This is a genomic window from Ruegeria sp. CG1, from assembly GCF_056537265.1.
In genome coordinates, this window is sequence record NZ_JBQFRF010000005.1 from 56,367 (window position 1) to 167,817 (window position 111,451).

At 57.9% G+C, this 111,451-nt stretch carries 112 protein-coding genes and 2 tRNA genes; 40 read left to right on the forward strand and 74 right to left on the reverse strand.

Going from position 1 to position 111,451, the window contains the following annotated elements:
• Positions 1-16 precede the first annotated feature (16 nt).
• Both ACR0AU_RS15090 and ACR0AU_RS15095 read left to right on the forward strand, forming a co-directional pair.
• Positions 17-466, forward strand: coding sequence for a phasin family protein (locus ACR0AU_RS15090; RefSeq protein ID WP_480795889.1), 450 nt, complete (start codon positions 17-19; stop codon positions 464-466).
• A gap of 60 nt (positions 467-526) precedes the next feature.
• Positions 527-934 (forward strand): universal stress protein, encoded by a 408-nt coding sequence (locus ACR0AU_RS15095; RefSeq protein WP_480795890.1) that lies wholly within the window; start codon positions 527-529, stop codon positions 932-934.
• Positions 935-1,295: 361 nt separating this feature from the next.
• Here ACR0AU_RS15095 and terL read toward each other — a convergent pair whose 3' ends face one another.
• The 3 genes from terL to ACR0AU_RS15110 are packed head-to-tail and all read right to left on the reverse strand — an operon-like array spanning position 1,296 to position 4,603.
• Positions 1,296-2,786 (reverse strand): phage terminase large subunit, encoded by a 1,491-nt coding sequence (gene terL / locus ACR0AU_RS15100; RefSeq protein ID WP_480795891.1) that lies wholly within the window; start codon positions 2,784-2,786, stop codon positions 1,296-1,298.
• Complete coding sequence (locus ACR0AU_RS15105; protein ID WP_480795892.1) at positions 2,767-3,216, reverse strand: DUF5681 domain-containing protein; 450 nt, start codon at positions 3,214-3,216, stop codon at positions 2,767-2,769. Before ACR0AU_RS15105 ends, terL begins: the two co-directional genes overlap by 20 nt.
• Positions 3,209-4,603, reverse strand: a complete 1,395-nt coding sequence (locus ACR0AU_RS15110) for a site-specific DNA-methyltransferase (protein ID WP_480795893.1) — start codon at positions 4,601-4,603, stop codon at positions 3,209-3,211. Before ACR0AU_RS15110 ends, ACR0AU_RS15105 begins: the two co-directional genes overlap by 8 nt.
• Before the next feature lie 456 nt (positions 4,604-5,059).
• Here ACR0AU_RS15110 and ACR0AU_RS15115 point away from each other — a divergent pair, with 456 nt between their 5' ends.
• The 3 genes from ACR0AU_RS15115 to ACR0AU_RS15125 are packed head-to-tail and all read left to right on the forward strand — an operon-like array spanning position 5,060 to position 7,379.
• On the forward strand, positions 5,060-5,290 hold the full coding sequence (locus tag ACR0AU_RS15115) for a DUF3489 domain-containing protein (protein ID WP_480795894.1): 231 nt from the start codon (positions 5,060-5,062) through the stop codon (positions 5,288-5,290).
• Entirely contained in the window at positions 5,287-5,703 is a 417-nt protein-coding gene (locus ACR0AU_RS15120; RefSeq protein WP_480795895.1) for a DUF2924 domain-containing protein, read from the forward strand. Before ACR0AU_RS15115 ends, ACR0AU_RS15120 begins: the two co-directional genes overlap by 4 nt.
• Positions 5,700-7,379 (forward strand): recombinase family protein, encoded by a 1,680-nt coding sequence (locus ACR0AU_RS15125; RefSeq protein ID WP_480795896.1) that lies wholly within the window; start codon positions 5,700-5,702, stop codon positions 7,377-7,379. Before ACR0AU_RS15120 ends, ACR0AU_RS15125 begins: the two co-directional genes overlap by 4 nt.
• A 373-nt stretch (positions 7,380-7,752) precedes the next feature.
• On the opposite strand, the gene ACR0AU_RS15130 is transcribed toward ACR0AU_RS15125, so the two are convergent.
• Positions 7,753-7,842 (reverse strand) — tRNA-Ser (locus ACR0AU_RS15130).
• A 204-nt stretch (positions 7,843-8,046) separates the two neighbouring features.
• On the opposite strand from ACR0AU_RS15130, the gene ACR0AU_RS15135 reads away from it, so the two are divergent.
• The 8 genes from ACR0AU_RS15135 (at position 8,047) to ACR0AU_RS15170 (ending at position 15,624) form a co-directional block, all read left to right on the forward strand.
• Complete coding sequence (locus ACR0AU_RS15135; protein ID WP_480795897.1) at positions 8,047-9,354, forward strand: SPOR domain-containing protein; 1,308 nt, start codon at positions 8,047-8,049, stop codon at positions 9,352-9,354.
• An 18-nt stretch (positions 9,355-9,372) separates the two neighbouring features.
• The gene (locus tag ACR0AU_RS15140; protein WP_170424071.1) at positions 9,373-10,539 is read left to right on the forward strand and encodes a D-alanyl-D-alanine carboxypeptidase family protein; all 1,167 of its coding nucleotides are present in this window, start codon (positions 9,373-9,375) and stop codon (positions 10,537-10,539) included.
• Positions 10,536-11,168: a dTMP kinase gene (tmk, locus tag ACR0AU_RS15145; RefSeq protein WP_170612259.1), complete on the forward strand. Its 633-nt coding sequence runs from the start codon at positions 10,536-10,538 to the stop codon at positions 11,166-11,168. The genes ACR0AU_RS15140 and tmk overlap by 4 nt, the downstream gene beginning before the upstream one ends.
• A gap of 1 nt (position 11,169) precedes the next feature.
• A complete protein-coding gene (locus tag ACR0AU_RS15150) occupies positions 11,170-12,288 on the forward strand; it encodes a DNA polymerase III subunit delta' (RefSeq protein ID WP_480795898.1) in 1,119 nt (372 codons plus the stop codon).
• Positions 12,288-13,094, forward strand: coding sequence for a TatD family hydrolase (locus ACR0AU_RS15155; RefSeq protein WP_170647726.1), 807 nt, complete (start codon positions 12,288-12,290; stop codon positions 13,092-13,094). Before ACR0AU_RS15150 ends, ACR0AU_RS15155 begins: the two co-directional genes overlap by 1 nt.
• Complete coding sequence (locus ACR0AU_RS15160) at positions 13,091-13,888, forward strand: MBL fold metallo-hydrolase (protein WP_170612257.1); 798 nt, start codon at positions 13,091-13,093, stop codon at positions 13,886-13,888. Before ACR0AU_RS15155 ends, ACR0AU_RS15160 begins: the two co-directional genes overlap by 4 nt.
• Positions 13,889-13,932: 44 nt before the next feature.
• On the forward strand, positions 13,933-14,865 hold the full coding sequence (locus ACR0AU_RS15165; protein WP_170733145.1) for an AEC family transporter: 933 nt from the start codon (positions 13,933-13,935) through the stop codon (positions 14,863-14,865).
• Positions 14,866-14,937: 72 nt separating this feature from the next.
• Complete coding sequence (locus ACR0AU_RS15170; RefSeq protein WP_480795899.1) at positions 14,938-15,624, forward strand: CbiX/SirB N-terminal domain-containing protein; 687 nt, start codon at positions 14,938-14,940, stop codon at positions 15,622-15,624.
• Positions 15,625-15,648: 24 nt separating this feature from the next.
• Here the strand turns inward: ACR0AU_RS15170 and ACR0AU_RS15175 are convergent, their stop codons facing one another.
• From ACR0AU_RS15175 to ACR0AU_RS15195, 5 genes are all read right to left on the reverse strand, one after another.
• Positions 15,649-16,647 (reverse strand): diguanylate cyclase domain-containing protein, encoded by a 999-nt coding sequence (locus tag ACR0AU_RS15175; protein WP_480795900.1) that lies wholly within the window; start codon positions 16,645-16,647, stop codon positions 15,649-15,651.
• Complete coding sequence (locus tag ACR0AU_RS15180; RefSeq protein WP_480795901.1) at positions 16,644-17,231, reverse strand: heme NO-binding domain-containing protein; 588 nt, start codon at positions 17,229-17,231, stop codon at positions 16,644-16,646. The genes ACR0AU_RS15175 and ACR0AU_RS15180 overlap by 4 nt, the downstream gene beginning before the upstream one ends.
• 123 nt (positions 17,232-17,354) lie before the next feature.
• Positions 17,355-18,914 carry a trimethylamine methyltransferase family protein gene (locus ACR0AU_RS15185; RefSeq protein WP_170397009.1) on the reverse strand — a complete coding sequence of 520 codons (1,560 nt, stop codon included), beginning with the start codon at positions 18,912-18,914 and terminating at the stop codon, positions 17,355-17,357.
• Positions 18,915-19,027: 113 nt separating this feature from the next.
• Positions 19,028-19,723, reverse strand: coding sequence for an HAD family hydrolase (locus ACR0AU_RS15190; protein ID WP_170424087.1), 696 nt, complete (start codon positions 19,721-19,723; stop codon positions 19,028-19,030).
• Positions 19,724-19,742: 19 nt separating this feature from the next.
• Positions 19,743-20,027 carry a DUF3572 domain-containing protein gene (locus ACR0AU_RS15195; RefSeq protein ID WP_170397013.1) on the reverse strand — a complete coding sequence of 95 codons (285 nt, stop codon included), beginning with the start codon at positions 20,025-20,027 and terminating at the stop codon, positions 19,743-19,745.
• A gap of 89 nt (positions 20,028-20,116) precedes the next feature.
• Here ACR0AU_RS15195 and ACR0AU_RS15200 point away from each other — a divergent pair, with 89 nt between their 5' ends.
• Positions 20,117-21,517, forward strand: a complete 1,401-nt coding sequence (locus ACR0AU_RS15200; RefSeq protein ID WP_170733333.1) for a diguanylate cyclase — start codon at positions 20,117-20,119, stop codon at positions 21,515-21,517.
• A 4-nt stretch (positions 21,518-21,521) separates the two neighbouring features.
• Here the strand turns inward: ACR0AU_RS15200 and ACR0AU_RS15205 are convergent, their stop codons facing one another.
• The 4 genes from ACR0AU_RS15205 to ACR0AU_RS15220 are packed head-to-tail and all read right to left on the reverse strand — an operon-like array spanning position 21,522 to position 23,405.
• On the reverse strand, positions 21,522-21,995 hold the full coding sequence (locus tag ACR0AU_RS15205; RefSeq protein ID WP_170397015.1) for a periplasmic heavy metal sensor: 474 nt from the start codon (positions 21,993-21,995) through the stop codon (positions 21,522-21,524).
• Positions 21,992-22,336 carry a hypothetical protein gene (locus ACR0AU_RS15210; RefSeq protein WP_480795902.1) on the reverse strand — a complete coding sequence of 115 codons (345 nt, stop codon included), beginning with the start codon at positions 22,334-22,336 and terminating at the stop codon, positions 21,992-21,994. The genes ACR0AU_RS15205 and ACR0AU_RS15210 overlap by 4 nt, the downstream gene beginning before the upstream one ends.
• Positions 22,329-22,943, reverse strand: coding sequence for an RNA polymerase sigma factor (locus ACR0AU_RS15215; RefSeq protein ID WP_170403958.1), 615 nt, complete (start codon positions 22,941-22,943; stop codon positions 22,329-22,331). The genes ACR0AU_RS15210 and ACR0AU_RS15215 overlap by 8 nt, the downstream gene beginning before the upstream one ends.
• A 6-nt stretch (positions 22,944-22,949) precedes the next feature.
• A complete protein-coding gene (locus ACR0AU_RS15220; RefSeq protein ID WP_170403961.1) occupies positions 22,950-23,405 on the reverse strand; it encodes an EF-hand domain-containing protein in 456 nt (151 codons plus the stop codon).
• 221 nt (positions 23,406-23,626) lie between these two features.
• Here ACR0AU_RS15220 and ACR0AU_RS15225 point away from each other — a divergent pair, with 221 nt between their 5' ends.
• Both ACR0AU_RS15225 and ACR0AU_RS15230 read left to right on the forward strand, forming a co-directional pair.
• Positions 23,627-24,025, forward strand: a complete 399-nt coding sequence (locus ACR0AU_RS15225; RefSeq protein WP_170397024.1) for a DUF983 domain-containing protein — start codon at positions 23,627-23,629, stop codon at positions 24,023-24,025.
• Positions 24,022-24,723, forward strand: coding sequence for an NUDIX hydrolase (locus ACR0AU_RS15230; RefSeq protein ID WP_170397746.1), 702 nt, complete (start codon positions 24,022-24,024; stop codon positions 24,721-24,723). Before ACR0AU_RS15225 ends, ACR0AU_RS15230 begins: the two co-directional genes overlap by 4 nt.
• On the opposite strand, the gene ACR0AU_RS15235 is transcribed toward ACR0AU_RS15230, so the two are convergent.
• From ACR0AU_RS15235 to ACR0AU_RS15390, 32 genes are all read right to left on the reverse strand, one after another.
• Entirely contained in the window at positions 24,720-26,387 is a 1,668-nt protein-coding gene (locus ACR0AU_RS15235; protein ID WP_170733151.1) for a ribonuclease J, read from the reverse strand. The genes ACR0AU_RS15230 and ACR0AU_RS15235 overlap by 4 nt on opposite strands.
• Positions 26,384-27,163, reverse strand: coding sequence for a type III pantothenate kinase (locus ACR0AU_RS15240; protein WP_170397028.1), 780 nt, complete (start codon positions 27,161-27,163; stop codon positions 26,384-26,386). Before ACR0AU_RS15240 ends, ACR0AU_RS15235 begins: the two co-directional genes overlap by 4 nt.
• A 12-nt stretch (positions 27,164-27,175) precedes the next feature.
• The gene (locus tag ACR0AU_RS15245; RefSeq protein WP_170403973.1) at positions 27,176-27,925 is read right to left on the reverse strand and encodes a biotin--[acetyl-CoA-carboxylase] ligase; all 750 of its coding nucleotides are present in this window, start codon (positions 27,923-27,925) and stop codon (positions 27,176-27,178) included.
• Positions 27,926-27,979: 54 nt separating this feature from the next.
• Complete coding sequence (gene nuoN / locus ACR0AU_RS15250) at positions 27,980-29,422, reverse strand: NADH-quinone oxidoreductase subunit NuoN (RefSeq protein WP_170733152.1); 1,443 nt, start codon at positions 29,420-29,422, stop codon at positions 27,980-27,982.
• A gap of 15 nt (positions 29,423-29,437) precedes the next feature.
• Positions 29,438-30,982 carry an NADH-quinone oxidoreductase subunit M gene (locus ACR0AU_RS15255; protein ID WP_170403976.1) on the reverse strand — a complete coding sequence of 515 codons (1,545 nt, stop codon included), beginning with the start codon at positions 30,980-30,982 and terminating at the stop codon, positions 29,438-29,440.
• Positions 30,982-33,111 carry an NADH-quinone oxidoreductase subunit L gene (nuoL, locus tag ACR0AU_RS15260; RefSeq protein WP_170397036.1) on the reverse strand — a complete coding sequence of 710 codons (2,130 nt, stop codon included), beginning with the start codon at positions 33,109-33,111 and terminating at the stop codon, positions 30,982-30,984. The genes ACR0AU_RS15255 and nuoL overlap by 1 nt, the downstream gene beginning before the upstream one ends.
• Positions 33,112-33,117: 6 nt before the next feature.
• Entirely contained in the window at positions 33,118-33,423 is a 306-nt protein-coding gene (gene nuoK / locus ACR0AU_RS15265) for an NADH-quinone oxidoreductase subunit NuoK (protein ID WP_005984024.1), read from the reverse strand.
• A 4-nt stretch (positions 33,424-33,427) separates the two neighbouring features.
• Positions 33,428-34,030 carry an NADH-quinone oxidoreductase subunit J gene (locus ACR0AU_RS15270; RefSeq protein ID WP_170397038.1) on the reverse strand — a complete coding sequence of 201 codons (603 nt, stop codon included), beginning with the start codon at positions 34,028-34,030 and terminating at the stop codon, positions 33,428-33,430.
• Positions 34,027-34,437 (reverse strand): carboxymuconolactone decarboxylase family protein, encoded by a 411-nt coding sequence (locus tag ACR0AU_RS15275; protein ID WP_010442761.1) that lies wholly within the window; start codon positions 34,435-34,437, stop codon positions 34,027-34,029. Before ACR0AU_RS15275 ends, ACR0AU_RS15270 begins: the two co-directional genes overlap by 4 nt.
• On the reverse strand, positions 34,434-34,928 hold the full coding sequence (gene nuoI, locus ACR0AU_RS15280; RefSeq protein WP_170397042.1) for an NADH-quinone oxidoreductase subunit NuoI: 495 nt from the start codon (positions 34,926-34,928) through the stop codon (positions 34,434-34,436). The genes ACR0AU_RS15275 and nuoI overlap by 4 nt, the downstream gene beginning before the upstream one ends.
• Before the next feature lies 1 nt (position 34,929).
• Positions 34,930-35,967 (reverse strand): NADH-quinone oxidoreductase subunit NuoH, encoded by a 1,038-nt coding sequence (nuoH, locus tag ACR0AU_RS15285; protein ID WP_039534288.1) that lies wholly within the window; start codon positions 35,965-35,967, stop codon positions 34,930-34,932.
• A 204-nt stretch (positions 35,968-36,171) separates the two neighbouring features.
• On the reverse strand, positions 36,172-38,193 hold the full coding sequence (nuoG, locus tag ACR0AU_RS15290) for an NADH-quinone oxidoreductase subunit NuoG (protein WP_170733154.1): 2,022 nt from the start codon (positions 38,191-38,193) through the stop codon (positions 36,172-36,174).
• 2 nt (positions 38,194-38,195) lie between these two features.
• Positions 38,196-38,600 carry a DUF5333 domain-containing protein gene (locus ACR0AU_RS15295; protein ID WP_170424103.1) on the reverse strand — a complete coding sequence of 135 codons (405 nt, stop codon included), beginning with the start codon at positions 38,598-38,600 and terminating at the stop codon, positions 38,196-38,198.
• A gap of 98 nt (positions 38,601-38,698) precedes the next feature.
• Complete coding sequence (locus ACR0AU_RS15300) at positions 38,699-39,058, reverse strand: hypothetical protein (RefSeq protein ID WP_170397047.1); 360 nt, start codon at positions 39,056-39,058, stop codon at positions 38,699-38,701.
• A 76-nt stretch (positions 39,059-39,134) separates the two neighbouring features.
• Positions 39,135-39,638, reverse strand: a complete 504-nt coding sequence (locus tag ACR0AU_RS15305; RefSeq protein ID WP_170403991.1) for a DUF3291 domain-containing protein — start codon at positions 39,636-39,638, stop codon at positions 39,135-39,137.
• Positions 39,635-40,051, reverse strand: a complete 417-nt coding sequence (locus ACR0AU_RS15310) for an MAPEG family protein (protein ID WP_170733155.1) — start codon at positions 40,049-40,051, stop codon at positions 39,635-39,637. The genes ACR0AU_RS15305 and ACR0AU_RS15310 overlap by 4 nt, the downstream gene beginning before the upstream one ends.
• A 5-nt stretch (positions 40,052-40,056) precedes the next feature.
• Positions 40,057-41,355 (reverse strand): NADH-quinone oxidoreductase subunit NuoF, encoded by a 1,299-nt coding sequence (nuoF, locus tag ACR0AU_RS15315; protein WP_170403997.1) that lies wholly within the window; start codon positions 41,353-41,355, stop codon positions 40,057-40,059.
• A gap of 7 nt (positions 41,356-41,362) precedes the next feature.
• Complete coding sequence (locus ACR0AU_RS15320) at positions 41,363-41,590, reverse strand: DUF5337 domain-containing protein (RefSeq protein ID WP_170397749.1); 228 nt, start codon at positions 41,588-41,590, stop codon at positions 41,363-41,365.
• 30 nt (positions 41,591-41,620) lie between these two features.
• Positions 41,621-42,721, reverse strand: a complete 1,101-nt coding sequence (gene nuoE / locus ACR0AU_RS15325) for an NADH-quinone oxidoreductase subunit NuoE (protein ID WP_480795903.1) — start codon at positions 42,719-42,721, stop codon at positions 41,621-41,623.
• Entirely contained in the window at positions 42,721-43,944 is a 1,224-nt protein-coding gene (locus ACR0AU_RS15330; RefSeq protein WP_170343780.1) for an NADH-quinone oxidoreductase subunit D, read from the reverse strand. The genes nuoE and ACR0AU_RS15330 overlap by 1 nt, the downstream gene beginning before the upstream one ends.
• Positions 43,944-44,069: a hypothetical protein gene (locus ACR0AU_RS15335; RefSeq protein ID WP_480795904.1), complete on the reverse strand. Its 126-nt coding sequence runs from the start codon at positions 44,067-44,069 to the stop codon at positions 43,944-43,946. The genes ACR0AU_RS15330 and ACR0AU_RS15335 overlap by 1 nt, the downstream gene beginning before the upstream one ends.
• Positions 44,069-44,242, reverse strand: coding sequence for a hypothetical protein (locus ACR0AU_RS15340; RefSeq protein ID WP_424833136.1), 174 nt, complete (start codon positions 44,240-44,242; stop codon positions 44,069-44,071). The genes ACR0AU_RS15335 and ACR0AU_RS15340 overlap by 1 nt, the downstream gene beginning before the upstream one ends.
• A gap of 3 nt (positions 44,243-44,245) precedes the next feature.
• Positions 44,246-44,848 carry an NADH-quinone oxidoreductase subunit C gene (locus ACR0AU_RS15345; RefSeq protein WP_170465985.1) on the reverse strand — a complete coding sequence of 201 codons (603 nt, stop codon included), beginning with the start codon at positions 44,846-44,848 and terminating at the stop codon, positions 44,246-44,248.
• A 12-nt stretch (positions 44,849-44,860) separates the two neighbouring features.
• A complete protein-coding gene (locus ACR0AU_RS15350; protein ID WP_010442777.1) occupies positions 44,861-45,394 on the reverse strand; it encodes a NuoB/complex I 20 kDa subunit family protein in 534 nt (177 codons plus the stop codon).
• Entirely contained in the window at positions 45,385-45,750 is a 366-nt protein-coding gene (locus tag ACR0AU_RS15355) for an NADH-quinone oxidoreductase subunit A (RefSeq protein WP_010442778.1), read from the reverse strand. The genes ACR0AU_RS15350 and ACR0AU_RS15355 overlap by 10 nt, the downstream gene beginning before the upstream one ends.
• Positions 45,751-45,932: 182 nt before the next feature.
• Positions 45,933-46,715, reverse strand: coding sequence for a crotonase/enoyl-CoA hydratase family protein (locus ACR0AU_RS15360; protein WP_170564926.1), 783 nt, complete (start codon positions 46,713-46,715; stop codon positions 45,933-45,935).
• Between the two features lie 3 nt (positions 46,716-46,718).
• The gene (locus tag ACR0AU_RS15365; protein WP_170397063.1) at positions 46,719-47,573 is read right to left on the reverse strand and encodes a hydroxymethylglutaryl-CoA lyase; all 855 of its coding nucleotides are present in this window, start codon (positions 47,571-47,573) and stop codon (positions 46,719-46,721) included.
• A gap of 79 nt (positions 47,574-47,652) precedes the next feature.
• Positions 47,653-49,584, reverse strand: coding sequence for an acetyl/propionyl/methylcrotonyl-CoA carboxylase subunit alpha (locus tag ACR0AU_RS15370; protein WP_480795905.1), 1,932 nt, complete (start codon positions 49,582-49,584; stop codon positions 47,653-47,655).
• Between the two features lie 3 nt (positions 49,585-49,587).
• Positions 49,588-50,013 carry an ASCH domain-containing protein gene (locus ACR0AU_RS15375; protein ID WP_170733159.1) on the reverse strand — a complete coding sequence of 142 codons (426 nt, stop codon included), beginning with the start codon at positions 50,011-50,013 and terminating at the stop codon, positions 49,588-49,590.
• 1 nt (position 50,014) lies between these two features.
• Entirely contained in the window at positions 50,015-51,622 is a 1,608-nt protein-coding gene (locus ACR0AU_RS15380; protein WP_480795906.1) for a carboxyl transferase domain-containing protein, read from the reverse strand.
• Positions 51,619-52,083: a lysozyme inhibitor LprI family protein gene (locus ACR0AU_RS15385; RefSeq protein WP_480795907.1), complete on the reverse strand. Its 465-nt coding sequence runs from the start codon at positions 52,081-52,083 to the stop codon at positions 51,619-51,621. The genes ACR0AU_RS15380 and ACR0AU_RS15385 overlap by 4 nt, the downstream gene beginning before the upstream one ends.
• A complete protein-coding gene (locus ACR0AU_RS15390) occupies positions 52,080-53,606 on the reverse strand; it encodes an AMP-binding protein (RefSeq protein ID WP_480795908.1) in 1,527 nt (508 codons plus the stop codon). The genes ACR0AU_RS15385 and ACR0AU_RS15390 overlap by 4 nt, the downstream gene beginning before the upstream one ends.
• Positions 53,607-53,742: 136 nt before the next feature.
• Between ACR0AU_RS15390 and ACR0AU_RS15395 the strand changes: the two genes are divergently transcribed.
• A complete protein-coding gene (locus tag ACR0AU_RS15395) occupies positions 53,743-54,348 on the forward strand; it encodes an OmpW/AlkL family protein (RefSeq protein WP_480795909.1) in 606 nt (201 codons plus the stop codon).
• 47 nt (positions 54,349-54,395) lie between these two features.
• On the opposite strand, the gene ACR0AU_RS15400 is transcribed toward ACR0AU_RS15395, so the two are convergent.
• From ACR0AU_RS15400 to ACR0AU_RS15410, 3 genes are all read right to left on the reverse strand, one after another.
• Entirely contained in the window at positions 54,396-55,559 is a 1,164-nt protein-coding gene (locus tag ACR0AU_RS15400; RefSeq protein WP_170511223.1) for an isovaleryl-CoA dehydrogenase, read from the reverse strand.
• Positions 55,560-55,722: 163 nt separating this feature from the next.
• Positions 55,723-56,913, reverse strand: coding sequence for an aminotransferase class I/II-fold pyridoxal phosphate-dependent enzyme (locus ACR0AU_RS15405; protein ID WP_170733163.1), 1,191 nt, complete (start codon positions 56,911-56,913; stop codon positions 55,723-55,725).
• Between the two features lie 39 nt (positions 56,914-56,952).
• Positions 56,953-57,624, reverse strand: a complete 672-nt coding sequence (locus ACR0AU_RS15410; RefSeq protein WP_170733164.1) for an HAD-IA family hydrolase — start codon at positions 57,622-57,624, stop codon at positions 56,953-56,955.
• Between the two features lie 134 nt (positions 57,625-57,758).
• Here ACR0AU_RS15410 and glmU point away from each other — a divergent pair, with 134 nt between their 5' ends.
• Genes glmU through ACR0AU_RS15425 form a run of 3 tightly spaced genes read left to right on the forward strand, consistent with a single transcriptional unit; the run spans position 57,759 to position 61,628 of the window.
• Positions 57,759-59,111, forward strand: a complete 1,353-nt coding sequence (gene glmU, locus ACR0AU_RS15415; RefSeq protein WP_170733165.1) for a bifunctional UDP-N-acetylglucosamine diphosphorylase/glucosamine-1-phosphate N-acetyltransferase GlmU — start codon at positions 57,759-57,761, stop codon at positions 59,109-59,111.
• A 3-nt stretch (positions 59,112-59,114) separates the two neighbouring features.
• Complete coding sequence (glmS, locus tag ACR0AU_RS15420) at positions 59,115-60,938, forward strand: glutamine--fructose-6-phosphate transaminase (isomerizing) (RefSeq protein ID WP_170733166.1); 1,824 nt, start codon at positions 59,115-59,117, stop codon at positions 60,936-60,938.
• A 6-nt stretch (positions 60,939-60,944) separates the two neighbouring features.
• Entirely contained in the window at positions 60,945-61,628 is a 684-nt protein-coding gene (locus ACR0AU_RS15425; RefSeq protein ID WP_170733167.1) for a DNA alkylation repair protein, read from the forward strand.
• Here the strand turns inward: ACR0AU_RS15425 and ACR0AU_RS15430 are convergent.
• On the reverse strand, positions 61,616-62,029 hold the full coding sequence (locus tag ACR0AU_RS15430) for a hypothetical protein (RefSeq protein ID WP_480795910.1): 414 nt from the start codon (positions 62,027-62,029) through the stop codon (positions 61,616-61,618). The genes ACR0AU_RS15425 and ACR0AU_RS15430 overlap by 13 nt on opposite strands.
• Before the next feature lie 91 nt (positions 62,030-62,120).
• On the opposite strand from ACR0AU_RS15430, the gene moaA reads away from it, so the two are divergent.
• Together moaA and ACR0AU_RS15440 are read left to right on the forward strand one after the other, a co-directional pair.
• Positions 62,121-63,128: a GTP 3',8-cyclase MoaA gene (gene moaA / locus ACR0AU_RS15435; protein WP_480795911.1), complete on the forward strand. Its 1,008-nt coding sequence runs from the start codon at positions 62,121-62,123 to the stop codon at positions 63,126-63,128.
• Position 63,129: 1 nt separating this feature from the next.
• Positions 63,130-64,428: a 3-deoxy-D-manno-octulosonic acid transferase gene (locus ACR0AU_RS15440; protein ID WP_480795912.1), complete on the forward strand. Its 1,299-nt coding sequence runs from the start codon at positions 63,130-63,132 to the stop codon at positions 64,426-64,428.
• Between the two features lie 74 nt (positions 64,429-64,502).
• Here the strand turns inward: ACR0AU_RS15440 and ACR0AU_RS15445 are convergent, their stop codons facing one another.
• The 5 genes from ACR0AU_RS15445 to ACR0AU_RS15465 are packed head-to-tail and all read right to left on the reverse strand — an operon-like array spanning position 64,503 to position 71,043.
• Positions 64,503-65,666 (reverse strand): M20 aminoacylase family protein, encoded by a 1,164-nt coding sequence (locus tag ACR0AU_RS15445; protein ID WP_170404069.1) that lies wholly within the window; start codon positions 65,664-65,666, stop codon positions 64,503-64,505.
• Between the two features lie 17 nt (positions 65,667-65,683).
• Complete coding sequence (locus ACR0AU_RS15450; RefSeq protein ID WP_170397097.1) at positions 65,684-66,847, reverse strand: M20 aminoacylase family protein; 1,164 nt, start codon at positions 66,845-66,847, stop codon at positions 65,684-65,686.
• A gap of 14 nt (positions 66,848-66,861) precedes the next feature.
• Positions 66,862-68,028 (reverse strand): M20 aminoacylase family protein, encoded by a 1,167-nt coding sequence (locus ACR0AU_RS15455; RefSeq protein WP_480795913.1) that lies wholly within the window; start codon positions 68,026-68,028, stop codon positions 66,862-66,864.
• Positions 68,029-68,050: 22 nt separating this feature from the next.
• Entirely contained in the window at positions 68,051-69,217 is a 1,167-nt protein-coding gene (argE, locus tag ACR0AU_RS15460; protein WP_480795914.1) for an acetylornithine deacetylase, read from the reverse strand.
• A 5-nt stretch (positions 69,218-69,222) separates the two neighbouring features.
• Positions 69,223-71,043, reverse strand: coding sequence for an ABC transporter ATP-binding protein (locus ACR0AU_RS15465; protein ID WP_480795915.1), 1,821 nt, complete (start codon positions 71,041-71,043; stop codon positions 69,223-69,225).
• Between the two features lie 285 nt (positions 71,044-71,328).
• Here ACR0AU_RS15465 and ACR0AU_RS15470 point away from each other — a divergent pair, with 285 nt between their 5' ends.
• From ACR0AU_RS15470 to ACR0AU_RS15480, 3 genes are all read left to right on the forward strand, one after another.
• Positions 71,329-73,035: a peptide ABC transporter substrate-binding protein gene (locus ACR0AU_RS15470; protein ID WP_170397105.1), complete on the forward strand. Its 1,707-nt coding sequence runs from the start codon at positions 71,329-71,331 to the stop codon at positions 73,033-73,035.
• A gap of 94 nt (positions 73,036-73,129) precedes the next feature.
• Positions 73,130-74,137 (forward strand): ABC transporter permease, encoded by a 1,008-nt coding sequence (locus tag ACR0AU_RS15475; RefSeq protein ID WP_170397107.1) that lies wholly within the window; start codon positions 73,130-73,132, stop codon positions 74,135-74,137.
• Positions 74,130-75,110: an ABC transporter permease gene (locus tag ACR0AU_RS15480; RefSeq protein WP_170397109.1), complete on the forward strand. Its 981-nt coding sequence runs from the start codon at positions 74,130-74,132 to the stop codon at positions 75,108-75,110. Before ACR0AU_RS15475 ends, ACR0AU_RS15480 begins: the two co-directional genes overlap by 8 nt.
• A gap of 6 nt (positions 75,111-75,116) precedes the next feature.
• Here the strand turns inward: ACR0AU_RS15480 and ACR0AU_RS15485 are convergent, their stop codons facing one another.
• The 6 genes from ACR0AU_RS15485 to ACR0AU_RS15510 form a co-directional block, all read right to left on the reverse strand.
• The gene (locus ACR0AU_RS15485; protein WP_170397111.1) at positions 75,117-76,253 is read right to left on the reverse strand and encodes an MFS transporter; all 1,137 of its coding nucleotides are present in this window, start codon (positions 76,251-76,253) and stop codon (positions 75,117-75,119) included.
• A 69-nt stretch (positions 76,254-76,322) separates the two neighbouring features.
• Positions 76,323-77,600 (reverse strand): DUF3422 family protein, encoded by a 1,278-nt coding sequence (locus ACR0AU_RS15490; protein WP_480592233.1) that lies wholly within the window; start codon positions 77,598-77,600, stop codon positions 76,323-76,325.
• A 107-nt stretch (positions 77,601-77,707) separates the two neighbouring features.
• Positions 77,708-78,064, reverse strand: coding sequence for a VOC family protein (locus tag ACR0AU_RS15495; RefSeq protein ID WP_170404099.1), 357 nt, complete (start codon positions 78,062-78,064; stop codon positions 77,708-77,710).
• A gap of 159 nt (positions 78,065-78,223) precedes the next feature.
• Entirely contained in the window at positions 78,224-79,678 is a 1,455-nt protein-coding gene (locus ACR0AU_RS15500) for an NAD(P)(+) transhydrogenase (Re/Si-specific) subunit beta (RefSeq protein WP_170597039.1), read from the reverse strand.
• Positions 79,679-79,691: 13 nt separating this feature from the next.
• Positions 79,692-81,263: a Re/Si-specific NAD(P)(+) transhydrogenase subunit alpha gene (locus ACR0AU_RS15505; protein ID WP_480795916.1), complete on the reverse strand. Its 1,572-nt coding sequence runs from the start codon at positions 81,261-81,263 to the stop codon at positions 79,692-79,694.
• 132 nt (positions 81,264-81,395) lie between these two features.
• Positions 81,396-81,845 carry a methyltransferase family protein gene (locus ACR0AU_RS15510; RefSeq protein WP_170647651.1) on the reverse strand — a complete coding sequence of 150 codons (450 nt, stop codon included), beginning with the start codon at positions 81,843-81,845 and terminating at the stop codon, positions 81,396-81,398.
• A gap of 196 nt (positions 81,846-82,041) precedes the next feature.
• On the opposite strand from ACR0AU_RS15510, the gene kynU reads away from it, so the two are divergent.
• A complete protein-coding gene (gene kynU / locus ACR0AU_RS15515) occupies positions 82,042-83,235 on the forward strand; it encodes a kynureninase (protein WP_480795993.1) in 1,194 nt (397 codons plus the stop codon).
• Here the strand turns inward: kynU and ACR0AU_RS15520 are convergent.
• The gene (locus ACR0AU_RS15520) at positions 83,228-83,806 is read right to left on the reverse strand and encodes a TetR/AcrR family transcriptional regulator (RefSeq protein ID WP_170424159.1); all 579 of its coding nucleotides are present in this window, start codon (positions 83,804-83,806) and stop codon (positions 83,228-83,230) included. The two genes, kynU and ACR0AU_RS15520, sit on opposite strands and share 8 nt — an antisense overlap.
• Before the next feature lie 99 nt (positions 83,807-83,905).
• Between ACR0AU_RS15520 and ACR0AU_RS15525 the strand changes: the two genes are divergently transcribed.
• A complete protein-coding gene (locus ACR0AU_RS15525; RefSeq protein WP_170397127.1) occupies positions 83,906-84,370 on the forward strand; it encodes a (2Fe-2S)-binding protein in 465 nt (154 codons plus the stop codon).
• Between the two features lie 3 nt (positions 84,371-84,373).
• Positions 84,374-86,614 carry a xanthine dehydrogenase family protein molybdopterin-binding subunit gene (locus ACR0AU_RS15530; RefSeq protein ID WP_480795917.1) on the forward strand — a complete coding sequence of 747 codons (2,241 nt, stop codon included), beginning with the start codon at positions 84,374-84,376 and terminating at the stop codon, positions 86,612-86,614.
• Between the two features lie 51 nt (positions 86,615-86,665).
• Here ACR0AU_RS15530 and ACR0AU_RS15535 read toward each other — a convergent pair whose 3' ends face one another.
• The 4 genes from ACR0AU_RS15535 to ACR0AU_RS15550 all read right to left on the reverse strand — a co-directional run bounded on the left by ACR0AU_RS15535 (position 86,666) and on the right by ACR0AU_RS15550 (position 91,966).
• The gene (locus ACR0AU_RS15535; RefSeq protein ID WP_480795918.1) at positions 86,666-88,006 is read right to left on the reverse strand and encodes an autotransporter outer membrane beta-barrel domain-containing protein; all 1,341 of its coding nucleotides are present in this window, start codon (positions 88,004-88,006) and stop codon (positions 86,666-86,668) included.
• A 403-nt stretch (positions 88,007-88,409) separates the two neighbouring features.
• Complete coding sequence (locus ACR0AU_RS15540) at positions 88,410-89,189, reverse strand: gamma-glutamyl-gamma-aminobutyrate hydrolase family protein (RefSeq protein WP_170397133.1); 780 nt, start codon at positions 89,187-89,189, stop codon at positions 88,410-88,412.
• Between the two features lie 134 nt (positions 89,190-89,323).
• On the reverse strand, positions 89,324-89,749 hold the full coding sequence (locus ACR0AU_RS15545; protein ID WP_170466015.1) for a GlcG/HbpS family heme-binding protein: 426 nt from the start codon (positions 89,747-89,749) through the stop codon (positions 89,324-89,326).
• 81 nt (positions 89,750-89,830) lie between these two features.
• Positions 89,831-91,966 (reverse strand): malate synthase G, encoded by a 2,136-nt coding sequence (locus ACR0AU_RS15550; RefSeq protein ID WP_480795919.1) that lies wholly within the window; start codon positions 91,964-91,966, stop codon positions 89,831-89,833.
• Between the two features lie 204 nt (positions 91,967-92,170).
• Between ACR0AU_RS15550 and pepN the strand changes: the two genes are divergently transcribed.
• The 6 genes from pepN (at position 92,171) to ACR0AU_RS15580 (ending at position 100,063) form a co-directional block, all read left to right on the forward strand.
• Positions 92,171-94,726, forward strand: a complete 2,556-nt coding sequence (gene pepN / locus ACR0AU_RS15555; RefSeq protein ID WP_480795920.1) for an aminopeptidase N — start codon at positions 92,171-92,173, stop codon at positions 94,724-94,726.
• Positions 94,723-95,151 carry a hypothetical protein gene (locus ACR0AU_RS15560; protein WP_480795921.1) on the forward strand — a complete coding sequence of 143 codons (429 nt, stop codon included), beginning with the start codon at positions 94,723-94,725 and terminating at the stop codon, positions 95,149-95,151. Before pepN ends, ACR0AU_RS15560 begins: the two co-directional genes overlap by 4 nt.
• Positions 95,152-95,277: 126 nt before the next feature.
• On the forward strand, positions 95,278-96,537 hold the full coding sequence (locus ACR0AU_RS15565; RefSeq protein WP_480795922.1) for a hypothetical protein: 1,260 nt from the start codon (positions 95,278-95,280) through the stop codon (positions 96,535-96,537).
• 77 nt (positions 96,538-96,614) lie between these two features.
• The gene (gatB, locus tag ACR0AU_RS15570; protein ID WP_480795923.1) at positions 96,615-98,126 is read left to right on the forward strand and encodes an Asp-tRNA(Asn)/Glu-tRNA(Gln) amidotransferase subunit GatB; all 1,512 of its coding nucleotides are present in this window, start codon (positions 96,615-96,617) and stop codon (positions 98,124-98,126) included.
• 153 nt (positions 98,127-98,279) lie between these two features.
• Positions 98,280-99,518, forward strand: a complete 1,239-nt coding sequence (gene pepT, locus ACR0AU_RS15575; RefSeq protein ID WP_480795924.1) for a peptidase T — start codon at positions 98,280-98,282, stop codon at positions 99,516-99,518.
• Between the two features lie 98 nt (positions 99,519-99,616).
• Positions 99,617-100,063, forward strand: coding sequence for a DUF4177 domain-containing protein (locus ACR0AU_RS15580; RefSeq protein ID WP_170397148.1), 447 nt, complete (start codon positions 99,617-99,619; stop codon positions 100,061-100,063).
• Positions 100,064-100,335: 272 nt separating this feature from the next.
• On the opposite strand, the gene ACR0AU_RS15585 is transcribed toward ACR0AU_RS15580, so the two are convergent.
• Together ACR0AU_RS15585 and ACR0AU_RS15590 are read right to left on the reverse strand one after the other, a co-directional pair.
• Positions 100,336-100,578: a glycine zipper 2TM domain-containing protein gene (locus ACR0AU_RS15585; RefSeq protein WP_170404143.1), complete on the reverse strand. Its 243-nt coding sequence runs from the start codon at positions 100,576-100,578 to the stop codon at positions 100,336-100,338.
• A gap of 363 nt (positions 100,579-100,941) precedes the next feature.
• A tRNA-Thr gene (locus ACR0AU_RS15590) sits at positions 100,942-101,017 on the reverse strand.
• Positions 101,018-101,196: 179 nt separating this feature from the next.
• Between ACR0AU_RS15590 and ACR0AU_RS15595 the strand changes: the two genes are divergently transcribed.
• Positions 101,197-102,072, forward strand: a complete 876-nt coding sequence (locus ACR0AU_RS15595) for a hypothetical protein (RefSeq protein ID WP_170733218.1) — start codon at positions 101,197-101,199, stop codon at positions 102,070-102,072.
• 10 nt (positions 102,073-102,082) lie between these two features.
• Here the strand turns inward: ACR0AU_RS15595 and ACR0AU_RS15600 are convergent, their stop codons facing one another.
• Complete coding sequence (locus ACR0AU_RS15600; RefSeq protein ID WP_170397751.1) at positions 102,083-102,349, reverse strand: DUF2312 domain-containing protein; 267 nt, start codon at positions 102,347-102,349, stop codon at positions 102,083-102,085.
• Between the two features lie 147 nt (positions 102,350-102,496).
• Between ACR0AU_RS15600 and ACR0AU_RS15605 the strand changes: the two genes are divergently transcribed.
• Positions 102,497-102,715, forward strand: a complete 219-nt coding sequence (locus ACR0AU_RS15605; protein WP_170397154.1) for a hypothetical protein — start codon at positions 102,497-102,499, stop codon at positions 102,713-102,715.
• A 9-nt stretch (positions 102,716-102,724) separates the two neighbouring features.
• Here ACR0AU_RS15605 and ACR0AU_RS15610 read toward each other — a convergent pair whose 3' ends face one another.
• On the reverse strand, positions 102,725-102,940 hold the full coding sequence (locus tag ACR0AU_RS15610) for a hypothetical protein (RefSeq protein WP_170397156.1): 216 nt from the start codon (positions 102,938-102,940) through the stop codon (positions 102,725-102,727).
• Between the two features lie 242 nt (positions 102,941-103,182).
• Between ACR0AU_RS15610 and ACR0AU_RS15615 the strand changes: the two genes are divergently transcribed.
• Genes ACR0AU_RS15615 through ACR0AU_RS15630 form a run of 4 tightly spaced genes read left to right on the forward strand, consistent with a single transcriptional unit; the run spans position 103,183 to position 105,363 of the window.
• Positions 103,183-104,046 carry an MBL fold metallo-hydrolase gene (locus ACR0AU_RS15615; protein WP_480795925.1) on the forward strand — a complete coding sequence of 288 codons (864 nt, stop codon included), beginning with the start codon at positions 103,183-103,185 and terminating at the stop codon, positions 104,044-104,046.
• A gap of 19 nt (positions 104,047-104,065) precedes the next feature.
• A complete protein-coding gene (locus ACR0AU_RS15620) occupies positions 104,066-104,494 on the forward strand; it encodes a YeeE/YedE family protein (protein ID WP_170397160.1) in 429 nt (142 codons plus the stop codon).
• Entirely contained in the window at positions 104,494-104,925 is a 432-nt protein-coding gene (locus tag ACR0AU_RS15625) for a DUF6691 family protein (RefSeq protein ID WP_170733220.1), read from the forward strand. Before ACR0AU_RS15620 ends, ACR0AU_RS15625 begins: the two co-directional genes overlap by 1 nt.
• 9 nt (positions 104,926-104,934) lie before the next feature.
• Complete coding sequence (locus tag ACR0AU_RS15630) at positions 104,935-105,363, forward strand: protein tyrosine phosphatase family protein (protein ID WP_170397163.1); 429 nt, start codon at positions 104,935-104,937, stop codon at positions 105,361-105,363.
• Positions 105,364-105,368: 5 nt separating this feature from the next.
• On the opposite strand, the gene ACR0AU_RS15635 is transcribed toward ACR0AU_RS15630, so the two are convergent.
• The 5 genes from ACR0AU_RS15635 to ACR0AU_RS15655 all read right to left on the reverse strand — a co-directional run bounded on the left by ACR0AU_RS15635 (position 105,369) and on the right by ACR0AU_RS15655 (position 111,281).
• On the reverse strand, positions 105,369-106,463 hold the full coding sequence (locus ACR0AU_RS15635) for a FliM/FliN family flagellar motor C-terminal domain-containing protein (protein ID WP_480795926.1): 1,095 nt from the start codon (positions 106,461-106,463) through the stop codon (positions 105,369-105,371).
• A gap of 77 nt (positions 106,464-106,540) precedes the next feature.
• On the reverse strand, positions 106,541-109,222 hold the full coding sequence (locus tag ACR0AU_RS15640) for an ATP-binding protein (RefSeq protein ID WP_170397168.1): 2,682 nt from the start codon (positions 109,220-109,222) through the stop codon (positions 106,541-106,543).
• The gene (locus tag ACR0AU_RS15645; protein ID WP_170397170.1) at positions 109,210-109,530 is read right to left on the reverse strand and encodes a hypothetical protein; all 321 of its coding nucleotides are present in this window, start codon (positions 109,528-109,530) and stop codon (positions 109,210-109,212) included. Before ACR0AU_RS15645 ends, ACR0AU_RS15640 begins: the two co-directional genes overlap by 13 nt.
• Positions 109,527-109,907 (reverse strand): response regulator transcription factor, encoded by a 381-nt coding sequence (locus ACR0AU_RS15650; protein ID WP_170397172.1) that lies wholly within the window; start codon positions 109,905-109,907, stop codon positions 109,527-109,529. The genes ACR0AU_RS15645 and ACR0AU_RS15650 overlap by 4 nt, the downstream gene beginning before the upstream one ends.
• 78 nt (positions 109,908-109,985) lie before the next feature.
• Complete coding sequence (locus ACR0AU_RS15655; protein WP_170733222.1) at positions 109,986-111,281, reverse strand: helix-turn-helix transcriptional regulator; 1,296 nt, start codon at positions 111,279-111,281, stop codon at positions 109,986-109,988.
• Positions 111,282-111,451 lie beyond the last annotated feature (170 nt).

Consider the following 111,451-nt stretch of genomic DNA (forward strand, 5'->3'; position numbering starts at 1 on the left):
TGAGGAGGAATCTCCGATGCCTGAAGAGAAGCCAAAATCAAGTTACTCCAACGCACTTATAGATATTTTCAAGCAGGTGCAGCCGACTACTACAGCCAATCCGTTTCTGGGCGCTCAGCTTGAGCAATTTTGGGACACGCAGGAGAAGTCACTGAAAGAGGCAGAGGCCTTTGCTCAGCATTGGTTTGAGAGGCGTCACGAGGCTGTTCGAACCGCGCTTGAAGCTGCGCGCTCAGCATCTGCTGCAGACCAGACTGATCCAGCAAAAGCACTGCAATCCATAGCTGAGTGGCAGAAGCATTCAGCCGAACGCCTTGTGGCTGACGCTCAGGAATGGTTCGAAACAGTTGCCCGATGTGCAGCATATGCAGCGGAAACCGAAGCCGAAGCTGTGGAAAAGACAATAGACGAAGTTGCAAGCACAGCTAAGAAGGCGGGTAAATCTCCGAAATCCGATCCGGTATAGAGAGCCGTATCACCGCAGAGGTCGAAACGATCGCAGCTGGAGCAATGGAAGGTAGCTCATATGTATAAAAACATTCTGGTACCAGTCGCACTGGACAAAGATCACGATACACAGGCCTCATTTGAAGCTGCTCGTTTGCTGGCAAATGCCGATGCGGAATTCACAGTGCTTCATGTGCAGGAACCGATCCCTGCATATGTGGCATCTCAGATACCCGAGGAAGTTCTGGCAAATACGCGAAAAGAACTTCAGGAAAGCTTACATCTGAATGCTGCGGAGCTATCGGGTGCGAAACCGCGCCTTGTCTCGGGGAGCGCTGGCCGCGCGATCGTTGACTTCGCAAATGAAAATGACATCGATTGCATAGTGCTGGCCTCACAAAAGCCGGGGATCGAGAACATTTTTATTGGGTCAACTGCAAACCGGGTCGTTCAACACGCCAATTGTTCTGTCCACGTGATCCGCTGAAACGGTTTCTGGTGAGTGCCGCACGTCGATTATGCGGCCGGTTACCCGATATTGCAGACCTTGGCGCAAACGCGGCGAATTTACCCTTTGTCCCGCGACTCGTTCCTTGCCTGACGAAATCTTGCTGCGCCCGACACGAATGGCGGCTGTTAACACAGCATTGCCGCGCTAAAGATGATGCCTTCGCGGCAAAATCCGTGCTGCGAGCGCTCGCAGCGAGAAAATCAAACTCACGGGTTGGGCTCAGCGCAGACATTCGCTGCAGTTAGCCCTAACGGCAGCTTCGCGCTTCATCGCAGACGTTCGAGGTCTAAGATTTGATATACAACCCCAGGTCGCTGGAAAGCGCCCTCGCGTGGTGTCAGAACCGCATGCGATCTTCCCTTCTTGGTCGTTCGGGTCGATAGTTGCCTTGGCGCCGGCCAGTGTAAGGATCTGTATCGAGATATGTCCCTTGGCTACGACGCATGTATTCGGCGAACTGGGTCAGCGCATCCACCTGATCATCTTTAAGTGCATCCGGAAACGCCAGCAGTTCCCTGCGGAACTCATCAAACCAGGGCTTGTCGGTGGGGATGACTAAATTGCCAGATTTGATCCAGTCGGTCTGTGGGATGAAGCGGTCCAGCTTGCTAGTGACCACGTTGACGGGCATGTAAACACCTGCTGCAGTGCGTTTCAATTCATCCAGTAGGTGAATACCCATCGCCGAAGACTCGATCAGCACACGGTCCACGCGCCACTGTTTGCGCAATCGAAGAACAGCATTCCGCACCTGCGTATAGTTCGTTCGAGCACGAAAGACGTCAAGCAAATACCATCTCTCTTCATACGCATGCCATCCAAAGGTCAACCCCACCGTAAAGTCCGAACGCGGACTATCCTTCGCCGCTGTATCCCAGCTTTGGACCCGCCGGACAAACACGCTTTCGTCCGGCAAGGTTTCCAGCAGATGCAAGTCGGACATTGAGAGAAACTCGTTTTCTCCGTCCGTGGGGTTCTGCTGATACTGTGCCTGGAAGGCAAAATTGCCTATGTCGGCCTTGATCCGATCAAGAACCTCCTGGGGTTCTCGTTCCAGGTTCAACAAGTCTCCTGGCCGACGCCTCAGCACGCGATTGTTGTAGAGCGGGATCTCTTCCGGGATCTCCGCGATCGACGGCAGGCAAAGATGGTCGAAAGTGTCCTTTTCCAAAAGGTAGGCCGAGAAGTCATCCGGGTGCAGACGCTGCTGAATCGAGACAATACGATCGGTGCGCTTGTCGTTCAGCCGCGAGAACAGGGTCTGGTCGAAAAAATCACGCAACTCCTGCCGGTACGTATCGTGGCGCATTTCAGAGGGTTTACCCAGATCGTCGATGATAATGAGGTTTGCACCGAAGCCGGTGATACCACCGCCAAGAGAGACCGATTTGCGCCCGCCTCCTTTAGTGGTTTTCATATGTTCGAACCTGTTGTGTTTGGGATCAACCTTCATTTTTGGAAAGAGGCGCTGATAAAACGGGCTGGTCACCAGCCGTCGAAACTGTTCGGCATGTTCGCGCGCAAGATCTTTGCCGTAACTGACAACAACCACTTTCTTGGTCGGATCGCGTCCAAGCTCAAAGGCTGGCAACAAAACAGATCCACAGATCGATTTCAGATGGCGAGGGGCAATAGAGATCATCAACCGTTGGCACTCACCGGAGGCCACGCGCTGAAGGGCATAACACATGGCCTCCAGGTAAGGGGCCCGGGCAAGCTTCTCGCCCGGACACAAGATACCAAAACTGCCCGCAAGGAATGCGTAGAGGTTTTCACGCATAGCAGCCTCTGCCAGCCTTTTGCGATCATCAGAATTCAGGGCATTCATCGTCGATGCCTCCCCGGATGCTTGCAAAAAGCTGATCCGGATCGCTGCCAAACATATCTGCCAGCACTTCCAGGGCGGCCAGGTCTGAACAGGGGTCGATCTCGGTTGCACCTTCGCCACCCGCCAACTCTGCGGCGCGCGCCTCCTGAACCGCGGGCAACAGTTTCAGAACCCGGTCAATCGAACGCATCTCGCCTTTAACTGCCCCATTCACCAGCTGGCGCAGGATTGCCTCCAGCATCGTGACCTCGCGGCGTGATCCATTCTCGGTGATCGGGATTTTCCGAAAGAACACCTCCTCAAGCATCGACCCAACATTCTTCGAGGCTTTCGGTCGCCCTTTCGGATTGCCGGATTGGCCTTTCTTAAACTGGGTTGCTTTGGGCGGTTTGCCGTAGCCGACCTCATACTCTTTCGTATCGTCAGACATGACCCACCTCCTGTTCTGAAGTGGTGTCGTTGGCGGCAGAACGCGCATCGAACGTCTCGCCTGTCACCGCGTGCACGGCGCTCTCACCGGTCATCTTCTGCCAACGGCGTATAGCGACATCGACGTAAACAGAGTCGAGCTCAATGAGCCGCGCCCGGCGTCCGGTTTTCTCAGCTGCCAGCAAGGTCGCGCCAGAACCGCCAAAAGTATCCAGCACAACTTCGCCGCGATGGCTCACATCCATGATGGCATCTGCCACCAGTGCAGTTGGCTTTACTGTGGGATGATCCGCGAGATCATCCTCGCGCCCTGCCCCAAAGCTGTTCACACCGGCGTAATCCCAGACGTTGGTCCGGTTACGCCCGTGTTTTCCCAGCTCCACATTGTTGATATTCGCCGCACCTGGTTTCTTGAAGATGCAAACCAGCTCGTGCTTGGAGCGATAAAGGCTGCCCATGCCTCCGTTCGTCTTATTCCAGACGCAAAGATTGATGAGATCGAAACCGCCTGCCTTGCCCGTTGCAATCAGTTCTTCAATGTGACGCCAATCCATACAGATCATCGCAATGCCCCCGTCTGGCAGACGGCCAAATAACTGGGTGATCATGCCTGAAAGAAAGCCGCGGAACTCGCCATCCGACATTTCTCCCGACGCCATGGCAAACTCGCGGTGATCGCCACCGGAGCCACAGCGGACATGCCCATTGACCGGTACGTTGTAAGGCGGATCAGTGAAGATCATCTGTGGTGTCTCGCCTTCCAGCAAGGTGTCGTAGCTCTGGGCCTGCAAGGCATCCCCGCAGAAGATGCGGTGATCTCCGAGAAGCCAGAGGTCGCCCGGCTGCGTGATGACAGGTGCCGCAGGGTCCGGGTTGTCTACAGTTTCAGCTTCGGTCTCCGCAGCCTCGCTCGCAGCGTCGATGATGATGTCGATCTCCGGCGTTTCGAACCCGGTGATATCCAGATCAAAATCGAGCTCGCCATCAAGGCTGAGATCCATCAGCTTGGCAAACTCGATCTGCAGCGCCGCCTCGTTCCAGTCCGACAATTCCGCCAGCTTGTTATCCGCAATGCGCAGAGCGCGCACTTCTGCGTCTGACAAGTGATCCGCGACAACAGTCGGCACGGACGTCAACCCCAGGGCCTTGGCGGCCTCATAGCGGCCATGCCCCGCAATGATTGTGCCCGAACCATCCAACAGGATCGGGGTGACAAAGCCAAACTGGGCCACCGACGCTTTCAGCTTGTCGATATTCTTGGCCGCGTGCACGCGGTTGTTGTTGGCGTAGGGCTTGATCTGGCTGATCCGAGATTGGATGACTTTGTCCGCCATCCAGATCGGCGAGATGGACGCCTGAACGTCACTTTGTGTTTTCTTGGCAGGCATAACCGCCTCCTTTCGTTTGACGCTCTTTAGCGTCGACAAGAAAGGATCGTGTTGGGAATTCGGAGAGAGCACGAGTAGCAACTCTCCGGACCAATCGATCCGGTTCGTTGCCCCTTCGAATGCTCTCTGCGGAAACCTGTGTTTCCAATGAGTGCTGCCTGCGGGAGCAGTTTCCCGCCCTGATAGTCCGGGCGATTGAGCCAAATGTAGGTGTCATCAATACGAGACGCAACCCCCAAACCAAAAGCAACCAAATCGTAACCAATTAAGATTGTTGATGAATAATCGGGGTACAGCAGCAGCGCCCTGCAAAACACACCCCTTCTGCGGCTGCTCAAGAAAGGGCTGGACTGTTGCTATAAAACACGCATCACTGGCTCTACGCCCGAGCCATTCGGGCGCTCCTCGGTACCGGGGTTCGGCATCTCGCTGACCCAAGATCAGAGGAGACAATACATGTCCAAAACCAAACAAACCAAAATTGACAAGGTACAAGCCTTGTTGCGCCGCCCGAGTGGCGCCAGTCTTGAGGCGCTCTGCAAAACAACAGGGTGGCAATCTCATTCGGTCCGAGCGGCTCTAAGCAGTCTGCGGAAGAAAGGCGTCACAATTGAACGGCGGACATCCGACAAACCACATGGTTCTTCCACATATCACCTGACGGTGGGAACAGGAGAAGAGTCATGACCAAGACGAGCGATGTCGCCGATCTCGCCGCCATGGGTCGATCGGATCTGGTCACGATTTGGCAACAACTGTTTGATCAACCCACCCCGGCCATGCTCAGCCAACCCTTCCTGCGCCGTTTTATCGCCTTTGAGATGCAGTCCCGCCGTCATGGAGGGCTACCCCGGCAGGTCAAAGCCACGCTGGACAAGGGCGCTGAGAAGAAGCCCCGGCCTGCCTGTCCTACCCTAAATCCCGGCGGGCGCTTGCTGCGCGAGTGGAATGGCGTGACCCATATGGTCGATGTGACAGGGAACGGCTTCACTTGGAACGGTCGGTCCTATCGCTCGCTCTCCGCCATCGCCCGAGAGATTACCGGCGCGCATTGGTCAGGGCCGCGTTTCTTTGGGCTCACCAGCAAGGGGGCCAAATGAGCCCGCGCCGCAAAATCCGATGCGCCATATACACGCGCAAGTCCTCAGAAGATGGTCTGGATCAGGACTTCAATTCCCTGGACGCGCAATATGAGGCCTGCGCAGCCTATATCGCCAGCCAGCGACATGAAGGCTGGACCTTATTGCCAGTCCGCTACGATGACGGTGGCCTGTCGGGCGGCACCCTAGAGCGCCCTGCCCTTCAGCGTCTTCTTGAAGAGATCGATGCCGGGCGTATCGACATGGTTGTGGTTTACAAGATCGACCGGCTGACCCGATCGCTCGCCGATTTCTCCAAGCTGGTCGAACGGTTGGAAAAGGCGAACTGTTCTTTTGTCTCGGTTACCCAGGCCTTCAACACCTCATCGTCCATGGGCCGGCTGACCCTCAATGTGCTGTTGTCCTTTGCCCAGTTCGAACGGGAAGTCACTGCGGAACGTATTCGTGACAAGATTGCCGCCTCCAAGAAAAAAGGGCTCTGGACGGGTGGTAACCTGCCCCTTGGTTATGACCGCCACCCCGATCCGAAGGTAAGAACGCTGGTGGTGAATGAGAAGGAGGCCGGAACCGTCCGGCTTCTCTTTGGCCTTTATGGGGAACTGGGGTGCCTGCGCAAAGTAGAAGAACGGGCAACAGCAGAACGGCTGCGGTCTAAACGGGTAGTTCGGGAAGATGGAAGCGTGAAGGGAGATTGTCCGCTGTCACGCGGCCAGATCTACTATCTGCTGCGCAACCCGGTCTATCTCGGTAAAATCCGCCACAAGGATAAGATCTGGAACGGACAACATCCGGCGATCATCGACCAGGACATCTGGGACCGGGTGCAGGAGAAAATGCGCCAAGCGTCGCGGCGATCCCGTGCAGACCCTACACCCAATGAGCGCCAACGTACCAATGACCCCGGCGCCTGGCTCACGGGTCGTCTGAGGGATGAGACAGGTGATCGGTTGACGCCAACCCACACCACGCGCAAAGGCCGACGGTTGCGCTATTACGTCTCCAATCGACTGATCTCAGGTGGCAAGGATATCTCCGGCTGGCGACTGCCCGGCCCGGCGCTGGAAAACGCAGTCATTGATGTCATCGTCAAACATCTGCAAGACACCACCGCCGCGCACCAGATACTGGCGCAACCGGAGGCCGGGTCAGCCGAGGCGGTGCAGACTTCAGTTGCGGATTTAGTGATCCGGCGTCAAGGCCAATGCGATCTGTTTGGCGCAGATATCCTGGCCAACGGTATAATTGCGCGAGGACAGATCGACCTCGAACTGAATCCCGAGACTCTGGCAAGCGCACTTGGCATCACTGCCGACCAACTGCACCCGGATCTCACACACATCACCGCATCCTTCGATCTGCGCCGCCGCGGCGTTGAGGCCAAGGTCATCGCCGGAGACATGGCACCCCAACCCGATCCCCACCTCCGGACCATGCTGATCCGCGCTCATGGTTGGGCCCGTGATTTGAAAGCCGGAGTTCAACTGATGGAAATCGCACGCCGCGAAAGCGTCCCCGGCGCCTTCATCCGCACCCGCGCCCAGCTCGCGTTTCTCTCACCGAAGATTCAAGCCGCGATTCTCGACGGGACCCAGCCGCCCGAACTCACACTCAAGCGTCTGGTCAGCGTGACCCATTCACTTGATTGGGCTGAACAGGAGAGCCAGTTCGGCTTCTGACACCTCCAGATCCGGAGTCCCTGATACAGGGTTCGCCCTCCCTGATCCGATAAACATTTCCCTGTTCGCTCAAGAGAATTCCCTGTTTCACGTTTTAGGGAATTTGCAACATAAGCCATTGGAAAAATAGAGTTGTGACATCTGGAATGCCGGGTTTCAGACCTGTTTAACGAAAATTCCCTGTAAATTGCAGGTTATCAGGGAAATCCAGCCCAAAGCGACCCCGCCAAAATGCGGCACTGAGACTTGGGCCTGAATTGCACTCTGAGTTTACGGTCTGCTCAGTCTCTGATTGAAAGCGCATGCGCCAAGGCGCGGGAATTTCGGTTCAATTCCGGATCAGAAAACACAACTGAAGTGAGACAGGTATGAGTGGCGGGGAGACAGGGATTCGAACCCTGGGAACGCTCTCACGTTCAACGGTTTTCAAGACCGCCGCATTCGACCACTCTGCCACCTCCCCGCGTGAGGCTGGGTCTATGACGAGTTGAGCGCGGAGGCAAGCCATAAAGCGGGAAATCTTGCCGAAGCGAAAGCAGCAGTCTTTCCATGGCCCGACGCCCGCGCTATGATCTGCGGGAAAGACCGCACAAGACTGGCAACAAGAACCAGCAATGACGCGGTGGGGCGCGGCCGAAACGGCCTTGTCAGGCAAGGGATTGAGAAAATGGAGCGAGCTACGGGCACACGCTTTGGGCCACAACGGCTGGCAATTTTGGTCGTGGCCATGACAGCATTGGCTGGGTGTGAAGAAGGGTTACTTACAACAGAGGACCCGCCTGAGGATACCGCAGCCGAAGATGCGGACAACACCAACCGGTTTGAATTGTTCCCAGAGGCCGCCTCGACCAATCAGCGCGATGTCGAAGCGCCCGAGGTTTTTCAGGTCACCGAAGCCGGGCTGTGGGACGGACGGCCATCGCTGGGTGGTATCTGGGTGGCGCATCCCGATGTAACGCAACCCGAACGTGTGCTGATCAAGAATACCGCCAACAACAAATCGGTAACGGGTGCCCTGTTCCGCCGTGAGCGGAATTTGCCGGGGCCCGCGCTGCAGGTTTCGTCATCCGCGGCTGAGCAGTTGGGAATGCTGGCTGGTGCTCCGACCAAGGTTCAGGTTGTCGCGCTGCGACGTGAGGCCATTGAAGAACCCCCCGCACCAGTCGAAGCAGAACCTGCCGAAGACACAGATAGTGCAGAGGATGCGGATGCCACTGTCACAGCGGACGCCTCGGAAACGGGCGCTGCTGAAAAGCCTCAAAAGCGCAAGTGGTGGCAGAAAAAACCCAGCACCGAAACAGCGGCCGGGGCTGCGGTCGTTGCCGGTGCAGCGGTTGTTGCCTCGTCGGATGATGACGCACCCAGTGCAGAAGCCCCGACCACCGAACTAGCCGCGACCGAGGCTCCCGCCCCAGAGAAACCGGCCAAACGCAAATGGTGGCAGAAGAAACCAAGCGATGAGACCGCGGCCGTAGCAGCTGGCGCAGCAACTGCAGCGGCTGCCGAGGCCGAGACTGCGCCGTCAGAAACGCAGACCGCTGCGCAAACCGCTGCCCTGTCCGATCCCGAACTGACGGCACCGGCTGAAAAACCGGCCAAACGCAAGTGGTGGCAAAAGAAAGACCCTGACGCAATCACCGAAACGCCTCTGGACCCGATTGCCGGCGCAGCAGCGGCTATCGAGGCCTCTGAGCCAACGGCGGCGGCGCCAGCTGCAGCAAGCACTGCGGCAACCGGCGGATTGGCAAAACCCTTTGTTCAGGCTGGCACCTTCAGCGTAGAATCCAACGCCAAGAGCGCGGCAGACAAGATTCGCCGCAACGGTATGGCTGCCGAAGTGTTCGAGCTGAAAAGCGAGGGCTCATCGGTCTGGCGCGTTCTGGTTGGGCCTGTTGCGACCCGCGCGGAACGCCGGGCGATGTTGAACGATGTGAAAGACCTTGGGTTTACCGATGCTTTCACGGCAAAGAACTGACCGAACAGGAGGCCCATGATGCTTTCCGCTTTGCGATCCACCACTCTGGCTCTCGGGCTGGCGCTGTTGACACTGCCCGCCCATGCCTTCGACACCACCGCGCGTGCGGCTTATGTGATGGACCAGAAAACCGGCACTGTGCTGTTGTCTAAAGACGCCGATCAGCCTCTGCCCCCAGCGTCCATGTCGAAACTCATGACGCTTTACGTGGCGTTTGAGGCCTTGCGCGATGGCCGTTTGACGCTGGACGAAACTTTGCCCGTCTCGGAACATGCAATGAGCTATGGCGGCTCGACCATGTTCCTGAACACGCAGGATCGTGTCCGGGTCGAGGATCTTTTGCGCGGGATCATCGTGCTTTCGGGCAATGACGCCTGTGTCGTGATCGCCGAAGCGCTCAGCCCCGACGGAAGCGAAGCCGGATTCGCCCGTTTCATGACTCAGCGGGCGCAGCAGATGGGCATGAACAACTCGAACTTTGCCAATTCCAACGGCTGGCCTGCTGCTGGGCACATGATGTCAGTGCACGATCTGGCAGTTCTGGCCGACCGGCTGATCACCGATTTCCCCGAGTACTATCCCCTGTTTGCCGAAGAAGAGTTCGAATTCGATGGCCGAGCGCCCTCGAACGCGCGAAACCGCAATCCGCTGCTGAAGCTTGATATCGGGGCCGATGGCCTCAAGACTGGCCATACCCAAGAGGCAGGATATGGTTTGGTCGGTTCTGCCAAACAAGGCGACCGACGGGTTGTCTTTGTTCTTTCAGGGCTCGACAGCACTGCCAAGCGCGCAGAGGAGGCTGAGGCCGTGGTTAACTGGTCGTTTCGAAATTTTGTCGAGAGGACAGTTGCCAAATCAGAAGAACCGGTAGCCCAGGCCAAGCTTTGGATGGGGGCGGAAAAGACTGTGGGATTGGTGCCCGAGGGTGATCTGACCTTGCTGTTCCCCGTTTTGGGCGACAAGGACATCAAGGCCGAGGTTGTCTATGACGGCCCTATCAACGCACCGGTCAGCAAAGGCCAGCAATTGGCCGAGCTTGTGATCCAACCCGAGGGATTGCCCGAAATCCGCCGCCCGCTGGTGGCGGAAAAGGATGTTCCCTTGGGCGGGTTTGTCGTGCGTATGTTGACCGTGGGTGGCATCGTTCTGAAAGAAGTGATCAACACCCCGCTGGAGCAAATGTGACAGCGCGCGGAACGTTTCTGACCTTCGAAGGCATTGACGGATCAGGCAAGTCCACGCAGGCGCGCCTGCTAGCCGAGCACTTGCGGCATCAAGGCCGCGACGTCGTTCTGACGCGCGAGCCCGGCGGATCGGACGGGGCAGAAGAAATTCGCAGCCTTGTGCTGCAGGGTGATCCGGACCGCTGGTCGGCCGAGACCGAGATCCTGCTGTTCACCGCTGCCCGGCGCGATCATCTTGAGCGCACGATTGAACCCGCGTTGGCAGAGGGCAAGGTTGTGATCTGCGATCGCTTTGCCGACAGTACCCGGATGTATCAAGGTCTGTCGCGCGGCGATCTGCGGGGTTTGGTGGATCAGTTGCACAGCTTGATGATCCGGCGAGAGCCAGATATGACCTTGCTGATCGATATGGACCCGGAAACCGGCCTGTTGCGCGCCAAAGGTCGTCAGGGCACCGAAGAACGGTTCGAAGATTTCGGTTTGGATCTTCAACAACAGATGCGGGCAGGTTTTCTGGGTCTGGCCCAAGAATTCTCTGACCGTTTCCACGTGGTCGACGGCAATCGGGACATGGACAGCGTTGCGCGGGATGTGACAGATATTGTCATGACGTCCCTGCAATTGAGCTGACATGAGCGACGATATCCAAACACCGCATCAGGCCCCTGGTGCCCCGCATCCGCGCGAAACTCTCAAGCTGTTCGGACAGGATGCGGCCCAAGAGGCGTTTTTAACCGCGTATAACTCGGACCGGCTGCACCACGGCTGGTTGCTAACGGGGCCGCGGGGTGTGGGCAAGGCTACCCTTGCCTGGCGCATTGCACAGTTTTTGTTGGCCACACCTCCGGCAGATGAAGGCGGGTTGTTTGGCGCCCCTCCTGCGCCTGAGACGTTGGACATCGACCCGGACCACCCCGTCGCTCACCGAATCCAGGCGGGGGCCGAGCCCGGCCTTGCCGCAATCACCCGGTCAGTTAACGATCAGGGGCGGCTGCGCAACGAAATCGTTGTCGATGACATCCGCAAATTGGGCAAGTTCTTCGGCCTGTCCTCTGCAGATGGTGGTCGCCGGGTTGTTATCGTCGATTCAGCGGATGAAATGAATGTCAGCGCCGCCAATGCGCTGCTGAAAATGCTCGAAGAACCCCCAGCGCGCACGACGCTGCTACTGGTTTCACACCAACCTTCGCGCCTGCTGCCGACCATCCGGTCGCGTTGCCGCACGCTGCGGCTTTCACCCCTTGGCGCAGATGACATGCAGGCCGCGCTAGCGCAGACCGGCACAGAAATCCCTAGTCGGGCCGAGCATTTGGCAGCCCTCGCCGCCGGTTCAGTGGGTGATGCCGTCCGCTTGATCAATCTCGGCGGGCTAGAGCTTTATGCCGAGCTGATTGCAATTCTGGGCTCCCTTCCCCGGCTCGACCGCCAGCGCACCCTAAAACTGGCAGAAGCGGCTGCTCAGCGAGGTGCTGCGGAACGGTTTGATCTGCTGCTTTCGCTGATCGACGTTGCGCTCTCGCGTTTGGCGCTGACAGGTGCAAAAGGTGCCGCCCCCATACCCGAGGCCGCCCCGAATGAGGCTGAAACTCTGTCGCGCCTCTCCAACTCGCAGCACAAGGCCCGCCAATGGGCGGAGGTCGCCGCGCTCATCACGGCGCGCGCGCGGCATGGGCAGGCGGTGAACCTTGACCCTGCCTCGCTTGTCCTAGATACGGTGTTCAAGATACAGGAAACCGCCGGTCACAGCTGATGAGCCTCACCCCCGAAATTACCGACAGCCACTGCCATCTGGATTTCCCTGATTTCGACGGTCAGTTGGATGATATCGTCGCCCGCGCTGCCGAGGCTGGCGTGACCCGCATGGTGACCATCTGCACCCGGCTGCGCAACGAACCCGCTGTGCGCGCCATCGCCGAGGCTCACTCCCCAGTCTTCTACGCTGCAGGCACCCACCCGATGAGCGCCGCTGATGAGCCGATGGCCTCGGTCGATGAGCTGGTCGCATTGGCTAAGCATCCCAAGTTCGTGGGCATTGGGGAAAGCGGGCTTGATTATCACTACACGGCCGAGTCGGCAGATGTTCAGAAACAATCGCTGCGCATCCATATCGAGGCCGCCCAGCGCACCGGCCTGCCTCTGATCATCCACGCGCGCGCTGCTGATGACGACATGGCCCGCATTCTGACCGAAGAGCATCGCAATACGCCCTATTCCTGTGTCATGCATTGCTTTTCTTCGTCGGCAGAACTGGCCCGGGCCGCGCTTGATCTGGGCTTTTACCTGTCCATGTCCGGCATCGCGGCCTTCCCAAGAAGCCAGGAACTGCGCGATATCTTCGCTTCGGCACCTGTTGACCGAATTCTGGTCGAAACCGATGCGCCCTATCTTGCCCCCCCACCATATCGCGGTAAACGGAATGAGCCCGCCTATACGGCACACACCGCCCGTAAAGGGGCTGAGGTCTTCGGATTGGATTACGCAGATTTCGCCGCAAAAACGCAGGCCAATTTTGATCGGCTCTTCACTAAAGCCGCCACATACAAGGCGGCTGCATGAGCGAGCTGCGCCTGACAATTCTGGGCTGCGGGTCATCCGGTGGCGTCCCCCGTCTCGGGGGACATTGGGGCGATTGTGATCCGGAAAACCCGAAAAACCAGCGTCGGCGATGCTCGTTACTGGTCGAACGGGACGGGCCGGACGGGACTACTTCGGTTCTGATCGACACCTCACCTGATATGCGTAGCCAATTGCTGGACACCGGGACTGGGCGATTGGACGGTGTCGTCTACACGCATTCCCACGCGGACCACATGAATGGGATCGACGATCTGCGGATGATCGTATTCAATATGAAAACCCGCGTCCCCGTCTGGGCCGATGGTGACACGCAGAACGATCTGCTCAGCCGGTTTGGCTATGCCTTCGTTCAGCCCGAGGGATCGCCCTATCCGCCCATACTCGACCTCAAGACAATCAATGGGCCGTTCGAAATTCCCGGCCCAGGCGGCACGATCCCGCTTCGGCCATTTCGCGTGAACCACGGATCGATTGATGCGCTTGGCTTCAGAATGGGAAACATCGTCTATCTGCCTGATGTAGCAGAGCTTTATGATGAGAGCATGACTGAACTGGCGAATCTGGACTGCCTGATTATTGACGCTCTGCGTCGTTCCCCGCATCCGACACATGCCCATCTGGAAAAGACGCTGGGCTGGATTGACCAGTTGAAACCTAAACGCGCCGTTTTGACCAACATGCATATCGATCTGGATTATGCGACGGTCGATGCGGAAACACCGGATCATATCACGCCTGCCTATGATGGCATGGTGATCCGGCACGCCTTGTAAGGCATGCTGCTGCACGCGCTTACGATACCCCGTATGGCGCCGCCATGTTACAAAGCCTGATTGATGTCATCCTGCCGGTGTTTCTGGTCATCGGTGCCGGATACACGGCGACGAGGTTCGGCTATTTTCGCGAAACCCATATCGATGGGTTAATGAGTTTCACGCAGAACTTCGCCATTCCCTGCCTACTGTTTCTCGCCATTGCCAATCTCGATCTCGGCACCAGCTTCGATCCTCGGCTTTTGGTCAGTTTCTATTCAGCAGCTGGTCTGTGTTTTGTCGCTGGTATGATCGGTGCGCGCCTGATCTTCGGACGAGCGTGGGAGGATTCGGTTGCTATTGGATTTTGCTGTCTGTTTTCAAACTCGGTCCTCTTGGGGTTGCCTATTACCGAGCGCGCCTATGGGGTCGAAAATCTAGTTGGCAACTTCACAATCATCGCGTTCCACTCACCCTTTTGCTATTGCCTCGGCATCACGGTGATGGAGGTGCTTCGAAACCGCGGCAACGGCGGAGTGCTGATGTTGAAATCCGTGCTGTCGGCCATGTTCAAGAATGCACTCATTCTTGGGATCTCGTTGGGGTTTGTCGTAAACCTCACTGGACTGGCCATACCCGGAGTTGTAGACGAAGCCTTGAACCTGATCACCCGCGCGGCCTTGCCCGGTGCCCTGTTCGCGCTGGGGGGCGTGCTGGTTAAGTACCGACCCGAGGGCGATCTGCGTACCATTATTTTCGTCTGCTGTATCTCATTGATGCTGCACCCGAGCCTGGTTTGGTTCTTCGGGTCATCTCTGGCGCTGCCGCAAGACCTGTTCCGCTCGGGCGTTCTTACCGCAGCGATGGCGCCGGGGATCAATAGCTACATCTTCGCAAACATGTACGGACATGCCAAACGTGTGGCCGCGTCGTCGGTTCTGATCGGAACGACCGTGTCAATATTGACGGTCTGGTTGTGGCTGACCCTCTTGGGATGACGAAAGTGCCGACACAACATTGACTCTGCCTGCCAGCAATACATCTATCGCAGAACCTATCCGGAGCCCTGCATGACACACGCCGTTATCGTCGCCCATGGCCAACCCTCGGACCCTGCACCTGCAGAAGCTGCGCTAGCAGCCTTTGCGCGAGAGGTAGATGAGTTATGTCAACGGGTTTCGGTATCGTCGGCCACATTGGCAGCCCCGCAGTCGTTGGAAAATTGCCTTGATGGATTGACCAGCGACACAGTTATCTACCCCTTATTCATGGCGCGCGGCTGGTTTGTCACCAGCGCTCTGCCAAAGCGGATTGGCCAGCGTTCTGTCACGATTCTGGACCCCATGGGTATCGATCCCGAACTGCCAGCCCTGATTACAGCGGCCATACATCAGGAACTGACGAACAGGGTTTGGAGCGCGGCGGACACAGATCTTGTGATCGCTGCACATGGCTCGGGCCGCAGCGCCAATCCGGCCATTGTCGCAAAGGGTTTCGCCGAGAATCTGGGTCGGCTTACCGCGTTCAATAGCATTCGCACCGGGTTCGTTGAGCAAACCCCATCAATTGCGGACGCCGCCACCGGGTGCGGTGGCAAGGCGCTGTGCCTGCCGTTTTTTGCCTGCACCGGAGGCCATGTTTTGGAAGATGTACCCGAGGAACTTGCCCGCGCCAACTTTCACGGACACGTAATGCCTGTGATTTCAGAGCTTCCTCAGGTCAAGCGACACATCGCGGCGATGTTGGATACACTGTAGCGAAGCAAAGGGGGGCCACCTGCGTCAACCGGAATGCTGCGCATCCGATAGCTCGCAATAGAAACGGTGGCAGGATCGCCCGCTTCGTTTCGCTGCGTATAAAGCCAGATCGGCGGCATGAAGAATATCTTCGGCCTTGGGCACTTCGAATTGTGTCGAGAGTGCTGTACCAATACTTGCCGATATACGGCAGGTTGCCCCATCGAACTGCATCGGCTTGCACAGGCGTGAAATCAGGCGCCCTGCAATAACATCAAGCTTTGTACGATCGTTCATGCCCTTAAAAATCAAGACAAACTCATCACCCCCGACTCGGGCAACCGTGTCGTCGCTGCGTGTGACGTCCAGCATGATCTTTGCGGCTTGCTGCAGAACATAGTCCCCTGCAGCATGCCCCAATCGATCATTGACCGATTTGAAGAAATCCAGATCCAGATGCATCATTGCAAAACTCGATTTCGACGAAATCAAATGCCCCAGTATATGATCCATCGCGCGTCGATTTTTCAGCCCGGTCAACGTGTCCGTATAGGCTTGTTCTTCTGCCGCCAGCATCGCACCTTGCAGACGCAAGTTCAGCGAGCGTGACGCTTCCATCGCGGCAGAATTTGCCTCGACCAGATACAACAATTCTATGGCCAGATCAGTGCCCGGGAAATCGGTGCTGGTCAGAGAATAGTCGCGTACCGCATCCAGTATCGAAATTCCAAACGACAGGTTGATGACCGCCCCGCTTCCGCCAGGAAACGGCGCGATCAGACCTTTGAACGCAGTCTGCGGCCGGTCTTGAAACCTGAGGTGTAGCTTTCGGTCCGGCACCATCATCAGCGCAGCTACTGTCGTGATTGAGCGAGGGCGCACCAGTTCAAAGACATCCAGAAAGCTTCGGCCGACCATAGGCCGATCCGGACGTAGCTTCTGCAGAGTTGGTCCAACCTGCCCGATCCGCCCCATGTCATCTACAAGGACGAACATCGGACATAAGGTGTCCAGCAACTGTCCAAGATCTGCGGTCTTGATCATGATTTACGTGCCCCAAGATCAAAGTGACGCCCTTCGGCAAACGCGCTTTCGATCAATGTGATTGAAATCAACTCAGCCCCGTTTTGGCACCCTTCATTGGAAAGGATCACCAACGCCCCATAGTCATCCGCCATGGCTCGTAGTACACCTGTCATGACGCTGGAATACCCCGGCAAATCAGGAGTACAGTGCAGGTGATATTCCCCGGGCGAGTGTTCTTGCAGTTCCAAATCCGGCAATCTCAGATCGGACACAGCGAGGCGGACGCGATCCGACAGATCATCAAGCGAATGCAGAAACTCCAAATAGGTGACCCCGCCAAAACGCAATAACCTGCGTAAATCTTCCATGTTCGAGTGTGAGACCAGATAAGTGCCCAGATCCTCAAGAAATTCGGATTTTAGGCGGTTCAAGTCAGCGCACAAAGTGTCGAGCACTCGGGTCGATATCTCCGCGTCATAGATCAACATCGCCTCGAACTCGTCAAATCCCAGCCCGGCCGTATGAGTCGCGCGCAACCAGCATTGACGTCCGTAGGTGGCGCAGACAAAGGATTGGATCGCCCTGTTGATCAGCCCGTGCATGAGTCGCCTCAGATTGAAAGACACTCTCAAGTGATCGCAGAAAACTTAACAAACACCCAAAATCCGATACAGGATTATGAGAATCCGATCTAATCCCAAACTGAAGTGCGGATTGGGCAGCGATCAGAAATCGGTCGGCGCACCGCCTTCGGCCTTGCGGCGCTCAACAAACTCGGCCAGCTCCTCGCGGATCGCCTCATCCATCTTCGGGGCTTCGAAATTGTTCACGATCTCTTTGAACATCCGATGGGCACGTTCCGCAGTCCAGATACCACCAGCTGCTTCCCAGGCTTCGAAGTTTTTCCAGTCACTCAGGAACGGCTGATAAAATGCGGTGGTATAACGATCTTGCGTATGTTGGATGCCAAAGAAATGCCCGTCGTTTCCAACAGACCGGATCGCTTCAAGGGCGATGTCATCCGGGCCCGTTGCTGTCAGTTCCGGCTGCATATACCTCTGAATCTGCTGAAGGATTTCGCAATCCATGATGAATTTCTCGGGGCTTGCGATAAGGCCTCCTTCCAGCCAGCCTGCCGCATGATATACCATGTTGGTGCCTGACTGCACCGCCGCCCAAAGGGAATTCGAGGTTTCCCAAACCGACTGCCCATCGGGCACATTTGCCGCGCAAACGCCCGAGGACCGCATAGGCAAGCCATAATACCGTGCCATCTGCCCAGTCATCTGGGTCGAGCGCATGTATTCCGGTGTCCCGAATGCAGGCGCACCGGATTTCATATCGACATTCGAAGTAAAGGTCCCGATCACGCATGGAATACCCGGGCGAACGTACTGAAACAACGCAATCGCGCACAGCGCTTCGGCAAGCGATTGTGCCACTGCGCCAGCCATCGTCACGGGGGCCATCGCCCCGGCCAGAGTGAAAGGTGTCACGACAATTGCCTGCCCACGCCGCGCAAGCCGCAGGCAGCCATCGATCATTGGATGGTCGTGTTTCAACGGTGAGGTCGAGTTGATGTTAGTGTACATCCGGGGCGTGGCCTCGAATTCCTCGTGGCTCAGGCCACCCGCGATACGCACCATCTCCATCACGTCTTCGACGCGCTCTTTCCCCAGCGAATAGGCATGCATTGCCTTATCAGTCAGGGTCAGCTTGTCATAAAGCACATCAAGGTGCCGTATGCTGGCGTGGATATCGACCGGCTCAACCGGATATCCACCTGCAAAGTGGATACAGTTGAAGTATTGCGTCAGCTTCAGCAGGTCCTGACACATCCGCCGGGTGCCGGGCACTTTTTTTCCGATTTCCATGTCCCAATAATTTGGTGGGGATGAAACATTGCCGAACAGAATGGTCTTGCCACCAATCTCGATCTGATGCTCCGGGTTGCGCGGCGTGATGGTAAATTTGTTGGGCGCCTTGCTCACCATTTCCATCACGAAATCCCGGTCCATACGGACGTTGTCGCCGGAAATTGTACAGCCCGCCTTGCGCAGGATCCCGATGGCTTCTTGATTGTAGAACTCGATGCCGATCTCTTCGAGAATCCGCATGGCACCTTCGTGAACCGCTTCGATTCCCTCGGGTCCCAACGGCTCGATTGGCTTGTCGATGTTTGTGGGCGGGTTCCAGGGCATCTGCTCGATCACCGCCGCGCCGCGCCTCGCGGCTGCGCCCGCGCGTCCACCACCGCGACGTTTGCGTGTCTTGCTCTCAGCCATCACCATCCTCCGCGCTTTCACTCCTATGAAAGCCCCGAAGACTCAGCATCGCCGTTCTGTCTGCGACAAGAGTTGTCGGTTTTATTATCCAACCCGGCGATTTGGAACCGAGGTTATTCGGTTTTCGACAACCAGCCGGGAATGTGCCCGATGTTGGGCAAGACGACATCCGCCAGCGGTTCGAGTGTTTTGGCCGTCGCCATGCCGGTCAGAACCCCGATGGTGACCATCCCTGCGGCGCGTCCCGCCTCTAGATCGTGAAGACTGTCACCAACCATCGCAACACGAGATGGCGCGACCTCGACATGCTGAGCAAAGGCCAATAGCTGCCCCGGACCTGGCTTGTAACCATGTCCGCTGTCATATCCGGCTACAAAATCAAAATGGTCTCGCACACCAACGGACTGCAGGTGCTGCAGGGCCGGCATTTCAGCATCGTTCGTCGCAACGCCCAGTTTCAGCCCGGCGCGACGCAGCTCGGCAAGGAATGGTGCCAAGGGAACGGCTTGGATCTGCTCTGCGTTCGCTGACGCCCGGTTGAGTGTTTCGATCAGGTGCCCCAGAGATACCTCAGGCAAATGCGGTGTAAGGGCTGCAGCAACTTCATCGACCGTTCCGGCGATGACTACGCTATTCGGGTCGTAGCTCTCTTGTTCAAAATCAAATCCGATGGCCTTCCCCAACTCGGTCGCGCGCTGCACATCTCCATCAGAGAGCTGCAGCATCGCGATACGCCCGAACGCACCCCAAGTGGCTGCAAAATCAAAAAGAGTACCGTCCTTGTCGAACACGAGGGCGTCGATTGCCATGAAACAAATTTCCTTTGGGTTAGGTCCAGTGCATATCCGAAATTCCGGACAACGCAGCACGGGCTTGACCCGGCTCTTCGTAGGGCACGGAATTGGCGTCACAAAAAGCGATCACCCATGAATCGTCAAGCAGCAGAAAGTCCAACACAGACCCAAGAAATTCAGCCTCACCCGCACGGTCGCGCAAATCTTGTTCCGAGGCACCTGTCGCCCCCAGGAAAACGGGCAGCAACTCATCATTTCCCACCAGCCAGCCCAGCACATTCAGGGCCAGAGTTTCAGCGGAATTGGCGGAGATCGGCATAAACTGGCCTCGGACACTGTGTTGGAAAGGGTTTGTTAACCAGACTCATAAACACTTTAGCAACGCATGCAATCAAACGGTGAATGGCTATGTCTGTACAAGGCACCATACTCGTCCTCGACGGTGTTTCGACCAATCGTATAATGCTCAAGGTTCAGTTGACGGCCGCCTGGTACCATGTCGTGCAGGGTGAGAAACTGGCCGGGCTTGGTGCATTGCTGCGGCGGACACGGCCTGATCTGGTTCTTACAGCGCAAACTCTGCCCGACGGAACCGCTGTGGATGTTAAGAAAGTGATGACGGCAGATCCTGCCCTGATCGATGTGCCGATTGTGGCGATTGCACCGCAAAACGACAAAGCAGCGCGGTTGAAAGCACTGTCGGACGGGCTGGACGATGTGCTTGGCTATCCGTTCAAAGATACTCTTCTATTGGCCCGCGTGCGCAGCTTGTTACGTACGCGCGCCGAACGGCAGGAATTAAACATCGAAGGTTCGGTCCAAACCATTGGCTTTGGCGAGGCGCCACAGGTGCTGATCGCCCCGCCATCGACGGCAGAGATCGCGATCCTGACGCAAACAGTTCGAACCAGCGCGTTGTGGAGTAATGCTCTGACCCATCAAACCCGGCATCGTGTGACCGGCCATACTCTGCCTGATCTCAAAGGCATCCTGTCCGGAACGATCCCGGACGCGATTGTTGTTGAGCTTGCACCGAATAGCTCGGGGCGGAACCTTCTGGCAGATCTTCGGTCGCGCGGTGCGACACGAAATACGGTGCTGATCGGTGTGTTGCCGGATGATAATCCCGCACTTGCGGCCGAGGCGCTGGACCGAGGTGCTGATGCGGTCTGCATGGGCGGGTTTCAGACAGATGAGATATGCTTGCGGCTTGAAACTCTGATCGCCCGCAAGACCCGAGACGACAGATTGCGAGCGACATTGCGCAGGGATTTGGCCGAATCCCTGATCGATCCGCTGACCGGACTGTTCAATCGCCGCTATGCGATGCGCGCGCTGGACCAGATCGCGCATCAGGCCCCAGAAACGGAACACGGATTCGCCGTGATGCTGGCCGATCTGGACCACTTCAAGGCAATCAATGACCGTTACGGTCACGCCGCGGGGGATTTGGTTCTGACCGAAACCGCGAAAAGGCTGCGAGTCGTGATAGGAAAAACCGGTTTTGTCGCGCGTATCGGCGGCGAAGAGTTCATGATCGGGCTACCGAATGCCTCAACCGACCAAGCGCTGAAGCAAGCGAAGCAGATCTGTGAAACAATTTGCGAAACACCTTTTCAGCTGCCGGATCGTCCAGCCCCAGTACCCGTAACGATCAGCGTGGGGGTGAAATTATGTACCCCGCCCGAACTTTCTCATCCAGGCGAAACAGACCCGGTTGGTCGATTGATCAGCTCGGCGGACAAAGCACTTTATGCCGCCAAAAAAGCGGGCCGCAACCAGGTACAGATTCGGCAAAGCGCAGCGTGACTAGTCAGTCCCGTTTTTTGTGTTTGCGCGGGCCGCGTTTAACTACGTCCTCCAGCCGGTCCGCGTAAGCGGCACGTTGGTCATCATTCATGGCCGAGATCTGGGCCAGCCATTGCTGATGAAGCGCAGTCTGCAGATCAGCAGTTGCCTTCGACTGCTGTGCCAAAAGACTCGCAACCGCTGCGGGATCGAAAGGCACGGCCCTAAGCACTTGACTAAGAGCAGTAAAATCCTGCTTGCGCCGATGTGATCCTTTTCCGCGCAGGTCCGACAACTCACCTCGCAGAGCCTTTCGATCCGACTTTGGCAGCGCATAATACAGCGCCGGGCCAAATCCCGGAGGCGCATCGGCATGAGCGCTTCCTTTGAAGCGCAATGCCGCACCCAAAATGACTCCGACAATCAGCAGATTCAAAGCAAGAGAGACAACCAGCAATATCGGCATCCATTTGCGTTTGGGTGCGGGATGATCGCTCATTCTGCGTCCTCCAGATAGTTTTCGTCTAAATTCAGATCGGCCATCAGATAGGTCGTCTCTTGTGAGATGAAATAATCAACAGGGTCCGGCAAGAAGGCCGGAGCGGAGAACCCGATCCAGACGCCAGCTGCGCTTGCGGCCACAAGACCGCTCAACCCTTGCCACCCCCCGATAACGCCTATCTTTTGCCGCCATGTCCGCCGCTGCGGTCTTGCGGTTCGGGCCAGACGTATGGTTTCAGCATCCGTTTCGATGCGAACAGCGAGATCGTCAGGAAACGTATCCCGCGCTGCACGCGCCCGTGCAAACAGATGGTCGAGTTCGCTATCTTGATCAGCCATGTTCGTACCCCAGTTCATCCCGACGCCCCGCCAGTATCGCGGTCAGAGATCGTTTGCCACGCGCGGTCAGGCTTTCAACCGCCTCGACCGAAATATCCATGATCCCCGCGATTTCGGGATTGGACAATTCTTCGATGTGCCGCAGAACCACAGCCTGCCGCTGCCGGTCCGGCAAATGCTCCAATGCAGCCTGCAACGCGTCCTTGCGGGCACTCTCCTGCATCTGGTCGACCACACTGGCAGTCTCATCTTCGGGTTCGGCCACATTGTCCAACGCTTGAGGCCGCTTTTTCCGGCGCAAGTCCACACATAGATTCAGTGTTACGCGATAGAGCCAGGTCGATAACTGCGCCTGCCCCGGCACCCAGTCAGGTGCCATCTTCCAAAGGCGCATCATCGCTTCTTGCGTCACGTCCTCTGCTTCTGCTGGGTTTCCCAGCATTCGCAAAGCCACGGAATAACTTCGCGGCCCCAACCGCCCGGTCAGCAGGCGGGCCGCCGTAGCATCGCCATCAGAAAACCGGCCCAGCAACTCTTCGTCGCTGGGCTCGGGCATGGCAGGTGTTCCGCCATGCTCGATGTCGGGATAAGAGGTCAGATCCTCCATCCCGCATCAGTTGTTGTCGGTGTCCGACTTCTGATGCCGCTTGTGTTTCCGGCCCATTTTGTCTTTTGCATCCGCGTATTCCTGTTCTGAGATCGAACCGTTGCCGTCGGCATCGATGCGCTCGAACATCTTGGAGGCGCGGCGCGGTTTCGGCAATTCATCTTCGCTAAGGAAACCATCCGCATTTGCGTCGTGCTTTTCGAACATCTTGGTAACACGCTCGTTGGCCTTGGTCTGCGCCGCGGCCTGCATTTCTTCGACGCTCAGTTGGCCGTCGCCATCCGTATCGGCAGCGGTGAATTTCTGGTTGCGATGTGTCTCGATCTCGGCCTGAGTCACCTGCCCGTCCCCGTCGGCATCCAGTTCCTGAAATGTCGCACGCGGGCCCTTGGCCAAAGCGGAAGTGCCGGTCACAGTAACTGCAGCTACGACGATTGCCGAAATGAAGCTTTTGGTTTTCATTACATAGTTCCCTGAATTTGGCGGCCATTTGCCGCTGTTGATACCTATTCAAACGCGGCTTGGGCGGGTTTCCGTCGCTTCCGGCACAACTTTTTTTGCTTTATTTGAAACGCCAATAGAAAATGATACGCTAAGCAGCAGCGCCACAAAGCGACGCACCCCCCTTTTCCGTTGGGTCTGATCCTGCCTATATGCCTCCAGGAAAGATGCGCGAGATACATATGATTGACCAAACTATTGACAGTTCGCTCGAAGAAGACCGCCCAACAAAACCCGCATTGATCCGAGGGTTCCGGTGCAAATGCCCGAATTGCGGTGAGGGTGCGCTGTTGCACAGCTATCTCAAGGTGAATGACACCTGTTCGGAATGCGGGCAGGAATTGTTCCATCATCGCGCTGATGACGGCCCGGCCTACCTGACGATCCTGCTGGTGGGGCACCTTCTGGCACCCGCCCTTCATGTCTCTTACGTGCAGTGGCGTCCCGATCCATGGACCATGGCGATTGCATTCTCGATCGGCTGCGTCGCGCTATCCCTGTTCCTTCTGCCCCGTCTCAAAGGGGCCGTTGTCGCCTATCAATGGGCGCGGCGGATGCACGGGTTTGGCAAGGCCGGATGACGGCGGATAAAACCGCAATCCGGGATGCTGCTACCGTAATCGTATTGCGTGATCGGTTCACAGACCCGTCGATCCTGATGGGCCAACGCGGTGCCAAGGCTGCGTTCATGCCGAACAAATTCGTATTCCCGGGCGGCGCGGTTGATGCTTCCGATGCAGGCATCCCGCTCAGTACGCCATTGCCCGATCTATGCACCGATCGCCTGTCACAACAATCAGCGCCAAACTTGCAGACCTCTCTGGCTGTCGCGGCGATCCGAGAGTTGTGGGAAGAAACCGGGCTTGTTCTGGGACAACAAGGGAATTGGCAAGGCGCGATCCCGGCCGATTGGCAAAGCTTTGCGGCGATGGGCTACCTGCCGTCTGCGGAAGCACTGCAATTTGTCTTTCGCGCAGTCACACCACCGGGGCGACCCCGCCGGTTCGACGCCAGGTTCTTTCTGGTCGATGCGGACGCGATTCAGGGGGATCTTGACGACTTCACCCATGCCTCGGACGAGCTATCGCATTTGCAATGGGTCAAGATCAGCCAAGCGCGGGAGTTCGACCTGCCCTTCATCACCGAAGTTGTTCTGGCCGAAGTCGCTGCCCGTGCAGAGGACCCGAACCCGCCTGAAACCGTTCCCTTCTTTCTCAACAACGAAGAGGCCAGCCTTTTCCTGCAGCTTCGGGGCTATCCGATGCCCTATGCAGATTAACGCATTCGGCTAACAACCACTGTTACCTCGGGTTTCTTGCCGATCTCGGCCTGCGCGGTCTGACGTGCGATCCGGCGCAACCCTTCTTCCAGTTTGTCGTCATCACGCAGCGTCTTTGCGCCCGCACGCATCAGGAACTGGTTCAGGTCCTCTTCCAGCACCTCAATCAGCCCCGCGCGGGATGATCCCATTTCGGGCAGGCCCATCGTATCGCACCACGGCTCACCCAGCGGTTCGTCTTCTTCGTCCAATATCACCGTGATGGTGATATGGCCGTTCAGCGCCATGCGAATCCGGTCGCGCACCACGCCGTCCAAGGCGCCGATTTTGACTGTACCATCCAGATAGGTCCGGCCAGTCTCGATATAATCCGCCACTTTGGGCGCATTCCCAGTCAGATCCAGCATAGTGCCGTTAACAGCGAGAATCCCAGTACGTCCGCCCGCTTCGGCCAGTTTGGCATGCTCACGCAAGTGGCGGTGTTCGCCATGCATCGGGATGACCATCTGCGGATCGATCAGAGCGTGAACCTTCTCAAGATCAGGCCGGTTGGCGTGACCCGAGACGTGATACAGACCAGAGCTGTCATCGACCACATCCACGCCCTTCTCACTGAGCTGGTTCATGATGCGGATCACGCCACGTTCATTGCCGGGAATAGTCTTGGACGAGAACAGAAACAGATCGCCCTCTTTCGCTTCTAGTCCGCGATACTTACCGCGCGCCAGTTGGGCGCTGGCTGCGCGGCGTTCGCCTTGGCTGCCAGTCACAATCAACATCAGGTTCGCGCGCGGCACGTCGACGGCCTCTTCGGCGCTGATAACCTTTGGAAAATCGGTCAGGATGCCGGTCTCGGTCGCCGCCTCGATCATACGCCGCATCGCACGACCCAGCAGAACGACCGAACGGCCGGCTTTCTGTCCCGCCTCTGCCAGCGTTTTCACGCGTGCCACGTTCGAGGCAAACGTGGTTGCGATGACCATGCCGCTGGCCTCTTGAACCAGACGGGTGATCTCGGGGCCGACTTCGGATTCCGAACGCCCGGGATGGCTTGAGAACACATTAGTACTGTCACAGATCAACGCTTTGACGCCGGGCTTTGCCACCTCGGCCCACAGATCGGGATCGAATGGTTCGCCCACGACCGGGTTGGAATCGAGCTTGAAATCCCCCGTATGCACCACGCGTCCGGCAGGCGAGTCGATAACGAGCCCTGCACTTTCAGGGATGGAATGCGAAACCGGCAGGAAACCAACGGTAAACGGGCCAGCCTTGATCTGTTCGGGCCATGGAGACGCAGTTTGCACCGCCTCGGTCGGGTGGCCGCGTTCTTCCATCTTGCGACGCGCGATATTGGCGGTAAAAGCGCGCGCGTAGACCGGCGCGCCTAAAGCCTCATAACAGTGGGCCACCGCCCCGACATGATCTTCGTGCGCGTGAGTGACAAAAACTGCTTCCAGCTGATCGGCGCGCTCTTTCAACCAGGTGATGTCTGCAAAGATCAGATCCACGCCGGGCGAGGTGTCCATGTCCGGGAAGGCAACGCCAAGATCCACAAGGATCAACCGCTCTTGCCCCGGCTTACCGTAACCATAGACATAGGCATTCATGCCGATTTCGCCTGCACCGCCCAGCGGCAGATAGATCAGTCGTTCACTGCTCATGTTGAGCCATTTTCCTTGTTATAGCGATGTATCACGGTCAACCCGTGCATCGTCAGATCATCCTCGATAGCGTCAAAACCCACGTCAGCCTGGTCAAACAGAGGCGCCAGGCCACCGGTACCGACGACTTTCATCGCCATTCCGTATTCAGCTTTCACGCGCGAGATCAGCCCTTCGATCAGGCCGGAATATCCCCAATACACGCCGGACTGGATACAGCCAACCGTGTTTGTTCCAATCACTTTTTCGGGCCTCGTGATGTCGATATGCGGCAACGCCGCGGCACCCTGATGCAGTGCCTCAAGGCTCAGGTTCACGCCAGGGGCGATGATACCACCGACATAGGCGCCGTCGGCTGCGACTACGTCGAAATTCGTAGCCGTCCCAAAGTCAACCACAACCACATTGCCGCCATGGCGGTCGAACGCCGCCGCCGCGTTGGCCAACCGGTCCGGACCGGGCACGGTGCCTTCGTCCACGCGCGGATTGACCGGCAGCAGGCAATCTGGCTTGCCAACAACAATCGGCCGGCATCCAAAAAAGCGATCAGCAAAGACCCGCAGGTTGAACACCACGCGTGGCACGGTTGAGGCGATGATCACATCCGAGATATCAGCTTCGATACCGTAGTGTTTCACCAAGGTTGAATACCAAGTGAAATATGCGTCCGCTGTGCGGGCATGATGAGTTGAGGTGCGCAGGGTGCACAGAAACTTTTCGCCATCCCAGATCGAGAAAACGGTGTTGGTATTGCCGCAATCAATCGCCAGAAGCATCCCGCGCCCCTTTCAGAAGTACACATCCGCAGCCGGAATGCTGACCCGGCCCTTGGCGGTGTTTAGGACAAGGCTGCCACCCACGTCTACCGTTTCGAAGGTTCCAACCGTTTCGGACGTGGCTGTACGAGCGGTTATGACTTCGCCCAACCGCGCTGCTCGGGATAGCCAGGCGGTGCGGATCGGTTCGAACCCGTAGGTCATGAACTGGGTCTCATAATGCGCATAAGCTACCGCCAGTTCGGTCAGAAAATCCTCGGGGGTGGTGAGCGCGCCGGTTTCCGAGAGCAGAGAAACAGGTCGCACCGCTCCGGCTTCGACGCGATCAGTGCCCGGTGCCTCGGACAGGTTCACCCCAACCCCTATCGCCAGATGTGACACCCCCCGGCCCTGCCCCGTGCTTTCTAGCAGGATACCCGCTAGTTTTCCGCCGTTGAGCAGCACGTCATTGGGCCATTTCAGTGCCAAACCTACTGCGCGCCCCGTTACCGCCACACAGGCATCATACAGGGCGAGCGCTGCGACAAAACTTCGAAGGGCCGCCTGTTCCGGATCACCCGGCGGGCGCATCAGCAAAGTCGCTGCCAGATTACCTTTGGGGTTGGCCCAGGCTCGCCCGCGCCGACCACGCGCGGCGGTCTGATGATGGGCCATGATCCAGACCGGACCGGTCGCTGTTGGCGCAAGCCGCACCGCCTCATTCAGAGTACTGTCGACTTCTTTCAGTATATGCAGGCCATATCCCTGCGGCCATTCGCTCATGTCAAAAAGGCCCGGTCGCGCGACCGAGCCTCGGTTGATCGAAACGCGGCAGTATCAGTTGACAAGCGTCGTCGCAGCAGCTGAAGCTGCCCCTTCCACACCGAACTGATAAAATACGCCAATCAACATCAGAGCCGCAGAGCCCATCAGCGCTGCCCACAAAACCGGGGTCGAGCGGATCTCGATCGGGTCTTCATTCTCCGCCCCGAAATACATGTAGAACACGATCCGCAGATAGTAGAACGCACCGATGACCGAGGCGATGGCCGAGACGATCACCAGCCCGAACAGGTCGGCATCGATACCCGCTTGCCAGACGCCGAACTTGGCGAAGAAGCCCAGCATCGGTGGCACGCCCGCCAGACTGAACATCAGGATCAGGACCGCCAGAGCTTTGCCCGGATCGCGCTTCGAGAACTGACGTAGCGCATCAATATCAGTGACCGGTTTGCCATCACGCTCCATCATCAGGATGAATGCGAAGGTTCCGATATTCATCGTCACATAGATGGCCAGATACATCAGCATTGCCTTGATGCCCATCTCGGTCCCGGCGGCCAGTCCGATCAGAGCGTATCCCATATGGGCAATCGACGAAAACGCCATCAGCCGCTTGATGTCACGCTGCCCGATGGCCGCAACCGCGCCCAGCAACATCGACAGGACCGAAAGCAGCACGATCACTTGCTGCCAATCCTTGATCACGCCTCCGAATGCGTCATGCATCAAGCGCGCGAACAAGGCCATCGCAGCCACTTTCGGAGCGGTGGCGAAGAACGCGGTAATCGGGGTCGGTGACCCTTCATACACATCCGGCGTCCACATGTGGAACGGCACGGCCGAGACCTTGAAGGCCAGACCCGAGATCATGAACACCAGGCCAAACAGGAGGCCAATCGAGACATCTCCATGATGCACCGTTTGGATGATGCCCGAGAACAGCGTGGTGCCAGTGAAGCCGTAAACCAGCGACGCACCATAGAGCAGCAAGCCAGAACTCAACGCGCCCAGCACGAAGTATTTCAAACCGGCTTCGGTGGATTTGGCACTGTCGCGCCGCAAGGCGGCCACGACGTAAAGCGACAGCGACTGCAGCTCAAGCCCCATATAAAGCGACATCAGATCGCCTGCGCTAACCATCATCATCATGCCTACAGCCGCAAGTGCGACCAGCAGAGGATATTCAAAGCGCAACAGATCGCGGCGCGCCATATATTCCTGGCTCATCAGCAATACCGCAGCGGCAGACAGCAGAATCGCAACCTTTGCAAATCGAGCAAAGCCGTCATCCACAAACATGCCGTTGAAGGCCACGTTGGTACCTTCGCCATTCATCGCAATCCAGATTGCCAACACTGCCATCAGACCTGAAGTGGCCCAGACCAGCATGGGAGCCAGAGCATCCTTGGTGGTGTAGACAGCCCCGATCAGCGCCGCCATCGCATAAATTGCCAGAACAATTTCCGGCAGGATGATTGTCAGATCAGCCTGGATCATGTCTCCAAAGCCCCCTTAATGCGAAGCGGCTGTCTGGGTTGCGGCTTCAGCCGCGGCCAGAGCCGTGTCATAGTTCGAGATTAGCGCTGCGGTGGATTGCCCGATCACATCGGTCACCAGCGAGGGATAAACCCCAAGCAGAATGGTCATCACGATCAGCGGCGCGAAGATCAGCCGCTCGCGCGAACTCATGTCTGTGATGGCCTTGAGGCTTTCCTTGATCAGATCTCCAAAAACTACCCGGCGATAGAGCCACAGCGCATAGCCCGCTGAGAAGATCACACCGGTTGCAGCCACAGCCGTCACCCAGGTGTTGACCTGGAAAGCGCCCATCAGGGTCAGGAATTCCCCGATGAAGCCCGATGTACCAGGCAAGCCGACATTGGCCATGGTGAACAGCATGAAGACCAGAGCGTAAGCCGGCATCCGGATGACCAAACCGCCATACGCCTCGATATCGCGGGTGTGCATCCGGTCATAGATCACGCCAACACACAGGAAGAGCGCTGCGGATATGAACCCATGACTGAGCATCTGGAAGATCGCGCCATCAATGCCCTGCTGGTTCGCTGCAAAGATACCCATGGTCACAAAGCCCATATGCGCGACCGAGGAATAGGCGATCAGCTTCTTCATATCCTCCTGCACCAGCGCGACCAGAGAGGTGTAGACAACAGCAATCGCCGACATCCACAGCACCACATCGGTCATCACCGCAGACCCCACCGGGAACATCGGCAGGCTGAAGCGCAGGAAGCCATAGCCGCCCATCTTCAACAGGATCGCCGCCAGCACGACCGAACCTGCCGTCGGCGCCTGAACGTGCGCATCCGGCAACCAGGTATGCACCGGCCACATCGGCATCTTCACCGCGAACGACGCGAAGAAGGCCAGGAACATCAGCGTCTGCATGCCGCCGACGATATAGATGCCCAGTACGCTGAACCCTTCGGACGAGAACTGATGGCTCATCAGCGCTTCGATATCCGTGGTGCCCGCATCCGCATACATCGCAACCATCGCCACCAGCATCAGCACCGAGCCGAGGAAGGTGTATAGGAAAAACTTGAAGCTGGCATAGATGCGGTCCTTGCCACCCCAGATACCGATGATCAGGAACATCGGGATCAGGCCCGCCTCGAAGAACAGGTAAAACAGCACGAGATCCAGCGCCATGAACACGCCCAGCATCAGCGTTTCCAGCAGCAGGAATGCGATCATGTATTCCTTGACCCGGTCCGTGACCTGCCAGCTGGCCAGAATGGTCAGCGGCATGATGAAGGTGGTCAGCAGCACGAAAAGAACGCTGATACCATCGACACCCATCTTGTACTTCAAGCCCAGCAGCCACTCGCCCTCTTCCACCATCTGGAAGCCGGTGTTGGACGGATCAAAGCCGGTATAGATGCCGATTGAGACCAGAAAGGTCACGGTTGTGGCCACCAGCGCAACCCATTTGGCGTTGCGCTGCGCGGCTACGTCCTCGCCATGCAGAAACAGGGCCAGAATGCCTGCTGCGATGGCGGGGATGAAGGTGACAATAGATAGGATATTGTCCATTAGTTTGCGCCTCCGCCGATCGACATCCAGGTGACAAGAGCGGCGATGCCCAAAACCATCCAGAAGGCGTAAGTAAAGATGTAACCCGTCTGAGCTTTGCCTGCGAGGCGGGTGAAGAAGGGCACCACGCCCATCGAAACCCCGTTCAGGAAGCCATCAATCGTGTTGCCGTCACCGCGTTTCCACAGGAACCGACCCAGCGCAACGGTAGGTTTGACAAAGATCGCGTCGTAGATCTCGTCAAAGTACCACTTGTTCTTGAGAAACAGGTACAGCGGCCGCTGGTTCGCCGCCAGACGTGCGGGCAACGACGTGTTCACGATGTAGAACCAATAGGCGACGACAAAACCCAGCAGCATGGCAACAAAAGGCGATACTTTGACCCATTTCGGAGCCTCATGCGCATCGTTCAGGACATTGTTGTCAGGTGCCATATACAGCGCGCCTTCGCCCGGCTCACCGCCAAAACTGGCATGCTTTTTGTCCGCCTTGTAGTCACCCTCGCCTTTATCAGCCTTCGCGTCGAATTGGTCGTCATCTGCCTTGGCCTCACCATGAGATGCGTCTGCGGCAACTTCGCCATGACCGCCGGTCTCTTCCGCCAGCGGAATACCGTAGAACTTGGCCACTTTATCGGTGTAGCCGAAGAACTGGTTGTACCACAGCATCCCCGAGAATACCGCGCCCAGAGACAGTACCCCCAACGGGACCAGCATGACCATCGGACTTTCATGCGCGTGCTCATGCGTATGCTTGTCGCCACGCGGCTCGCCATAGAAGGTCAGGAATATCAGACGCCAGCTGTAGAATGAGGTGAACACCGCTGCGATTACCAACATCCAGAAGGCATAACCTGTGCCACCTACAAAGGCGCTTTCGATGATGGCATCCTTCGACAGGAACCCGGCGAATCCAAACGTGGTCAGCGGGATGCCCACACCGGTAATGGCCAGCGTGCCGATCATCATCGCCCAGAACGTATAGGGGATTTTCTTCCGCAGACCGCCGTACTCGGTCATCTCCTGCTCATGATGCATCGCATGGATCACTGAACCGGCACCAAGGAACAGCAGCGCCTTGAAGAACGCGTGCGTCAGCAGATGGAACATCGCGGCTGAGTACATGCCAACGCCGGCGGCGACAAACATGTAACCCAATTGCGAACAGGTCGAATACGCAATGACCCGCTTGATATCGGTCTGCACCAAGCCCACGGTTGCTGCGAAAAACGCAGTCGAAGCGCCAAGGAAGGCTATGAACCCGGTGGCCCCCGGTGCGAACTCCATCAGCGGCGACATACGGCAGACCAGGAACACACCTGCGGTAACCATGGTCGCAGCGTGGATCAGCGCGGACACAGGGGTCGGACCTTCCATCGCATCCGGCAGCCAGGTGTGTAGTATCAACTGCGCCGATTTACCCATCGCGCCAATGAACAGCAGAACACAGATCACCTCGATCGCAGTCCACTCACCCCAGAGGAAGCTCAGTTTTTCCTCCGCCAATGCCGGGGCCGACGCGAATATGTCTGAGAAATTGATGCTGTCGGTCAGGAAGAACAGCGCGAAGATCCCCAGCGCAAAGCCGAAATCGCCCACTCGGTTCACGATGAACGCTTTCATCGCCGCTGCATTGGCGCTGGGCTTGCGATAATAAAACCCGATCAGCAGGTACGAGGCGACACCCACGCCTTCCCAGCCAAAGAACATCTGAACCAGATTGTCCGCCGTCACCAGCATCAGCATGGCGAAGGTGAAGAACGACAGATAGGCAAAGAAACGCGGCTTATAGCTTTCGCCTTCACGCCATTGCGGGTCGTGATCCATGTAGCCGAACGAATACAAGTGAACCAGCGCCGAAACGGTCGTCACCACGATCAGCATGATCGCCGTCAGACGGTCCAGACGAATGGCCCAGCTTGTCGACAGCGAACCACTTTCGATCCAGCGCATGATCTCGATCTGCTGGGTGTGGCCGTCAAATGAGAGGAAGACGATCCAGCTGAGCAGGCAGGCCAGAAACAGCAGGCCCGTTGCGGTCCACATGGCGGCTTTCTCACCAATGAAGCGCCAGCCAAAACCGCAGATCAACGCACCCACGAGCGGGGCAAAGAGGATGGTGGTTTCCATATTCTCTTACCCCTTCATCATATTGACGTCTTCAACCGCGATGGTGCCACGGTTGCGGAAGAAGCAGACCAGAATGGCAAGACCAATCGCCGCCTCAGCCGCCGCAACTGTCAACACGAACAGCGTAAAGACCTGCCCGACCAGATCGCCGAGGAAACTAGAGAACGCCACGAGGTTGATATTCACCGCCAGCAGCATCAACTCGATGCTCATCAGCAGGATGATGACGTTCTTGCGGTTCAGGAAGAGACCGAAAATGCCGATGACGAACAGCGTCGCCGCGACCGTAAGATAGTGTTCAAGTCCGATCATCGTCTCAAAGTCCCTGCCCCGGTTTCACGTCCTTCAACTCCATCGCTTTGGCCGGGTCGCGCATCATCTGGCCGATGATGTCCTGACGCTTGATGTCCTGACGGTGGCGCAGTGTCAGCACAATGGCACCGATCATGGCCACCAGCAGGATCAGGCCCGCCAGTTGGAACAGAAGGAAGTATTGATCGTATAGAATGACGCCGAGCGCCTCAGTGTTGTGGCGGTCGCTCGGTACCGGCTGCGCCAGATTGGCGGCGGCACCCTGCGCGCTGTCCCATGCTCCGATGGCCATGACGAACTGCATCAGGATCACCAATCCGATCAAAAGCGCCAGCGGCATGTAGCGCGCCATCTCGGCCTTCAGCTCGGCAAAGTCCACATCCAGCATCATCACCACGAAGAGGAACAGAACCGCGACCGCGCCGACGTAAACGATAATCAGCAGCATCGCCACGAACTCGGCCCCCAGCAGCACGAACAGGCCCGCCGAGGACAGAAAGGACAGGATCAGCCACAGCACCGAATGCACCGGCTGGCGGCTGATCACCGTGAACAGCCCGCCGGTGATGGCGCTGATGGCAAACAGATAGAAGGCAAAGACGGTCATTGATCCTCATCCTCGTTATCACCCATGACCTCTTGCGCCAGATCGAGCGCACGGGTCATGGCCGGGATGCCGGCAAAGACCGACATCTGACCGATCGTTTCCACGATCTCTTGTTTTTTGGCGCCAGCCTCAAGCGCGTGGCGCACGGTCTGACGCACCGCCGAGTCCGCCTGAGCGCCCTGACAGGTCAGCCCGGCCAGCGTCAGCAGAAGGCGCGTTTTGGCGTCCAGCCCGTCCTTGTTGACGGTATTGCCGAACATCATCTCCATGACCTCTTTCGGCATGGTCGGCCACAGCGCCTCGAACCCTTTGGGCGAGAAATTTTCCATCGCCGGGTTCATCGCCTTGGCCATGTCCTGAGCTTGCTTCATCATCAGCTCGAACGGATTTGTCGGACTGTCACTCATCTGTACGGCGCGTCCATTTCCAGATTGCGAGCGATTTCGGCTTCCCAGCGTTCGCCATTATCCAGCAGTTTCTGCTTGTCGTAGAACAACTCTTCCCGGGTTTCGGTGGCGAATTCGAAATTCGGGCCCTCGACGATGGCATCAACCGGACATGCCTCCTGGCAGAAACCGCAATAGATGCATTTGGTCATGTCGATGTCATAGCGCGTGGTGCGGCGGCTTCCGTCTTCGCGCGGCTCGGCATCGATGGTGATGGCTTGTGCAGGGCAGATCGCTTCGCACAGTTTGCAGGCGATGCAGCGTTCCTCACCGTTCGGATAACGGCGCAGGGCATGTTCACCCCGGAACCGCGGGGACAAGGGCCCCTTTTCATGCGGGTAGTTCACGGTCGCTTTTGGGGCGAAGAAGTATTTCAAGCCCAATTTCATTCCGACCCAGAAGTCCTGCAGCAGGAAATACTTGGCGGCGCGGGTGTAGTCGATTTGAGTCATATCAGCCTCCTACGCTCCAACGGGCAAACGCGCCCCAGAACCAGTCGAATTTCGCCGCGAAGGCCACGAAGACGACCCAGACGAGGCTGAACGGCAAGAACACTTTCCAACCCAGGCGCATCAACTGATCATAGCGGTAGCGGGGTGTGATCGCCTTGACCATCGCGAAGATGAAGAAGAAGAACGCCATCTTGGCAACCATCCACAATACGCCGTCAGGCAGGCCTGGGATCGGGGACAGCCAACCGCCAAAGAACAGCAGTGTGGTCAGAGCACACATCAGGAAGATGGCGATGTATTCACCGGCCATGAAAAGCAGGAAAGGCGTGGCCGAGTATTCGACCTGATAGCCTGCAACCAGTTCCGATTCCGCCTCGGGCAGATCGAAGGGTGGCCGGTTGGTTTCAGCCAATGCCGAGATGAAAAATAGGAACACCATCGGGAAATGCGGCAGCCAGTACCAGCTGAAGAACCCGAACGAGCCATCCTGTGCGCGGACGATATCACCAAAGTTCATCGAACCGGTCGAGATGATGATGCCGATGATGATCAGACCGATGGATACCTCGTATGATATCATCTGCGCGGCAGAGCGCAGCGACCCAAGGAATGGATACTTTGAATTCGACGCCCAACCACCCATAATCACGCCATAAACCTCAAGCGATGAGACTGCGAAGACATAGAGGATGGCGACGTTGATGTCCGACAGGACCCAGCCATCGTTGAACGGGATCACCGCCCAGGCGATCATCGCAAGGACAAAACTGGTCAATGGTGCGAGGATAAACACCGTACGGTCGGCACCTGCGGGAATGACGACCTCTTTCACCACATATTTCAGTGCGTCCGCCACCGATTGCAGCAGGCCGTATACGCCGACAACATTGGGGCCGCGACGCATCTGGACGGCGGCCCAGATCTTGCGGTCGCCGTAAACGAGGAACAACAGCGAGATCATCACGAACGCAACAACAGCAAGCACTTGCGCCAGAATGATGATAGCTATTCCGCCTGGGGTGTTAAAGAAGTCAGCCATTGGTCCTCACACCGTGGGTATTTTGGTTTCCGCGTGCGATGCAAAGGCCAGATGCCTGCGCAATCTGCGGCTGGGTCGGCGCGTTGGTGTAAACAGCATCTGCCGTCTGTACGCCACCCTTAATCTTCAATTTCACACGCAAATCTGGCGCGGCTATCTGCCACCCGGGCACCGCGTACGTCTGCGATATGAAACGTTTCTGGTTCATTCAGCCGCAATCTTCTCAGTCTTGCGGGTCTGCGCCTGTGCCGATAGTTCGGCCATCAATTGCGAGGCGCGGGCAATCGGGTTGGTCAGGTAGAAATCCTTGATTGCATTGCGGAAGCTGGCTTCACCCAATTTTCCGGCTTGTAGCGCCGCTGCTTCATTCTCAATCACCTCATCAATGCGCGCCAGATGCGGAACAGATTCGAGCAAGGAGGTGCGCAACTGAGCCAATGTATCATAGGGCAGAGTAGCCCCCAGCTCGGCAGACAACGCCCTTAGGATTGCCCAGTTTTCCTTGGCCTCTCCCGGTGCAAAGCCTGCGCGCATGGCGAGTTGAGGGCGCCCTTCGGTGTTCACGAACAGACCGTTTTCTTCTGTGTAAGCCGCCCCCGGCAGGATCACATCTGCGCGGTGCGCGCCACGATCGCCGTGACTGCCCTGATAGATCACAAAAGCACCCTCGCCGATCTCGACTTCGTCAGCACCGAGGTTATAGATCACATCGGCCGCGTTGACCGCCTCCATGCCACCTTCGTTGGTTGCATCCACATCCATCGCACCTACGCGCGATGCCGCGGTGTGCAGAACGATCAGCCCACTTTCGGTATTGCTTGCAATGGCTTGCGCGGCGGCCAGAACGGCAGAGCCATCGGCCTCCTGCAGCGCGCCCTGCCCGACGATGACAAGAGAGCGCTTGCCCTTGATCTCATCATCACCACCCATATCAACGATGGTCTGCAGCGCGGCACGGTCGCTGCCTACATGGTGATACTCATAGGTCAGATCGACGGCAGGCCCGACCAGGGCCACCTCGGCGCCGTGTGCCCAGGCCTTGCGGATACGAGCATTCAAAACCGGAGCCTCGTCACGCGGGTTGGTCCCGATCAACAGGATACGTTCAGCCGCATCAATATCTTCGATTGCCGCGGTCCCGGCATAGGCTGCTCGGTTACCCGCAGGCAGTTTGGCGCCGTCGGTGCGGCACTCAACGATACCGCCTTGCCCTTCGATCATCTGTTTCAGCGCATAGATGGCCTCAACCGGAGCCAGATCACCTACGATCCCAGCCGGTTTCTCGGCCCCCTTAAGAACCTCAGCAGCTTTGTTCAGTGCCTCTGGCCATGTGGCAGGACGCAGCTTGCCGTTTTCCCGCACATAAGGCCTGTCCAGTCGCTGACGCCTTAAGCCGTCCCAGACAAAGCGGGTCTTGTCGCTGATCCATTCCTCGTTCACACCGTCATGGTTGCGCGGCAGAAAGCGCATCACTTCACGCCCTTTGGTATCTACACGGATGCTTGAGCCCAAAGCATCCATCACGTCGATACTCTCGGTTTTGTTCAGTTCCCAAGGGCGCGCGGTGAAGGCATATGGCTTCGAGGTCAACGCCCCTACCGGGCACAGATCGATGATGTTGCCCTGCAGGTTCGAATCCAGCGTCTGGTTCAGGTACGAGGTGATCTCGGCATCCTCGCCCCGCCCGGTCTGCCCCATCTGGGTGATCCCGGCGACCTCTGTGGTGAAGCGCACGCAACGGGTACAACTGATGCAGCGAGTCATCGCGGTGCCTACCAGCGGACCAAGGTCCAGATCATCCACGGCACGCTTGGCTTCTTTGAAGCGCGTGCCTGACAGACCATAGGCCATGGCCTGATCCTGCAAGTCACACTCGCCGCCCTGATCGCAGATCGGGCAATCCAGCGGGTGGTTGATCAGCAGAAACTCCATCACCCCTTCGCGGGCCTTCTTGACCATGGGCGAGTTCGTCTTGACCACCGGTGCCTGCCCTTCGGGACCCGGACGCAGATCGCGCACCTGCATCGCGCAGGAGGCCGCCGGTTTCGGCGGGCCGCCCACGACCTCGACCAGACACATCCGGCAGTTCCCGGCAATCGACAGACGCTCGTGATAGCAAAAGCGCGGCACTTCGACCCCGGCCTGCTCGCAGGCCTGGATCAGTGTCATCGCGCCATCGACTTCGATTTCCTGCCCGTCGATATTGACTTTGCGGAGGTCAGACATCGCTAGTTCGCCCTCAAATACACGCCGATGGCGCTGTTTCTTTCAATCTCTTTCCGCCCCAACGTGCAGAAAGAATTGGGATTTTCATAAGACACGCCGTTTTGGGTCAGATACGCCTCACCCTTGGCACGCATCCTGTCTTTCTCGGCATCCGAGTCCACATAGGCGCGGATTTCCTTGTCCGAATATCCCAGTTTGTTCGCCTTGGACCGCAGATCCCACATCACTCCAATCGCCTTAAGTCGACGCCCGCTGATCGACGGACAGTACTCCGAAATCTCATTTGCGATCGCGATGTAGTAGAGTTCGTTGTCGATCTCTTTGACATCCCTCAAGGGTGGTTTGGCTTCGGCCATTACAGGCATCGAAATCGCGCAAATCGCGGCCAGAAGTCGTACAACAGTCATGACATTTCCTTTCGTCTTGGGATTCCCAAGACGGCGGTCAGCCGGGCTGCTATGCAATAACAGCCCATGGGTTTTGCCGTGATATGCGATACGGTGGCTCATGGTCGCTGACAGCTTCCGGCATACGTCAGCTTATCGTTTTCGATCCGTAGATTTTGCGGCTCGGTCTCCGGCCCAACCTTCCATACAATTCTGGACGATCCAAAATTCTGAATGCAGAATTTTGTCGCCTCATAGCGGCCCGCTTCGCGTGCGCCTTCCAATGACTGCGAAACGCCATTCACAGTCACAGTGAAATCGGTAGGTGTCGTCTTCTTATCCACGTGTTTAGCGTTGGCGTTGAAGAAAATGCCGTCAAACGCCACGCGGGTCGCCCTCGATTTCGCTGTACCGCAGGCAGATACAAGTAAGCTTCCCACCAATACCATTGTCATTACGAATACGCGTTTCGCCATCATGACCACTCCTGTTTCGTGGCTGGCGCTTGTGGCATCCGCTGATGCGCAGGAGAAAGCGTATGAATCAACATCCCGTTCACTCCGCCGCGACCTGTACGCAACGATTGTCGCGCCACTTGCTGGCCTGTTTCAATTCTGCCCACCCAAAGGCATGCTCGCTGGGACCTTCCGAGCGCAGCTTTTCCAGACGATCCAGCGCTTCGGCCAAACTGGGGCAATGCCCTTCCCGCACCCACCACATGACAAAATGTTGTTCGCCAAGGATTTCGAACCACTCTTGCCGACGCTCGTAGAACTGTTTGTGGATAGTCCCCCAAACAAATTTCTCAAGGCTGGCGACGTCTTCCCAAACCGTCAGGTTCGCGACGAATTGCGGATCATCCCCGATGCTGTTTTCGGTGTTGCCTGTTCCCGGCTCGCCCGAGCCTTCCATCATCCAGACAAAGCCAGACATCCGCTTGCCAAGCCCGTTGACGCGATCCAGGTTGGCCATGAATTCAGCCACACGCGGATCGTCTGTTGGCGCCAACAAACGGCCGACATTCAACTCGGCCAGATGATATCCTTCGGGCTGGATCAAAACGCGGCCACCAAAGCAATAAGGCCAAGAATGAACATGCAGGCCCATCCAACCACATAAGCAACAGACCGGACCCCGCTATGCGGCTTGCCGATCCCGCGCAGGTGAATCACCAACATAACAACCCGCGCCAGCAGCGCTATTGAGGCCAGCAGGTTCACCCAGAACGGGCTGGCCCCCAACAGGATCGCCGCGACTGTAACAGTCAAAAAGGCAGGCAGTGTTTCTGTGCCGTTCAGATAGGCGCGGTTCAAACGATAGGCCCTGTCCGAATAATCCTGATCCGGAGTTGCCCCCGGTGCCAGCCCCTTGCTCGCCTTTGCAAGCGCCGAGAACGGCGACATGAACAGAACGATCAGGGTAAAGATCACCAAAGCGGCGATCGCGTGGGAATATTCGGCATAGACTTCCATCGATTTTACTCCGCTGCCATCGCACCCATGCGGCCCGATTTCTGGGCCTTGATGCGGTCCTCTATTTCTTCTCGGAAATTGCGGATCAGACCTTGGATCGGCCAGGCCGCCGCATCGCCAAGGGCGCAGATCGTGTGGCCTTCAACCTGTTTGGTGACGTCAAACAGCATGTCGATCTCTTCCAGTTCGGCTTCACCGCGTACAAGACGATCCATCACGCGCATCATCCAACCGGTACCTTCGCGACACGGCGTACACTGGCCGCAGCTTTCGTGCTTGTAGAACTTCGACAACCGCCAGATTGCCTTGATGATGTCGGTGGACCTGTCCATCACGATGACCGCTGCCGTGCCCAGACCCGAGCCCAGTTCTCCGCGCAGATAGTCAAAATCCATGATCGCGTCGCGCATGTTCTCACCGCGCACGCATGGCACCGAAGACCCGCCGGGTATTACCGCCAGCAGATTGTCCCAGCCGCCACGAATGCCGCCGCAATGGGTTTCAATCAGCTCTTCGAAGGAGATCGACATCGCCTCTTCGACGACACAGGGGTTGTTCACATGGCCCGAGATCGCAAACAGCTTGGTGCCCGCGTTGTTCTGACGGCCAAAGCCTGCGAACCAGTCGGCACCACGCCGCAGAATCGTGGGCACAACGGCAATCGATTCCACATTGTTCACCGTGGTCGGGCAACCATAAAGACCCGCACCCGCCGGAAACGGAGGCTTCATGCGCGGCATACCCTTCTTGCCCTCAAGGCTTTCGATCAGAGCAGTTTCCTCGCCGCAGATATAAGCCCCAGCGCCGTGATGCAGGAACAGGTCGAAATCCCAGCCGGAACCAGCAGCATTCTTCCCGAGCAGACCCGCGTCATAGGCTTCGTCAATCGCGGCCTGCAGAGCCTCACGCTCGCGGATGTATTCGCCGCGCAGGTAGATGTAGCAAGTATGCGCGTTCATTGCGAAAGACGCGATCAGGCACCCCTCGATCAGCGTGTGCGGATCATGACGCATAATCTCGCGGTCTTTGCACGTCCCGGGTTCGGATTCATCCGCGTTCACCACCAGATAAGCCGGGCGACCATCGCTTTCCTTGGGCATGAAAGACCATTTCAGACCGGTCGGGAAACCCGCACCACCACGGCCGCGCAGACCTGAATCCTTCATCGTCTGGATGATCCAGTCACGGCCCTTTTCAATCAGGCCAGCGGTGCCGTCCCAATGCCCCCGGGCCTGCGCGCCTTTCAAAGTGCGCTCGTGCATCCCGTAGATGTTGGTAAAGATCCTGTCCTGATCCTTCAGCATCGCTCAGTTACCTTTGGCTGTCCTGACGCATGCGCCAGAGTTGAAAAATGTTGACGCCCGCATAGATGAAACCTGCCAGAGCGGCAAAATCAAACAGCAGCGCATAGCGTGCGGTCAAGCCCAGCGCCGGGCCGATGAACAAATTCATGGCCAGCCAAATCACCATCGTCACGGCGATGACGATGCCGATATGTCGGCCCTTGCGGGCTATGGCCAGTTCCTTGTCTTTATCCATATCGTCCTGATGCCCCGAACGGGCACCCATCTAGTCCTCGTAAGTGCCGTCTTCCTTGGCACGTTTGGCGAACTCGGTCTTTTCACCTGAAGCCAATTTCGCGGCTTGTTCGATCCACCCGTCCCGCTCGATCCGGCCTTTGAATTTCAGCCGTGCATCCACCCAGGCCACTTGCTCGGGTGTCCAGGCAGCGATCTGGTTATAGTGGTAAAAGCCCAACTCGTTCAGAGTCTCTTCCAGCTTTGGACCCACGCCCTTCAGCATCTTCAGATCATCGGGCTCGCCATCCCGCGCACTGCTCAGCGTTTCCGGCTGATCCTCTTTCGACGCTTTCGCCTCAGCGGCCTGTTTCACCGCTGGCTTCGCCGGGGCCGGCGCTTTGGGCGGCTTCGGCGCGGCCTTGGTCGCCGTCGCTTTTCCATCCTTGCCCAGCCACGGGGTCAGGATTGGAACCTCGGTCCCATCGATGCGCTTGACTGTATCGCCCAGATCGCTCGCAAGCTGCACGCTTGCGTTGTACTGCGTTCTGCCGCTGTCATACTCTGTCAAGCTGGTCAGGCCTTTCAAAGGTTCCGCCGCGTAGCGCCCGTTCTGAGGACCCGGAGTCGGCACTTTGCCTGCCACCAGATCATCGAGAATCTTGCCAAAGCTCTCGGTCGTCAGGTCTTCGTAGTAATCCTTGCCGATCTGAGCCATCGGCGCGTTGGTGCAGGACCCGAGGCATTCCACCTCTTCCCAACTCAGCTTACCATCAGCGGACAGTTCATGCGGCTTGGTCGCGATCTTTTCCTTGCAGACCGCAATCAGATCCTCGGCCCCGCAGATCATGCAGGAGGTCGTGCCGCACACCTGAATATGCGCCACCGATCCAACCGGCTGCAGCTGGAACATGAAGTAGAAAGACGCAACCTCCAGCACGCGGATGTAGGCCATACCCAGCATGTCGGCGACAGATTCAATCGCCGGACGGCTCAGCCATCCCTCCTGCTCCTGCGCGCGCCACAGCAGCGGGATCACTGCACTGGCCTGACGGCCTTCGGGGTATTTAGTCATCTGCGCTTCGGCCCATTGCTGGTTGGCAGCAGTGAAGGCAAAGCTTTCGGGTTGTTCGGGGTGAAGACGGCGGAGCATTAGCGGTCAATCTCTCCAAATACGACGTCCATGGTGCCGATGATGGCAGCAACATCGGCCAGTTGGTGGCCCTTGGCGACGTGGTCCATGGCTTGAAGGTGCAGGAACCCCGGGGCGCGCAGTTTGGCGCGATAGGGTTTGTTGGTTCCGTCGGCGACCAGATAGACGCCGAACTCGCCCTTGGGGGCTTCGACGGCGGCGTAGACCTCGCCCGCAGGGACGTGAAAGCCTTCGGTATAGAGCTTGAAGTGATGGATCAGGCTCTCCATCGAGGTCTTCATGTCCGAGCGTTTCGGCGGGGTGATCTTGCCACGGGCCAGAACGTCGCCTGGGCAGTCGCGGATTTTGGCGATGGCCTGACGGATGATCAGCAGCGACTGGCGCATCTCTTCCATGCGCACCAGATAGCGGTCATAGCAATCGCCGTTCTTGCCGACCGGGATCTGAAACTCGAACTCGTCATAGCATTCATAGGGCTGCGCGCGACGCAGGTCCCATGCAAGGCCCGAGCCACGGACCATCACGCCCGAGAAGCCGTATTTCTGGATGTCATCTTCGGTCACTACGCCAATATCGGCGTTACGCTGTTTGAAGATGCGGTTTTCGGTCAGCAGACCGTCAATATCATCGAGAACGGCGGGAAACTCGTGGCTCCAAGCCTCGATATCGTCCAGCAGTTCCGGCGGCAGGTCCTGATGCACGCCTCCGGGGCGGAAATAGGCGGCGTGCAGACGGGCACCGCAGGCACGCTCGTAGAACACCATCAGCTTTTCGCGCTCTTCAAAGCCCCAAAGCGGAGGGGTCAGCGCTCCCACGTCCATGGCTTGAGTGGTCACGTTCAGCAGGTGGTTAAGAATACGACCGATCTCGGAATACAAAACGCGGATCAGCGAACCTCGGCGCGGCACTTCCACACCGGTCAGCTTTTCGATGGCCAGACACCACGCATGTTCCTGGTTCATCGGCGCCACGTAATCCAGACGGTCGAAATACGGCAGGTTCTGCAGATACGTCCGGCTTTCCATCAGCTTTTCGGTACCACGGTGCAGCAGGCCGATATGCGGATCACAACGCTCGACAATCTCGCCGTCTAGCTCAAGCACAAGACGCAGAACTCCGTGCGCCGCAGGGTGTTGCGGGCCGAAGTTGATGTTGAAGTTGCGGATCTTCTGTTCCCCGCTCAGCGCGTCCGTGCTGCCGTCATCGTATCTTGAGCCGTCCATCAACGCCCTCGTTTCTTTTTCGCTTCGGCCCGGACCCGGACCTTTTCCGCCTCAGCCGCCTTGGTAGCGGCCCCGGCCAGCAGAACCCCAAGCGCCCCCAACGCAATCAGTTCCCCCAGACCCATCAGCGGCGCTCCATCTCTTGCAGTTTCATGGCCATGATCCAGATCAGGACTAGCGTTCCAATTGGGATGACGCAGGCGACAACCCAGTATTTCTCGATCCCGAAATGCGGTAGCAGTTTCAGCATCGGGATGATCGTGGCAACCGTGACGGCAATCCAGATCAGGAACTCCATGACTTACGACTCCTGTTTTTCATCCCCCGGAAGAATGTAGTTCGCACCTTCCCACGGGGACATGAAATCAAATTGACGGTATTCCTGAACCAATGAGACCGGTTCGTAGACCACGCGCTTTTGCGCTTCGTCATAGCGGACTTCAGTATAGCCAGTGGTCGGGAAATCCTTGCGCAGCGGATAGCCGCGGAAACCATAATCCGTAAGGATGCGTCGCAAGTCTGGATGACCCGAGAACAGGATGCCGAACATGTCGAACACCTCGCGCTCGAACCAATTGGCAGAGGGGTGCACGTCCACGATTGAAGGCACCATGTCATCTTCTCGGATCGAGACTCGCAAGCGAATGCGCTGGTTCTGATACATTGACAGGAAGTGGTAGACCACATCGAACCGCTTGGCCCGTTCGGGGTAGTCGACGCCGGTGATGTCAACCAGGGTCGAGAACTGGCAGGTCCGGTCACTTTTGAGAAACTCAATGAATTCCACCAGATTCGAAGGAGCCACATCGACGTTCAGCTCACCATGGGTCACATCCCAGGACAGAACGCAATCGGTCCGTTTCAATTCCAGTTGCGCGCCGAGTTCTTTGAGTGCTTCGCTCATCTGCCCTCTCCCTTAGCGTACAATCGTGCCGGTGCGGCGGATTTTGCGTTGTAGCTGCATCAGTCCGTACAGAAGCGCCTCAGCGGTTGGCGGGCAGCCGGGCACGTAGATGTCCACCGGAACAACCCGATCACATCCACGAACGACCGAATAAGAATAGTGATAGTACCCACCGCCATTCGCGCAGGAGCCCATCGAGATCACATAGCGCGGCTCGGGCATCTGGTCATAAACCTTGCGCAGCGCCGGAGCCATCTTGTTGGTCAGCGTTCCAGCGACGATCATCACATCAGACTGGCGCGGAGACGCACGAGGCGCGATGCCGAACCGTTCCGCGTCATACCGTGGCATCGAGGTGTGCATCATCTCTACCGCGCAGCAGGCCAGACCAAAGGTCATCCAGTGCAAGGATCCGGTCCGCGCCCAGTTGATGATGTCCTCGGTCGAGGTCAGCAGAAATCCCTTGTCCTGCAGTTCTGCGTTCAGGGCCTGGGTGGCGACTTCCTTGTCGACGCCGGCGGTGTTTGCGCCCGTCATCACTCCCATTCCAGGGCCCCTTTCTTCCATTCATAGGCAAAGCCGATGGTCAGCACCGCCAGAAACACCATCATCGACCAGAACCCAACATCGCTGATGTCTTTGAAGCCAACGGCCCAGGGGAACAGGAAGGCGATTTCCAGATCAAAGATGATGAAGAGAATCGCGACCAGATAGAATCGGACATCAAACTTCATTCGCGCATCGTCGAAGGCGTTGAAACCACATTCATAGGCGCTGACCTTTTCGGGGTCGGGATTGCGGACAGCCAGGACCACAGCAGCCAGAATCAGTACGATTCCAAGGCCTACGGCAACGGCCAGAAACACCAGAATCGGGAGGTACTCCCGCAGCAGGTCTTCCACGTATAGCTCCTTTCCTGCGCAAGTCCCGAAAGGGTGCGCCGTCAATTGGCAATTTGACTGGACATTCTCTATCCCTGTGGGGTCAGAGGGTCAACCGAACAGAAACGCGCAGGTCGGCATTGTTACAATCATCCAGCGGGCTATTGCGGAGAACACTTCTGGAACAAAGTGATCGGCTAAACCTAACTAATCCATGCAGGTTTTCGTTTGTCGAAAAAGGCGCCGATTCCCTCTTGCGCCTCATCAGTTTCCCAACGCGCGACAAGCTGTCGAATGGTATGGTCAATCACCGCGTCATCAATTCGCGGCCCCAGTGACTGGATCAGCTGCTTGGCCGAAGACACCGCACCGGGTGCACAGGACAGATAGGGAAGCACTTCAGCTTCGACCGCGTCAGCCAACGCCACAGCGGGCACCGCGCGGGTCAACAGGCCCAGTTCGACCGCTTCCGCCGCTTCGAACAGGCGGGCAGACATAAAGACGCGCCGCGAACGTGCTTCGCCCATTCGGGCAATGACATAGGGTCCAATCGTCGCCGGGATCAGGCCAAGCCGCGTTTCGGTCAGACCCATCTTCAGGCTTTCCACGCCGATCGCCACATCGCAGACCGAGGCCATCCCAACACCACCACCAAACGCGTTTCCCTGCAACGCGCCGATCAAGGGTTTGGGCAGCGTATTTAAGGCATTCAGCATCTCAGCCAGCTTGCGCGCTTCGGCAAAACGCGTCTCGGGATCGGCAGCCATCTGCGCCTGCATCCAACCCAGATCTCCCCCGGCGCAAAAGCTCTTGCCCGAGGCGGCCAGAACCACCACCCGCACCGCATCATCATTTGCCAATTGCCCAGCGGCCTGGGTTAGCTCTGCAATCATCTGCGCCGACAGTGCGTTGTGCTTCTCGGGTCGATCCAGCGTCAGAGTGGCCACGCCACGCGCGTCTGTGTTCAGCGTAATGGTCTCGAACATATCTTATTCCGCCCGCATTGCCCGCGCCATGCGCGCCGCCTGTTCCAGAACCGGCACATCCAGACCGGTCTCATATCCCAACCGTTCCAGATGTGCGGTCACGGCTTCGGTTGCGACATTACCGGCCGCACCCGGCGCATAAGGGCAACCACCCAGCCCGCCCACGGCGGTATCAAATACCCGCACACCCAAGGCAAGCGAAGCGTCTATGTTGTCGATTGCCCGCCCGTTGGTATCATGAAAATGTCCTGCAAGCCGGGTAACCGGCACTCGTTCGCGCACGGCCAGCAGCATATGAGCAATCTTGTCCGGTGTTCCCTGCCCAATTGTGTCCCCCAGCGAAATCTCATAGCAGCCATGGGCAAACAGCGCGTCCGCCACCTCGGCCACCTTCTCGGGTGGGGTCGGGCCGTCATAGGGACAGTCGGTCACGCACGAGACATAGCCCCGGACGGGCAGATCAATATGTCGTGCCGCTTCAAGAATGGGCACAAACCGTTCGATGGATTCGGCAATCGTCGCGTTTATGTTCGCTTTCGAGAATCCCTCGGACGCCGAAGCAAACACAGCGATCTCATCTGCCTTGGCTGCCAACGCGTCCTCATACCCGCGCATATTCGGCGTCAGCGCAGCGTACCGCACGCCTTCGGTCCGTGTGATTCCAGCCATAACTTCACCGCTGCCCGCCATTTGCGGGACCCATTTCGGTGAGACAAAACTGGCAACTTCGATCCGGTTGAAACCGGCCCGGCTGAGGCAATCGACCAAGGCGACCTTCTCGGCCACCGGGATCTCGCGCTGTTCGTTCTGCAGGCCGTCGCGTGGCCCGACCTCGAATATTTCGACCCGTTCTTTCATCAGCGCATCCCTTCCCGGTTTCTTATCGTTTCAATTGCGGATGGCCCGACTTTGCCACGCAATCCACGGGCCGAACAGATCAATCCTCGGCCAACCGAACCAACGCCGCACCTGCCTCGACCTGTGCCCCCGCTTCGGCCAGCACTTCTGCAACCACGCCATCGCGGGCGGCTAATAGAGAATGCTCCATCTTCATGGCTTCCAGAATGGCCAGCCGGTCGCCCTCTTTCACCTCCTGCCCCGCCGAGGCGAAAACGGCCTTGACCAGCCCGGGCATCGGCGCCTCGATCACGTTGGTGTCACCTGCAGCACTGGCATCGCGGTCCAGAGGGTCAATGACCTCAAATACCTGCCCATAGTCGTCGAATACAGTGACCTGTGACCCGGCCATGACAACATTGGGCATGGGTGTCCCATCGATGGTCCAGCCAGCGCCACGCCGCCGCGCAACAAGCTGCACACCTTCGATCTCCCAAATCTGCCGATCCGGGCCTTCGACCTGGACATCCAGATCAACAACCTCTCCGTCCCGCAGTAACTGCACAGCGCGATGTAACGGTGCCCATAGCGTAAAGCCCGTTTCAGAGACCGTCTCGGCCAGACCCAACGCCGTCATCGCCGCAGCCACGGCTGATGCGTTGCTTGCACCAGCTTCCTGCACCAGATCATCAAGATCCCGCCCGATCAGCCCGGTATCCACGTCGCCCGACGCAAACCCGCTGTGCCGCGTCAGAGCACCAAGGAAGGCGAGATTTGTGACAGTCCCGGCGACCTCGGTCTGGCGCAAGGTCCGGTGGAGATTTTCCAAAGCGACCGCGCGTGTCGGGCCATGCACCACGACCTTGGCGATCATAGGGTCGTACCATGGGCTGATCGTATCCCCGGCGCGCACGCCACTGTCGGCACGGCAGCCTTCCGGGAACTGTAGATGAGTCAGCGTACCCGTCGCAGGCAGAAAGCCTTTGGGCACATCTTCGGCATAAAGCCTCGCCTCAAAGGAATGCCCGCGGATCGACAAATCGCCCTGCCGCTTCGGCAGGCTTTCACCCGCTGCTACGCGCAACTGCCATTCGACCAGATCGACGCCGGTAATGGCCTCGGTCACCGGGTGCTCGACTTGCAGGCGCGTGTTCATCTCCATAAACCAGAACCGATCCGGGCGTAGCCCGTCCGAGGCATCGACGATGAACTCAACCGTCCCTGCGCCCTTGTATCCAATCGCCTCAGCCGCACGCACGCCCGCCTGCCCCATCGCCTCACGCATCTCGGCAGTCATTCCAGGGGCTGGGGCCTCTTCGATCACTTTCTGATGTCGCCGCTGCAACGAGCAGTCGCGTTCAAACAGATGCACCGCATGGGTGCCATCGCCGAACACCTGCACCTCGATATGGCGGGGCTTGGCGACGAATTTCTCGACAAGTACAGCATCGTTACCGAACGCCGTCTTTGCCTCACCGCGCGCGCTGTCCAATGCAGCCGAGAACTCCTCGGGCGCCTCGACCAGCCGCATCCCCTTGCCACCACCACCTGCAACGGCCTTGATCAAAACGGGATACCCGATGGTATCTGCCGCGCCAGCCAGATGTTCAGGGTCCTGATTGTCGCCATGATAGCCGGGGACGACGGGAACTCCTGCGTCCTCCATCAATACCTTGGCTGCATCCTTAAGGCCCATCTTGCGGATCGCGTCCGCCGATGGCCCGATGAAGGTCAGACCTGCAGCCTCGACTGCATCCACAAAATCCGGGTTTTCGGACAAGAACCCATAACCAGGATGGATCGCCTGCGCTCCTGTATCCAGCGCCGCCTGAATGATCACATCACCCTTCAGATAGCTTTCGGCTGGGGCCGCGCCACCAATATGCACCGCTTCATCCGCCATCTGCGCATGCTTGGCCGATGCATCAGCATCCGAATACACAGCCACACAAGATACGCCCATCTTCTGAGCAGTTTCCATGACTCGGCAGGCGATCTCGCCGCGGTTGGCAATCAGGATTTTGTTAAACATAGCTTACCCCTTAACCGCCAGATCTTCGACAAGGCGGAAGCGTTCGCACAGCAATTCCATCTCGGGATCGAACCCGCCATTGCGTTCGAAATACCGGCGATGATCCTCGCGCCATCCCTCAAGCGTTTCATTCTCACCCTCGGCCAACGCAAAGTCTTCGGTCACATCGCAATATCGGCAGGTCGAGACCTCGACCGTTTCGATCACCAAAGCGGGGCGATCATCCCATTCCAGCGCAATATCCTGACGCCCAACGACCGGGGTATCAGCACTGCCTTCTGGGTAGTCTCGCAAAGCACCACATGTCGCCGTTTTTCGGCCTAATCTTACCAACGCCAGCAGCTCGGCGCTTAGCGATGCGCTGTCTCCAAACTTGAAGGTCTGCGCGCCCGGGTAGCGGGCCATTGCTTCATTCAATGAAACGCTCATCTTACATCCTGAACACGCCGAAACGTGTCTCCTCAATCGGGGCGTTAAGTGCGGCACTCAGCGACAATGCCAACACATCGCGCGATTTGCGCGGGTCGATGATGCCGTCATCCCACAACCGCGCCGACGCGTAGAGCGGGTGGGATTGTTCTTCGAACATGTCCAGCGTCGGGCGCTTGAATTCAGCTTCTTCCTCAGCCGACCATGTGCCGCCCTGTCGTTCGATCCCGTCGCGTTTGACAGTCGCTAGGACACCTGCAGCTTGCTCGCCCCCCATCACTGAGATACGCGAATTCGGCCAAGTCCACAGGAACCGAGGCTGATAGGCGCGTCCTGCCATGCCGTAGTTTCCAGCTCCGAAGGACCCTCCGACAAGCATTGTGATCTTTGGAACGCTCGTCGTCGCCACCGCCGTCACCATCTTGGCCCCGTGCCGCGCGATGCCTTCGTTTTCGTATTTGCGGCCGACCATGAAGCCGGTGATGTTCTGCAGGAAGACCAGCGGGGTTTTGCGCTGCGAGCACAGTTCGACAAAATGCGCACCCTTCTGCGCGGCCTCAGAAAACAACACACCGTTGTTGGCAATGATCCCGACCGGGCAGCCTTTGACATGGGCAAAACCGGTCACCAGCGTCTCACCAAATCGCGGTTTGAACTCGTCGAACCGAGAGCCATCGACCAGCCGCGCAATCACCTCGCGGATGTCATAGGGCGTCCGCAGATCGGCCGGAACTACGCCCAAAATTTCCTCGGGATCATAGGCAGGCTCTTCCGGTGTTTCGAACTGTAGGCTAGGCTTCAGCACGGCACCCCCCAACGACCCGACGGCCCGCCGAGCCAGGGCCAACGCATGCGCATCGTCCTCGGCCAGATAATCCGCCACGCCGGACAGGCGCGTATGCACATCGCCACCACCCAGATCTTCGGCTGTCACAACCTCCCCCGTCGCGGCCTTGACCAGAGGCGGCCCAGCCAGAAAGATCGTGCCCTGTTCTTTTACGATGATCGTCACGTCGGACATCGCAGGCACATAGGCCCCGCCCGCCGTACACGAGCCCATCACGACGGCTATCTGAGCGATCCCCTTCGCGCTCATCCGCGCCTGATTATAGAAGATGCGGCCAAAATGATCGCGGTCGGGGAAAACCTCATCCTGATTAGGCAGGTTCGCGCCGCCGCTATCGACCAGATAGATGCAGGGTAGATGGTTTTCCTCGGCAATCTCCTGCGCGCGGAGGTGTTTCTTGACCGTCAGCGGATAATATGTGCCGCCTTTCACAGTGGCGTCGTTGCACACCACCATGACCTCGCGCCCCTGCACCCGGCCAATCCCCGCGATCACCCCGGCACAGGGCGCGGCATCTCCATACATCCCATGTGCCGCCGTCGCGCCGATTTCCAAGAACGGAGAACCCGGATCGAGCAGGTTCGCCAACCGACGACGCGGCAGCATCTTGCCCCGCGATTCATGCCGCGCCCGCGATTTTTCACCGCCACCCATGCGGGCCTCTTCGGCGGCATCCGCAATATGTGCCAGCGCATCCAGATGTGCGGCTCGGTTCGCCTTAAACCCCTCAGAGGTTGGTATGGCTTTGGATTTTATTTTCATTCCATCTTCCCCAAGTCGCGCAATTCCACAGCGCGTTCAGCGGTTTCGGTCAGCAGGCAATTTGCGGCAACAATCGAGCGTATCGTTCCATCAGACCATATGCCGTAGGCCAGAGCACATTCAGCATCCCGAAACCCGATCCATGCGCGTTGAGCATCTCGCAACTGGTCCGAAAGTTCGGAACTTTGTTCAGCCAGTTCTGCTCGACGCAATTTATATTGTTCGTTTAGAAATGAATCCCAAATTTGGGTTTCGGCTTGAATACACTCGGTGATGCCAAGGGTTGTTTCATTTCCCGGTATCGTTTGGCAGGCATTGGCAGCTGCGCCGAGACATGATGACATGCTATCGCCCTGCTGCGTCTGAGAAAAACATTGTTGAATATACGACTGGTCTACCCAAGCTCCCTGAGCGGAAACAAGCGATGGTACTAGCATCGCAGCAAGTGCAATTCGCATCATGTAATTGCCTCCCCTGCAGCCCGCGCCTTCAATTCCTTCCGGATCACCTTTCCCGTCACCGTCATCGGCAACTCTTCCAGAAACGCCACTTCGCGCGGATAGGAATACTGCGCCAGACGGTCCTTGACCCAGTCCTGCAACTCAGCGCCCGACGCCTCAGCCCCCGGCTTCAACACCACATAGGCCTTCACGATCTCGGTCCGCAGCTCATCGGGCTTGCCGACCACGCCCACCGTTGCCACTGCCGGGTGGGTCAGCAGGCAATCCTCGATCTCAGCCGGGCCAATCCGGTATCCTGCCGAGGTGATCACGTCATCATCGCGACCGACAAAGCGCAAATAGTCCCCTTCCCACACGCCACGGTCACCGGTGATCAGCCAATCACCTCGGAATTTCTCAGCCGTTGCTTGCGGATTATTCCAGTATTCCAGCAGCATTGAGGCCGAACCGCGCCGGATGGCAACATCGCCTTCCTCCGTCGTCGGTTGGCCATGATCGTCAATTGCCGCCACCTCATGACCCGGCACCGGTTTACCGATACAGCCGGGGCGAACGGGGAAGTCCTCGGCGCAGGAGGATACGACCATGTTACACTCGGTCTGGCCATAAAACTCGTTGATCGTCAGACCAAACGCCTGCTGGCCCCAAGCCAACATCTCAGCGCCCAAAGGCTCGCCCCCAGACGCCACCGACCGCAATCCCGGTATCGACTGATCCGCAGCTTTGAGCATCCGTAAAGCCGTCGGCGGAAAGAAGACGTTCCGCACCCCTGCCCGCGCGATCACATCGGCGCAGGCCTGTGGGGTGAATTTGTCCAACCGCGTGGCGACCACCGGAACGCCCAGCGCAAGCCCGGGCATCAGAACGTCGAACAAGCCGCCGATCCACGCCCAGTCTGCTGGCGTCCACAGGCAATCCCCTTCACGCAGGTGGTTGTGGCTGATCGAGACGCCCGGCAGGTGGCCCAGCAGCACACGATGACCATGCAGCGCACCCTTGGGGCTGCCAGTAGTGCCGGACGTGTAGATTAGGACTGCCGGATCCTCGGGGCCGGTATCAGCAAAGGGCACCGGTTGCCCTTCCTGCCTAATCTCATCAACCAAAAGCGGTTGGGCCAATTCACCCAGTAACGCAGACCCTTCCGCATCGGTCAAAACGATCCGCGCACCTGCATCTCTGACACGCGACGCCAGCGCATCGTGCTTGAACAGCTTGAACAGCGGCACCGAAATCGCGCCGATCTTCCAGATCGCCAGATGCGCGGCGGCACACCACGGCGACTGGCTGAGCAAGACGCCAACCCGGTCTCCTGGCTGGACCCGAGCTATCAACGCGCGAGCGATGCCATCAACCATAAGCTCCAGTTCGCCAAATGTTACCACGCTCGGATCGCCCCGGGTCAGATCCAGCAAAGCAACCCGATCGGATTGTTGCGACAGGCATTGCTGCGCCATGTTCAGCCGATCAGGCATCGCCCAGCTTTGGTCGCCGCGCAAACCCGGTATGCGCTCAGCGGGATGCATGCTGATTTTCCCTTATTTCATTAGCGGTTGCAGCTAGCCTCCCCGCTTCAGCAATTTCCGGAGTTTGATGCAGATCAGAGCATTTCTGCGCCGCGGCATCCAAAACATCGGCATCAACGCAAGCAAAGGCACGAATATGACAAAGAAACTCGCCGCTTTGACCCTTTCTACCGCACTTGTCGCTCTGGCTGCCCCAGCCTTCGCCCAATCCCAGGGCGATTGGACAGTCGGTGTTGGTGTCGGCTATCTGGACCCCAAATCCGACAATGGGACTCTGGCCGGGTTCGACGCCGAAATCGACTCGGACACCCGTCCGATTTTCACCGTCGAATACTTCGTTCAGGACAATCTTGGGATCGAGCTCTTGGCCTCGACCCCCTACAAGCATGACATCACTCTCGGTGGCAGCGTTGACGCGGGCAGCGTCAAGCATCTTCCGCCTACTCTGTCGCTGAACTATCACTTCCCGACCAATAGCGCGTGGAAGCCCTATGTCGGCGCCGGTCTGAACTACACCATCTTCTTCGAGGAAGACTCGCCTTTGGGCGATCTCGATCTGGACAACTCCTTCGGCGTTTCTCTGCAGGCCGGTCTGGATTACATGGTCACGGAAAAAGGCGCGGTGCGTCTGAACGTGCGCTGGTTCGACATCGACTCGGACGTCAAACTTGACGGCAACGACATCGGCACCTCCGAAATCGACCCGTTCCTGATTGGCCTGTCCTACGTTCATCGTTTCTGATCCAATCGCAAAAAGCCCCGTGGTTCAATGAACTGCGGGGTTTTCCGTCACAACATCTCGTTCATCATTTCGCGCCCAATCAGCATGCGGCGGATTTCGCTGGTGCCCGCGCCGATCTCCATCAGCTTTGCATCTCGGAAAATCCGGCTGACCGGCGAATCCGACAGGAATCCGGCACCACCCAACGCCTGAACGGCTTGATGCGCCTGCACCATCGCCTGTTCCGAGGCATATAGGCAGCACGCCGCAGCATCCTGACGGGTTACATCCCCGCGGTCGCATGCTTTGGCAACTTCGTAGACATAGGCCCGCGCCGAATTCATTGCTGTGTACATATCCGCGATCTTGCCTTGCATGAGCTGGAAGCTCCCGATCGGTTTTCCGAACTGCTTACGCTCGGCCAGATAGGGCATCACTTCATCCAAGCAGGCGGCCATGATCCCAGTTCCAATTCCCGCTAGAACCACACGCTCATAGTCCAGACCGGACATCAGAACGGCTACACCCCGCCCTTCTTCGCCCAGAACATTCTCGAACGGCACTTCAACATCTTCAAAGATCAACTCAGCGGTGTTCGAGCCGCGCATGCCAAGCTTGTCGAAATGAGGCGAAGTCGAAAACCCGGTCATCTCTTTCTCGATCAGAAAAGCCGTGATCCCCTTTGACCCGGCGTCCGGATCGGTCTTGGCATAGACGACCAGAGTGTCTGCATCCGGCCCGTTAGTGATCCAGTATTTGTTGCCATTCAGCCGATAGTGATCGTTTCGCTTTTCAGCACGTAGCTTCATGGAAACCACATCCGACCCAGCCGAGGGCTCGGACATAGCCAACGCCCCGACATGCTCACCCGAAATCAGACGGGGCAGATATTTTTGCTTCTGCTCATCCGTTCCGTTCAGCTTGATCTGGTTCACGCACAAGTTCGAATGCGCCCCATAGGACAAAGATACCGAGGCCGAGGCGCGCGCCACTTCCTCAACTGCCACCGTATGCGCCAGATAGGACATACCGGCCCCGCCATATTCTTCAGGGACTGTGACGCCCAACAAGCCAAGCTCACCCATTTCTTTCCACAGCTCATTCGGAAAGGCATTGGACGCGTCGATCTCGGCCGCCATCGGCTTGACCCGCTCCTGAGCCCAGCGGTGCACCATCTCACGCAGGGCGTTCACGTCCTCGCCCAGATCGAATTGCATTGTGGCCATAAACATGCAGGGCTCCTCCGATTGCATTAATGAACAAGCGTTCAATAATCAGATAGCAGCGTTTCCTCCTCGGGTCAATGACGACACGCAGGCCAACGCAAAACGCCGCCCGGCAAGGGGCGGCGTTTTCAGATAAATCGAGCGTGCGTTGAAAGCGCGCTCCGCTGGACTATGACTGATAGACAGCGCTGACTTCAGCCCGGATAATGCGCGCAATCTGGGCACAATCTTCCAGCGAAAAGGTCAGTGGAACGCGCATATCCATGATCCCTGCCAATATCCGATCACTGACCGGCATCGGGGCGCTGTCGGTATAACGCCAACTGTCATAGCGTGAGGTAAAGCCCGACGGTTCAGCCCCCCCGAACCACTTCAGTTCGACCCCGCGCGCGGCGCAACGCTGGATTACCTCGGCAATGCGCTCGGGTGTCCAGTCCAGCAACAGGAATTGTATCGATGAACCGACATAGGTCTCAGCATCAGGCCGCTCCACCATCGTCAAACCCGGCGTTTCATGCAGGCCATGCTCAATCTCAACATAGCGTTCATTCCAACGCTGTACCTGCCGATCAAGATCACGCAACTGCGGACGTAAGATCGCTGCACGCAAATTATCCATCCGACCCGAGACATTGGGGGTTGTGTACTTGATCTGCTCGAACACTTCCGGCCCAGGCGCGGCCAGATGGCGTTCATAAAGCATGTAAGACCCGGACAACATCGTAGCCTTGGCGGCCAGTTCCGGATCATCCGTGATCAGCAACCCGCCCTCGCCCGAATTGACATGTTTATAGGTCTGGCACGAGTAACATCCGATGGCCCCCTGCCGCCCAGACAGCTGCCCGCGCCAGGCGGCACCCATGGTATGGGCGCAATCTTCGATCACGATCACACCCGCCGCATCACACATCTGCATCAGGCGATCCATATCGCACAGATGCCCTCGCATGTGACTAAGCATTAGTACTTTCGCCTGATCCAGCTTGACCTCAAGATCATCCAGATCGATGGTCAGGGCTTCGGTCACACCAACGAAGACCGGCTTTGCGCTTACCGACGCAATCGCCCCCGGCACCGGCGCCAGAGTGAACGCGTTGGTTAGAACCGGATCGCCCGGCTTGACCCCCACCGCACGCAACGCAGTGGCCAGAGCGTAGCCACCCGACGAGACCGCCAGACAGTATTTCGCCCCCATCTGGGCGGCGAATTCCTGCTCCAACAAAGCCGTCTCGCTCAACTCGCCAGGGGCAACATTGTAGCGGTGCAAACGACCATGGCGCAAAACGGCCAAGGCGGCCTTGATCGCCTCTTCGGGAATGGGTTCTTGCTGGGTGAAATTACCTGTGAATGTCTCAGTCATGAATCCGTTTTTATGCTGAGTGTTTAGCGGGTCAAGGGATCAGGCCGCCGCTCCGATCAAATCGGAGACCAGTTTCGGTAAATCATCAAAATGATGCAACAACGCCTCGGGCTCCAGCGCAGCCATCTCATCGCCCGACGGGCCGAATGTCACCAGTACCGACGGCACTCCTGCAGCCCGCGCCGTATTTCGGTCGGTATCTGAGTCGCCGACCAATACACAGTGGTCAGGGTGCCCTCCCGCGCGACGCGCTGCTTCGCGTAACGGTTCAGGGTCGGGTTTCCGCACCGGTAATGTGTCTGCACCGATCAGTGAAGCAAAGTGATCACGGACACCCATCCGGGTCAGCAGCAAATCAGCCAGGCCTTCGGGCTTGTTGGTGCAAATCCCCACGCCATAACCTGCATCTTTCAGTGTTTCGACGGCTTCAAGCGCACCGGGATAGAAATAGGTATGCGTATCGATCGCCTGCCCATAGACGTCCAAAAAGACCGGATAATAGGCTTCGACAACATCCGCATCATAGGCGCCGACCCGCTTCAATCCATGGGACAACATCAAGCGTGCACCGCGTACCGATACCGCCGCATCAAGCTCGGGCGACAGAACATCCCCATGACCCATCTCGCGAAAACAATGGTTTGCAGCGGCCAGCAAATCACCAGATGTATCCGCCAAAGTTCCATCCAGATCAAAGATTACCGTTCGCATGCTCACCTCCTGAACCGGCGGGATTCCGCCATGTCGTGTTGCAAACGGCAATCTTCTTTGATGGCTGAACCGCTTGCGCCTTTGCCCACAGCGGATAAAACGGGCGGCGACAAAACAAAAGAGAAAACGATTTCATGAGCACTGCCCTTGTCATTCTTGCCGCCGGAAAAGGCACAAGGATGAACTCTGATATTCCCAAAGTCCTGCATCCGATCGCTCAGGCCCCAATGCTGGTTCACGCCATGCGCGCCGGTGCTGTCCTGTCGCCCGAGCGCACGGTGATTGTTACCGGCCACGGTGCGGAAGCAGTCGCGCGTGTGGCTGAAGCCGAAGATGAAAACGCCAGCATTGCGGTGCAGGAAGAACAACTTGGCACCGCCCACGCGGTTGCGCAGGCGCGTGCAGCGCTGGAGGGCTTTCAAGGGGATGTGGTCGTCCTCTATGGTGACACCCCGTTTCTACAGCCCGACACCCTGCAGCGGATGATCGAAGCGCGCGCAAAAAACGATCTGGTCATTCTTGGATTCGAAGCTGCAGACCCCGCCCGTTATGGCCGCCTTGTGATGAACGGGGACGCCCTAGAGCGGATCGTCGAATTCAAGGATGCCACAGATGAAGAGCGCACTATAACCTTCTGTAACTCAGGACTTTTGGCATGCGATTCCGAGACCTTGTTCTCACTGATCGATGCAGTTGGCAATGATAACGCTTCGGGTGAATACTATCTGACCGACGTAGTCGAGATCGCCCGCCGCCAAGGGCTGTCCGTAACTGCGGTTGCCTGCGACGAAGCTCAGACGCTGGGCATCAATTCGCGCACTGACCTGGCGGCGGCTGATGCGGTGTTTCAGGTGCAAGCACGGTCTGCATTGCTGGATCTGGGGGTCACTCTGATGGCCCCTGAAACCGTGTATCTGGCCGCAGATACCGTCATTGGCCGCGACACCGTCATTGAACCCAATGTGGTTTTCGGCCCCGGAGTGACCGTGGAAAGCGGCGCAACGATCCGGGCGTTTTCACATCTCGAAGGCTGCCATGTTAGCCGAGGTTCGGTGGTCGGACCCTATGCCCGGCTGCGTCCGGGTACAGAGCTGGCTGAAAACGCCAAAATTGGCAACTTTGTCGAGATCAAAAATGCCGAAATCGCCGAAGGCGCAAAGGTGAATCACCTTAGCTATATCGGCGACGCTTCGGTCGGGGCGGCGACCAATATCGGCGCGGGAACCATCACATGTAACTATGATGGCGTGATGAAGCATAAAACAACCATCGGGGAAAACGTGTTCATTGGATCGAACACGATGCTGGTGGCCCCGGTCACTCTGGGTGATGGCGCGATGACCGCCACGGGGACCGTAGTGACCAAGGATATTGAGCCAGACGCATTGGCCGTAGCGCGTTCCAAGCAGGAAAACAAACCCGGCTATGCGCGTAAATTGTTTGAAATGTTGAAGGCGAAGAAGGCTCGCCGCGACAAAGGAGCCTGAGTTATGTGTGGAATTGTTGGTGTTCTGGGCAGTCACGAAGCTGCCCCTATCCTGGTCGAAGCACTGAAGCGGCTTGAGTATCGCGGTTATGACAGCGCCGGTATTGCGACCGTGAACGATGGCGCTTTGGGCCGCCGACGGGCCGTCGGCAAGTTGGTGAACCTAAGCGACCTTCTGGTTCATAACCCCCTTCCAGGTAAATCCGGTATCGGTCACACACGCTGGGCCACCCATGGTGCCCCATCGGTTAACAATGCACATCCGCACAAGGCCGGGCCTGTCGCCGTAGTGCACAACGGCATCGTTGAAAACTATCGTGAACTGCGGGCCGAACTGGCCGAGAATGGGGTCGGTTTCGTGACGGATACCGACACTGAAACCGTTGCCCTGATGACGGAACGCTACATGTCCGAAGGGCTGTCTCCGGTCGACGCCGCGTTTAAAACCATTGATCGACTCAAAGGTGCATTTGCGCTCGCCTTTCTGTTCGACGGTCAAGAAGACCTGATTGTCGCAGCGCGCAAGGGTTCACCCCTGGCAATTGGTCACGGCGACGGTGAGATGTTTGTCGGGTCTGACGCAATCGCTCTGGCGCCTTTGACTGATCGTATTACATACCTTGAGGAAGGGGACCGTGCGGTTCTGACCCGCACGTCGCTTGAGATTCGAACCGAATCGGGAGAGCTTGCCAACCGCGAAATTCGGCAAATTCAAATCGATCAGACCCGTGCCGACAAAGGCGGCCACAAGCATTATATGGCCAAGGAAATTGCCGAACAGCCTGTTGTGGTGGCCGAAGCCATCCGCTCGTATCTTCCGACCGGAGGCGATCAGGTCGTATTGCCCGGTGACGGTCTGGATTTCACCAAGCTGGACCGTCTGACCATGGTGGCTTGCGGCACCGCATTCTATGCCTGCCTGACGGCGAAATACTGGTTCGAGCAGCTGGCCAAGATGCCGGTTGAAGTCGATATCGCCAGCGAGTTCCGCTATCGCGAACCTCCCATCTCTGACCGGACGTTGGCGCTGTTCGTAAGCCAGTCGGGCGAAACCGCCGACACGCTTGCTGCCCTGCGCTATTGCGAAGGCAAGGCAGACAAGATCGTCTCGGTCGTCAATGTCGCGGAAAGCTCGATTGCGCGCGAAAGCGATGTGGCGCTGCCGATCCATGCGGGTGTTGAGATCGGTGTTGCCTCGACCAAGGCGTTCACCTGTCAGCTTAGCGTGTTGCTGATGCTTGCCCTCAGGGCCGCTGCAGATCGAGGCACGCTGACCGATGAAGAGATCGCGGATCACGCGGCCGCCCTTCGCGGGTTGCCGACTGTGCTGAATGCTGCGCTGGATCAGAACGACGCTATTCGCCAATCCGCCCAGCGCCTGTCTGAGGCGCGCGACGTGCTGTTCCTGGGCCGCGGCCTCATGTACCCGCTAGCCATGGAAGGTGCGCTGAAGCTCAAGGAAATCAGCTACATCCACGCCGAAGGTTATGCGTCGGGTGAGCTGAAACACGGCCCCATCGCCCTGATCGACAAGCATATGCCGGTTGTTGTCATGGCCCCGCGTGATGCCGTGTTCGACAAAACAGTGTCGAATATGCAGGAGGTGATGGCGCGCAAGGGCAAGGTTATCCTTGTCTCCGACGATGATGGAATCTCTGAGGCTGAAGATGGTGTTTGGAGCACGATCCGTATGCCGCATGTCCACACCAGCCTTGCCCCGATCCTCTATTCGGTGCCTGCGCAGCTGCTGGCCTATCATACGGCTGTGGCCAAAGGCACAGATGTGGATCAGCCCCGCAATCTGGCAAAATCCGTCACGGTCGAGTGACCGGTCATGCAAGCCTATCTGGATCAGATCAAAGCACATGCCGATCCTGAGCGCGCAGAACAGGTGGCGGCCTACCACAAGGTAGACCGCCACTATCTGGGCGTTCCGAACCCGGTTCTGAACGATCTGACCAAGGCGTGGCGACGCGAACTTGAAGTCGCTGACCGCATCGCCATCGCCGACAGTTTGTGGCAGACCAACATTCACGAGGCACGGGTCGCGGCCGCAAAGCTGCTGACCCAAGCCCGCATCCGACCGGATGACGCGGTGTGGGATCTGTTGCAAAGCTGGCTGCCGGATTTCGATGCCTGGGCCGTGGCAGATCATGCCTGTATGGCGATGCAAAAGCGCCTTTCGGCTGATCCAACCCGGCTGGATCAGGTCGAACGTTGGACCACGTCGGGCCACATGTGGACCAAACGCGCCGCGCTGGTCGCCACCTTGCCCTGGACCAAACAGAACCATCCCAAACCGGAAGACCTGGCATGCCGCGACCGTATACTCGGCTGGGCTGCCACGTATGTCTCCGATCGGGAATGGTTTATCCAGAAAGCCATCGCATGGTGGCTGCGCGAATTGTCAAAGCATGATCCAGAGCGCGTAGTCGCGTTTCTGGAAACGCACGGCGCAAACATGAAACCCTTTGCCCGCAAAGAGGCTGGGAAGTACCTGCGCGCTCAGTCGGAATAGACTTCCAGTTCCACCAACTCGTCATATGGCACCAACAGCGCGCGCATGGCTTCAAGCGACAGCCGTCCGCCACCGCCTTCGGGGCCTGGCGCAGGAATAAGCGTGACATAGGCCTGCGCCCCCGTGCGCGGCACAACCACGCGACCGTTGATTTCAGTCTGAACCAGCGGCGTCTGCAACCAACGCCCCGGTGTGTTGGGATCGCCCAGACCGGCAACCGTTGTTTTGGCCCCGGACCATCCGGCGGCGGCCACAGGCTCAGGGGTTACCTCCTCCGCCTCTGCTGCAACGGGTTCCGCCGCCGTCTCGCTGGGTGAACTCCCAAACACCCGATCCGTCGTGGACCGAACGGCATCGCAACCGGCAACAAGGGTAACAGCTAAAATCAAAGCATATTTCATAGGACGAAACCTAAAGACCTGCGCCTATCTGTACCAGCCCAAAACGCAGATGGCACTTGCCGCGAACCTGCCTCCGCTTTACCTATGAGCCATGACAGCTCCGCTTATCGACCCGTTTGCCCGCGCCATCACCTATCTTCGCGTCTCCGTCACGGATCGCTGCGATTTCCGCTGCGTATACTGCATGTCCGAAGATATGAAGTTCCTGCCCAAAAAGGACCTTCTGACTCTGGAAGAACTGGACCGCATGTGCACGACATTCGTCAATTTGGGCGTCGAGAAGCTGCGCATCACCGGAGGGGAGCCACTGGTACGTCGGAATATCATGTCATTCTTCAACAGCATGACCCGGCATCTGGACAGCGGCGCATTGAAAGAGCTGACACTGACAACCAACGGATCTCAGCTGCACCGCTTTGCGGATGATCTTTACGCAGCGGGCGCGCGGCGCGTGAATGTATCGCTGGATACGCTGGACGAGGACAAATTTGCCAAGGTGACCCGATGGGGCCGTCTGAAACAGGTGCTGAACGGCATTGACGCAGCGCAGAAGGCTGGCCTGCGGATCAAGATCAATGCTGTCGCTCTGAAAGGGTTCAACGAGCCCGAATTGCCAAAGATCACCGAATGGTGCGCCGAGCGTGATATGGACCTGACCTGGATCGAGGTCATGCCCATGGGTGATATAGGCAACGAAGACCGGCTGGATCAGTATTGGTCGCTCAAGGACGTCCGCAAGGAATACCAGAACCACTATACGGTCACTGATCTGACCGAACGGACAGGTGGTCCGGCGCGGTATGTCCGGCTTGAAGAGACGGGACAGAAGATCGGATTCATAACCCCGCTCAGCCACAATTTCTGCGAAAGCTGCAACCGCGTGCGCCTGACCTGCACCGGTGAGATCTACATGTGCCTTGGTCAAGAAGACATGGCCGATTTGCGCGCGCCCTTGCGCGATTATCCCGACACCGAGAAACCGCTGGAAGACGCGATCCGTGCGGCCATCAACCTCAAGCCCAAGGGCCATGATTTCGACTATTCCCGGCAGGCCGTGGACGGCCAGATGAGCCGTCACATGAGTCATACGGGCGGCTGAGATGCCCGGCACACCCGCGCAGCCAACGCTGCTGTACAAACTGTACTGCGGCCTCATTTCAATTGCCGAACCCTTGGTATGGCGAAAAGTCCGCAGCAAACTACAGACGGCAGGTGTTCCCGAAAATCGCCAGCAAGAACGGCTGGGCCATGCCAGCTTGCCACGTCCGGATGGGCAGTTGATCTGGTTTCACGCGGCGAGTGTGGGTGAAAGCCTATCGGTTCTGAGCCTGATCAACCGTTTGGGGCAGCGCCTGCCGGAAGCTGAGTTTATCATCACCTCGGGCACCCCGACCTCGGCCGCGCTGATTGCCAAGCGCTTGCCTGCGCGGACGCGCCACCAGTATCCGCCATTGGACAGCGCCGCTCCGGTGCGCAAGTTTCTGGACCACTGGAAACCCGATGCAGGCATCTTTGTAGAAAGTGAAATCTGGCCCCGCCTGATCGTAGAGGCCGCCAATCGCGGCACGTCACTGGCGCTCTTGAATGCCCGGCTATCTGACAAATCAGTGGACAGTTGGAATAAGCGCCCCAATACTGCGCGCTTCATTCTGGATCATTTCAAGGTATTTCTGACCCAGAACGACAAAACCGCCGCCAATCTGATCGCAATTGGTGCAGACGCGGATCGCGTACAGCCCGGCACCAACCTCAAGGCCATGTCTGACCCCTTGCCCGTGGTTCAGGACATCCTGACCAATACCCAGGCGCAGATAAATGGTCGCCCGCTGTGGATTGCCAGTTCGACCCATGCAGGCGAAGAGGAGGCCGTATTGGCAGCCCACAAAGCGTTGCTGCGGCGCTGGCCTGACTTGCTACTGCTGCTGATCCCGCGCCATCCAGAACGCCGGGATGAGGTCTTGAAGCTAGCCAGCGATGCAGGGCTATCCACCGCTCAACGTAGCGCTGATCAGATAATAACAGCAGACACACAGGTCTATGTCGCGGATACATTGGGGGAAACCGGAACCTGGTACGCCCTCTGCCCCATTGTTTTCCTGGGGGGATCGCTGAAAGAGATCGGCGGCCATAACCCCTTTGAACCAGTTCAGGCGGGGGCTGCGGTGATCACCGGTCCCGGCTATTTCAACTTCGCCGAAACCTTTGAGCCGCTCATCAAATCGGGCGGCGCCGTCCGGATCAATTCGGCCAACGCGCTATCAGATGCCGTTGCTCTCTGGCTATCAGATGCCTCTGAACTGCACACCGCACGAATGGCGGCCAACGCCTGCGTGAAAACACAGAAATCTGCGTTGGATGCAGTAATCGACACGCTCTGCGCTCGCCTCTCCCTCGGCTGACAAAACACACTGATCCGTCTTCATCTGGCTAAAAATATCTCGGGGGTGTGGGGGCAGAGCCCCCACCCTTCCCATCAAGCAGCAGGCATCCGCTGCTCAACAATCTCGGCCCACCAACTACACCCGGCAGGAATAGCCTCGTCGTTGAAATTATACTCAGGATGATGAACCATGGCCGTATCTCCATTGCCCACCAGAATATAAGCCCCCGGACGCTCTTCGAGCATAAAGGCAAAATCCTCACCCCCCATGACAAGGGGCGCCTCGTCACAGCTGCCCGAGACCGATTTCGCCACCTCGGCCGCGAAATCGGTCTGCTCGTCACTGTTCACCATCACCGGATAGCCACGAATATAGGTCACATCCGCCGTGCCACCAAAGGTCGCTGCAACTCCTGCGCAAATCTCGTTGATCCGTTTCTCGGCAAGATCGCGCATCTCTTTGCTCATGGTGCGTACGGTGCCTTTGATCTGCACCGTTTGCGGGATCACGTTGAACGCCTTCGAAGAAGTCTCGAACGACGTCACCGATACCACCACCTGATCAATCGGATCAGCATTACGCGAGGCAATCGTCTGCAGCGCCAGAACCGCCTGCGCCGTCATCACGGTTGTATCCACGGTCTCCTGCGGTTTCGCGGCGTGGCCACCGCGTCCTTCAAAGGTGATGTCGAACTGATCGGTCGCGGCAAAGAACGAACCCGGACGGATCGAGAAACTGCCGACCGGACGGCCCGGCCAGTTGTGCATGCCGTAGACTTCCTGAATATTCCAGCGCGCCATCATGCCGTCTTCGCACATTTCGCGACCACCGCCGCCACCTTCTTCAGCGGGCTGGAAGATGACCACTACAGTGCCGTCAAAATTACGCGTTTCCGAAAGGTATTTCGCCGCCCCGAGCAGCATCGCCGTATGTCCATCATGGCCACAAGCATGCATCGCCCCATCGGTTTTCGAGGCGTAATTCAACCCCGTCGCCTCGTGAATCGGCAGCGCATCCATATCAGCACGCAGACCGATGACTTTGCCACTCGAGTCTGATTTGCCCTTGATCACACCGACAACCCCGGTGCGACCGATCCCGGTAACGACCTCGTCGCAGCCGAACTCTTTCAGTTTGTCCGCGACCAAAGCACTGGTGCGGTGGGTTTCAAACAGAATCTCGGGGTTTTCATGAATATCCCGTCGCCATTCGGTGATTTCGGCCTGCAATTCGGCAAAGCGATTCTTAACTGGCATGTCTTCTCTCTCCTAATTCAAGCCGCCGGCATCCGGCGCTCGACCATTTCGGCAAACCATGAGCATCCCATCGGGATGATCTCATCGTTGAAATTGTATTCAGGGTGGTGCAGCCCGGCGCTGTCGCCATTGCCCAGCACGATGAAGGCCCCGGGGCGTTCTTCCAGCATGAACGAGAAATCCTCGCCCCCCATCACCATCGGCGCTTCATCACAGCTGCCACCTACGGAAATGGCGGCCTCAGCGGCAAATTCCGTCTGTTCTTCGGCGTTGATCGTCACCGGAACTCCACGCGTGTAGGAGACTTTGACAGTGCCACCGAAGGTTTCAGCAATACCCTCAGCCACCTCGCTTAGCCGCGTCTCGATCAGGTCGCGCATTTCGTTCGAATGCGTTCGTACAGTACCGCGCACCTGCGCCGATTGAGGGATCACATTGAACGCTTTGGATGAGGTCTCGACCGAAGTCACAGACAGAACCGCCTGTAAAATAGGGTCCGCGTTACGCGACACGATGGTCTGAAGTGCCACGATCAGTTGCGACAACATCACTGTAGTATCAATTGTTTCATGCGGTTTCGCCGCGTGGCCGCCTCGACCTTCCAGATGAATGTCGAACTCATCCGCAGCCGCCAGCAGCGGGCCAGACCGGATCGCGAACTGCCCCGTCGGCACACCTGGCACATTGTGCATGGCATAGACTTCCTGAATGCCGAACCGATCCATCAGACCGTCTTTGCACATCGCCTCGGCCCCATTGCCGCCTTCTTCCGCTGGTTGGAAAATCACAATGGCCGTGCCGTCGAAGTTCCGCGTCTCAGACAAGTATTTCGCCGCGCCCAACACCATCGCCGTATGGCCATCATGGCCACAGGCATGCATGGCGCCATCGGTTTTCGAGGCATAATCAAGGCCCGTCTGCTCCTGCATCGGCAGCGCGTCCATATCGGCACGCAGGCCGATCACACGGCCCTGCGTGTCGGTCTTGCCCTTGATGACGCCAACAACACCGGTGCGGCCAATGCCCGTCACAACCTCATCGCAACCGAACTCTTTCAGCTTTTCAGCCACCAAGGCGCTGGTGCGGTGGGTGTCATAAAGGATCTCAGGATGTTGATGAATATCCCGCCGCCAACCGGTGATTTCTTCGTGCATTTCGGCAAGTCGGTTCTTGATTGGCATCTGATCCTCCCAAATCAGGCGACGGGTAATCGTCGTTCCACCAGCTCGGCAAACCAGCTGCAACCGGCGGGAATGGCGTCGTCATCGAAGTTGTATTCCGGGTGATGGCACATGGCCGTGTCCCCGTTTCCGATAAAGATGTAGGCTCCGGGCCGTTCTTCAAGCATGTAAGCAAAATCTTCTGACGGCATGATTGGATCGGTGCTGTCATTGACCTTGCCTGCCACGGCCTGCGCGGCCTCAGCAGCATAGATGGTTTCATCGTCCGAATTCACCGTCACCGGATAGCCCGGTGTCCACGTCATCTTAGCCGAAGCTCCAAAGGCCGAGGCAGTGTCCTCGGCGATCCGGCGCACGCGTTCTTCAGCGACCTTTCGATATTCTGGGTCAAGTGTGCGAACAGTTCCCCGCAACCGCACCGTATGGGCAATCACATTCGAGGCCACACTATCGGTTTCAAATGTCCCGACGGTCAGCACCACCCTTTTGATAGGGTCCACGGTACGGGACACCACTGATTGCAAAGCTACAACAATGTGCGACGCAATCAGCGTTGTATCTACCGCCTCATGCGGGGCGGCAGCATGACCGCCTTTACCCGTTACAACAATTTCGAATTCATCCGAAGAAGCCAGCAATGCGCCTGGTCGAATGGCAAACTCACCAACCGGCATCCCAGGCATGTTGTGCATGCCATAGACTTCTTGAATACCCCAGCGCTCCATCAGCCCGTCCTGACACATGGCCAGACCACCTGCCCCGCCTTCTTCGGCAGGCTGGAAAATCAACACAACGGTACCGTCAAAATTCCTCGTCTCGGCCAGATACTGCGCGGCGCCCAACAGCATCGAGGTATGACCGTCATGACCACAGGCATGCATCTTACCAGAAACGGTCGAAGCATAGTCCAGTCCCGTCGCCTCTTCTATGGGCAGCGCATCCATGTCGGCACGCAGCCCGATAACACGGCCTAGCGTATCCTGACGTCCCTTGATGACGGCAACCACGCCAGTCTTGCCGATGCCGGGCGTGATCTCATCCACACCGAACTCCTTCAGTCGGTCGACCACAAACCCTACCGTTTCCTCAACATCATACATCAGCTCGGGATGCATATGCAGGTGACGACGCCATTTGGTGATCTCGCCATGCATTTCGGCGAGTCTATTCTTGACCGGCATGTTTGAACTCTCCACTGAGATTCTATTCGCAGAGCCTCTCTACCAGACGCTCCATAAATTTTTGACCTGCGTTAAACTGAGAAATCGTAATAAACTCATTCGGCTGATGCGCCTGCGCGATGTCTCCCGGGCCGCAGATCACGGCGGAATAGCCTGCTTCCTGAAACTGCCCCGCCTCGGTGCCGTAGCTGACCACATGTGTTGCGTTGTCACCGGTGAGCGTGCGCACAAGTGTCTCGGCCTCGCCATCTTTTTCGGGCACAAGACCGGGGATCGAGAAATGTTCGGACAGTTCGATCCGGGCTTCCGGATGTACCGCTTGCATTTGGGTCTCGACCTCTCGAACCTTCTCAAAATAAGCTTTCTGCCAGACCGCTTTTTCATCGTCCGGAACGGTGCGGAAATCCATCATGAACCGGCAATCCTTGGCGGTGATGTTATGCGCGGTCCCGCCTTCGATCATGCCAACATGACAGGTGGTCCAAGGGGGATCGAACACTGCCGCAATGTCCGAAGGCCGCGCCGCCATGTTTTCGGTATTGCGTTGGTTGGCCCAATTGATCAGCGGCGCGGCCTCCATGATCGCATTGACGCCCGTGTGCATGATTGAGCTGTGGACTTCGAATCCCACCACATGCGTGTCAAAGCCAAACCCGCCCTTGTGACCGGTGACCGCCTGCATCATCGACGGCTCACCCACAATCACGGCTGAGCCTTTGGGCAAAACCTCCTGCATCCGGGCGATCATCGGCGGTGCTCCGGTGCAGCCCACCTCTTCATCAAAGCTCAACGCCAGTTGCAGCGGGCGTTTGGTGCCGGCGTGATGCGCCTCAACCAAGGCCCAGATCGCCAGCGCGTCAAAACCCTTCATATCGCAGGTGCCACGCCCGAAATACTTGCCATCCTTCTCGGTCACGACAAATGGATCGGTGTCCCAAGGCTGGCCATCTATGGGAACAACATCTGTGTGACCTGACAGGACAATCGCACCCTCTTCCCACGGGCCGACATGCGCGAACAGAGCCGCCTTATGCGGTTGATCCGGATCAGGCCAACGGTGCGGTTCGATCCCGTGGCTTTGCAGATAATCCTCGACCCAATCCACCAGCGGCAAATTCGTATCGCGACTGACAGTCGGGAATGAGATCAGCTTTGTCATGATCTCCAGCGGAGACAGGCGCTCAGCCATGAGGGTCAATATCCGCTGTCAGTGGTCAATACAAAATGGCCCGGTTCAACCTCGTTGTATTGCGAGGGTTCGGGCGCGTATCCAATCGGATGAATGGGCGACGGGATCGGTTTGAAGTTCAAGTCTTTTTCCGACTTGCGCTTGTTCGGATCAGCAATCGGAACCGCCTTCATCAGCGCCTGCGTATAGGGGTGCTGCGGGTTCTCAAATACCCGCGCCCGCGGACCCAGTTCGACGATGCGTCCCAGATACATTACGCCGACATGATGGCTGACCCGCTCGACCACCGCCATGTCGTGGCTGATGAACAGATAGCTGAGGCCAAGCTCGGATTGCAGTTCCATCATCAGGTTCAGCACTTGCGCCTGAACCGAGACGTCCAACGCCGATACAGCCTCATCCGCGATGATCAGCTTGGGGTTCAGCGCCAGCGCGCGCGCGATCGCAATCCGTTGCCGCTGACCACCCGACATCTCATGCGGGAAGCGGCGCATGAAGCTGCGCGGCAATTGCACCTTGTCGAACAGTTGCGCAACGCGATCCTGCAATTCGGATCCGGACGCGACGCCGTAGTTGCGCATCGGCTCGGCCACCTGATCGACCAGCTGCATCTGCGGATTGAGCGAGGCGAACGGGTCCTGAAAGATCATCTGCATGTCCAGCCGCGCCTTGCGCAGACCGGCCTGATCCAGCTTCATAATGTCGACACCGTCCAGATCGACCTCACCCGCCATCGGCTCGACCAGCCGCAGGATCGAGCGCCCTGCCGATGACTTGCCGCACCCGGATTCGCCCACGAGGCTGAGGGTCTGCCCTCGGTTCAGCGTGAACGAGACATCTTCAACCGCATGCACGTTCGAGATGGTCCGACGCAGCAATCCGCCTTTGACCGCAAAGCGCGTGGTCAGGTTTTTGACCGTCAGCAACACCTCGTTAGTGCCCGGAATGGGCGCGATCTTCTGGCCTTCCTCGCCCAGCAATTTCATCGGCTCGGGCGCGGCTTTACCCTGCATCTCGCCCAGTTTCGGAACTGCCGCCAGCAGAGCCTTGGTGTAATCGTGCTGCGGGTTCTCGAAGATTTCTTTGACGGTGCCTTCCTCGACCTTGTTGCCGCGGAACATGACCACCACGCGGTCCGCCATCTGCGCGACCACCGCCATGTCATGGGTGATGAACATCACCGCTGTTCCGGTCTCGCGCTTGAGACGATCCATCAGCGCCAGAATCTCGGCCTGAATGGTCACATCCAGTGCCGTTGTGGGTTCATCCGCGATCAGCAGGCGTGGCTCGCACGCCATGGCCATGGCGATCACCACGCGCTGACGCATGCCGCCTGAAAGCTCATGCGGATATTGCTTCAGACGCCGTTCTGGCTCGGGGATGCGCACCTGCCTCAGCAGTTCCAATGCGCGTTCCTCGGCCTGCGCCTTGCTCATGTCCTTGTGGATTCGCAACCCTTCGGTCAGTTGCCGACCGACGGTGAACACCGGATTCAGGGCTGTCATCGGCTCCTGAAAGATCATTCCAATCTCATTTCCGCGAATCTGTTTCATCAGATCCTGATCGGCATCGGATAGGTCCATCTCTTCGCCATCGCGACGATCAAATAGCAATTGTCCGCCTGCAATCTCACCACCGCCAAACTCGACCAATCGCATCAGCGACAGCGATGAGACTGACTTGCCCGATCCCGATTCGCCGACGATACAGACGGTTTCACCCGGGTTGACCTCGAACGAGACATCCTCGACGCCCACCACCGGGCCATCCTTAGTTTGAAATTCGACCCGCAGTTTTTTAATCTGGGCAATAGGCTGATCCAGCACGCGCGCTCTCCCCTTGGCGGCTTTTCGGATTGGGTGCCAAACGCTAAGGCGGGCAGATGTGAAAAGTCAAACCGATAGGTCAAATTTCGCACGGCAAGGCTTGCAATTTTCCAAAACTCTGTTTCGATACGCCGCGTAACCGTTCGGGGGAGAGGGCGGAATACACGTGGGCGAGGCAATCGTTTCCGTTTGATTCCATGCTTTTATCCCCTTTGACGGCCACGCCTAATCCGCGGGCATCGCGGAGATAATCGAGACACGTATGTGTCCAACATGGAGTGTATGATGAAAATCAAAACCCTTTTGCTTGGTGCGATTGCAAGCACGGCAATGGCCCCGATGGCCATGGCCGAGCGTGGATCGGACGGCAATGTCAGCATTATTTACTGGCAAGCTCCGTCGATCCTGAACCCGTTCCTGTCGGGTGGCACCAAGGATGTGGAATCTGCCTCGCTAGTGATTGAGCCGCTCGCCCGGTACAATCAAGATGGCGAAATGGTTCCGTTCCTGGCATCTGAAATTCCGACAGTTGCAAATGGTGGCGTCAGCGAAGACCTGACCTCGATCACTTGGAAAATCGCGCCGGGAATCACCTGGTCAGACGGCACGCCATTCACCTCCGCTGATGTTGTGTTCACTGCAAACTATTGCATGGACCCAGAGGGCGGTTGTGCGCAGGTGACCAAATTTGAAGGTGTCACCAATGTCGAAGCTGTCGATGATCTGACCGTCAAAGTCACATTCGATGCGCCGACCCCGTTCCCTTACGGCCCGTTCGTGGGTGGTGAGAGCCCGATCATCCAGGCAGCACAGTTCGCGGATTGCATGGGAGCCAAAGCGCCCGAATGCACCGAGCAGAACTTTAACCCGATCGGCACAGGCCCGTTTGTTGTCACCGAGTTCAAGCCAAATGACGTGATCACTTTCAAGGCCAATGATAACTACCGTGACCCGGCAAAGCCTGCGTTCGCAACGGTGACATTCAAAGGCGGTGGCGATGCAACTGCTGCTGGTCGTGCGGTCATGGAAACCGGCGAATTTGACTATGCCTGGAACTTGCAGCTTGCGCCTGAAGTGATCGCGCAGATGCAGGAAGGCGGCAAAGGTACTCCGGTCGCAGGCTTCGGCCCGCTGGTGGAACGCATCATGCTGAACCAGACCAACCCGTCGCCAGATCTGCCGGAGGGCGAGCGTTCGACTGCAACGCATCCGCACCCGTTCCTGCAGGACCCTGCTGTTTACAAGGCCATGTCGCTGGCCATCGACCGGCCGCTGCTGGTTGAAATCGGCTACGGTCAGGCCGGTAAGGTTACCTGCAACTGGGTACCTGCGCCTGCCGCGGTGAATTCCGACACATTCAGCTGCGATACTCAGGATATAGAAGGTGCCAAGAAGCTTCTGGATGACGCGGGTATCGTTGATTCCGATGGCGATGGCATCCGTGAAAAAGACGGTGTACCGCTGAAGATTGTCTACCAGACCTCTACCAACGCAGTTCGCCAGGACTTCCAGGCGCTGATCAAAGAATGGTGGAGCCAAATCGGTATCGAAACTGAGCTGCGCAACATCAACGCTTCGGTCTTCTTTGGTGGTGATCCGGGTTCGCCTGACACCTTCCAGAAGTTCTATGCCGACGTTGAAATGTATGCCAACACCTTCAACGGCACTGACCCGCAGTCCTATCTGGGCAACGGCCTGTGCGACAAGGCACCCAAGCCTGAAAGCCAGTGGCAGGGCGAGAACATCAGCCGTTTCTGCAACGAAGAGTTCGACAAGCTGCATGGCAAACTGGCCGAAACCGCAGGTGCGGATGAGCGCGCGCAGATCGCGCGTCAGCTGAACGACATCATGGTTGAAAATGGCGGAATGATCCCGCTGGTGCACCGTGGTCGTCTGTCGGCACACGCCAATACGCTGGGTGGCGTTGTCCTGAACGTTTGGGACAGCGAGCTGTGGAACATTGCGGACTGGTACCGCAAGACCGGTTCCTAAGCGTTAATCTTGCAAAACCGCGCCCCGACCCATATCGGGGCGCGGTCATTTGCAGACCACTCCAACAAGAAGACGCATATAAAGGCGCCTCTTAATGCTCAACTTTACCATCAGACGACTGGTGCTGGCCGTTCCCACGCTACTGTTCATCAGCCTCGTCATCTTCCTGCTCCTCGAACTCGCACCCGGCGATCCGATGGCGCAGGTTCCACTTACCGTCCCCCCCGAAGTCAAAGAGAAGATGCGCGAGGCACTGGGCCTCGGTCAGCCGATGCATATCCGGTTCTGGAAATGGATCGTGCAGTTCTTCTGGATCGAACCGCAGGTTCTGGTCGACTCGATCTTTGGTACAACCTTCTCCGAAGGTGACCTGCGCGTGATTTCGTGGCAGACCCGCTCACCCGTCATGGACATCGTCGTTCAGCGCATCCCGCAGACCCTGTGGGTTGTTGGCACCGCTTATGTGGTCGCCATCCTGATCGCTCTGCCCATCGGTATCTATTCGGCTTACCGGCAGTATTCCTGGTTCGACCAGATGGGCACATTCGTGTCGATGGTCGGCTTCTCGGTACCGCCGTTCTTCTCGGGCGTATTGGTGATCGTGATCTTCTCAGTCCAGCTTGGGTGGTTCCCGTCGATCTATGACACTACCCATGTGGTCAATAGCTGGGACAGCTTTGTTGTACAGCTCAAACAGATGATCATGCCGGTCATGGTTCTGGCTCTGCAGATCACCGCACAGCTCAGCCGATTCATGCGCGCCTCGATGCTGGACAACCTTAATCAGGATTATGTCCGCACCGCCCGCGCCAAGGGCCTCAGCGAATACACGGTCGTCATGGTCCACGTCCTGCGCAACTCGATGATCCCTGTGGTCACCGTTATCGCGCTGGGTATTCCGGCCATCTTCGGCGGAGCGATCATTACCGAGCAGGTGTTCAAAGTGAACGGCATCGGCCAGTTGTTGATCGGGGCTATTCAGGCCAATGACTTGCCGATGGTCCAAACCCTGACCTTCATATTTGCCGTGCTGATCGTCCTGTTCAATCTGATCGCCGACGTTCTCTATGGCATTCTGGACCCGAGGATTCGTTATGACTGATCATGATCGTACCGATACACTGGTCCCGGACGAAGGGCTTGCGCCCGCCTCGACAGCGCTGCCAACCACCGATGTGATGGAAGAACTGGCAACCCCACCGCGGAGCCAATGGCGCGATGTCTGGGATCAGTTCAAGACCCACAAAGGCGCGATGATCGGAGCGATTCTGTTCATCTTCATCGTCGCAGGCGTCTATCTGGGCCCATACTTATGGAGCATCGACCCCACTCAGATCGACATCCGTTCGCGCAATCAGGGCCCCAGTTGGGCGCATCCCTTCGGCACCGACCAGTTGGGCCGCGACATCCTAGCTCGCATGATGTCAGGCGGTCAGACATCGGTGTCAGTCGGCATCACCGCGATGCTGTTGGCGCTGTTTCTGGGCTCGTTCATCGGTGTTCTGGCCGGGTTTTTCAAACGGCTGGATGGCCCACTGATGCGCCTGACGGATCTGTTCTTGGCCTTGCCGTTGTTACCGCTGCTGCTGGTCATGATGCTGCTCTTCCGCGAGCCGCTATCTGCCGCCTTCGGGTTAGAGCGTGGAATCTTCATCCTGATCGTCTGCGCCATCGGCATCACCTCATGGATGCCCACAGCGCGGATCGTGCGCGGCGATGTGCTGGCGATCAAAGAGCGTGAATTCGTTCTGGCCGCCCGGTCCATCGGCACCAGCAATGGCCAGATCATCACGCGGCACATCCTGCCGAATGTTCTGTCTCCGATCATGGTGTCGGCCACGCTGGGGATTGCAACTGCGATCATCACCGAAAGCGCGCTTTCCTTCCTCGGCCTCGGATTTCCGCCGGACTTCCCGACATGGGGTCGGCTGCTCTTCGATGGCGTCGACTATCTGCAGCAATACCCCGAGCGCGTGTTCTGGCCCGGACTGGCGATCTCACTAACCGTCCTCAGTGTAAATTATCTGGGTGACGGCCTGCGCGATGCGCTGGATCCACGTATTCGCGGACGTTAAGCGAACTTAGTCGGCGCGCTTCAGCGCGCCGGCCAATACGATGATCAGAACGGCCAGCGGTAAAAGAACTGCAAAGGCAAATCTCAGCGTCATCAACTCGGCCAGAAATCCGATCAGAGGCGGCCCAATCAATAAACCTCCGTATCCCAAAGTCGCGACGCTTGCGATCGCCTGTCCGGGCGGGACATGCGGGTCGTTGGCCGCGCGGCTAAAGGCCAGAGGCATGATTACCGCATAGCCCACTCCCATCAGAGCAAAACCCGCCAAAGCCAATCCTGCCCCTCCCGCCGATACCACGCCAAACACGCCCAGCGCGGCGCAAACGCCGCCAAATCGTGCTGTTGCAACAGGCCCGAAACGCGCGATCACCACCCCGCCCGCAAGCCGGAACGCAACCATTGTGACCGAGAAGACCGCATAGCCCAACGCCGCGATACTCTCAGCCGCACCGGTAACGTCACGCAGGAAAATCGCGCTCCAATCCGCAACAGCCCCCTCGCCCAAAGCGCCGCACAGCGCTGTGAAACCCACAAGGATTAGGGCACCCGACGGCAAAGCGAACACCGATCCAGGTTTCGAAGCCGATCGTTTCGAAGTCCAGCGTACCCAAGACAAAACAAGCGCAAGCGCGACGACAACGCCACCCGCTAGCAGAAAATGTTGCAACACCGACAGCCCCATCTGTACGGCACCGTATCCGCTGAGCGCCCCCAACCCGGCTCCAAGGCTCCACATCGCGTGAAAGGACGACATGACCGGTTTGTCATAGGCCTGTTCGACCTCTGCCGCCCAGGCGTTCATCGCAACATCCATCGAGCCATGGAAAGCTCCGAACACAAACAGAAACGCCGCAAGCGACCAGAACCCGCCGGCGAGAGCCAAAAGGATCAGGGAAAAGGTGTAGAGAACCGCGATCACCCGCGTGATCGCCACCGCCCCAAACTTGTCCGTCAAACGGCCCGTGATCGGAAACGAACAAACGGCCCCTGCTGCCATGAACAGCAAACCAAGCCCTAGCGCCTCGTGCGTCAGATCCAGCCTGTCCCGAACCGCAGGTATGCGCGATGCCCAGATGCCGAACAGCGCACCGTTCAGGATAAACATGGCGGCCACAGCCCGCCACGCCGCAACAATACCGATCACAGGGAATCCTCATAAAATCTGCCAAACGCCACCCGTTCTACAGATCATTCGTCGCCCGGCATAGACCGCTTATTCAATTCGCTTCCGGATCTGGCGCACCCCGAACCAAACGGCAAGGATGACAGGCACGGTCACAATTGCCGTCAGCATCCCTTTGCTAATCCCGGCCTGCGTCAGTGGGTATAGCAAGTAGCTGACCAGAGACACCGCATAGTAGCTGATCGCCACCACAGATAATCCCTCGACTGTGTGCTGCAATCGAAGGGCCAGATCAGCACGCCGGTCCATGCTTTCCAGCAGAGCCTGATTTTGAGCGCTGCGTTCGACATCGACACGGGTACGCAACAGGTCGCCGGCGCGAATAGCCCTGTCGGACAAGGCCTGCAAACGTCGCTCGGTTGATTTCACCGTCCGCATCGCGGGGTCATAACGACGCATCATGAAATCGGCAAAACTCTGACGTCCATTGAATCTTTGTTCACGCAACACTTCGATGCGCTGATTGACAATCGCCTCATAGGCACCCGTGGCGCCGAACCGAAAAGAACACCGTGCCGAAAGTGTCTCAAGCTCGATCGAGGTAGACAGAAGATCCGGCAACAATTCGTCCGGGTGGGCTGTTTCGTCGGACATCTGCCCCATCAGGCGGGTCAATTGACCATCCAGTTCGCCGATGCGCGGCATCAGTTGCTTGACCCTCGCAAATCCCAGCATCGACATTGCCTTGTAGGTCTCAATCTCGCACAGCCGCTGAACGATCCGCCCGGTCCGACGCCGCCCGGTGCCTTCCTTGACAAACATCGCAAGGCGCATATGCCCCGCAGGATCAATTCGGAAATCACAAGCGCAGATCGCGGCATCATCCAGCACCCGCGCCACCGCAAGGCTTTCCGGTTCGAACCACTGAGCCAGCGAAGCCTTTGCCGCCTCATCCCCCTCGTACTCGACGACGCGAATTAAGGCCGATGTCACGCGCTGCCCCGGGCTCGCCATCAACCAATCTGGCGGAAACACCTCAAAGTCTGCCGGATTGAATGCACGTTCACTGACGTTCGGAGTGATCGCGGTATAGGTCACAAACTCGGTATGTTGTTCCCATTTCAGCCAATGACGCCCGATCTGACCCGCGTAGTGAGTGGCTTCTGGCTGAGGGTGCTGCGCGCCGTGGCGATCCAGCAGATTGATCAGGTGGGCCATATCCTCGCCACGATCGCGCGTAACCGCTTCTTTGGGCTTCTTGATCGCCAGAAACACAACCGTGCTGGGCAAGGGTGCAACCGGAAATGGGCGTGCATGCAGTTCATTGGCCAGCGTATAGCGAAGCGGATGATTGTCTATGGGCGTCATGTAAGGCTCCGGTGTATCACCAGCACTATAAGGCAGACCGATACAACATCAATTGTTTATTTATTTCAATTACTTACAAGGATACAACGGTATACAATCCCGCTATCTTATTGATTCGGCTCCCATAGCTCGATGGGATTGCCTTCAGGATCGTGGATGCGGGCGAATTTCCCGACCTCGCTGTCCCACTCCGGGTTCGTCTCGACGGTGATTCCGGCGATCTTTAATTGGTCGATCAACGCGCTCAGGTCATCGACACGAAAATTGATCATCCATTGCTGCTCGGAGCGGCCGAAATACTCGGTGTCCTGCGCAAAGGGTGCGAACACCGTATATCCTTCCCGCTGCTTCCAGGGCACAGGATCGTAGTGATTGACGCCCAAATGCTTCTCATACCAAGCACTCAACGCCTGCGGATCACGGGCCCGAAAGAATATCCCGCCAATTCCATTTACCTTCTGCATGGTCTGCCTCCGACTATCCCGAACACTCGCCAAGTTTAACACAGCCCGCTTGCTTCATATGGCTAAAAAACCTTGAGGGGGTTGGAGGCAAGCCCCCATCTCATCACAAAAGAAAAGGGCGCCCTCAGGCGCCCTTTGCAATCAGATTGTCCCTTCTGATCAATCGATCATGGGCAACAGCTTGTCGAGCGAAGCCTTGGCGTCGCCATAGAACATGCGGGTGTTCTCCTTGAAGAACAGCGGGTTCTCGATGCCCGAATAGCCGGTGCCCTGACCACGCTTGGACACAAACACCTGCTTGGCTTTCCAGCATTCCAACACCGGCATCCCGGCGATGGGGCTGTTCGGGTCTTCCTGCGCCGCAGGGTTCACGATATCGTTCGAGCCAATCACGATGGCCACATCCGTATCCGGGAAGTCGTCGTTGATCTCGTCCATCTCCAGAACAATGTCATACGGCACCTTCGCCTCGGCCAGCAGCACGTTCATGTGGCCCGGCAGACGACCGGCAACGGGGTGGATCGCAAAGCGCACGTTCTTGCCCTTGGCGCGCAGCTTGCGGACCAGCTCGGACACCGACTGCTGCGCCTGCGCCACGGCCATGCCGTAGCCGGGGATGATGACGATACTATCTGCGTCATTCAGCGCTGCAGCTACGCCATCTGCCTCAATGGCAATCTGCTCGCCCTCAACAGCCATCTGCTCGCCTTGCGGGCCACCAAAGCCACCTAAGATCACGCTGACAAAGTGACGGTTCATCGCCTTACACATGATGTAGGACAGGATCGCACCAGACGAGCCCACCAATGCACCAACCACGATCAGCAGGTCGTTGCCTAGCGAGAAGCCGATGGCCGCAGCCGCCCAACCCGAATAGCTGTTCAGCATCGACACAACCACCGGCATGTCGGCCCCGCCGATGCCCATGATCAGGTGATAGCCGATGAACAGCGCTGCCAGCGTCATCAGGAACAGCGGGAAGAAACCGCCCGTATTGGTGTACCAGATCAGGCAGATGAACGACAAAGCAGCCGCACCCGCGTTCAGAGCATGACCGCCCGGAAGCTTGGTCGCCGCCGAGGTCACCTTGCCCGCCAACTTGCCATAAGCCACGACCGATCCAGTAAAGGTGATCGCACCGATGAAGATACCGAGGAACAGCTCAACATGCAGGATCGCCAGTTCGGCCGCGGTCTTCTTCGCGATCAGCTTGGCGAACGCCCCCAGATCGGACAGGTCTGCCTGAGACGCACTGTCAGCAATCGCCATGACTTGCGCCACATTGCCGATCTCGAAATGGGCATTGAATCCCACGAACACAGCCGCGAGACCCACTAGCGAGTGCATCGCGGCTACAAGCTGTGGCATCTCGGTCATCTGCACACGTTGCGCCACGTACTGACCGATCAGACCACCGCCCGCGATCAGCAGCAACGACAGCAGCCACAGGCCTGAACCCGGACCAACCAGCGTCGCAAAAACCGCGAGCGCCATACCAACAATGCCATACCAGACCGCCCGCTTGGCGCTTTCCTGGTTCGACAATCCACCCAGAGACAGGATGAAAAGGACAGCCGCAACGACATAGGCGGCAGTAGTGAAGCCAAATTCCATTTGCCCGGCCTCCTTAAGATTTCTGGAACATGGCGAGCATGCGCCGGGTTACGAGGAAGCCGCCGAAGATGTTGATTCCGGCCATGAAGACCGACAGCGCCGCCAGCAGAATGACCAGGAACGACCCCGATCCGATCTGCATCAAGGCTCCAACGATAATGATCGAAGAGATCGCGTTGGTGATCGCCATCAGTGGTGTGTGCAAGCTATGGCTGACATTCCAGATCACCTGGAAGCCCACAAAGATCGCCAGCACAAAAACGATGAAATGCTGCATGAAGCTGGCCGGAGCGATCAACCCCACCAGCAACATCAACGCACCGCCGACGCCCAGCAACGTGAACTGTTGCTTGGTCTGCGCTTTGAAGGCCGCGATTTCCTGCGCCCTTTTCTCTTCCGGTGTCAGTTCCTTGACCTCGGCCTTAGGCTGTGCCGCAATCGCCTGCACCTTGGGCGGCGGTGGCGGGAAGGTGATCTCGCCCTCATGGGTCACGGTCGCGCCACGGATCACGTCATCTTCCATGTCGTGATTGACCTTGCCGTCCTTCTCGGGTGTCAGGTCAGCCATCATGTGACGGATATTGGTCGCGTAAAGAGACGATGACTGCGCCGCCATCCGGCTGGGGAAGTCGGTATAGCCGATAATGGTCACGCCATTGTCGGTCACGATCTTCTCATCCGGCACCGTCAGTTTACAGTTACCGCCCTTTTCCGCTGCAAGGTCGACAATGACCGAACCCGGCTTCATGCTCTCGACCATATCTTTGGTCCAAAGCTCAGGTGCCTCACGGTTGGGGATCAGCGCCGTGGTGATGACGATGTCCATCTCGGGTGCCAGTTCCCGGAACTTGGCTAGCTGGGCGTTGCGGAATTCTTCCGATTGGACCGATGCGTAGCCACCAGTCGATGCACCGTCCTGCTGTTCTTCCTCAAAATCCAGATAGACGAACTCAGCCCCCATGGATTCGACCTGCTCGGCCACTTCGGGGCGCACGTCGAATGCATAGGTGATCGCACCCAGCGAGGTTGAGGTCCCAATCGCGGCCAGACCAGCCACACCAGCACCAACGATCAGCACCTTGGCAGGCGGCACCTTACCGGCCGCCGTCACCTGACCGGTGAAGAAACGGCCAAAGTTGTTGCCTGCCTCGATCACAGCACGGTACCCGGCGATATTGGCCATCGAAGACAGCGCGTCCATCTTCTGCGCGCGCGAGATACGCGGGACCATCTCCATCGCGATCACGGTCGCGCCCTTGGATTTGGCGGCCTCCATCCCATCTTCATTCCCAGCCGGGTTAAAGAAGGAAATCAGGGTCTTATCCTTGTTCAGACGCTTCAGTTCGGTGGCATCGGGCTGACGCACCTTGGCAATAATATCCGCCGCCTTCCAAAGCGAGGCGGCGGTCTTCATGACCTCAACGCCTGCGGCTTCATAAGCGGCGTCCGAAAACCCCGCAGCAGCGCCTGCGCCCTTTTCGATCAGGCACTCATAGCCCAGTTTCTGCAACTGCACAGCCGAGTCCGGAGTCATCGCGACCCGGTTCTCGCCCTTGTACGTTTCCTTTGGCGTCCCAATTTTCACCAGTCGGTTCCCCCTAATTTTTGATTCAGGCCAGGTGGGTGTTCAGCATAGAATGACAAGCAGACATGTATCCTGCGCAAGATTATTTCGCAAGCGCAGCAATTATGACGCTGTGTCATGATGACCACACCCTTATATCCATCGTCTGGTCTTGCGTTCATACCGGGCGAAATCGGCGCGGAATGTGCGGCGCAGACGGTCTTCCTCGGGTATGATAAAGCGGCGTTCCAGCACCCAGACAAAAACCGGGATCAGCACCAGCGACAACACCGCGTCAAAACGCAGGATCAACCCGGTCAGGATCAACACATCACCCACATAGATTGGATTGCGGCTGCGCTTGTAAATCCCAGTCTGCACCATGGTCGAGGGTGTTTCGTGCGGAAAGACCGTGGTTTTGTGCCGGCGGAACTCGATCACCGCCATCACGGCCAGAATGATACCGCCACCGATCAGTATGCCGCTGAGCAGATCTGTCGCCGCCCCATCCAGAGACAACCCCAGCGGCAACACGCGGGCCTGGACCCAGGCGAGCAAGGCAAAGCCCACAAGCCAAACAGGTGGTATGTCGATCAGGCGCATGGCTGTCCCTTCACGCGGCGACACATGGTGGCAGATGTCGCTTCTGATCGCTCTCCTATCGTTTTCTGACCGCATTGGCAAAAGCGCAGGGTGTCGCATCGACCCAGGGCGCTGGACAACCCGCACCAATAGACAGACACAACGGGATCAGATAGCCAGTTACAACCTGACTGTTTCAGAAAGACAAAGCCTCGCCATGACCGATTTCGCCAAAACCAAATCCATGTTTCACCTGCCCGAGGGCGTTCTTTATCTCGACGGTAACTCTCTGGGCCCGTTGCCGAAATCAGCCGGTGACCGTGTCGGAAGCATGATGAAGGACGAATGGGGTCAGTTGCTGATCACCGGCTGGAACAAAGCCGGGTGGATGGGTATGCCGACCGGCCTGGGGGATCGGATCGGACGGCTGATCGGGGCAGAGCCCGGCAGCGTCGTGGTGGGCGACACTCTGTCGATCAAGGTTTATCAGGCGGTCGCCTCAGCGCTGGAACTGAACCCGACCCGCAAGGTCGTCCTGTCGGACAACGGCAATTTCCCGTCGGATCTTTACATGGCAGATGGACTATTGCGATCACTGGGGACGGATTACGAACTGCGCGTGGTCGATCCCGAAAACGTCGCTGCACATATCACCGAAGAGGTCGCCGTTCTGATGCTGACCGAGGTCGATTATCGTTCCGGCCGTATGCATGACATGAAGGCTTTGACCGAACTGGCCCATGCGAACGGTGTCGTGACCGTCTGGGACCTTGCCCATTCTGCAGGGGCAATCCCGGTAGATCTGTCCGGTTGCAACGCGGATTTCGCTGTTGGCTGCACGTATAAGTACCTCAATGGCGGTCCCGGTGCGCCAGCGTTCGTCTATGTCGCTCCGCGTCTGTCGGATCGCGTGCGCCCGGCGCTTTCGGGCTGGTTGGGGCATGAAGCCCCCTTTGCCTTCGATCTCGACTATCGCCCCGGCGCGGGAATCGAGAGGATGCGGGTCGGAACCCCTCCGGTCATTCAGATGGCAGCGCTGTCGGCAGCGATGGATATCTGGGACATGGCTGAAATGGCCGATGTGCGCGCCAAGTCAATCGAATTGATCGAATTGTTCATTACCCGGGTTGAGGCTACCTGCCGGGGATTGACACTCGCAAGCCCCCGCGATCCGGCCCAGCGCGGAAGTCAAGTATCGTTTCATTTTGATGAAGGATACGCTGCCATGCAGGCTTTGATCGCGCGTGGCGTGATCGGCGATTTCCGAGCGCCCGATATCATGCGGTTTGGCTTCACACCGCTATATGTCGATGAAGGGGATGTAGAACAGGCCGCCCAAATTCTGGCCGATATCATAACCAACAAGCTGTGGGACAAACCGGAATACAAAATCCGTCAGCGCGTCACCTGACCTCAAGCGCCGCGCCCAAAAGCGTGGCCAATTGCGAAATGCCTTGTTCGAACTCTTCAGCGCTGGAGGCTGTCATCTTGACGCCCTTCAGCGATGTGGTGATTGTCTTTGCGGCCTCATCCGGGCCGACAGGCAAATGCGCGCGACCTGCCGCATCCTCGCGCCGTAACCATTCGGCGTAAAGTTGCGTCAATTTGGCCTCGCCCTCCTGAACGATATCCGTCGACATGGATTTGGTCGCGTCCAGCATTTCAAGCCCATGAGGTGAGGCCAAAATTTCAGCCATCCCGTTTGATTGCGCCTCGATCGCCTGAGCGAGGATCTGAGGCAAAGGACCTTCGCTGGCCAAGGCTTCAGCGACTAGGGTAACTTTCTCGCCATAATAAAACTGCGTCAGTTCGCGAACGATGGCCTCTTTATTCTTGAAATGCAGATAGACCGCAGGCCGGGACATCCCTGCCCCTTTGGCAATGTCATCCATCGAAGTTTTCTTAAACCCATAGGTCGCAAAGGCCTGAAATGCCGATTTCAGAATGGCCGCTGTCTTGGAATCTTCACTTACACTCGTCATGCGAGAACCTCTGACACTTCTTGTTCATTTTGTCAATTGACAAGCTGACACTTTTCATTAATTATGTCAGAAACCAGCCAAAGCTAAGAGAGGTGCGCCATGGCGACGGCCCTTAAGATCAACGGAAAGACCCATCAGGTTGATCTGCCTGATGATGTGCCCTTGTTATGGGTTCTGCGTGATGAGGTTGGACTAACCGGTACCAAGTTCGGCTGTGGTGTGGCTGCCTGCGGTGCCTGCACCGTTCATATTGATGGTGAGGCCGTGCGGTCCTGCCAGGTAGCGCTCTCGGATGTTTGGGGTGATGTCACCACGATCGAGGGGCTTGGCACGCCTGACGCCATGGCAACGATCCAGAAGGCCTGGGTTGACCACCAAGTGGCCCAATGTGGTTACTGCCAGTCGGGCCAGATCATGCAGGCCGCATCGCTACTGGCTGAAAACCCGGCCCCAACGGACGAAGACATCGACGATGCGATGCAAGGCAACCTTTGCCGCTGTGGCACCTATCCTCGCATCCGCGCGGCCATCCATGATGCCGCTGCCAAGTTGAAGGAGGCTTGAGCCATGGGACGTATCGGTAAAATCGTTCGCCGCACATTCCTGATCGGATCTGCCGCCATCGTAGGTGGAGTGGCCTTCGGTGCCTACTACGTCACGCGTCCAGCTGCGAACCCGCTGAAACCGCGTGACGGGGAAACCGCGCTTAGCCCCTTTGTTCTGATCGACCAGCAGGGCGTGACCCTGTTCGCCCCCCGCGCTGAAATGGGTCAGGGCGTTATGACCACCTGGGCAGCACTGATCGCCGAGGAGCTGGATGTTGAGCTGGACGAAATCCGTGTGCTGCACGGACCTGCTGCCGCCGCCTATTACAACCATGCTCTTATGGGGGAAAGCCTGCCAGGCAAGGGCTATGACATCTCGGATTTCCAGCACAATCTGGGTGAGGCACTGGGTGTTCTGGGCAAAACGTTAAGCCTGCAGGTTACCGGCGGCTCAACCTCGATGAAAGACGGGTTCGAACGGATGCGGATGGCCGGCGCTACTGCGCGAGAAACCTTGAAGCAGGCTGCCGCGGACCAACTGGGGGTCGATCGCGATCAACTCATGACCGAAAATGGTGCTGTGGTTGCCCCGGATGGCACGCGCATTCCCTATAGCGAACTGGCCGAGGCCGCAGGCCAGATCGAACCGCCCGAGGTTTCCCTGCGTGATCCGTCCGAATGGCGTTTGATCGGCAAATCCCTGCCCCGCGTCGACATTCCGGGCAAATCCACCGGCACCGCCACCTTTGGCATCGACGTGCGCCCCGAGGGCCTGAAATTCGCCTCTGTCCGCATGAATCCCAAGCTGGGCGGGGCAATGAACGGCTTTGAAGCCAGTGCTGCAGAAGCCATGCCCGGCGTTGAAAAGATCGTCGATCTGGGCACTGGCGTCGCGGTGATTGCCAACAACACTTGGCTTGCCATGCAGGCGGTCGAGGCGATTGACGTGAATTGGGGCGATGCCCCCTATCCGCCCGATACTGATGCGGTATTCGCGCAAATTGCCAAGGCGTTTGATGACGCCCCGAACTCGACCATGCGCGATGAAGGCGATGTCGAAACGCTTCCTGAAGGTGCCACCGAGATTACGGCAGAATATACCGTGCCCTATCTGGCCCACGCCACAATGGAACCGATGAACGCCACGGCGCTCTATACCAGTAACAAGCTGGACCTGTGGTGCGGCAATCAGGCCCCGACCCTGATCCAGATCCGCGCAGCCAACACCGCCGGTCTAGATACCGAAGCGGTTGAGATTCACACCACCTATCTGGGCGGTGGTTTCGGCCGCCGGGGTGAGTTGGATTTCGGCGAGATCGCCACAAAGGTCGCCATGGCCATTCCAGGCACCCCTGTGCAAACGACGTGGAGCCGCGAAGAGGATATGCGTCACGATTTCTACCGCCCCGGCGCGATGGCGCGCATGCGAGGGGCAGTGAAGGATGGCAAGGCCGTTCTGATCGACGGCAAGGTCGCCTCGCAATCGCCGACCCATCAGGCGGTTGAACGTGTTACGGGTTTCTCAGGCGGTGGCCCCGACAAGGTTCTGGTTGAGGGATTTTTTAACCAGCCCTACGCGGTGCCCAACTACCGCATGAGCGGTCATGTCGCCGATCTGGCCGTGCCGGTGGGCTTCTGGCGCTCGGTCGGCAACAGCCATAATGCCTTCTTCCACGAAACCTTCCTAGATGAAATGGCCCATGCCGCCGGGCGCGACCCGCTGGAGTTCCGGCTGGAGTTGGCAAGGTCCGAGTTCGCCCCGGCTGCGGAGTGCCTGGAGGCCGTGAAAGAGATGTCAGGCTGGACCGGCAAAACCCCCGATGGTGTCGGACGTGGCGTGGCAATGGCCTACAGCTTTGGCACTCCGGTCGCACAGGTGATCGAAGTGGTTGACGATGACGGCACCATCCGCATCAACAAGGCCTGGATCGCCTGCGATGTCGGCTTGGCTTTGGATCCGGCGACGGTCGAGGCGCAGATGATCGGCGGCATGATCTACGGATTGTCTGCCGCCGCTCAAGAAGAAATCACCTTTGCCGATGGCGAGGTCGAACAGTATAATTTCCCGGATTATGATGCTTTACGGATGCAAAGCACACCGATCACGGAAGTCCGGATACTCGAGACCAACAAACATCTGGGTGGTGTCGGTGAACCGGGAACACCGCCGTCGATGCCCGCTTTGGGCAACGCGCTGTTCGACCTAACCGGCCAACGCGCGCGCAGCTTGCCGCTGAACAAGCAGTTCGACTTGCTCGTATGATCAATTTGCGCCGACCCGGCTCTGGGTCGGCGCTCGCTCTTTCTGATGGCCTTAGAAGTTGACAGAGAGAAAGATTGCAGCTTCCGTCGCTTCAAAATCACTTTCGAACATGTCGAGATATCCGATTGAAGCCTCCAGAAACACCGTCTTGCTTGTGCGTCCTCTCACACCCAAACGGGTTGACCAAACAACATCATTGTCAGTGTTTGCAACTGTTCCACCCCCTAAGTTCTCGCGTTCAAACCAATAGGTCGCGCTGAGCGATGCATAAGGTGAAATGACAGAGCTGCCATTGAAGAACGGACGACTTACTTCGACCTCGGGCGTTAGGGCACTGTATTTTGCTTCTTGGATTTCACCAATAAACTCGGCTGGATTTCCCAGATACGTCCCGGTGAGATCGTAATCCTCGGCACTGTAATTATAGTAATCAAACGAGATCGACGGACGAATTAAGTAAGCTCCAGCCTCATATTGTCCGATTGCCTCGAGATTCGCGCGCCAACGGGTGCGATCAAAATCACCGCTCAGCTCCAGCACATCCACATCCGTGGAGAAGCGACCGATCGTGGCGAGACCGTTTAGAACCCACCTCTCAGACATCCGCCAGGCGAAATAGGGTCCGATCGCGAATCCCGAAGTATCCTGAGAAAACTGCCCCTGAAAGCCGTCCAGCTGAGTGTTTTCGTATTCAAGCTGCAAACCAAGCACGAGGTTTTCTTGGACAAGACGGTCGATCCCAATTTCGAAAAAGCTGTCGTTCACATCCAGTTCGCTGTTTCCACGGGTGTCTTCAATGTCTGTGTAGGTGAAATTGGTCCATACATTCCAAACAGATTCTGGCCCAAACTCGCGCCCCTCCGTCAGCGGAGGGCCGACAACCGGATCGCACAAGGCAGGGTCAAGCTTACCCGTCGCATCCGCCACGCAGGCTTGGTCATCGCCCGATGGTCGCCCACTTACGTAGAGCGGATTAACGGGTCGACCTGTCTCGCCTATGTTGCCAATTCCACCGCCCGACCCTCCGGAACCGCCACCAGAGCCACCACCGGATCCGCCACCAGAGCCACCACCGGATCCGCCCGAGCCGCCGCCACCGCCGGAGCCACCCCCGGAACCGCCGCCTCCAAAGCCGCCCCCGCCTCCGAATCCGCCACCTGATCCACCCGAGCCGCCGCCACCGCCGAAGCCACCCCCGGAACCGCCGCCGGATCCACCCGAGCCGCCTCCGTTTCCTCCCCCGCCGCCACCATTGCCACCACCCCAACCCGGCAGCGTCCAATCTCTTTTTTGGTTTTGCGTATCGATCAGACAGTCGCGCCCATTTGGTGCCCCTCCGCGTTTGAACAGACGATGAACGCCCCCTGATCCATTAGATACGAAGGGAGACAAGCTTAGATGAACTCCAGGCCGAGATCGGCTCCAGGTATCAACGGTCGTGTTGCCCTGTGCAGCCTCCAGACGAAAAGCACCGCTTTCCGTCTGCGATAACCACAATGAGGATGAAGAGTCAGGTGTTCGCCCGATGTAAAGCAGGTCTCCGGCCGAGCTGCATTGTTGCGCATGCCCAGCAGTTCCCAGGACCGCCAAAAAAAGTGCCGCAGGAACGAATTCTCTTAAACCGCGAGGGTACTTTCCTGAAAAGCTGTGCATGAACTTCTCCGAACCCAGTCAGATTTGAATATGGCCAAGGGTATCTCGGCGCAAATTCGCGGTTCAGGGAAGATATCCAATTATCTTTTTATTCGAATGTTGCCGGCAAACCTTAGAACGATCCATCGACAGATTAGCGTGACTATGCAGACTGCCGGATCGCCCCGACCGTTTTCGCGTTTTTCCAATCGTATACGGCGCGACCAAATTCCTTGAACAATGGCCGCGAGACCGGGTCATTCGCCGCGTCCCATTCAGGGTGCCATTGGACCGAAAGGGTAAAGCCGGGGGCATCCTCGACATAGATCGCCTCGGGCGTGCCATCAGGCGCGTGGCCATCGATCACCACATTCTCGCCCAGCGTCTTGATCCCTTGTCCGTGTAACGTATTGGTCATCACTTCGGCCGCGCCCAGCAGGCGGTGGAACACACCACCTTCGGTTAGCGACACGACATGGCGCAGAGCAAACTTCTCCTCCAAAGTGCCGTCGGGTGGCATCCGGTGGTTCTGACGCCCCGGGAGGTCACGAATCTCAGGGTAGAGCGTACCACCCAAGGCGACGTTTACTTCTTGAAACCCGCGACAAATCCCAAAGAACGGCTGGCCTCGCTCAGCACAAGCCCGGATTAAAGGCAGCGTGATTGCATCCCGCGCGCGGTCAAACTCACCATGCGCCTCGGTCGCGGGCTCGCCATATTCTTCGGGGTGAACGTTCGGACGGCCGCCGGTCAACAGGAAGCCGTCGCAAACCTCGAGCAACTCATCAACCGCTACATAACGCGGGTCGGCGGGGATCAGTAGCGGCAGACAGTCAGACACGTTCGAGACCGCCTCGGAATTCATCGTTCCGCCCGCATGGGTCGGATACTGATCATTCATCAGATAAGAGTTGCCGATTATTCCAACGACGGGGCGCGCCATTCCAAGTCCCTTGTATCGCTCATTTCCTGCAAAACCTATCGGCAGGTTTGGCCGCGCGCAACGGCACAGACCCTGCATGGTAGCGCAAGCGCGTGTTCAGCGACGCACATCCCTGATGAAGTTCGATAAAGGGGTCAGATCTCGCCCGTCAACCCAGCGGCTTCGATACCTGCCAACGCGGCCGCTGCGTCATTATCCGAAGTGTCGCCGGTTACACCTACGGCACCAACCACCGCACCCTTGCGGTCACGCAGCAGCACACCGCCAGGAACCGGAACAACCTGACCGCCATAAACCCCGTTCACGGCCGCCATGAAATAGGCCTGCCCTTCGGCCCGCTGCATCTGCGCGGTCCCCGCCATACCTAGCATTACCGATCCGTAAGCCTTGCCATGTGCGATTGCAAAACGCCCCGGCGCGGCGCCATCTTCGCGTTCGAACGAGATCACGTGGCCTCCGGCGTCCAGGACAACAACCGAGAGCGGTTTCAGCTCCATCTCGCGCCCTTTTTCCAGAGCTTTACGAATGATGGTCCGCGCTTTGCGCAATGAAATGTTCATGCCCGATCCTTTTCATCTGGCCAAAAATACCTTCGGGGGAGCACGAGGGGGCAGACAGCCCCCTCGTTCCTGCCCTTGCCCCTAGCTCAAACTTGCCTTCAGTTCCAGGCGCCGGGCGTGCAGCACAGGCTCGGTATAACCCGAGGGCTGCACCCGCCCCCGGAACACCAGATCACAAGCCGCCTGAAACGCCACCCCGTCAAAACCCGGTGCCATGGGTCTGTAGGCCGGATCGCCTTCGTTCTGACGGTCCACTACCGCGGCCATTTTCTGCATCGCCGCCATCACCTGTTCCTGACTGACCACATCGTGGTGCAACCAGTTGGCCAGAGCCTGCGAAGAAATCCGGCAGGTCGCGCGGTCCTCCATCAGACCTATGTCGTTGATATCCGGAACTTTCGAACAGCCAACACCCTGATCAATCCAGCGCACAACATAGCCCAAGATTCCTTGTGCGTTGTTTTCGATCTCACGGGTGATCTCACCAGCGCTGAGATTACGCCCGCCCAGCAGAGGTATGGTCAGCAGATCATTCAACGTACCACGAGCCCCACCAGCGGCCAATTCATCCTGGCGCGCCATCACATCGATCTTGTGATAGTGGGTTGCGTGAAGCGTTGCCGCAGTAGGTGACGGCACCCAGGCGCAGGTTGCACCGGATTGCGGGTGGCCGATCTTGGTCGCCAGCATGTCCGCCATCCGATCGGGCATGGCCCACATACCCTTGCCAATTTGCGCTCTGCCTTTCAGGCCGCAGACCAGTCCGATATCCACATTGCGATCCTCGTAAGACGCAATCCATGGCGTATCCTTGATATCGCCCTTCGGCAGCATCGGGCCTGCTTCCATAGAAGTATGAATCTCATCCCCCGTCCGATCCAGGAATCCGGTATTGATAAAGGCCACGCGCGATTTTGCGGCCCGGATGCATTCCTTGAGGTTGGCCGATGTGCGCCGCTCTTCATCCATAATGCCCAGCTTCACCGTATTGCGTGGCAGGCCCAGGATGTCCTCGACCATGTCGAAAATCTCGACCGAAAACGCCACCTCCTCGGGCCCGTGCATCTTGGGTTTGACCACATAGACCGACCCCTTGACCGAGTTCCCGCCCTCGCGCTTCAGGTCATGCATGGCGATCAGCGTTGTGCAGAGCGCGTCCATCAAACCTTCACCAATCTCGCGCCCTTCGGCATCCAGCACTGCGGGGTTCGTCATTAGATGGCCCACATTTCGCACCAGCATCAGCGACCGACCTTTCAGAGTGGCTGGCGTGCGATTCGGAGCCATGTAGGCCAAATCCCCGGCAAGCTTGCGCGTGAAGGTTGTGCCGCCTTTCGTAACCTCTTCGGTCAGGTTGCCGGCCATCAAGCCAAGCCAGTTTCCATAGGCCAACACCTTGTCGGTCGCGTCGACACAAGCAACAGAATCCTCGCAATCCATGATGGTCGAAAGCGCGGATTCCAAACGGACATCAGAAATACCTGCAGGATCGGTGGCGCCAATTGTGCTATGCGCATCAATCCTGACTTGAATGTGCAACCCGTTGTTGCTTAGCAATACAAACTCCGGTGCTTCAGCTGCGCCAGCGTAGCCTGCGAACTGAGACGGGTCGGCGAGCTTCGGCATCAGCGCACCGTCCTTAACGCTTAACCCGGAGACCTCCGCCCAGGACCCTTCGGATAGCGGCACAGCCTCATCCAGGAACGCCTTCGCCCAGGCGATGACCCGCGCACCGCGCCCGGCGTCATAAGCCTTGCCTGTCGGCAGATCGCCTAACGCATCTGTTCCATAAAGCGCATCATATAAACTGCCCCAGCGCGCATTTGCGGCATTCAACGCAAAGCGCGCGTTGGTGATCGGCACTACCAATTGCGGTCCGGGGATTAGCGCGATTTCAGGGTCGACATTGGCTGTCTCGATCTCGAAATCGTCGCCTTCCTCTACCAGGTACCCAATCTCACGCAGAAAAGACTGATACTCAGCCGCGTCAATGGGCAACCCCCGCCGCGCCGCGTGCCAGCCATCGATCCGGCCCTGAATGTCAGCCCGCTTGTCCAGCAGCGCCCGGTTTTTCGGTCCAAGCTCATTGGCCAAGCGCGACAGACCCGCCCAGAAATCAATTGCCGAAACTTCCGTGCCCGGCAGCGCCTTCTGTTCGATGAAATCCACCAGAACCGGGTCAATCTGCAGCCCGTTGCGGGTCTCTCTGCTGCTCATATTCCGAATCCCCTACGATTGTGTGCCATTGTATGCGCTCCTCAATTAGGGCGTTCGTTTCCGATAGGCAACTTCTGTCCCGACATGAGGGGCATTTGACCCAGCGCGAACCGTCTCAAATGAACAGCGGCAATGGCACATCGGTTGCAGCGTCCGCGCGAAGCCCATAACGTCGCGCCAGATTCCCAGTCGATGAGGCCACCGATGCGCGACGCCGCCCCCACAACGATTTATCTGAAAGACTACACTCCGTTCGGGTTTCTAGTGGACAGTGTGCATCTGACCTTCGATCTGGCCGCACACGCCACTCGCGTCACTTCCCGCATCGCCTTCCGCCCGAACCCCGAAGCGACCGACCGCACGTTTTTTCTGCATGGCGAAGAGCTAAAGCTGATCCGTGCCGCAATTGATGGTGAATTGATTACGCCTGAAGTGACCGCCGAAGGCCTCACCGCACCGGTTCCAGACGCGCCTTTCGTGTGGGAGGCCGTGGTCGAGATTGATCCCGGCAACAACACCGCGCTTGAGGGGCTGTATATGTCGAACGGCATGTATTGCACCCAATGCGAGGCCGAAGGGTTTCGCAAGATCACTTATTACCCCGACCGCCCCGATGTGATGAGTGTATTCACCGTACGCATTGTATCCGACACACCGGCGGTTATGCTGTCCAATGGCAACCCGGTCATTTCTGATTGGAACAGCGCGGAATGGCACGATCCTTGGCCAAAACCAGCCTATCTCTTTGCACTCGTTGCTGGAAATCTGGTGGCCACGTCAGACAACTTCACCACCAAATCCGGTCGCGACGTCGAATTGAACCTCTGGGTCCGCCCTGGTGATGAAGGCAAATGCGCCTTTGGCATGGAAGCCCTTAAAAAGTCAATGAAATGGGATGAGGACGTCTATGGCCGTGAATACGATCTGGACGTGTTCAACATTGTGGCCGTGGACGATTTCAACATGGGCGCGATGGAGAACAAGGGGCTGAACATCTTCAACTCCTCAGCCGTTCTGGCCAGCCCTGAAACCTCGACCGATATGAATTTCGAACGGATCGAGGCGATCATCGCACATGAGTATTTCCACAACTGGACCGGCAACCGCATCACCTGCCGCGACTGGTTCCAACTGTGCCTGAAGGAGGGGCTGACTGTGTTCCGCGACGCGCAGTTCACTTCGGATATGCGCTCGGCCCCTGTAAAACGTATCCACGATGCCATCGACCTGCGCGCGCGGCAATTCCCCGAAGATAACGGGCCGCTCTCGCACCCGGTCCGTCCCGAAAGCTTTCAGGAAATCAACAACTTCTACACCTCAACCGTCTATGAAAAAGGCGCCGAGGTGATCGGGATGCTGAAACGGCTGGTCGGGGATGAGGCCTACAGCAAAGCACTGGACCTGTACTTCGATCGCCACGACGGGCAGGCCTGCACGATCGAAGATTGGCTGAAAGTATTCGAAGACACTACGGGCCGCGACCTGACCCAGTTCAAACGTTGGTACAGCCAATCCGGTACCCCCCGTGTCTCAGTTGCCGACGATTGGACCGATGGCACCTATACCCTGACGCTGCGCCAACGGACCGAGCCGACGCCGGGGCAAGAAGACAAGCAACCTCAGGTCATCCCTATCGCTGTGGGTCTGCTTGGCCCGAACGGGGACGAGATACGTGCGACCGAAGTGCTGGAACTGACCGAAGCCGAGCAGAGTTTTACCTTTACCGGTCTCGCGGCCAAACCTGTGCCCTCGATCCTGCGCGATTTCTCGGCCCCTGTGATCCTTGAACATGAGATCAGCAATGCCGAACGCGCCTTCCTTCTGGCTCATGACACCGACCCGTTCAACCGCTGGCAGGCAGGGCGGTCGCTAGCCGAGGACACCCTGCTGCGCATGATCACCGATGAGGCAACGCCTGATACCGACTACCTTGACGGCTTGCTGGCAGTGCTACGGAATGAGGCGCTGGACCCGGCCTACAGGGCACTGATGCTGGGTCTGCCGACGCAATCGGAACTGGCCGCAACACTATTTGACAAGGGCATCACCCCTGACCCGATGGCGATCTGGCGAGCGGTTGAGACTTTGCGTCAAGCCACGGCGCAACACGTCCAAGACCTGCTCCCTCGTCTGAACAGTGAAACGCTGGTGGACGCGGCTTATCAGCCGGACGCTGAACAATCAGGCAAACGCGCCTTGGGCAGCGCGGCGCTTGCGCTGACCTCGAGACTGGATGGAGGTGCCAAGGCCGCAGAGCAATATGCACGTGCTGACAACATGACCCTGCAGTTGGCCGCGTTGTCTTGTCTGCTACGCGCGGGCAAAGGCGAACGTGAGCTGGCCGCCTTCTATGATCAATGGCAGCATGACCGGCTGGTCATGGACAAGTGGTTCGCCATGCAGGTCTTGATGACCGGACCGGAAAAATCGGTTGAGACCGCGCGCAGGTTGACCGAGCATGCTGATTTTAATTGGAAGAACCCAAATCGTTTCCGCGCCTTAATGGGATCCCTGGCAGGCAACCACGCAGGCTTCCACCAAGCGAACGGAGCAGGTTACGCGCTGCTGGCAGACTGGTTGATCCGACTTGATCCCGTAAACCCGCAGACCACCGCCAGGATGTGCAGCGTGTTCCAAACTTGGAAACGCTATGACGCCGACCGTCAGGCCTTAATACTTGCACAACTGAATCGCATTGCCGACACGCCGAACCTGTCCCGGGACACGACCGAAATGGTCACGCGCATCTTGGGCGCATGACCGCGTTTACGTTCGCTCGACAGAACCGAAATCAGCGAACGGTTCTGATCCTGATCGGCATTCACGCGATGTTGATCGCTTTGATGATCCTGCTGAACGCGGTCTGGTGGCTGATGGCGCTTCTGGCCCTGACTACCCTGCCCGCGCTGTGGGATGTTATCAAGGACACCAGCGCAGGCATGGAACTGACCGATGAAACCCTGCGTTGGCACACCGGCCAACGTCAGGGACAACTCAAGCTGTCCGAGGTGGATCGATTCCGGTTTGACACGAGGTGGGATTTCTCAGTGCGCGTCTCAGCGGTTCTGAAATCCGACAAACGCGTGCGTTTACCCGATGAATCACTGCCACCACACAAGCAATTCGAAATGGTCCTGAATCAGGCGGGATTCGCGGTCGAACGACATCATTTTAGAGTTTTCTGAAACGATTCATGGAGTCTGGGCCACATTGGCACCTGAATCACGGGCTCTCCGCGACGCAGTCTTGATTTGAGCAGAATTTTTGGCAAACTGGACGGGTTACAAGTTTGTTCCAGTTCGAGTTTTGCCATGTTTTGGTCTTTGAAGGCTTTTGCCGCCCGTATTGTCGGTTCTTCTGATCCCACCCCTACACCTCTGCCTGCGTCCGTCGCCGATGCTACTGCATGGCTTGTCGCCTCGGGGCAGTTGAACATCCCAATCGCAGAATCAGATGAAAATGATGCGATCGGGCATCAGGTGATCGAACGTGGCCGCCATCTGGCGCGGCAGGATATGTGGGCAGAACTGTCGCTGGAGATGCGCGCTGCAGATGAGGGGCGCAAGGCTACCCCTTGCGGGCAGCCGATCTCCGAGCTGTTGGCATTTGGGGCCCGGTCCGATGTGGTTTTGGCGGCCGAGCACGCGCTGTCGGACGGCAAAGCACTGTCAGACTATGATCTGCTGGGCGGGATCTCGGAATTGGAAGGCGAGATTCAGAACCATCCCGATGATCCGATGATCACGCTTGTGGTTGCCTTGGCCCATATCGATTTGGCGTGGGCCTGGCGCGGGACGGCGCACCCGGACACGCTGCCGGCGCTGCACCAATCCCGTTGTGCCGCGCATTTCGACCGGGCTGCTGCGCTGCTTCCGAAATGCCGCGCTGCGCTGCCCGACAGTCCGGCGATTGCTGCAGCGGATTGCGCCTTGCTGGCAGGACACATTGATCCGCGCACCCGCGTTGCTGATAAATACGAGGCCCTGATCACGCTGGATTCCCAGAACCATCGCCACATGCGTGCGATGGGCAGCCACCTGCTGCCGCGCTGGTTCGGCAGCTATGAACAGCTTGAGGTGCAAGCCTTGCGAAACGCCGCACGGACCCAGAAAAATTGGGGTGCGGGTGGGTATACCTGGGTGCAATTCGACGCCATCGCGCTGGATGACGAGGCCTGCGCGCGGGTGGATGTCGAATACTTCATTGAAGGTTTGCGCGATATCGTTGCACGTCGTCCGGATCAGCAGACAATCAACCTGCTGGCGGCCTATTGCTCTGTCACACTGCAGAACAGAATGGGCCAGAACCCGCGCGCCGATATCGCCCGCAAACAGATTTGCGAGGCCGCAAACTGGCTGATCCGCGATCACATGACCGAACTGCATCCGCTGATCTGGGCCCATGCGGCTAACGGGTTCAATAACAGCCTTCGCGTCAACTCGGCCGAGCGTTTTGCCGCCCGTGGTCGCCGCGATGCGCTGAAGGCGATCGCCAATCTGTTGCGGGATGAGTTGCGCAGTGGGCAGAGTGTGACCTTTACACCGTCGGGGCTGCAGTTCTCGGGGAACTAAAGCGCCATTGCCCCTTGCCCCTTTGGCGCGCCGGGCCTAATACGCAGGCTTAGACTTCTGCGGAAATGAGGCGCGCCATGCTCGACCTGACATACGAAATGCCCAAACCCAAAACCATTGCCGGGGCCAAGCACGATTGGGAACTGGTGATCGGGATGGAGGTGCACGCTCAGGTCTCATCCAATGCCAAGCTGTTCTCGGGTGCATCAACCCAATTCGGGGCCGAGCCGAATTCGAACGTGGCCTTCGTGGACGCTGCGATGCCCGGCATGCTGCCAGTGATCAACGAGTATTGCGTTGAACAGGCCGTGCGCACCGGGCTGGGTCTGAAAGCAGATATCAACTTGAAATCGGCGTTTGACCGCAAGAACTATTTCTATCCTGACCTGCCGCAGGGCTACCAGATTTCTCAGCTTTATCAGCCTATTGTGGGTGAAGGTGAAGTGCTGGTCGAGATGGGTGATGGAACTGCACGCATGGTACGGATCGAGCGTATCCACATGGAGCAGGACGCGGGCAAATCGATCCACGACATGGACCCGCATATGTCCTTTGTCGACCTGAACCGGACCGGTGTATGCTTGATGGAGATTGTTTCGCGCCCCGATATTCGTGGGCCGGAAGAGGCCGCGGCATATATCGCCAAGCTGCGTCAGATCATGCGTTACTTAGGCACCTGTGACGGCAACATGCAGAACGGCAACCTGCGGGCGGACGTAAACGTTTCGATCTGTTTGCCGGGTGCTTACGAGAAGTATCAGGAAACACAGGACTTTTCGCATCTGGGCACGCGCTGCGAGATCAAGAACATGAACTCGATGCGCTTTATCCAGCAAGCGATCGAGGTCGAAGCACGCCGTCAGATTGCCATCGTCGAGGGCGGTGGTGAGATCGATCAGGAAACGCGCCTGTATGACCCGGACAAGGGCGAGACACGCTCGATGCGGTCCAAGGAAGAGGCGCATGATTATCGTTATTTCCCTGACCCTGACCTGCTGCCGCTGGAGATCGAACAGGCATGGGTGGATGACATCGCCGCCAAGCTGCCCGAACTGCCAGACGACAAAAAAGCGCGTTTTATCAGTGAGTTCGGACTGACCGACTATGATGCTTCGGTGCTGACTGCCGAGGTGGAATCGGCTGCTTACTTCGAGGAGGTCGCCGGGGGCCGCAGCGGCAAACTGGCTGCGAACTGGGTGATCAACGAGCTGTTTGGCCGGTTGAAAAAAGAAGATCATGACATCACCGAGTCTCCGGTGTCCCCCGCTCAGTTGGGTGGTATCATCGATCTGATTTCGTCTGATGCCATTTCGGGCAAAATCGCCAAGGACCTATTCGAGATTGTCTATACCGAAGGCGGTGATCCGGCGAAAATCGTCGAGGATCGCGGCATGAAACAGGTGACTGACACTGGCGCCATCGAGGCTGCTTTGGACGAGATCATCGCCGCAAATCCGGCACAGGTTGAGAAGGCCAAGGTGAACCCGAAACTGGCTGGCTGGTTCGTCGGTCAGGTGATGAAGGCCACCGGCGGCAAGGCTAACCCGAAGGCCGTTAACGAATTGGTCAGCAAGAAGCTGGGTTCGTAAATCTTCCGAGTTGTACAAACCCCGAACAGGGGTTTGTTCGACTTGTACATAACGAAAACTTAATTTTCGAGACCGGTATTGGGGCAAGCCATCGGCTTGACTCAGCGCCCGAATGCGCATTCTCATCCCCTCAAATCAGAGAGGTGAGCCGTCATGAAAAATCGTTTTGATCAGGAGTTGGAAACCCGGCTGGTGCGCTATGCTGCAATCGACAGTCAGAGCGATGAGACCTCGCCCACGACCCCTAGCACCGATGTTCAGTTCGACATGCTGAACCTGTTGCGGCAAGAGCTGACCGAGATCGGTGCGCAAGACGTTCAGATGACCGGAGACAGCGTGGTCGTAGCCACCATCCCCGGTACGGCGGAGGGGCCAACGATTGGATTTCTGGCGCATGTGGACACCGCGCCTCAGTTCAACGCAACCGGGGTCAAGCCTCGAGTGATCAAGGGGTACAATGGCGGTGAGATTACCTTCCCCGATGATCCCGATCTGGTGCTGTCGCCCGAAGAGCATCCCTATCTGGCCGAAAAGATCGGGCATGATCTGATCACCGCGTCGGGAACAACCCTGCTCGGGGCCGATGACAAAGCGGGCGTGTCGATCCTAATGACGATGGCGCGGCACTTGCTGGAGAACAAAGACTTGCCCCACGGCCCGATTCGCATTGCCTTTACGCCCGATGAAGAGATCGGGCGCGGTGTTACCGAACAGCTGCCCAAAGATCTGGGAGCGGATTTTGCCTATACGCTGGACGGACAGGAACTCGGCGAGATCGAATACGAAAGCTTCTCGGCGGACCGGGCGGTGATCAAGATCACCGGCGTGTCGATCCATCCCGGATTGGCAAAGGACAAAATGGTAAACGCGGCGCATCTGGCGGCGAAGATCGTGCAGACCTTGCCTCAGGCGACGATGACGCCCGAAGTGACAGACGGGCGCGAAGGGTTCATTCATGTGACCGACATGAATGGCGGCTCATCCGAGATGGAGATCAAGCTGATCCTGCGCGATTTCGAGATGGAGGCGTTGGAAGCCCAGCGCGATATTGTCCGTCAGGTCTGCGCCGCCGTGCAGGCGACCGAACCACGTGCAACCATCACTTGCGATATCAGTCATCAGTACCGCAACATGCGTTATTGGCTGGAAAAGGACATGACCCCGGTCGATCTGGCACGCGACGCTTGTCGGGAACAGGGGATCGAGCCCGTATCCGTCCCGATCCGGGGTGGCACCGACGGCTCGCGCCTGACCGAGTTCGGCACGCCAACGCCGAATATCTTTACGGGCATGCAGTGCATTCACGGCCCGCTAGAGTGGATCTCGGTCCAGGATATGGCGGTTGCGACCGAAACCTGCTTGTCACTCGTAGGCAAAGCAGCGCGGAGCTAAGGCCACAGTGCGGGCCGAAATTCGCCAATGCGCGATCTTGGCTTTCGCCCGCCTGTCAAAATGTTAATTTGCCCCGACACGGCAATCAGGACCAGTTGATGCAGCGCTACGAATACAAAGTTGTCCCCGCTCCGCAAAAGGGCACCAAGGCGAAGGGCGTGAAAACGCCCGAGGGCCGGTTTGCCACCTCGATCGAGCAACTGCTGAACCAGATGGGACAGGATGGCTGGGAGTATCAGCGCGCCGAATTGCTGCCCAGCGAAGAACGTTCGGGGCTGACCGGGTCAACCACCAACTGGCGCAACGTGTTGGTTTTCCGCCGGGCTCTGGCGTTGGAAAAACCTGAACAGCCCGAACTCGTCGAAGAGGACACCGCCCCAACCGCGCGCGCAGTCCCGGGACCCGAAGAGGTTTTGGCCAAAACTCCTGCCGCCCCTGCCCCAATCTCGGAAGAGCCCGAAGACCCGCCCTTGTCTTTGAAACCTTCGGACGAAGTGGCAGATGACGAAGTGCGCCCCGAGCAAGCACGCCCAGCCGAGCCGTGATTGGATAACAATCAATCGAAGGATACCGCGCGAACGGGCAAGGCCCTTATACCCTGCCCCATGACGGTTATGCTTTGTCAGTTCCGACCCGCGAACCCCATCGGCGAGAAACGACGCAGTAAGGGGATTGCTGCTGAGCCAGTTGACCTTGAATTTGGCACATCTAGGAAGCTAGGCGCGCAACCGCCAGACAGGGCAACTAAATGACCTGCGGAACCAATAATTGCGGAGCCAAAAACGAGCGTGGGGTAAGAGGGTTTATTGCAAGGTTATCAATTGCATGCTGATTGCCCTGCATACATCCCAGCGCCTGCACCTGCTGCAGTCGCGAGTGTCTTGCCTGTACCGCCACCGAACCGATTTCCAACCACTCCCCCAAGGGCAGCGCCACCAAGGATTCCCGCAGCGCAGCGAGCGTCTTGCTGTACCTGCGCCTGAGTTGGCGTCGTCGGAGCCCCGCAAGCAGCCAAGAGCAGTGAGGTCGCAAGCGCACAGGTTAACAGTGCTTTGTTCATCTCGATTGCCTCTCAAATACCAAATAGTTATCTGAGTAAGTGGCTCTGGCGCGTCTAGCGTACAAGATATCAGCGTCTGTTTGATTCGAGATTAATCAAAACTTAATAAAGAAGACTAACGGTCGAGCGCTTAATGCGATATTTGCTGGTTTCCGATGGTTGCGGGTGCCGGGTTCCTGGTAAACCGCGACAATGGACGGCCGTGTTTTAATTGTAGAAAACGGGCGATGAGCGCGGAGCATCACAGTAAGATTTGACGCACAATAAAGCGCGACTTCTGAGTCTTTTGTTCCCCTATGTTTCCCCCAAGTCCACATAGGTCGCGAGCCAGATCGAGCAAATATACATAGATATCTGAAGAGATGGTGCCCCCACACGGACTCGAACCGCGGACCTACTGATTACAAATCAGTTGCTCTACCAGCTGAGCTATAGGGGCACTGGGTGTCGATTAATATCTCGGAACAGGGACTGCAAGCCCGAAATTTCGGGTCATCTTAACTTTGTGCTGGTTTGCCTTAGGATAACAGTAATAACAGGCCTCATCCGAATTTGACTGCACCGGGGACAGGTTGTAACCCAAGCGGCGATCCCGACCGAGGTGAGGACAATTCCGATATGCAGATGGTCATCCAAGCCGGAGCGCACTTTACCGACCATGATCACCTGCTCAATCTACTGCAGGTGAATGCGGATCTGGTTGCGGGAAATCATACTGCCTTCTGGGGGCTTCGTCCGTTCAGAAAGATCTTTCGACCTGCGCTGAAACCCTCTGCCGACCGGCCATCACATCAGGATACACTGGCGCGATTTCATAAACTGTTCCCCAACGGGCAGCAGGTTGACCGGGCGATCTTGTCGAGCGCGCTTTACCTGGGGGAACGACCTTCCATCATCATGGATGGGCAATTTTACGCGAATGCCGGTCAAAGGTTGGCCTATCTGGATAATCTGTTCAGCGATTCGACGGTTGAGCTATTCGTGGGGCTACGTAATCCCGGCAGCTTTATTCCCAAGGTGCTGATGCTGCTGTCGGCGCCTGAGCGCGAGCATATCATTGCCACCACCGATCTGAGTTGCCTGAGTTGGCTCGCCATGATCGAAGACATTCGCGACCTAGCGCCAGATGTCAAAATCACTTTGTGGAGCAATGAGGATTCGCCGCTGATCTGCGGCGACATCGCGCGCGCACTTGTAGGGCTACCCGAGGACACGCCGCTGGAACAGGAATACGCGCTGCTGTCCTCACTTGTCTCAGACATGGGTAAACAGGAGATTCAGAGCTTGTTAGAGCATCAAGCGGCCCCCAATGATCCCGTGCTCAGGGGCAGGCTGGCGCAGGTGTTTCAGCAGCATGCACTGACGGATGAAATCGAAGAAGAGGTGGAGCTGCCTGGCTGGAACGAAGATATCGTTACCGCCTTTACCGAGCTTTATGAGCAGGATCTGGCACGGCTGCAGACCATGCCAGATATCCGTTTCTTGAATCCGTGAGCGGCCGACGCTACATGCCCAGCGCTTCCTTGTACATTTCCAGTACCGCCTCTTCCTCGGCGATGTCGTCCTTGTCGCGCTTGCGAAGAGCGACGACTTTGCGCATGACCTTGGTGTCGTAGCCGCGGGCCTTGGCCTCGGCCATGACCTCTTTCTGCTGGTCAGCGATGTCTTTCTTTTCGGCCTCAAGACGCTCGAACCGTTCGACGAACTGGCGCAGCTCGCCTGCGGTCACTCGGTAGTTGGCTGCGGCCTGATCTTCGGTGATGTCTTCCATCTGCGTCTCTCCCAAGGGCTGAAAATAAGGTGCCGGATACATCGGCACCGACCCGACCGCAAGCGTGCATTCTGCACGGTGGGCTTGTCTGACCTGCGCCGATCCGATAAGCGCGGTCACGGATCCAAAGGGTGAGCGTAAACAACCATGTTCGACATTATCGTCTGGGGCGGGGCCGCCCTGTCTGTGGCCGGGCTGGTCGGTCTGGTCTGGTGCATCCTGCAAGTGATGAAAGCGCGCAAAGCCAACCTGACGGATGACGAGTTGCGCGCTGCAGTTCAGGGTGTTCTGCCTTGGAATCTGGCGTCGCTTTTCCTGTCGGTACTTGGGCTGATGATGGTTATCCTGGGCATTTCGCTGGGATAACCAGATCGATCAGATCGGCATATTGTCGAACCGCGCCTCAAGCACGTCTTCGCATAGCGCAGCATCCAGCCGACGCAAGCGCGATGGGATATGAACCCCCTGCGCGCGCATTTTATCCAGAACCATGCTGACATGTGGCTGAAGCTCGAGCCGGGTCTCAAGACACGCACCATTCAGCTTTTGTTCAAGCCGTTCCGCTTCGGTAAAAAGATCCTGAGCAGTCATTTCCTTCCTCCCATATGGTGCCAATGTGCCTGATATAGGTAACGAGTTTAAGACGAGCACGAGACCGAAACAAAACATCGCGAATTCTTGCCTAGTCAGGCAAAAAACCGTCAATATGTCCGTGGTCGCCTAAAGCATACGCTCAAATTGCGGAGATTGCTTTGACAGACATCAACTCGTGATTAGGGGCTTTAAACATATTCCACTATTGTTATATGTATACAAGCTGAACGGAGGAACCCATGACGCCCAGTGTGAAAGCTTTTTTCGACCCGCAGACCTTCACCGTCTCATACGTTGTGCAGGAACCTCAGGGGCAGGCCTGCGCCATCATCGACAGTGTACTGGATTTCGATCACGCCTCGGGGCGGACCGACACCAGCTCGGCCGACCAGATTGTCGACTATGTGACGGCACAGGGACTGAAGGTGGAATGGATTCTGGAAAGCCATGTCCATGCCGACCACCTGTCAGCAGCCCCTTATCTACAGGAAAAGCTGGGTGGTCAGATCGGGATTGGCGAGAATATCGTGGTCGTTCAGGACACGTTCGGCAAGGTCTTCAACGAAGGCACCGAGTTTCAGCGTGATGGCAGCCAGTTCGATGCACTGTTTGCCGAAGGGTCCAGCTTTCACATCGGCCAGATGCGCGGGGACGTTTTGCACACGCCAGGCCATACGCCAGCCTGCATGACCTATGTGATCGGCGATGCGGCCTTTGTGGGCGATACGCTGTTCATGCCGGATTTCGGAACTGCCCGATGCGATTTTCCCGGCGGGTCATCGGAGGACCTGTATGCCTCGATCCAGAAAATCCTGTCTCTGCCTGACGAGACGCGGATTTTTGTAGGCCATGATTACAAAGCGCCTGGTCGCGATGAATACGCATGGGAGACCACGGTTGGCGAACAGAAGGCGCTGAACGTTCATATCGGTCAGGGCCGCAGCGTCGAAGAATTTGTCGAGATGCGCGATGCGCGGGATGCGACCCTGGCGATGCCGCGCCTTATTTTGCCCTCGCTGCAGGTCAATATGCGGGCCGGTCAGATGCCACCAGCGGATGAGCAGGGCGACGTATTCATGAAAATCCCAGTCAATAAGCTATGATACGAGGGCAGACGAGACAATGAATATCGAATGGATTTCGGGTCTGGCTGGTGGTCTGCTGATTGGGCTGGGTGCCAGCGTTTATCTGCTGTGTAATGGGCGGATCATGGGGGCGAGCGGCATATTGGGCGGGCTGCTGGAACGTAGCGACCGGAGCGTAATGACTGAACGCCTGGCTTTCGTCGCGGGCTTGATCGGGATGCCCTTATTGCTGCGCCCATTGATTGCGCCGCAGGCCGAGACCCATTTGACCCCGGATCTGGCGATCGTGATCCTTGCTGGGTTGCTGGTGGGGGCTGGAACACGGATCGCCAATGGCTGCACGTCGGGTCACGGCGTTTGTGGGATTTCTCGCTTCTCGTTGCGCGGGATCGTCGCAACGGTGTTCTACATTCTTGCAGGTGGCCTGACGGTTGCGCTGTTTCGCCATGCTTTGGGGGTGATCTAATGCGCGCAGTGTTTGCTTTTCTCGCCGGATCGCTGTTCGGCATCGGGCTTTTGATCTCAGGCATGACCGACACCACCAAGGTGCAGGGGTGGCTGGATGTGTTCGGCAATTGGGACCCGACGCTCGCCTTTGTCATGGGCGGGGCGATCCTGCCGATGCTGGTGGCGTGGCGATTGACACGGAACAGGGTCCCTTTTGTGGGCGGACAGTTCCCCGCCCCGCCCCGTGTTGAACTGGATCGCCGTCTGATCGTCGGGTCGGTCCTGTTCGGCGTCGGTTGGGGATTGGCGGGTTTGTGCCCGGGCCCGGCGATGGCCTCGCTTGGATATGGAGGCGTTGGCGGGATTGTGTTCCTGATTGCGATGATCGCGGGCATGTTTGCGGCACCAAAGCTGGGTGCGCAACTGGACAGGATCGCCGACGCAGCCTAAGCAATTGCCATGGAGATTCGACCGATAACCCCCCGCTACGCCGTCTCACCTCAGATCTCGGTGGAGGACGTGCCAGCCATTGCCGAGGCCGGTTTCGTCAAGGTGATCTGCAACCGTCCCAATACCGAAGTTCCGCCGGATCAGCAGTCAGACGCCATCGGTCAAGCCGTTCGCGAGGCCGGGATGGAATATGAGGTTCTGGAGTTGACACACCAGACGATGACACCGGAAAACGTGGCGCTGCAACGCGATCTGGCCGAAAGCTGCAGCGGGCCGGTTCTGGCCTATTGCGCCTCTGGCACACGATGTTCGGTGGTCTGGGCGCTGGGACAGTGCGATCGGCTAAGCACGGATGAAATCCTCGATGCGACCGGAAAAGCGGGCTATGCGCTCGACGGGTTACGCCCGGCATTGGAACAGCTGCGAGGGCGCGGGTAAGCCCCTTAATCGCGGCCATTGCCTTCGGGCGCTGGCAGACCGGCGAGGTGCGAGATTTCCGTGACACGCTGTTCGGAACTGGCAGGCAACAAGTCGTCGGGTTCCAGGAGGGAATCCTCGGTCGTCAGATCATGCGCTACAATATCGTCATCAAGCGGGGACGACATCTCGTCATCTGGGGCCGAGGGCGTCAAGCTTGAATTGCTGGCCAGAAATCCGGCGCAGTCTTTGGCGGGCAACGCAGAAGGAGGGCCTTGTTCGTTGATCCGTACCGCACGCATTCCGCCGCACTGACCCAGACGTCCGATGGCGGTTCGGGCACGATCGATTGACAGAACTTCAACCCGATCCACCCGCGCGCCCTGCAGCGGCAGGACATCCCCGACGGACAATTCCGAAAGCGCTGTCAGCGGCAAAGACAGGCGGCAGATCACGGTGTTCAGCTCAGCCCGAATTACCCCGGATGCCTGATCAAGATTCACCTTCGATTGGGTGATATCCGCAACCTGTTCCTGATCCGAGAGCGGGCGTTCGGGCAGCAGGATACTGACCTCACCCTGACGCGGACCACCGGCAAGTTCGACCGTCAGATCAAACATGCGATAGACCTCATCCACCAGCGCCAGGTTCAGTGCGCGCCGACCTTCGGCGCGTGAGGTGAACTCATACCCGGACAGGCTGGCCATGTCTGCCGGGGACTCAACCAGTTTCAGCGCCCTGCTCAGCATATCCTCGATCAGAGGGGCGACCATGGCAGCGTCGGTGTCGGTAAACGCACGCTCGGGTGGTGGGTCAGAGGTGACCATGGCAATCGTTTGCTGCTGGACGATGGCAGAGACGCAACCCGGGTCCAGACAGGCCGCAGCCAGGCCGCCCTGATCCGAGGTAAACAGCAGCATCAACCACCCCTCATTCAGCCGGTCGGCTATATCTTCCTGCGCACGTACGGCCTGCTTTGCCCCGATGACCGACAGCGCCAGCCCCATGCTTTCGCCGGAGGCGCGTGCCAACCCCAGCCGCAAGGCGCGCAGGACCGAGCGGGGCGTGTCGGCACCGCATTGCCCCGCTGAAAGCTTTCGTGCCAGTGCTGATGTGGTCATGGCCCCGTTCCGCCGTTTGTCGATGCGATGACAATTTGTCTAACCCGGCGGAGGTTACGAATGTCTTTATGACGCCCTCATTGCGCGGCCTGACGAAAAGCCAGCGGAAGGCTGACGCGGAAGGCCGCCCCTCCCTGCCCCGGCAGATAGGCAACTTCGCCGCCCAAGCGCTGCATAATCTCTCGGCAGATCGCCAGCCCCAACCCTGCCCCGCCTGCCTTGTCCGAGCCGACGCGGGCAAATTTTTCGAATACCATCGATTGCGCCTCGGCCGGGATACCACCACCGTTGTCGATGAAATCGATTACCACTTGCCCGCCGACATCATGGGCCGAGATGGTCAGCACCGGTTCAATGGCGTCGCAATATTTCTGCGCGTTGGAAATCAGGTTGATGAACACCTGCCCCAGCCGGTCGAGATCCGTGTGCAGCGGGATACGTTCACTTGCGCGCACCCGCCGTACACCAATCTTTCGATCACTGCCCGCCAGCGCGCTTGAAACGGCGCGGTCCAGAACTTCGCTTAGGGTGGCTTCGCCCATGTTCAGGCTAACCTGGCCGCTTTCCAGCACGCTAAGGTCGAGCAGATCATCCAGTAGCCGGGTCAGACGCAGCGATTCATCATGTATGATCGCAGCATAACGGATTTGTTCCTCGGCGCTGAGGCCATCGGTGTCGCGCATAATTTCAGAAAACGCCCGAATCGAGGTCATGGGCGTGCGCAATTCGTGGCTGACCTGGCTAAGAAACGCGTCTTTCTGTTTCGAGACTTGCGTAAGCTTGGCATTCGCCTCGCGCAATTGCCGCGCTGTGCGGCTGAGCTCAGTCGATTTCGCCTCAAGCTGGCTGGAATATTCCAACATCTGCGCAGATTCGTCGGCAACGGCCAACAGGTCTTCGACAGACACAGACGCCCCGCCAACGATCTGACCGATCATCGCATGGGCGGTTGCGGCCCCGACCGAGCCGCTGAGTTCGCGTTCCAGCCGTTCCAGAAACTGCGGCGTAGGCTCGGGCAGTCGTCCGGGGCGACCATTCTGGCGCTCGGCTTCGGCTTGAAAGAACTCTTGCGCGGGAATAGTGCCCAGAATCCGCTGGGTCATGATCATCAGGTCTTCGCTTTGCGCCACCGAACCGGTCCAGCCACGGGCTGAAACCGAATGGTCAAATACATTTACGAATTGCGCACCCTGAAGGCGTTCCAGCGGGCTGGGGAAGCTGAGCATCGAGGCGACACAGAAGGCGATTGTATTCAGCGACAGCGACCACATGACCGTATGCACCATCGGGTCGATCCCTTCGATCCCGAACAACGCCTGCGGGCGCAGCCAGCCCCAGCCGAAGGGTCCGTTTTCAATCACCGATGCCGGGACAATGCCGCCACCCATACCAGGCAGCAGCAGTGTGTAAATCCAGAGAAAGAACCCGACGCTGAGCCCGACCAACGCCCCAGTTCGGGTCGCGCCGCGCCAGAACAGGCCGCCCACCAGTGCGGGCAGAATCTGGGAAATCCCGGCAAAGGCCACCAGCCCGATCGAGGTCAGGGCAGCCCCGCCCCCCGAAAGCTGGAAGTAGAAATAGCCCAACGCCATGATCGCCGCGATCGAGACGCGCCGCGCCATCAGCACGACTGTTCGCACATCACCAGAGACCGACGCGGTGCCTTCCTGCGTATTTAGCCAGATCGGCATGACCACATGGTTCGAAACCATGGTTGACAGCGCCATCGCTGTAACGATCACCATTGATGTGGCCGAGGAAAACCCGCCGATGAACGACAGCATCGCCAACCAGTCATTGCCCTGCGACAGCGGCACGGTCAGCACAAACAGGTCGGGGTTCGAGCCTTCGGGCATCAGGTCCAACCCAACGACGGCGATGGGCACGACAAACAAGCTCATCAGCAGCAGGTAGAGCGGAAAGGCCCAGGCGGCGGTGCGCAGGTGGCTCTCATCGTCATTCTCGACCACCATGACCTGAAACATCCGCGGCAAGCAGACAAAGGCCGCCGCCGAAAGGAAAATGAAAGTGGTCCAGCGCCCGGCATCCACATGCCATTGGCCAATTTCCGAGGCATCGATCTGATCCATCATCGGCCCCAAGCCGCCAGCGACGCCCCAGACAACAAAGATGCCAACGGCCAGAAGGGCGAAGAGTTTCACCACAGATTCCAACGCAATAGCGGTAACAACGCCGTGGTGGCGCTCATTGGCATCCAGATTGCGCGTCCCGAAGAGGATCGCAAAGACGGCCAAGCCCGCCGCGACCCAGAACACGCTAGAGCCTTCGCGATAGAGACCTGAGGGATCGGCCTCGGCAAAGATCGAAAAGGACAGCGTGATCGACTGCAATTGCAGCGCGATATAAGGCGTGCCGCCCAACACCGCCAGAATGGTCACGCAGACCGCCAGTGTGTTGGACTTGCCGTATCGTGACGAGATCAGGTCAGCGATCGACGTCACGCGCTGGCTGCGTCCGATGCGCACGAGTTTGCGCAGGCCCCACCACCAACTGATCATCACCAGTGTAGGACCCAGATAGATGGTTACGAATTCAAGCCCAGAACGCGCGGCGTTGCCAACCGCGCCATAAAACGTCCATGCAGTGCAATAGATCGACAGTGACAGGGTGTAGATCAGCGGGGAACGCAACCATTTCCCGCCGCCACGCGCAGCCAGCCGGTCCGCTGCGAAGGCGACACCGAACAGAAGAACCACATAGCCCAGACAGACCAGAATCAGGACATTCAGGGTTGCCATGTCTCGGCCTCGGGCTCGGCAGTCTCGCGCGCGGTCATGCGTTTGGCGACGAAGCCGAAGATCACGCTGATCAGGATCAGAACACCCCAGCACGCAAAGATGTAGAACATGGCCGTCGATAGCGACAGAGCCTCGGCGCCTGCGCTATCATCCGGCCATAGAAGCGGCAGCGCGAGCATTGCGGCACCTAGAAACGGCAGCAGCCGCGCTGCATCCGCCAGCCTGCGCCGACGATAGCTTTGCCGTTCCAGAAACAGGGACGGACGAACTGGCGAGGGCCGATCTTTGCCGTCGCCCGCGGAGCTCATAACTGAGACGCCTGCGCATGCAGGTCGCGCACCGCTGTCAGGACTTCGGTGTTCGAAAACGGCTTGGTCATGAATCGGCTGACCCCTGCCTGTTCGGCCATTTCACGATCCCGGGATTGCCCGCGCGCGGTCAGCATCAAAACCGGCAACGCCTTCATATCATCATGTTCGCGCAGATCACGCAGCACATCCATCCCGCTTTTTCCCGGCAACATCACATCCAGAATCACCAGATTGGGCCGCGCGGACAGAATCACCTGCACCGCATCCGTTCCCTCGGCATGGGTTTCAACCTGCCACCCCTCGCGTGTCAGCAGAAACCGGATCGCCTCGGTGATGTTGGGCTCATCCTCGATCAACAGAACCTTGCGGCTCATATTTGCATATCCTCCCCATGACGGATTGCACGTCCGGCCACCCGTCCAGCCCAGATTAAGCGCTGTGTCACGAAACTGTCAAAACCCTTCGCTCAGGATCGATGGCTCGCGCCGCGCGCTGCATTCGCGTTTCGGGCATATCCGACAACTGGCTCCGGCTTGCGCCGCGTTTTCCGCAGGCTGCACCGTGTCTTCGACCGGCAGCACCAGCATGACCGATCGGTAGACCGGCTCGGCTCCGAATTCCTTAGCTGGCTGAGGGGTTGCGATTGCAAAACACTCAAACTCAGCAGCAGTTCGACCAAGCTGAACGACCCGTTTCCGGATCGGGACCAAGGGCCGATTCAAGGCGGTGAACAAGGGCCAGAGCGGACAGGCCTCGCCATGGCGCGGCAGGGCAAACCCCGGCGCGGGTTTAAAAAACAGAACGCTGCCGGAGGCGTCGCAAATCACCAAGCCAGCCGGACGCGCCAGCGTGCCTTCAGGCAGAAAGGCCAACCGTCGCAGCACCGAAGCAAGGTCCACTGAAAACACCGTCGCCAACGCCAGAGGATCGGGGTTTGCTGCATCCAGCGCGGCACACACCTGATCCAGCGGCATAGCGCGCGCGTCGGCGGCATAAAGGTCCAGCAACCCCGAAGCCACAGTGTTGGCCGCAGCGGAATCGAGCCCATCCAGCGGCACTTCGGTCAATTGCCCACCGGCTTCGAGTTCCGGGAAATGATATCCTTGCTCGGCAAAAAACGCCTCGACCGCGTCCAGTGGGATACCGCGCAGATCGCGCTGCCCGTCACTGTCATCCAGATAGGTCACCAGCGCTTTGGAGCTTTCGGCCAGTCGTTCGGCATCCTGATGCAAGTTGCGATGGAAACGGTCGCGCCATTCCGGTTCGATCTCTCCCGGTTCAGCCAAGATTGCAGCTGTTGAGCGGATGGCGGCGGCGGTCGACAGCACCTCGTGCATTGAGGCCGCCAGATGCGGGTCATGGGTCAGTCGGTCGGAAAGAACTTCGACAGTGCGCTCCAGCGACACTACGCGGCGATGCATCTGCGCCAGAACACCCGACCAACCGGGAAAGCGGCCGGCGAATTCTTCCAGCCCGTCCACCTCGGCCTTTTGGCCGACTGCATCCGCCGCGGCCTCGCGCAGAGCGGCGATGAGCGTCTCTTCGATCCCTTGAGTCAGCAGCGACGGCTCGACGGACAAAGCCGCCGCGATATCGACAAGCAGTTTGCCCCCAATGCGGCGGCGGTTGTGCTCGATCAGGTTCAGATACGATGCCGAAATCCCCACCTGCCGCGCCAGTTCCGCCTGTCGCAGCCCAGAGATTTGCCGTCTTTCGCGTATCCGGCTGCCGGTCAGCGTGTCGCGCATGGCGTTTATGTCCTTGGCTACTGCGGCTGCATTTTCAGATTAACTAAGTAATTATTATCTGTTGCCGACTAATTTTCAAAGAAGATTTACAACTTTGACAACGGCCAGAGAAAGAAACCCACCCTTTCCTGCCGCCCACCCTTCTCTTTCGACGCAATACCCGTCACCAT

What these genes read in the sequence shown, in the direction of transcription:
- ACR0AU_RS15625 (WP_170733220.1), top strand. Translation starts at nt 104,494, where the DNA reads ATGCGCGCAGTGTTTGCTTTTCTCGCCGGATCGCTGTTCGGCATCGGG.
- pepN (WP_480795920.1), top strand. Translation starts at nt 92,171, where the DNA reads ATGCGCGACGCCGCCCCCACAACGATTTATCTGAAAGACTACACTCCG.
- ACR0AU_RS15220 (WP_170403961.1), bottom strand. Translation starts at nt 23,405, where the DNA reads ATGAAAACCAAAAGCTTCATTTCGGCAATCGTCGTAGCTGCAGTTACT.
- ACR0AU_RS15340 (WP_424833136.1), bottom strand. Translation starts at nt 44,242, where the DNA reads ATGGAGTTCCTGATCTGGATTGCCGTCACGGTTGCCACGATCATCCCG.
- ACR0AU_RS15370 (WP_480795905.1), bottom strand. Translation starts at nt 49,584, where the DNA reads ATGTTTAACAAAATCCTGATTGCCAACCGCGGCGAGATCGCCTGCCGA.
- ACR0AU_RS15620 (WP_170397160.1), top strand. Translation starts at nt 104,066, where the DNA reads ATGAATATCGAATGGATTTCGGGTCTGGCTGGTGGTCTGCTGATTGGG.
- ACR0AU_RS15180 (WP_480795901.1), bottom strand. Translation starts at nt 17,231, where the DNA reads ATGCACGGGCTGATCAACAGGGCGATCCAATCCTTTGTCTGCGCCACC.
- ACR0AU_RS15345 (WP_170465985.1), bottom strand. Translation starts at nt 44,848, where the DNA reads ATGAGCGAAGCACTCAAAGAACTCGGCGCGCAACTGGAATTGAAACGG.
- ACR0AU_RS15510 (WP_170647651.1), bottom strand. Translation starts at nt 81,845, where the DNA reads ATGCGCCTGATCGACATACCACCTGTTTGGCTTGTGGGCTTTGCCTTG.
- ACR0AU_RS15230 (WP_170397746.1), top strand. Translation starts at nt 24,022, where the DNA reads ATGACGGCGGATAAAACCGCAATCCGGGATGCTGCTACCGTAATCGTA.
- ACR0AU_RS15255 (WP_170403976.1), bottom strand. Translation starts at nt 30,982, where the DNA reads ATGGACAATATCCTATCTATTGTCACCTTCATCCCCGCCATCGCAGCA.
- ACR0AU_RS15530 (WP_480795917.1), top strand. Translation starts at nt 84,374, where the DNA reads ATGGGACGTATCGGTAAAATCGTTCGCCGCACATTCCTGATCGGATCT.
- ACR0AU_RS15380 (WP_480795906.1), bottom strand. Translation starts at nt 51,622, where the DNA reads ATGAAAATAAAATCCAAAGCCATACCAACCTCTGAGGGGTTTAAGGCG.
- nuoK (WP_005984024.1), bottom strand. Translation starts at nt 33,423, where the DNA reads ATGATCGGACTTGAACACTATCTTACGGTCGCGGCGACGCTGTTCGTC.
- ACR0AU_RS15135 (WP_480795897.1), top strand. Translation starts at nt 8,047, where the DNA reads ATGGAGCGAGCTACGGGCACACGCTTTGGGCCACAACGGCTGGCAATT.
- ACR0AU_RS15105 (WP_480795892.1), bottom strand. Translation starts at nt 3,216, where the DNA reads ATGTCTGACGATACGAAAGAGTATGAGGTCGGCTACGGCAAACCGCCC.
- glmU (WP_170733165.1), top strand. Translation starts at nt 57,759, where the DNA reads ATGAGCACTGCCCTTGTCATTCTTGCCGCCGGAAAAGGCACAAGGATG.
- ACR0AU_RS15550 (WP_480795919.1), bottom strand. Translation starts at nt 91,966, where the DNA reads ATGAGCAGCAGAGAGACCCGCAACGGGCTGCAGATTGACCCGGTTCTG.
- ACR0AU_RS15500 (WP_170597039.1), bottom strand. Translation starts at nt 79,678, where the DNA reads ATGGAATTTGGCTTCACTACTGCCGCCTATGTCGTTGCGGCTGTCCTT.
- ACR0AU_RS15615 (WP_480795925.1), top strand. Translation starts at nt 103,183, where the DNA reads ATGACGCCCAGTGTGAAAGCTTTTTTCGACCCGCAGACCTTCACCGTC.
- nuoE (WP_480795903.1), bottom strand. Translation starts at nt 42,721, where the DNA reads ATGCTCCGCCGTCTTCACCCCGAACAACCCGAAAGCTTTGCCTTCACT.
- ACR0AU_RS15595 (WP_170733218.1), top strand. Translation starts at nt 101,197, where the DNA reads ATGCAGATGGTCATCCAAGCCGGAGCGCACTTTACCGACCATGATCAC.
- ACR0AU_RS15160 (WP_170612257.1), top strand. Translation starts at nt 13,091, where the DNA reads ATGAGCGAGCTGCGCCTGACAATTCTGGGCTGCGGGTCATCCGGTGGC.
- ACR0AU_RS15365 (WP_170397063.1), bottom strand. Translation starts at nt 47,573, where the DNA reads ATGAAAGAACGGGTCGAAATATTCGAGGTCGGGCCACGCGACGGCCTG.
- ACR0AU_RS15320 (WP_170397749.1), bottom strand. Translation starts at nt 41,590, where the DNA reads ATGGATAAAGACAAGGAACTGGCCATAGCCCGCAAGGGCCGACATATC.
- nuoI (WP_170397042.1), bottom strand. Translation starts at nt 34,928, where the DNA reads ATGACTCAAATCGACTACACCCGCGCCGCCAAGTATTTCCTGCTGCAG.
- ACR0AU_RS15185 (WP_170397009.1), bottom strand. Translation starts at nt 18,914, where the DNA reads ATGGCTGAGAGCAAGACACGCAAACGTCGCGGTGGTGGACGCGCGGGC.
- kynU (WP_480795993.1), top strand. Translation starts at nt 82,042, where the DNA reads ATGACCGATTTCGCCAAAACCAAATCCATGTTTCACCTGCCCGAGGGC.
- ACR0AU_RS15475 (WP_170397107.1), top strand. Translation starts at nt 73,130, where the DNA reads ATGCTCAACTTTACCATCAGACGACTGGTGCTGGCCGTTCCCACGCTA.
- ACR0AU_RS15195 (WP_170397013.1), bottom strand. Translation starts at nt 20,027, where the DNA reads ATGCCGATCTCCGCCAATTCCGCTGAAACTCTGGCCCTGAATGTGCTG.
- ACR0AU_RS15200 (WP_170733333.1), top strand. Translation starts at nt 20,117, where the DNA reads ATGTCTGTACAAGGCACCATACTCGTCCTCGACGGTGTTTCGACCAAT.
- ACR0AU_RS15120 (WP_480795895.1), top strand. Translation starts at nt 5,287, where the DNA reads ATGACCAAGACGAGCGATGTCGCCGATCTCGCCGCCATGGGTCGATCG.
- ACR0AU_RS15215 (WP_170403958.1), bottom strand. Translation starts at nt 22,943, where the DNA reads ATGGAGGATCTGACCTCTTATCCCGACATCGAGCATGGCGGAACACCT.
- ACR0AU_RS15245 (WP_170403973.1), bottom strand. Translation starts at nt 27,925, where the DNA reads ATGAGCGAATGGCCGCAGGGATATGGCCTGCATATACTGAAAGAAGTC.
- ACR0AU_RS15095 (WP_480795890.1), top strand. Translation starts at nt 527, where the DNA reads ATGTATAAAAACATTCTGGTACCAGTCGCACTGGACAAAGATCACGAT.
- ACR0AU_RS15600 (WP_170397751.1), bottom strand. Translation starts at nt 102,349, where the DNA reads ATGGAAGACATCACCGAAGATCAGGCCGCAGCCAACTACCGAGTGACC.
- ACR0AU_RS15480 (WP_170397109.1), top strand. Translation starts at nt 74,130, where the DNA reads ATGACTGATCATGATCGTACCGATACACTGGTCCCGGACGAAGGGCTT.
- ACR0AU_RS15520 (WP_170424159.1), bottom strand. Translation starts at nt 83,806, where the DNA reads ATGACGAGTGTAAGTGAAGATTCCAAGACAGCGGCCATTCTGAAATCG.
- nuoG (WP_170733154.1), bottom strand. Translation starts at nt 38,193, where the DNA reads ATGTCTGACCTCCGCAAAGTCAATATCGACGGGCAGGAAATCGAAGTC.
- gatB (WP_480795923.1), top strand. Translation starts at nt 96,615, where the DNA reads ATGCTCGACCTGACATACGAAATGCCCAAACCCAAAACCATTGCCGGG.
- ACR0AU_RS15560 (WP_480795921.1), top strand. Translation starts at nt 94,723, where the DNA reads ATGACCGCGTTTACGTTCGCTCGACAGAACCGAAATCAGCGAACGGTT.
- ACR0AU_RS15450 (WP_170397097.1), bottom strand. Translation starts at nt 66,847, where the DNA reads ATGCCAATCAAGAACCGACTTGCCGAAATGCACGAAGAAATCACCGGT.
- ACR0AU_RS15125 (WP_480795896.1), top strand. Translation starts at nt 5,700, where the DNA reads ATGAGCCCGCGCCGCAAAATCCGATGCGCCATATACACGCGCAAGTCC.
- nuoH (WP_039534288.1), bottom strand. Translation starts at nt 35,967, where the DNA reads ATGGCTGACTTCTTTAACACCCCAGGCGGAATAGCTATCATCATTCTG.
- pepT (WP_480795924.1), top strand. Translation starts at nt 98,280, where the DNA reads ATGAAAAATCGTTTTGATCAGGAGTTGGAAACCCGGCTGGTGCGCTAT.
- ACR0AU_RS15640 (WP_170397168.1), bottom strand. Translation starts at nt 109,222, where the DNA reads ATGGCAACCCTGAATGTCCTGATTCTGGTCTGTCTGGGCTATGTGGTT.
- ACR0AU_RS15585 (WP_170404143.1), bottom strand. Translation starts at nt 100,578, where the DNA reads ATGAACAAAGCACTGTTAACCTGTGCGCTTGCGACCTCACTGCTCTTG.
- ACR0AU_RS15495 (WP_170404099.1), bottom strand. Translation starts at nt 78,064, where the DNA reads ATGCAGAAGGTAAATGGAATTGGCGGGATATTCTTTCGGGCCCGTGAT.
- ACR0AU_RS15110 (WP_480795893.1), bottom strand. Translation starts at nt 4,603, where the DNA reads ATGCCTGCCAAGAAAACACAAAGTGACGTTCAGGCGTCCATCTCGCCG.
- ACR0AU_RS15360 (WP_170564926.1), bottom strand. Translation starts at nt 46,715, where the DNA reads ATGTTCGAGACCATTACGCTGAACACAGACGCGCGTGGCGTGGCCACT.
- ACR0AU_RS15565 (WP_480795922.1), top strand. Translation starts at nt 95,278, where the DNA reads ATGTTTTGGTCTTTGAAGGCTTTTGCCGCCCGTATTGTCGGTTCTTCT.
- ACR0AU_RS15150 (WP_480795898.1), top strand. Translation starts at nt 11,170, where the DNA reads ATGAGCGACGATATCCAAACACCGCATCAGGCCCCTGGTGCCCCGCAT.
- ACR0AU_RS15330 (WP_170343780.1), bottom strand. Translation starts at nt 43,944, where the DNA reads ATGGACGGCTCAAGATACGATGACGGCAGCACGGACGCGCTGAGCGGG.
- ACR0AU_RS15335 (WP_480795904.1), bottom strand. Translation starts at nt 44,069, where the DNA reads ATGGGTCTGGGGGAACTGATTGCGTTGGGGGCGCTTGGGGTTCTGCTG.
- ACR0AU_RS15155 (WP_170647726.1), top strand. Translation starts at nt 12,288, where the DNA reads ATGAGCCTCACCCCCGAAATTACCGACAGCCACTGCCATCTGGATTTC.
- ACR0AU_RS15210 (WP_480795902.1), bottom strand. Translation starts at nt 22,336, where the DNA reads ATGGCTGATCAAGATAGCGAACTCGACCATCTGTTTGCACGGGCGCGT.
- ACR0AU_RS15525 (WP_170397127.1), top strand. Translation starts at nt 83,906, where the DNA reads ATGGCGACGGCCCTTAAGATCAACGGAAAGACCCATCAGGTTGATCTG.
- ACR0AU_RS15140 (WP_170424071.1), top strand. Translation starts at nt 9,373, where the DNA reads ATGCTTTCCGCTTTGCGATCCACCACTCTGGCTCTCGGGCTGGCGCTG.
- ACR0AU_RS15395 (WP_480795909.1), top strand. Translation starts at nt 53,743, where the DNA reads ATGACAAAGAAACTCGCCGCTTTGACCCTTTCTACCGCACTTGTCGCT.
- ACR0AU_RS15655 (WP_170733222.1), bottom strand. Translation starts at nt 111,281, where the DNA reads ATGCGCGACACGCTGACCGGCAGCCGGATACGCGAAAGACGGCAAATC.
- ACR0AU_RS15090 (WP_480795889.1), top strand. Translation starts at nt 17, where the DNA reads ATGCCTGAAGAGAAGCCAAAATCAAGTTACTCCAACGCACTTATAGAT.
- ACR0AU_RS15610 (WP_170397156.1), bottom strand. Translation starts at nt 102,940, where the DNA reads ATGACTGCTCAGGATCTTTTTACCGAAGCGGAACGGCTTGAACAAAAG.
- ACR0AU_RS15235 (WP_170733151.1), bottom strand. Translation starts at nt 26,387, where the DNA reads ATGAGCAGTGAACGACTGATCTATCTGCCGCTGGGCGGTGCAGGCGAA.
- ACR0AU_RS15440 (WP_480795912.1), top strand. Translation starts at nt 63,130, where the DNA reads ATGCCCGGCACACCCGCGCAGCCAACGCTGCTGTACAAACTGTACTGC.
- ACR0AU_RS15240 (WP_170397028.1), bottom strand. Translation starts at nt 27,163, where the DNA reads ATGCTTCTGGCGATTGATTGCGGCAATACCAACACCGTTTTCTCGATC.
- ACR0AU_RS15455 (WP_480795913.1), bottom strand. Translation starts at nt 68,028, where the DNA reads ATGCCGGTCAAGAATAGACTCGCCGAAATGCATGGCGAGATCACCAAA.
- ACR0AU_RS15170 (WP_480795899.1), top strand. Translation starts at nt 14,938, where the DNA reads ATGACACACGCCGTTATCGTCGCCCATGGCCAACCCTCGGACCCTGCA.
- ACR0AU_RS15630 (WP_170397163.1), top strand. Translation starts at nt 104,935, where the DNA reads ATGGAGATTCGACCGATAACCCCCCGCTACGCCGTCTCACCTCAGATC.
- ACR0AU_RS15430 (WP_480795910.1), bottom strand. Translation starts at nt 62,029, where the DNA reads ATGAAATATGCTTTGATTTTAGCTGTTACCCTTGTTGCCGGTTGCGAT.
- moaA (WP_480795911.1), top strand. Translation starts at nt 62,121, where the DNA reads ATGACAGCTCCGCTTATCGACCCGTTTGCCCGCGCCATCACCTATCTT.
- ACR0AU_RS15400 (WP_170511223.1), bottom strand. Translation starts at nt 55,559, where the DNA reads ATGTTTATGGCCACAATGCAATTCGATCTGGGCGAGGACGTGAACGCC.
- terL (WP_480795891.1), bottom strand. Translation starts at nt 2,786, where the DNA reads ATGAATGCCCTGAATTCTGATGATCGCAAAAGGCTGGCAGAGGCTGCT.
- argE (WP_480795914.1), bottom strand. Translation starts at nt 69,217, where the DNA reads ATGGCTGAGCGCCTGTCTCCGCTGGAGATCATGACAAAGCTGATCTCA.
- ACR0AU_RS15175 (WP_480795900.1), bottom strand. Translation starts at nt 16,647, where the DNA reads ATGATCAAGACCGCAGATCTTGGACAGTTGCTGGACACCTTATGTCCG.
- ACR0AU_RS15350 (WP_010442777.1), bottom strand. Translation starts at nt 45,394, where the DNA reads ATGGGAGTGATGACGGGCGCAAACACCGCCGGCGTCGACAAGGAAGTC.
- nuoL (WP_170397036.1), bottom strand. Translation starts at nt 33,111, where the DNA reads ATGGAAACCACCATCCTCTTTGCCCCGCTCGTGGGTGCGTTGATCTGC.
- ACR0AU_RS15385 (WP_480795907.1), bottom strand. Translation starts at nt 52,083, where the DNA reads ATGATGCGAATTGCACTTGCTGCGATGCTAGTACCATCGCTTGTTTCC.
- ACR0AU_RS15165 (WP_170733145.1), top strand. Translation starts at nt 13,933, where the DNA reads ATGTTACAAAGCCTGATTGATGTCATCCTGCCGGTGTTTCTGGTCATC.
- ACR0AU_RS15650 (WP_170397172.1), bottom strand. Translation starts at nt 109,907, where the DNA reads ATGAGCCGCAAGGTTCTGTTGATCGAGGATGAGCCCAACATCACCGAG.
- ACR0AU_RS15300 (WP_170397047.1), bottom strand. Translation starts at nt 39,058, where the DNA reads ATGATGGCGAAACGCGTATTCGTAATGACAATGGTATTGGTGGGAAGC.
- ACR0AU_RS15295 (WP_170424103.1), bottom strand. Translation starts at nt 38,600, where the DNA reads ATGACTGTTGTACGACTTCTGGCCGCGATTTGCGCGATTTCGATGCCT.
- nuoN (WP_170733152.1), bottom strand. Translation starts at nt 29,422, where the DNA reads ATGATCCAGGCTGATCTGACAATCATCCTGCCGGAAATTGTTCTGGCA.
- ACR0AU_RS15310 (WP_170733155.1), bottom strand. Translation starts at nt 40,051, where the DNA reads ATGGAAGTCTATGCCGAATATTCCCACGCGATCGCCGCTTTGGTGATC.
- ACR0AU_RS15635 (WP_480795926.1), bottom strand. Translation starts at nt 106,463, where the DNA reads ATGACCACATCAGCACTGGCACGAAAGCTTTCAGCGGGGCAATGCGGT.
- ACR0AU_RS15545 (WP_170466015.1), bottom strand. Translation starts at nt 89,749, where the DNA reads ATGAACATTTCATTGCGCAAAGCGCGGACCATCATTCGTAAAGCTCTG.
- ACR0AU_RS15425 (WP_170733167.1), top strand. Translation starts at nt 60,945, where the DNA reads ATGCAAGCCTATCTGGATCAGATCAAAGCACATGCCGATCCTGAGCGC.
- ACR0AU_RS15375 (WP_170733159.1), bottom strand. Translation starts at nt 50,013, where the DNA reads ATGAGCGTTTCATTGAATGAAGCAATGGCCCGCTACCCGGGCGCGCAG.
- ACR0AU_RS15580 (WP_170397148.1), top strand. Translation starts at nt 99,617, where the DNA reads ATGCAGCGCTACGAATACAAAGTTGTCCCCGCTCCGCAAAAGGGCACC.
- ACR0AU_RS15115 (WP_480795894.1), top strand. Translation starts at nt 5,060, where the DNA reads ATGTCCAAAACCAAACAAACCAAAATTGACAAGGTACAAGCCTTGTTG.
- ACR0AU_RS15390 (WP_480795908.1), bottom strand. Translation starts at nt 53,606, where the DNA reads ATGCATCCCGCTGAGCGCATACCGGGTTTGCGCGGCGACCAAAGCTGG.
- ACR0AU_RS15410 (WP_170733164.1), bottom strand. Translation starts at nt 57,624, where the DNA reads ATGCGAACGGTAATCTTTGATCTGGATGGAACTTTGGCGGATACATCT.
- ACR0AU_RS15270 (WP_170397038.1), bottom strand. Translation starts at nt 34,030, where the DNA reads ATGACCGTCTTTGCCTTCTATCTGTTTGCCATCAGCGCCATCACCGGC.
- ACR0AU_RS15275 (WP_010442761.1), bottom strand. Translation starts at nt 34,437, where the DNA reads ATGAGTGACAGTCCGACAAATCCGTTCGAGCTGATGATGAAGCAAGCT.
- glmS (WP_170733166.1), top strand. Translation starts at nt 59,115, where the DNA reads ATGTGTGGAATTGTTGGTGTTCTGGGCAGTCACGAAGCTGCCCCTATC.
- ACR0AU_RS15445 (WP_170404069.1), bottom strand. Translation starts at nt 65,666, where the DNA reads ATGCCAGTTAAGAATCGCTTTGCCGAATTGCAGGCCGAAATCACCGAA.
- ACR0AU_RS15605 (WP_170397154.1), top strand. Translation starts at nt 102,497, where the DNA reads ATGTTCGACATTATCGTCTGGGGCGGGGCCGCCCTGTCTGTGGCCGGG.
- ACR0AU_RS15205 (WP_170397015.1), bottom strand. Translation starts at nt 21,995, where the DNA reads ATGAGCGATCATCCCGCACCCAAACGCAAATGGATGCCGATATTGCTG.
- ACR0AU_RS15645 (WP_170397170.1), bottom strand. Translation starts at nt 109,530, where the DNA reads ATGAGCTCCGCGGGCGACGGCAAAGATCGGCCCTCGCCAGTTCGTCCG.
- ACR0AU_RS15405 (WP_170733163.1), bottom strand. Translation starts at nt 56,913, where the DNA reads ATGACTGAGACATTCACAGGTAATTTCACCCAGCAAGAACCCATTCCC.
- ACR0AU_RS15470 (WP_170397105.1), top strand. Translation starts at nt 71,329, where the DNA reads ATGAAAATCAAAACCCTTTTGCTTGGTGCGATTGCAAGCACGGCAATG.
- nuoF (WP_170403997.1), bottom strand. Translation starts at nt 41,355, where the DNA reads ATGCTGAAGGATCAGGACAGGATCTTTACCAACATCTACGGGATGCAC.
- ACR0AU_RS15540 (WP_170397133.1), bottom strand. Translation starts at nt 89,189, where the DNA reads ATGGCGCGCCCCGTCGTTGGAATAATCGGCAACTCTTATCTGATGAAT.
- ACR0AU_RS15490 (WP_480592233.1), bottom strand. Translation starts at nt 77,600, where the DNA reads ATGACGCCCATAGACAATCATCCGCTTCGCTATACGCTGGCCAATGAA.
- ACR0AU_RS15225 (WP_170397024.1), top strand. Translation starts at nt 23,627, where the DNA reads ATGATTGACCAAACTATTGACAGTTCGCTCGAAGAAGACCGCCCAACA.
- ACR0AU_RS15190 (WP_170424087.1), bottom strand. Translation starts at nt 19,723, where the DNA reads ATGGCAATCGACGCCCTCGTGTTCGACAAGGACGGTACTCTTTTTGAT.